This window comes from Rhizobium tibeticum, from assembly GCF_900110205.1.
GTDB lineage: Bacteria > Pseudomonadota > Alphaproteobacteria > Rhizobiales > Rhizobiaceae > Rhizobium > Rhizobium tibeticum.
Genome location: NZ_FOCV01000021.1, coordinates 1 through 111,519, shown reverse-complemented (window position 1 = coordinate 111,519; position 111,519 = coordinate 1). Strand labels below are relative to the sequence as shown.

Annotated in this window: 109 protein-coding genes, 3 tRNA genes, 1 other RNA gene and 7 pseudogenes (1 of these 120 only partly in view); 55 read left to right on the top strand and 65 right to left on the bottom strand. The window is 59.8% G+C overall.

Annotation, left to right across the window (positions count from 1 at the left end; genetic code table 11):
• From BSG20_RS22080 to BSG20_RS22065, 4 genes and pseudogenes are all read left to right on the top strand, one after another.
• Nucleotides 1-931, top strand: a pseudogene (locus tag BSG20_RS22080) (copper-translocating P-type ATPase) (its annotated part extends 769 nt beyond the left edge of the window); the annotation flags it as partial.
• Nucleotides 928-1,116 carry a DUF2933 domain-containing protein gene (locus BSG20_RS22075; protein ID WP_306372241.1) on the top strand — a complete coding sequence of 63 codons (189 nt, stop codon included), beginning with the start codon at nucleotides 928-930 and terminating at the stop codon, nucleotides 1,114-1,116. The pseudogene BSG20_RS22080 and the gene BSG20_RS22075, both read left to right, overlap by 4 nt.
• On the top strand, nucleotides 1,116-1,619 hold the full coding sequence (locus BSG20_RS22070) for an SRPBCC family protein (RefSeq protein ID WP_072378206.1): 504 nt from the start codon (nucleotides 1,116-1,118) through the stop codon (nucleotides 1,617-1,619). Before BSG20_RS22075 ends, BSG20_RS22070 begins: the two co-directional genes overlap by 1 nt.
• 325 nt (nucleotides 1,620-1,944) lie before the next feature.
• Complete coding sequence (locus BSG20_RS22065) at nucleotides 1,945-3,084, top strand: acyltransferase family protein (RefSeq protein WP_244541372.1); 1,140 nt, start codon at nucleotides 1,945-1,947, stop codon at nucleotides 3,082-3,084.
• Between the two features lie 56 nt (nucleotides 3,085-3,140).
• Here the strand turns inward: BSG20_RS22065 and BSG20_RS22060 are convergent, their stop codons facing one another.
• On the bottom strand, nucleotides 3,141-3,473 hold the full coding sequence (locus BSG20_RS22060; RefSeq protein WP_072378208.1) for a four-helix bundle copper-binding protein: 333 nt from the start codon (nucleotides 3,471-3,473) through the stop codon (nucleotides 3,141-3,143).
• Between the two features lie 9 nt (nucleotides 3,474-3,482).
• The gene (copM, locus tag BSG20_RS22055; protein ID WP_072378210.1) at nucleotides 3,483-3,923 is read right to left on the bottom strand and encodes a CopM family metallochaperone; all 441 of its coding nucleotides are present in this window, start codon (nucleotides 3,921-3,923) and stop codon (nucleotides 3,483-3,485) included.
• Between the two features lie 521 nt (nucleotides 3,924-4,444).
• On the opposite strand from copM, the gene BSG20_RS22045 reads away from it, so the two are divergent.
• Nucleotides 4,445-4,939 carry a cytochrome b gene (locus tag BSG20_RS22045; RefSeq protein WP_072378214.1) on the top strand — a complete coding sequence of 165 codons (495 nt, stop codon included), beginning with the start codon at nucleotides 4,445-4,447 and terminating at the stop codon, nucleotides 4,937-4,939.
• Between the two features lie 2 nt (nucleotides 4,940-4,941).
• On the opposite strand, the gene BSG20_RS22040 is transcribed toward BSG20_RS22045, so the two are convergent.
• Nucleotides 4,942-5,298, bottom strand: a complete 357-nt coding sequence (locus tag BSG20_RS22040; RefSeq protein WP_420884122.1) for a YqaA family protein — start codon at nucleotides 5,296-5,298, stop codon at nucleotides 4,942-4,944.
• A 317-nt stretch (nucleotides 5,299-5,615) separates the two neighbouring features.
• Between BSG20_RS22040 and BSG20_RS22035 the strand changes: the two genes are divergently transcribed.
• The 6 genes from BSG20_RS22035 to BSG20_RS22010 all read left to right on the top strand — a co-directional run bounded on the left by BSG20_RS22035 (nucleotide 5,616) and on the right by BSG20_RS22010 (nucleotide 9,976).
• Nucleotides 5,616-6,017 carry a hypothetical protein gene (locus tag BSG20_RS22035; protein ID WP_072378218.1) on the top strand — a complete coding sequence of 134 codons (402 nt, stop codon included), beginning with the start codon at nucleotides 5,616-5,618 and terminating at the stop codon, nucleotides 6,015-6,017.
• Nucleotides 6,018-6,109: 92 nt separating this feature from the next.
• Entirely contained in the window at nucleotides 6,110-6,337 is a 228-nt protein-coding gene (locus BSG20_RS22030) for a hypothetical protein (RefSeq protein WP_072378220.1), read from the top strand.
• Nucleotides 6,334-7,794, top strand: a complete 1,461-nt coding sequence (locus BSG20_RS22025) for a TolC family protein (RefSeq protein WP_072378222.1) — start codon at nucleotides 6,334-6,336, stop codon at nucleotides 7,792-7,794. Before BSG20_RS22030 ends, BSG20_RS22025 begins: the two co-directional genes overlap by 4 nt.
• Nucleotides 7,795-7,808: 14 nt before the next feature.
• Entirely contained in the window at nucleotides 7,809-9,158 is a 1,350-nt protein-coding gene (locus tag BSG20_RS22020) for a multicopper oxidase family protein (protein ID WP_072378384.1), read from the top strand.
• Nucleotides 9,159-9,186: 28 nt separating this feature from the next.
• Complete coding sequence (locus tag BSG20_RS22015; RefSeq protein WP_072378382.1) at nucleotides 9,187-9,666, top strand: cupredoxin domain-containing protein; 480 nt, start codon at nucleotides 9,187-9,189, stop codon at nucleotides 9,664-9,666.
• Nucleotides 9,667-9,688: 22 nt separating this feature from the next.
• A complete protein-coding gene (locus BSG20_RS22010) occupies nucleotides 9,689-9,976 on the top strand; it encodes a copper-binding protein (protein ID WP_072378224.1) in 288 nt (95 codons plus the stop codon).
• A 1,220-nt stretch (nucleotides 9,977-11,196) separates the two neighbouring features.
• Here BSG20_RS22010 and BSG20_RS22005 read toward each other — a convergent pair.
• From BSG20_RS22005 to BSG20_RS21970, 7 genes and pseudogenes are all read right to left on the bottom strand, one after another.
• Complete coding sequence (locus BSG20_RS22005; RefSeq protein WP_167371584.1) at nucleotides 11,197-11,535, bottom strand: hypothetical protein; 339 nt, start codon at nucleotides 11,533-11,535, stop codon at nucleotides 11,197-11,199.
• A 126-nt stretch (nucleotides 11,536-11,661) separates the two neighbouring features.
• A pseudogene (locus BSG20_RS21995) lies at nucleotides 11,662-11,781 on the bottom strand (DUF192 domain-containing protein); the annotation flags it as partial.
• A gap of 74 nt (nucleotides 11,782-11,855) precedes the next feature.
• Nucleotides 11,856-12,719, bottom strand: a complete 864-nt coding sequence (locus BSG20_RS21990; protein WP_072378386.1) for a 3-deoxy-manno-octulosonate cytidylyltransferase — start codon at nucleotides 12,717-12,719, stop codon at nucleotides 11,856-11,858.
• Nucleotides 12,720-12,773: 54 nt separating this feature from the next.
• Complete coding sequence (locus BSG20_RS21985; protein ID WP_083539959.1) at nucleotides 12,774-13,244, bottom strand: acyltransferase; 471 nt, start codon at nucleotides 13,242-13,244, stop codon at nucleotides 12,774-12,776.
• A 78-nt stretch (nucleotides 13,245-13,322) separates the two neighbouring features.
• Nucleotides 13,323-14,021 carry a glycosyltransferase gene (locus tag BSG20_RS21980; RefSeq protein ID WP_072378232.1) on the bottom strand — a complete coding sequence of 233 codons (699 nt, stop codon included), beginning with the start codon at nucleotides 14,019-14,021 and terminating at the stop codon, nucleotides 13,323-13,325.
• A 569-nt stretch (nucleotides 14,022-14,590) separates the two neighbouring features.
• Entirely contained in the window at nucleotides 14,591-15,073 is a 483-nt protein-coding gene (locus tag BSG20_RS21975; protein WP_072378234.1) for a DUF192 domain-containing protein, read from the bottom strand.
• Nucleotides 15,073-15,651, bottom strand: a complete 579-nt coding sequence (locus tag BSG20_RS21970; RefSeq protein ID WP_007535143.1) for a cold-shock protein — start codon at nucleotides 15,649-15,651, stop codon at nucleotides 15,073-15,075. The genes BSG20_RS21975 and BSG20_RS21970 overlap by 1 nt, the downstream gene beginning before the upstream one ends.
• Nucleotides 15,652-15,846: 195 nt before the next feature.
• Between BSG20_RS21970 and BSG20_RS21965 the strand changes: the two genes are divergently transcribed.
• From BSG20_RS21965 to BSG20_RS21950, 4 genes are all read left to right on the top strand, one after another.
• Nucleotides 15,847-16,287 carry a VOC family protein gene (locus BSG20_RS21965; RefSeq protein WP_072378236.1) on the top strand — a complete coding sequence of 147 codons (441 nt, stop codon included), beginning with the start codon at nucleotides 15,847-15,849 and terminating at the stop codon, nucleotides 16,285-16,287.
• Between the two features lie 156 nt (nucleotides 16,288-16,443).
• On the top strand, nucleotides 16,444-17,508 hold the full coding sequence (locus BSG20_RS21960) for a YcbK family protein (RefSeq protein ID WP_072378388.1): 1,065 nt from the start codon (nucleotides 16,444-16,446) through the stop codon (nucleotides 17,506-17,508).
• Between the two features lie 197 nt (nucleotides 17,509-17,705).
• Nucleotides 17,706-17,780: transfer RNA gene (locus BSG20_RS21955), tRNA-Glu, on the top strand.
• A 240-nt stretch (nucleotides 17,781-18,020) separates the two neighbouring features.
• Nucleotides 18,021-18,097 (top strand) — tRNA-Glu (locus tag BSG20_RS21950).
• Nucleotides 18,098-18,156: 59 nt separating this feature from the next.
• Here the strand turns inward: BSG20_RS21950 and BSG20_RS36585 are convergent.
• The 4 genes and pseudogenes from BSG20_RS36585 to BSG20_RS21930 form a co-directional block, all read right to left on the bottom strand.
• Nucleotides 18,157-18,333: a hypothetical protein gene (locus BSG20_RS36585; RefSeq protein WP_167371585.1), complete on the bottom strand. Its 177-nt coding sequence runs from the start codon at nucleotides 18,331-18,333 to the stop codon at nucleotides 18,157-18,159.
• A 477-nt stretch (nucleotides 18,334-18,810) separates the two neighbouring features.
• Nucleotides 18,811-19,108 (bottom strand): annotated as a pseudogene (locus tag BSG20_RS21940) (NAD(P)/FAD-dependent oxidoreductase); the annotation flags it as partial.
• A gap of 34 nt (nucleotides 19,109-19,142) precedes the next feature.
• The gene (locus BSG20_RS21935) at nucleotides 19,143-20,369 is read right to left on the bottom strand and encodes an adenylate/guanylate cyclase domain-containing protein (protein WP_072378240.1); all 1,227 of its coding nucleotides are present in this window, start codon (nucleotides 20,367-20,369) and stop codon (nucleotides 19,143-19,145) included.
• Nucleotides 20,370-20,488: 119 nt separating this feature from the next.
• Nucleotides 20,489-21,252 (bottom strand): annotated as a pseudogene (locus tag BSG20_RS21930) (TIM barrel protein).
• A gap of 217 nt (nucleotides 21,253-21,469) precedes the next feature.
• On the opposite strand from BSG20_RS21930, the gene BSG20_RS21925 reads away from it, so the two are divergent.
• Nucleotides 21,470-22,411: a lytic transglycosylase domain-containing protein gene (locus BSG20_RS21925; RefSeq protein ID WP_072378390.1), complete on the top strand. Its 942-nt coding sequence runs from the start codon at nucleotides 21,470-21,472 to the stop codon at nucleotides 22,409-22,411.
• 317 nt (nucleotides 22,412-22,728) lie between these two features.
• Here the strand turns inward: BSG20_RS21925 and BSG20_RS21915 are convergent, their stop codons facing one another.
• On the bottom strand, nucleotides 22,729-22,953 hold the full coding sequence (locus BSG20_RS21915) for a hypothetical protein (RefSeq protein ID WP_083539960.1): 225 nt from the start codon (nucleotides 22,951-22,953) through the stop codon (nucleotides 22,729-22,731).
• A 120-nt stretch (nucleotides 22,954-23,073) separates the two neighbouring features.
• Nucleotides 23,074-23,595 carry a DUF992 domain-containing protein gene (locus BSG20_RS21910; protein ID WP_072378392.1) on the bottom strand — a complete coding sequence of 174 codons (522 nt, stop codon included), beginning with the start codon at nucleotides 23,593-23,595 and terminating at the stop codon, nucleotides 23,074-23,076.
• Nucleotides 23,596-24,055: 460 nt separating this feature from the next.
• On the opposite strand from BSG20_RS21910, the gene BSG20_RS21905 reads away from it, so the two are divergent.
• On the top strand, nucleotides 24,056-25,021 hold the full coding sequence (locus BSG20_RS21905) for a Gfo/Idh/MocA family protein (protein ID WP_167371586.1): 966 nt from the start codon (nucleotides 24,056-24,058) through the stop codon (nucleotides 25,019-25,021).
• A gap of 642 nt (nucleotides 25,022-25,663) precedes the next feature.
• Here the strand turns inward: BSG20_RS21905 and BSG20_RS21895 are convergent.
• The 10 genes from BSG20_RS21895 to BSG20_RS21850 form a co-directional block, all read right to left on the bottom strand.
• A complete protein-coding gene (locus BSG20_RS21895) occupies nucleotides 25,664-25,897 on the bottom strand; it encodes a hypothetical protein (RefSeq protein ID WP_072378247.1) in 234 nt (77 codons plus the stop codon).
• 199 nt (nucleotides 25,898-26,096) lie between these two features.
• Nucleotides 26,097-26,366, bottom strand: a complete 270-nt coding sequence (locus tag BSG20_RS37620; RefSeq protein WP_244551816.1) for a BA14K family protein — start codon at nucleotides 26,364-26,366, stop codon at nucleotides 26,097-26,099.
• Between the two features lie 522 nt (nucleotides 26,367-26,888).
• Nucleotides 26,889-27,146, bottom strand: a complete 258-nt coding sequence (locus BSG20_RS35730) for a hypothetical protein (protein WP_143147512.1) — start codon at nucleotides 27,144-27,146, stop codon at nucleotides 26,889-26,891.
• Between the two features lie 252 nt (nucleotides 27,147-27,398).
• Nucleotides 27,399-27,474: transfer RNA gene (locus tag BSG20_RS21880), tRNA-Lys, on the bottom strand.
• Nucleotides 27,475-27,597: 123 nt separating this feature from the next.
• On the bottom strand, nucleotides 27,598-28,509 hold the full coding sequence (locus BSG20_RS21875) for a PhzF family phenazine biosynthesis protein (RefSeq protein WP_072378251.1): 912 nt from the start codon (nucleotides 28,507-28,509) through the stop codon (nucleotides 27,598-27,600).
• A gap of 66 nt (nucleotides 28,510-28,575) precedes the next feature.
• Nucleotides 28,576-29,322 carry an NUDIX hydrolase gene (locus tag BSG20_RS21870; RefSeq protein WP_093041329.1) on the bottom strand — a complete coding sequence of 249 codons (747 nt, stop codon included), beginning with the start codon at nucleotides 29,320-29,322 and terminating at the stop codon, nucleotides 28,576-28,578.
• Complete coding sequence (locus tag BSG20_RS21865; protein ID WP_072378252.1) at nucleotides 29,319-30,428, bottom strand: endonuclease/exonuclease/phosphatase family protein; 1,110 nt, start codon at nucleotides 30,426-30,428, stop codon at nucleotides 29,319-29,321. The genes BSG20_RS21870 and BSG20_RS21865 overlap by 4 nt, the downstream gene beginning before the upstream one ends.
• Nucleotides 30,429-30,496: 68 nt before the next feature.
• A complete protein-coding gene (locus BSG20_RS21860) occupies nucleotides 30,497-31,525 on the bottom strand; it encodes an ABC transporter ATP-binding protein (protein WP_072378254.1) in 1,029 nt (342 codons plus the stop codon).
• Entirely contained in the window at nucleotides 31,513-33,207 is a 1,695-nt protein-coding gene (locus BSG20_RS21855) for an ABC transporter permease (protein WP_072378256.1), read from the bottom strand. The genes BSG20_RS21860 and BSG20_RS21855 overlap by 13 nt, the downstream gene beginning before the upstream one ends.
• A 17-nt stretch (nucleotides 33,208-33,224) precedes the next feature.
• Nucleotides 33,225-34,202 carry an ABC transporter substrate-binding protein gene (locus tag BSG20_RS21850; RefSeq protein WP_072378258.1) on the bottom strand — a complete coding sequence of 326 codons (978 nt, stop codon included), beginning with the start codon at nucleotides 34,200-34,202 and terminating at the stop codon, nucleotides 33,225-33,227.
• Nucleotides 34,203-34,364: 162 nt separating this feature from the next.
• On the opposite strand from BSG20_RS21850, the gene BSG20_RS21845 reads away from it, so the two are divergent.
• The gene (locus tag BSG20_RS21845; protein ID WP_072378260.1) at nucleotides 34,365-35,423 is read left to right on the top strand and encodes an aldo/keto reductase; all 1,059 of its coding nucleotides are present in this window, start codon (nucleotides 34,365-34,367) and stop codon (nucleotides 35,421-35,423) included.
• Nucleotides 35,424-35,448: 25 nt separating this feature from the next.
• Here BSG20_RS21845 and BSG20_RS21840 read toward each other — a convergent pair whose 3' ends face one another.
• Together BSG20_RS21840 and BSG20_RS21835 are read right to left on the bottom strand one after the other, a co-directional pair.
• Nucleotides 35,449-36,669, bottom strand: a complete 1,221-nt coding sequence (locus tag BSG20_RS21840) for an aminotransferase-like domain-containing protein (RefSeq protein WP_072378262.1) — start codon at nucleotides 36,667-36,669, stop codon at nucleotides 35,449-35,451.
• Between the two features lie 196 nt (nucleotides 36,670-36,865).
• A complete protein-coding gene (locus BSG20_RS21835) occupies nucleotides 36,866-37,318 on the bottom strand; it encodes a YidB family protein (RefSeq protein ID WP_072378264.1) in 453 nt (150 codons plus the stop codon).
• A gap of 152 nt (nucleotides 37,319-37,470) precedes the next feature.
• On the opposite strand from BSG20_RS21835, the gene BSG20_RS21830 reads away from it, so the two are divergent.
• Together BSG20_RS21830 and BSG20_RS21825 are read left to right on the top strand one after the other, a co-directional pair.
• A complete protein-coding gene (locus BSG20_RS21830) occupies nucleotides 37,471-37,728 on the top strand; it encodes a GlsB/YeaQ/YmgE family stress response membrane protein (RefSeq protein ID WP_037120084.1) in 258 nt (85 codons plus the stop codon).
• Nucleotides 37,729-37,819: 91 nt separating this feature from the next.
• Nucleotides 37,820-38,407, top strand: a complete 588-nt coding sequence (locus tag BSG20_RS21825) for a class I SAM-dependent methyltransferase (RefSeq protein ID WP_072378266.1) — start codon at nucleotides 37,820-37,822, stop codon at nucleotides 38,405-38,407.
• A 48-nt stretch (nucleotides 38,408-38,455) separates the two neighbouring features.
• On the opposite strand, the gene ilvC is transcribed toward BSG20_RS21825, so the two are convergent.
• The 3 genes from ilvC to BSG20_RS21810 form a co-directional block, all read right to left on the bottom strand.
• On the bottom strand, nucleotides 38,456-39,475 hold the full coding sequence (gene ilvC / locus BSG20_RS21820; RefSeq protein WP_037120078.1) for a ketol-acid reductoisomerase: 1,020 nt from the start codon (nucleotides 39,473-39,475) through the stop codon (nucleotides 38,456-38,458).
• A gap of 45 nt (nucleotides 39,476-39,520) precedes the next feature.
• Nucleotides 39,521-40,186 (bottom strand): TetR/AcrR family transcriptional regulator, encoded by a 666-nt coding sequence (locus BSG20_RS21815; RefSeq protein ID WP_177309871.1) that lies wholly within the window; start codon nucleotides 40,184-40,186, stop codon nucleotides 39,521-39,523.
• Between the two features lie 138 nt (nucleotides 40,187-40,324).
• A complete protein-coding gene (locus BSG20_RS21810) occupies nucleotides 40,325-41,230 on the bottom strand; it encodes an AraC family transcriptional regulator (protein WP_072378271.1) in 906 nt (301 codons plus the stop codon).
• A 251-nt stretch (nucleotides 41,231-41,481) separates the two neighbouring features.
• Between BSG20_RS21810 and BSG20_RS21805 the strand changes: the two genes are divergently transcribed.
• Together BSG20_RS21805 and BSG20_RS21800 are read left to right on the top strand one after the other, a co-directional pair.
• Entirely contained in the window at nucleotides 41,482-41,853 is a 372-nt protein-coding gene (locus tag BSG20_RS21805; protein ID WP_072378396.1) for a VOC family protein, read from the top strand.
• A gap of 172 nt (nucleotides 41,854-42,025) precedes the next feature.
• A complete protein-coding gene (locus tag BSG20_RS21800) occupies nucleotides 42,026-43,072 on the top strand; it encodes an NAD(P)-dependent alcohol dehydrogenase (protein WP_072378273.1) in 1,047 nt (348 codons plus the stop codon).
• A 35-nt stretch (nucleotides 43,073-43,107) separates the two neighbouring features.
• Here the strand turns inward: BSG20_RS21800 and BSG20_RS21795 are convergent, their stop codons facing one another.
• Complete coding sequence (locus BSG20_RS21795; RefSeq protein ID WP_072378275.1) at nucleotides 43,108-44,379, bottom strand: NAD(P)/FAD-dependent oxidoreductase; 1,272 nt, start codon at nucleotides 44,377-44,379, stop codon at nucleotides 43,108-43,110.
• Nucleotides 44,380-44,510: 131 nt separating this feature from the next.
• Nucleotides 44,511-44,975, bottom strand: coding sequence for an Lrp/AsnC family transcriptional regulator (locus BSG20_RS21790; protein ID WP_072378277.1), 465 nt, complete (start codon nucleotides 44,973-44,975; stop codon nucleotides 44,511-44,513).
• A gap of 160 nt (nucleotides 44,976-45,135) precedes the next feature.
• On the opposite strand from BSG20_RS21790, the gene BSG20_RS21785 reads away from it, so the two are divergent.
• The 4 genes from BSG20_RS21785 to BSG20_RS21770 all read left to right on the top strand — a co-directional run bounded on the left by BSG20_RS21785 (nucleotide 45,136) and on the right by BSG20_RS21770 (nucleotide 48,815).
• Nucleotides 45,136-45,855, top strand: a complete 720-nt coding sequence (locus tag BSG20_RS21785; RefSeq protein WP_072378278.1) for an aspartate/glutamate racemase family protein — start codon at nucleotides 45,136-45,138, stop codon at nucleotides 45,853-45,855.
• Nucleotides 45,856-45,917: 62 nt separating this feature from the next.
• Complete coding sequence (locus BSG20_RS21780) at nucleotides 45,918-46,835, top strand: bifunctional helix-turn-helix transcriptional regulator/GNAT family N-acetyltransferase (protein WP_072378280.1); 918 nt, start codon at nucleotides 45,918-45,920, stop codon at nucleotides 46,833-46,835.
• A 61-nt stretch (nucleotides 46,836-46,896) separates the two neighbouring features.
• Entirely contained in the window at nucleotides 46,897-47,514 is a 618-nt protein-coding gene (locus tag BSG20_RS21775; protein ID WP_072378282.1) for a TetR/AcrR family transcriptional regulator, read from the top strand.
• A 71-nt stretch (nucleotides 47,515-47,585) separates the two neighbouring features.
• Entirely contained in the window at nucleotides 47,586-48,815 is a 1,230-nt protein-coding gene (locus tag BSG20_RS21770; RefSeq protein WP_072378284.1) for an MFS transporter, read from the top strand.
• On the opposite strand, the gene BSG20_RS21765 is transcribed toward BSG20_RS21770, so the two are convergent.
• Nucleotides 48,801-49,217, bottom strand: a complete 417-nt coding sequence (locus tag BSG20_RS21765; RefSeq protein ID WP_072378286.1) for a winged helix-turn-helix transcriptional regulator — start codon at nucleotides 49,215-49,217, stop codon at nucleotides 48,801-48,803. The two genes, BSG20_RS21770 and BSG20_RS21765, sit on opposite strands and share 15 nt — an antisense overlap.
• Before the next feature lie 116 nt (nucleotides 49,218-49,333).
• On the opposite strand from BSG20_RS21765, the gene BSG20_RS21760 reads away from it, so the two are divergent.
• The gene (locus BSG20_RS21760; RefSeq protein ID WP_072378288.1) at nucleotides 49,334-50,221 is read left to right on the top strand and encodes an SDR family oxidoreductase; all 888 of its coding nucleotides are present in this window, start codon (nucleotides 49,334-49,336) and stop codon (nucleotides 50,219-50,221) included.
• A gap of 61 nt (nucleotides 50,222-50,282) precedes the next feature.
• On the opposite strand, the gene BSG20_RS21755 is transcribed toward BSG20_RS21760, so the two are convergent.
• Nucleotides 50,283-51,035: a pyridoxine 5'-phosphate synthase gene (locus BSG20_RS21755; protein WP_072378404.1), complete on the bottom strand. Its 753-nt coding sequence runs from the start codon at nucleotides 51,033-51,035 to the stop codon at nucleotides 50,283-50,285.
• A gap of 414 nt (nucleotides 51,036-51,449) precedes the next feature.
• Between BSG20_RS21755 and BSG20_RS21750 the strand changes: the two genes are divergently transcribed.
• Nucleotides 51,450-52,136, top strand: a complete 687-nt coding sequence (locus BSG20_RS21750; RefSeq protein WP_072378290.1) for a MerR family transcriptional regulator — start codon at nucleotides 51,450-51,452, stop codon at nucleotides 52,134-52,136.
• 16 nt (nucleotides 52,137-52,152) lie between these two features.
• On the opposite strand, the gene BSG20_RS21745 is transcribed toward BSG20_RS21750, so the two are convergent.
• Nucleotides 52,153-53,280 (bottom strand): ATP-dependent DNA helicase, encoded by a 1,128-nt coding sequence (locus BSG20_RS21745; RefSeq protein WP_072378292.1) that lies wholly within the window; start codon nucleotides 53,278-53,280, stop codon nucleotides 52,153-52,155.
• A gap of 147 nt (nucleotides 53,281-53,427) precedes the next feature.
• On the opposite strand from BSG20_RS21745, the gene BSG20_RS21740 reads away from it, so the two are divergent.
• The 3 genes from BSG20_RS21740 to BSG20_RS21730 are packed head-to-tail and all read left to right on the top strand — an operon-like array spanning nucleotide 53,428 to nucleotide 55,113.
• Nucleotides 53,428-53,808, top strand: a complete 381-nt coding sequence (locus BSG20_RS21740; RefSeq protein WP_072378294.1) for a COG4315 family predicted lipoprotein — start codon at nucleotides 53,428-53,430, stop codon at nucleotides 53,806-53,808.
• A 10-nt stretch (nucleotides 53,809-53,818) separates the two neighbouring features.
• Nucleotides 53,819-54,334, top strand: a complete 516-nt coding sequence (locus tag BSG20_RS21735; protein WP_072378296.1) for an RNA polymerase sigma factor — start codon at nucleotides 53,819-53,821, stop codon at nucleotides 54,332-54,334.
• On the top strand, nucleotides 54,331-55,113 hold the full coding sequence (locus tag BSG20_RS21730) for an anti-sigma factor family protein (protein ID WP_072378298.1): 783 nt from the start codon (nucleotides 54,331-54,333) through the stop codon (nucleotides 55,111-55,113). Before BSG20_RS21735 ends, BSG20_RS21730 begins: the two co-directional genes overlap by 4 nt.
• Before the next feature lie 3 nt (nucleotides 55,114-55,116).
• Here the strand turns inward: BSG20_RS21730 and BSG20_RS21725 are convergent, their stop codons facing one another.
• From BSG20_RS21725 to nthA, 3 genes are read right to left on the bottom strand one after another with little or no spacing between them, the layout of a single operon-like run.
• Nucleotides 55,117-55,488: a nitrile hydratase accessory protein gene (locus tag BSG20_RS21725; protein ID WP_072378300.1), complete on the bottom strand. Its 372-nt coding sequence runs from the start codon at nucleotides 55,486-55,488 to the stop codon at nucleotides 55,117-55,119.
• Nucleotides 55,475-56,134 carry a nitrile hydratase subunit beta gene (gene nthB / locus BSG20_RS21720; RefSeq protein WP_072378302.1) on the bottom strand — a complete coding sequence of 220 codons (660 nt, stop codon included), beginning with the start codon at nucleotides 56,132-56,134 and terminating at the stop codon, nucleotides 55,475-55,477. Before nthB ends, BSG20_RS21725 begins: the two co-directional genes overlap by 14 nt.
• On the bottom strand, nucleotides 56,131-56,706 hold the full coding sequence (nthA, locus tag BSG20_RS21715; RefSeq protein ID WP_420884124.1) for a nitrile hydratase subunit alpha: 576 nt from the start codon (nucleotides 56,704-56,706) through the stop codon (nucleotides 56,131-56,133). Before nthA ends, nthB begins: the two co-directional genes overlap by 4 nt.
• 149 nt (nucleotides 56,707-56,855) lie before the next feature.
• Here nthA and BSG20_RS21710 point away from each other — a divergent pair.
• Nucleotides 56,856-58,135, top strand: a pseudogene (locus BSG20_RS21710) (NAD(P)H-binding protein).
• Nucleotides 58,135-58,611 (top strand): DUF2269 family protein, encoded by a 477-nt coding sequence (locus BSG20_RS21705; RefSeq protein ID WP_072378306.1) that lies wholly within the window; start codon nucleotides 58,135-58,137, stop codon nucleotides 58,609-58,611. The pseudogene BSG20_RS21710 and the gene BSG20_RS21705 overlap by 1 nt, the downstream one beginning before the upstream one ends.
• Here BSG20_RS21705 and BSG20_RS21700 read toward each other — a convergent pair.
• Nucleotides 58,603-59,196 carry a LysE family translocator gene (locus BSG20_RS21700; protein ID WP_072378308.1) on the bottom strand — a complete coding sequence of 198 codons (594 nt, stop codon included), beginning with the start codon at nucleotides 59,194-59,196 and terminating at the stop codon, nucleotides 58,603-58,605. The two genes, BSG20_RS21705 and BSG20_RS21700, sit on opposite strands and share 9 nt — an antisense overlap.
• Nucleotides 59,197-59,356: 160 nt before the next feature.
• On the opposite strand from BSG20_RS21700, the pseudogene BSG20_RS21695 reads away from it, so the two are divergent.
• A pseudogene (locus tag BSG20_RS21695) lies at nucleotides 59,357-60,203 on the top strand (aldo/keto reductase).
• A 34-nt stretch (nucleotides 60,204-60,237) separates the two neighbouring features.
• Here BSG20_RS21695 and ilvN read toward each other — a convergent pair.
• Together ilvN and BSG20_RS21685 are read right to left on the bottom strand one after the other, a co-directional pair.
• Nucleotides 60,238-60,810 carry an acetolactate synthase small subunit gene (ilvN, locus tag BSG20_RS21690; protein WP_037120182.1) on the bottom strand — a complete coding sequence of 191 codons (573 nt, stop codon included), beginning with the start codon at nucleotides 60,808-60,810 and terminating at the stop codon, nucleotides 60,238-60,240.
• A gap of 25 nt (nucleotides 60,811-60,835) precedes the next feature.
• Nucleotides 60,836-62,629 carry an acetolactate synthase 3 large subunit gene (locus tag BSG20_RS21685; RefSeq protein ID WP_072378310.1) on the bottom strand — a complete coding sequence of 598 codons (1,794 nt, stop codon included), beginning with the start codon at nucleotides 62,627-62,629 and terminating at the stop codon, nucleotides 60,836-60,838.
• Nucleotides 62,630-62,975: 346 nt separating this feature from the next.
• Between BSG20_RS21685 and BSG20_RS21680 the strand changes: the two genes are divergently transcribed.
• Nucleotides 62,976-65,063 carry an ATP-binding protein gene (locus tag BSG20_RS21680; protein ID WP_072378313.1) on the top strand — a complete coding sequence of 696 codons (2,088 nt, stop codon included), beginning with the start codon at nucleotides 62,976-62,978 and terminating at the stop codon, nucleotides 65,061-65,063.
• 15 nt (nucleotides 65,064-65,078) lie between these two features.
• On the opposite strand, the gene miaA is transcribed toward BSG20_RS21680, so the two are convergent.
• Entirely contained in the window at nucleotides 65,079-65,972 is an 894-nt protein-coding gene (gene miaA, locus BSG20_RS21675) for a tRNA (adenosine(37)-N6)-dimethylallyltransferase MiaA (protein WP_072378315.1), read from the bottom strand.
• Here miaA and serB point away from each other — a divergent pair.
• The gene (gene serB / locus BSG20_RS21670) at nucleotides 65,971-66,861 is read left to right on the top strand and encodes a phosphoserine phosphatase SerB (protein WP_072378317.1); all 891 of its coding nucleotides are present in this window, start codon (nucleotides 65,971-65,973) and stop codon (nucleotides 66,859-66,861) included. The genes miaA and serB overlap by 2 nt on opposite strands.
• Nucleotides 66,858-67,424: a GNAT family N-acetyltransferase gene (locus tag BSG20_RS21665; protein WP_072378319.1), complete on the top strand. Its 567-nt coding sequence runs from the start codon at nucleotides 66,858-66,860 to the stop codon at nucleotides 67,422-67,424. The genes serB and BSG20_RS21665 overlap by 4 nt, the downstream gene beginning before the upstream one ends.
• Before the next feature lie 125 nt (nucleotides 67,425-67,549).
• Here the strand turns inward: BSG20_RS21665 and BSG20_RS21660 are convergent, their stop codons facing one another.
• From BSG20_RS21660 to BSG20_RS21640, 5 genes are all read right to left on the bottom strand, one after another.
• Entirely contained in the window at nucleotides 67,550-69,139 is a 1,590-nt protein-coding gene (locus BSG20_RS21660; RefSeq protein ID WP_072378321.1) for a DegQ family serine endoprotease, read from the bottom strand.
• 189 nt (nucleotides 69,140-69,328) lie between these two features.
• Nucleotides 69,329-70,255, bottom strand: coding sequence for a protease modulator HflC (gene hflC, locus BSG20_RS21655; RefSeq protein WP_072378323.1), 927 nt, complete (start codon nucleotides 70,253-70,255; stop codon nucleotides 69,329-69,331).
• A gap of 3 nt (nucleotides 70,256-70,258) precedes the next feature.
• On the bottom strand, nucleotides 70,259-71,344 hold the full coding sequence (gene hflK / locus BSG20_RS21650; protein WP_024313572.1) for an FtsH protease activity modulator HflK: 1,086 nt from the start codon (nucleotides 71,342-71,344) through the stop codon (nucleotides 70,259-70,261).
• A 153-nt stretch (nucleotides 71,345-71,497) separates the two neighbouring features.
• Nucleotides 71,498-72,013 carry a dihydrofolate reductase gene (locus BSG20_RS21645; RefSeq protein WP_072378325.1) on the bottom strand — a complete coding sequence of 172 codons (516 nt, stop codon included), beginning with the start codon at nucleotides 72,011-72,013 and terminating at the stop codon, nucleotides 71,498-71,500.
• A gap of 12 nt (nucleotides 72,014-72,025) precedes the next feature.
• Entirely contained in the window at nucleotides 72,026-72,820 is a 795-nt protein-coding gene (locus BSG20_RS21640) for a thymidylate synthase (RefSeq protein WP_072378327.1), read from the bottom strand.
• Between the two features lie 259 nt (nucleotides 72,821-73,079).
• Between BSG20_RS21640 and cmoA the strand changes: the two genes are divergently transcribed.
• The 6 genes from cmoA to BSG20_RS21610 all read left to right on the top strand — a co-directional run bounded on the left by cmoA (nucleotide 73,080) and on the right by BSG20_RS21610 (nucleotide 76,231).
• Nucleotides 73,080-73,844: a carboxy-S-adenosyl-L-methionine synthase CmoA gene (gene cmoA, locus BSG20_RS21635; RefSeq protein WP_244541373.1), complete on the top strand. Its 765-nt coding sequence runs from the start codon at nucleotides 73,080-73,082 to the stop codon at nucleotides 73,842-73,844.
• Nucleotides 73,845-73,870: 26 nt separating this feature from the next.
• Nucleotides 73,871-74,605, top strand: coding sequence for a methyltransferase (locus tag BSG20_RS21630; RefSeq protein WP_072378332.1), 735 nt, complete (start codon nucleotides 73,871-73,873; stop codon nucleotides 74,603-74,605).
• Between the two features lie 57 nt (nucleotides 74,606-74,662).
• Nucleotides 74,663-75,032: a transfer-messenger RNA gene (gene ssrA, locus BSG20_RS21625) on the top strand.
• Between the two features lie 126 nt (nucleotides 75,033-75,158).
• Entirely contained in the window at nucleotides 75,159-75,668 is a 510-nt protein-coding gene (locus BSG20_RS21620) for an SspB family protein (protein WP_072378334.1), read from the top strand.
• A 52-nt stretch (nucleotides 75,669-75,720) separates the two neighbouring features.
• Nucleotides 75,721-75,915, top strand: coding sequence for a DUF4169 family protein (locus BSG20_RS21615; RefSeq protein WP_072378336.1), 195 nt, complete (start codon nucleotides 75,721-75,723; stop codon nucleotides 75,913-75,915).
• A gap of 97 nt (nucleotides 75,916-76,012) precedes the next feature.
• Nucleotides 76,013-76,231 carry a ribbon-helix-helix domain-containing protein gene (locus BSG20_RS21610; RefSeq protein ID WP_072378338.1) on the top strand — a complete coding sequence of 73 codons (219 nt, stop codon included), beginning with the start codon at nucleotides 76,013-76,015 and terminating at the stop codon, nucleotides 76,229-76,231.
• Here BSG20_RS21610 and BSG20_RS21605 read toward each other — a convergent pair.
• The 4 genes from BSG20_RS21605 to BSG20_RS21590 all read right to left on the bottom strand — a co-directional run bounded on the left by BSG20_RS21605 (nucleotide 76,228) and on the right by BSG20_RS21590 (nucleotide 83,321).
• Complete coding sequence (locus BSG20_RS21605) at nucleotides 76,228-76,629, bottom strand: hypothetical protein (protein ID WP_244541374.1); 402 nt, start codon at nucleotides 76,627-76,629, stop codon at nucleotides 76,228-76,230. The two genes, BSG20_RS21610 and BSG20_RS21605, sit on opposite strands and share 4 nt — an antisense overlap.
• A 210-nt stretch (nucleotides 76,630-76,839) precedes the next feature.
• Nucleotides 76,840-80,583 (bottom strand): AsmA family protein, encoded by a 3,744-nt coding sequence (locus BSG20_RS21600; protein WP_072378340.1) that lies wholly within the window; start codon nucleotides 80,581-80,583, stop codon nucleotides 76,840-76,842.
• A 183-nt stretch (nucleotides 80,584-80,766) separates the two neighbouring features.
• Entirely contained in the window at nucleotides 80,767-82,179 is a 1,413-nt protein-coding gene (locus BSG20_RS21595; protein WP_072378342.1) for an FAD-binding oxidoreductase, read from the bottom strand.
• A 107-nt stretch (nucleotides 82,180-82,286) separates the two neighbouring features.
• A complete protein-coding gene (locus BSG20_RS21590) occupies nucleotides 82,287-83,321 on the bottom strand; it encodes an aldo/keto reductase (protein WP_072378344.1) in 1,035 nt (344 codons plus the stop codon).
• 99 nt (nucleotides 83,322-83,420) lie between these two features.
• Between BSG20_RS21590 and BSG20_RS21585 the strand changes: the two genes are divergently transcribed.
• Together BSG20_RS21585 and BSG20_RS21580 are read left to right on the top strand one after the other, a co-directional pair.
• A complete protein-coding gene (locus BSG20_RS21585) occupies nucleotides 83,421-84,323 on the top strand; it encodes a LysR family transcriptional regulator (protein WP_072378346.1) in 903 nt (300 codons plus the stop codon).
• Between the two features lie 162 nt (nucleotides 84,324-84,485).
• A complete protein-coding gene (locus tag BSG20_RS21580; protein WP_072378408.1) occupies nucleotides 84,486-85,580 on the top strand; it encodes an AbrB family transcriptional regulator in 1,095 nt (364 codons plus the stop codon).
• On the opposite strand, the gene BSG20_RS21575 is transcribed toward BSG20_RS21580, so the two are convergent.
• Nucleotides 85,540-86,376, bottom strand: a complete 837-nt coding sequence (locus BSG20_RS21575; RefSeq protein WP_093041336.1) for an AraC family transcriptional regulator — start codon at nucleotides 86,374-86,376, stop codon at nucleotides 85,540-85,542. The genes BSG20_RS21580 and BSG20_RS21575 overlap by 41 nt on opposite strands.
• 85 nt (nucleotides 86,377-86,461) lie before the next feature.
• Between BSG20_RS21575 and BSG20_RS21570 the strand changes: the two genes are divergently transcribed.
• Nucleotides 86,462-86,869, top strand: a complete 408-nt coding sequence (locus tag BSG20_RS21570) for a DUF2000 family protein (RefSeq protein WP_072378351.1) — start codon at nucleotides 86,462-86,464, stop codon at nucleotides 86,867-86,869.
• 49 nt (nucleotides 86,870-86,918) lie between these two features.
• Here the strand turns inward: BSG20_RS21570 and BSG20_RS21565 are convergent, their stop codons facing one another.
• The 4 genes from BSG20_RS21565 to BSG20_RS21550 all read right to left on the bottom strand — a co-directional run bounded on the left by BSG20_RS21565 (nucleotide 86,919) and on the right by BSG20_RS21550 (nucleotide 93,336).
• Entirely contained in the window at nucleotides 86,919-87,584 is a 666-nt protein-coding gene (locus BSG20_RS21565) for a YiaD family glycine zipper/OmpA-like lipoprotein (protein ID WP_072378353.1), read from the bottom strand.
• Between the two features lie 196 nt (nucleotides 87,585-87,780).
• Complete coding sequence (locus BSG20_RS21560) at nucleotides 87,781-88,776, bottom strand: flagellin N-terminal helical domain-containing protein (protein ID WP_072378355.1); 996 nt, start codon at nucleotides 88,774-88,776, stop codon at nucleotides 87,781-87,783.
• A gap of 244 nt (nucleotides 88,777-89,020) precedes the next feature.
• Nucleotides 89,021-92,173 (bottom strand): efflux RND transporter permease subunit, encoded by a 3,153-nt coding sequence (locus BSG20_RS21555; RefSeq protein WP_072378357.1) that lies wholly within the window; start codon nucleotides 92,171-92,173, stop codon nucleotides 89,021-89,023.
• Nucleotides 92,170-93,336: an efflux RND transporter periplasmic adaptor subunit gene (locus BSG20_RS21550; protein ID WP_072378359.1), complete on the bottom strand. Its 1,167-nt coding sequence runs from the start codon at nucleotides 93,334-93,336 to the stop codon at nucleotides 92,170-92,172. Before BSG20_RS21550 ends, BSG20_RS21555 begins: the two co-directional genes overlap by 4 nt.
• Nucleotides 93,337-93,744: 408 nt before the next feature.
• On the opposite strand from BSG20_RS21550, the gene BSG20_RS21545 reads away from it, so the two are divergent.
• Nucleotides 93,745-96,225, top strand: a complete 2,481-nt coding sequence (locus BSG20_RS21545) for an ATP-dependent helicase (RefSeq protein ID WP_072378361.1) — start codon at nucleotides 93,745-93,747, stop codon at nucleotides 96,223-96,225.
• A gap of 333 nt (nucleotides 96,226-96,558) precedes the next feature.
• On the opposite strand, the gene BSG20_RS21540 is transcribed toward BSG20_RS21545, so the two are convergent.
• The 3 genes from BSG20_RS21540 to BSG20_RS21530 all read right to left on the bottom strand — a co-directional run bounded on the left by BSG20_RS21540 (nucleotide 96,559) and on the right by BSG20_RS21530 (nucleotide 98,061).
• On the bottom strand, nucleotides 96,559-96,906 hold the full coding sequence (locus BSG20_RS21540; RefSeq protein ID WP_072378363.1) for a hypothetical protein: 348 nt from the start codon (nucleotides 96,904-96,906) through the stop codon (nucleotides 96,559-96,561).
• Between the two features lie 89 nt (nucleotides 96,907-96,995).
• A complete protein-coding gene (locus BSG20_RS21535; RefSeq protein WP_072378409.1) occupies nucleotides 96,996-97,397 on the bottom strand; it encodes a DUF488 domain-containing protein in 402 nt (133 codons plus the stop codon).
• A gap of 70 nt (nucleotides 97,398-97,467) precedes the next feature.
• Entirely contained in the window at nucleotides 97,468-98,061 is a 594-nt protein-coding gene (locus tag BSG20_RS21530) for a methyltransferase family protein (RefSeq protein WP_244541375.1), read from the bottom strand.
• A 278-nt stretch (nucleotides 98,062-98,339) separates the two neighbouring features.
• On the opposite strand from BSG20_RS21530, the gene BSG20_RS21525 reads away from it, so the two are divergent.
• From BSG20_RS21525 to pncA, 3 genes are all read left to right on the top strand, one after another.
• Complete coding sequence (locus BSG20_RS21525; RefSeq protein ID WP_072378367.1) at nucleotides 98,340-99,812, top strand: sensor domain-containing diguanylate cyclase; 1,473 nt, start codon at nucleotides 98,340-98,342, stop codon at nucleotides 99,810-99,812.
• A 263-nt stretch (nucleotides 99,813-100,075) separates the two neighbouring features.
• Entirely contained in the window at nucleotides 100,076-101,356 is a 1,281-nt protein-coding gene (locus BSG20_RS21520) for a sugar MFS transporter (protein WP_072378411.1), read from the top strand.
• A 104-nt stretch (nucleotides 101,357-101,460) separates the two neighbouring features.
• Nucleotides 101,461-102,087 carry a bifunctional nicotinamidase/pyrazinamidase gene (gene pncA, locus BSG20_RS21515; RefSeq protein ID WP_072378370.1) on the top strand — a complete coding sequence of 209 codons (627 nt, stop codon included), beginning with the start codon at nucleotides 101,461-101,463 and terminating at the stop codon, nucleotides 102,085-102,087.
• Here the strand turns inward: pncA and BSG20_RS21510 are convergent, their stop codons facing one another.
• Nucleotides 102,088-102,336: a DUF2164 domain-containing protein gene (locus BSG20_RS21510; protein WP_072378372.1), complete on the bottom strand. Its 249-nt coding sequence runs from the start codon at nucleotides 102,334-102,336 to the stop codon at nucleotides 102,088-102,090.
• 133 nt (nucleotides 102,337-102,469) lie between these two features.
• Between BSG20_RS21510 and BSG20_RS21505 the strand changes: the two genes are divergently transcribed.
• Both BSG20_RS21505 and BSG20_RS21500 read left to right on the top strand, forming a co-directional pair.
• The gene (locus BSG20_RS21505) at nucleotides 102,470-103,186 is read left to right on the top strand and encodes an AzlC family ABC transporter permease (protein ID WP_072378374.1); all 717 of its coding nucleotides are present in this window, start codon (nucleotides 102,470-102,472) and stop codon (nucleotides 103,184-103,186) included.
• Between the two features lie 2 nt (nucleotides 103,187-103,188).
• Nucleotides 103,189-103,497: an AzlD domain-containing protein gene (locus BSG20_RS21500; RefSeq protein WP_072378376.1), complete on the top strand. Its 309-nt coding sequence runs from the start codon at nucleotides 103,189-103,191 to the stop codon at nucleotides 103,495-103,497.
• A 30-nt stretch (nucleotides 103,498-103,527) separates the two neighbouring features.
• Here the strand turns inward: BSG20_RS21500 and BSG20_RS21495 are convergent, their stop codons facing one another.
• A complete protein-coding gene (locus BSG20_RS21495) occupies nucleotides 103,528-105,363 on the bottom strand; it encodes an aminopeptidase P family protein (protein WP_072378378.1) in 1,836 nt (611 codons plus the stop codon).
• A 278-nt stretch (nucleotides 105,364-105,641) separates the two neighbouring features.
• On the opposite strand from BSG20_RS21495, the gene BSG20_RS36580 reads away from it, so the two are divergent.
• Nucleotides 105,642-105,815 (top strand): hypothetical protein, encoded by a 174-nt coding sequence (locus BSG20_RS36580; protein ID WP_167371587.1) that lies wholly within the window; start codon nucleotides 105,642-105,644, stop codon nucleotides 105,813-105,815.
• 157 nt (nucleotides 105,816-105,972) lie between these two features.
• Here BSG20_RS36580 and BSG20_RS21490 read toward each other — a convergent pair whose 3' ends face one another.
• Genes BSG20_RS21490 through BSG20_RS21480 form a run of 3 tightly spaced genes read right to left on the bottom strand, consistent with a single transcriptional unit; the run spans nucleotide 105,973 to nucleotide 108,600 of the window.
• Complete coding sequence (locus BSG20_RS21490) at nucleotides 105,973-106,851, bottom strand: 50S ribosomal protein L11 methyltransferase (RefSeq protein ID WP_072378379.1); 879 nt, start codon at nucleotides 106,849-106,851, stop codon at nucleotides 105,973-105,975.
• Nucleotides 106,852-106,865: 14 nt separating this feature from the next.
• Nucleotides 106,866-107,993: an FAD-dependent oxidoreductase gene (locus tag BSG20_RS21485; RefSeq protein WP_072378380.1), complete on the bottom strand. Its 1,128-nt coding sequence runs from the start codon at nucleotides 107,991-107,993 to the stop codon at nucleotides 106,866-106,868.
• Between the two features lie 4 nt (nucleotides 107,994-107,997).
• Entirely contained in the window at nucleotides 107,998-108,600 is a 603-nt protein-coding gene (locus BSG20_RS21480; RefSeq protein ID WP_072378412.1) for an SCO family protein, read from the bottom strand.
• A gap of 353 nt (nucleotides 108,601-108,953) precedes the next feature.
• Here BSG20_RS21480 and BSG20_RS21475 point away from each other — a divergent pair.
• Nucleotides 108,954-110,890: pseudogene (locus BSG20_RS21475) on the top strand (methyl-accepting chemotaxis protein).
• Between the two features lie 2 nt (nucleotides 110,891-110,892).
• A complete protein-coding gene (locus tag BSG20_RS21470) occupies nucleotides 110,893-111,360 on the top strand; it encodes a chemotaxis protein CheW (protein ID WP_018858340.1) in 468 nt (155 codons plus the stop codon).
• Nucleotides 111,361-111,519: the final 159 nt, after the last annotated feature.

Below are 111,519 nucleotides of genomic sequence, written 5' to 3'. Positions count from 1 at the left end.
CGGGACGCTCACCGAGGGGCGGCCGAAACTCACAGCGATCTTTCCTGATCAGGGCTTTTCGGAAGACGAGGTGCTGAGACTTGCCGCAAGTATCGAGCGCTCCAGTGAGCACCCGCTTGCGCTTGCCGTCGTCAGCGCCGCGAAGGAACGCGATCTTGCGCTGTCAGATGCGCGAGACTTCGACAGTCCTGTCGGCAAAGGCGTCGTCGGAACTGTCGACGGAAAGAAACTCGTCCTTGGCAGCCACCGGATCATGGAAGATTCCCATATCGATGTGACGGCACTGACTGTTCGCGCCGAGGCACTTCGTGACGAAGGGGCGACGGTCATCTTCCTGGCCGCCGACGGGAAACTGGCGGGACTCCTGGCCATCGCCGACCCCATAAAAGCGACAACGCCCCAAGCCGTCCGGCAGTTGGTCGGGGAAGGCGTCCAGGTCGTCATGCTGACCGGCGACAACAAGACGACGGCCGCCGCCGTCGCCCGCAAGCTTGGGATTTCCAAGGTCGAGGCCGAGGTTCTTCCCGAAGACAAGAGCAAGATCGTCTCGCGTCTGAGGAGCGAAGGCCGTATTGTTGCGATGGCAGGTGACGGCGTCAATGATGCACCAGCACTCGCGGCAGCCGACGTTGGCATCGCCATGGGCACCGGAACCGACGTTGCAATTGAAAGCGCGGGCGTCACCCTGCTCAAGGGCGATCTGCAGGGGATCGTCAGGGCACGGCAGCTCAGCCGCGTGACGATGCGCAACATCCGGCGGAACCTGTTCTTCGCCTTCATCTACAACGCTGCTGGCGTTCCGATTGCAGCGGGCGCTCTCTACCCAACCTTCGGAATACTGCTCTCCCCCATTATCGCAGCCGCCGCCATGGCACTGTCGTCCGTGAGCGTCGTCGGCAATTCCCTCAGACTTAGGAGGATCGGATTATGAACTCGCGCACCTGGATTTTGATGGCGGCATCGCTGGGCATCATCGTATTGTTCTTCATGCTGCGGGAGCATTGGGCGCACGCCCTTGGCGTCGCCCCGTACCTTCTGCTTCTGGCATGTCCGTTGATGCACCTGTTCCACGGTCACGGTGGTCATGGAGGGCACGATCACAAGGACGGCGCTTGATGACTTACGAGGAGTCCGCGACAAGCACCATCGACCTGTTGGCTCCGCCCCAGCAGTTCTTCGCGTTCCTCGATGATCCAACCGTCGTTGGGGCTCACATGCAGCGGCCCTCGTTGATGATGTTGGGGGCGACCATGGAATACGACGTCGATCAGGGAAATGGGCAAGTCGTCGGCTCGATTATAAGGATGCGCGGCAAGGTTCTCGGCATGGACCTGTTCGTGGAAGAGATCGTCACCGAGTGGCAACCGCCTTGGCGGAAATCGTGGCAAACCCTCGGCCGTCCGAAACTACTAGTAATCGACTCCTACCACATGGACTTCGCCATCAAACCGATTTCGGAAGGCTCCCGGGTGACCGTGAAAATCCAATACTCGTATTCCCGCAGCCCCATGGGCAGTTGGCTAGGTGGCGTTCCCGCAAAGGCATATGCAAGGTGGTGCGTATCGAAGATGACGTCAGAGGCGGGCAATCATTTCGCCCGGTCTTCGAAAAGCGGCTGAATGGAGGGCCGGTCGTCACCCGGCCCTCCCACTTTCCAGGCCAGATGGGATTGGCGTTCAAGCCAGATTTTTGAAGCCCGTGTCTGACGAGCCTCCGGCCTTGCATTGATTTCGAAATTTACAAAAAATTTAGCTTAATTTTATCGATCCACATCTGCTTGTTTCAGTCCAAAAAAAGAAAGCTTAGGTTGCACCAACATGCCGCGTTGGCGCGGTCCCCCTTAATCAGAGACACTCACGGATGGTCGCAATGAATGCTATTGCCAATTCAGATTCCGCGTATTTTCCTTCAGCGGGAAGTCTCTCGTCTCATGCAGCAGAAAAGGTGCAATCCAGGGCGGTTGGTCCTGATGTCCTGCGATCCTTGGCGATCCTTCTCGTCATGCTCGTGCATCTCCCTGTCGAGGCAACGCCGTCCCTGCTCGTCGGCGTCCGGAATTATGCATGGGTAGGCGTGGATGTATTCTTCGTCCTGAGCGGCTTCCTGATCGGGACACAGCTCTTCAAAGAGGTTTCGCGTAAAGGAGGCGTGGACCTGAAGTCTTTCTACCTCCGCCGCGCCTTCCGTATTTTTCCGGCGTTTTTCGTTGTTCTCGGCCTCTACGCAATCTTTCCGATCCTCCGGGACGCTCCGACGATGCAATCGGTCTGGAGCTTCGCGACCTTCACTGTGAACTTTAACTTCGATCCGCGCGTGGGCCGCGCCTTTACGCAGGCTTGGTCGCTTTGCGTCGAGGAGCATTTCTATCTGGTCTTGCCACTGCTCGTATTGCTCTTGCACCGCCGGATCAGCATGGGCTGGACGCTTCTCGTCGCTGCAGCCATGCTGATTGCAGGAATGATCCTTCGATACACGATCTGGGAAGGTCAGGTCGGCGTCCTTGTTGATGCCGACAAGCTGAGAGATGCCTTCGCCGTCTATCTCAGGGACGTCTATTATCCGACATACACTCGTCTGGATGGCCTGATGTTCGGTGTGATCCTCGCTGCTGCGAGGTTTTTCAAGCCGGAACTCTGCAAGCGTTACGCGCCCCCGCGTGTGGCATTGCCGGTGGGCATGGCTCTCGTTGCGGCCGCTATTGTGCTGTTTTCAGTTCGCGGGCCGCTTGCTGGAACAAACCTCTTTCTCGTGTTTCAGGCCCAGCTTGGTTCCATGGCCGGATTCCCGTTGATTTCAATAGGCATCGCTCTCATTCTTGGCGCAATGCTCGACTTGGAGCCGGTTTTGAGACGGTGGCCAATTCCAGGCGCTGCGGTCATCGCCACCCTGTCTTACAGCCTGTATCTGACCCACAAATCAGCCTTCCATGTCGACAGGCTCATCTTTGGGGAGCAGAGCCTCCAGGGCGGTATCGGCTTCTTGGTCTATTTGGTCACCAGCATTGTTGTGGCCGCCGCGCTTTGGTTTTGCGTAGAGAGAACCTTCCTCCGGGTGCGGGATCGGGTTCTTTCTGCGAGCAAATGACCTGAACGCGTAGCAAATCGCGCGGGAGGCAACCACGCGGCCTCCCGCCTTGTAGCCTAAGCGGCCATCTTCTCACAGCTTTCCGCGCAGCGGCGGCAGGCATCAACGCAGCTTTCCATGTCGCCTATGCGCTCACAGTCGGCAGCGCATTCCCTGCAGATTTCGGCGCACTCACGGCAGGTGTGCTTGTGATGCGGTGTGCCGAGCAACATGAAATGCGCCGATGAGCGGCACATTTCCGCGCATGCCATCATGAGACGGAAATGGTCGGGCTTCGTATGTTCGCCACCCATTTCCAAACAGTGCGTCATCGCCATCGAAAGGCACTCCTTGTAGCAAGCCAGGCAGGTTTCGATGCAACGCGTCATCTCTTCCGATTGGTGGTGCATGACCGGCTCCTACTTGGCTTCCTTCTCGACCCACTTGGTCATATAGGCGATCTCCTTCTTTTGCGCCGCGATGACCTTCTTCGCCATGTCTTTCGCCGCCTTGTCATCGCCGTACTTCAGCTCGGCTTCGGACATGGTGATCGCGCCCATGTGGTGGGCGATCATCCCGCAAACGAAAGCCACATCGGGGTCCTTCTGCATCATCCCCTGCACCACGTCGTCATGCATCGACTTCATGCCCTCCATCGTCGCCTTCTGATAGTCGCCCATGGGCATGTCACCCATCTTCATGTCTCCACCCGAAGACATGCCCATTTTCGACATGTCCATGCCTGCGGTTTTGCACTTTTCGGGATAGGTCATCTCCTGGGCTGATGCCGCAAGCGGAGCCAGCGACAGCAGAGCAGTTGCGCCGATCATGGCGAGCGAGGTTTTCACGAAAACGTTCATCGGATTTCTCCTCTTGAGATCGGGTGATGCTTGAAGCGCTCAGACGCCGGTAATCTTCGGCGGCGGGTCAATCGGCCTGATCAGGAGAAGCGGACTGGAGCTTGCGACCGACGGGCGAACGACGAGCGGCTCCGAAAGAGGCTGCGCGGCGGTTGGAAGTGTGGGCATGATCGGACAACAGTGCATGCTCACACAGCACAGTCCCGGCAGACGATCCAGTTCATGACTTTGGGAGTGAACCGCGGGCTCACGAAGCGAAATGCAGCCTTCATCGCCTGCATTGGCGAAGTGGCCCGGCATGTTCACCAAGGTCAACGCCACCAGCAGTATGACGGCTAGACGGCAGATTTTGCTCCAGCTGGCCATGCGTCGAGATTCCCTTTCGCCGGAGAACTCTCGCGGTAGAAAGATGTTCCGATGCCCTCTGTATTGCGTCAGCCGAGCCAGAAGGCAACGGCCTGGAAATGCCTTAACCGAAGTTCAATGGACGTGCGCTACGACTGGCGGTGTCGGGGATTGAGATGATGCCGCGCTACTCGCTTTCGCAGATTGTGCTCCATTGGGCTGTGGCCGTGTTGATTCCCATCCAGTATTGGACAGGCGGAAGCATCGAGCGGACGCATCACGCGGTTCACATGGGCCTGTCCCCAGACCCATGGGACGTGATCCAGCATCAAGTTCACAACTACACCGGGATTACTATCGGGGCGCTCATGGTTGCCCGGTTCAGTCTCCGGGTCATTCATCGCAGCGCTTCGGGGCATCCAGCGAAAAGCCCGGTGGATCGACTTGCGCGAGCGATGCACGTTGCATTTTACGCTGCGGTTATCGCTCAAGCGGCCATGGGCTTCGTTGCGAGCTACTTTTGGTTCGGGATCGCGCCAGTTCATGTCCTGGGCTCGCGCGTTATTCTGGCGCTATTGGCACTGCATATCGTAGCGGCTGCGTGGCACACATTCGTTTGGCGCGACGAAACTGTCGACCGGATGCTCTTTCCCAGACGCTCAGCTTCTTGAGTTTACGACATCAATTTCAGAGTGGCGAATGTCAGGACGACGTAGCGGCTAATCTTGGCAATGAATACCAAGATCGTGAATGTCAAAAGCGGCTCGCGCAATACGCCTGCTACGACGGTCAGGGCGTCTCCAAACAGCGGCATCCAGGACAAAAGCAACGACCACTTCCCATAGCGGCGATACCAAATCGATGCTCGCTCAAGAGCTTTCTCGCTGGCCGGGAACCATTTTCGCCCCTTAAACCGTTCGATCCCACGGCCCAGGAACCAGTTCGTAACGCTACCAAGCGTGTTGCCGATGCTGGCAATCGCCAGGAGAACGGGCAGCGAGAACTTGTTGCTCAGGATCATTCCCACCAAGACGGGTTCCGACTGCAAAGGAAGGATACTGGCTGCGCCGAGGCAGACCCAGAAAAGACCGAGAGGCTGAGAGCTGAAGCATCATGAAGCTCTTACCAAAGGTGCGCGAATGACAGGCAAGTCCGCAGCTGGCGGCCCATCGTTGGGGTGACAGCGTATAAATAGATAATGAATTTCGAGCCTTGACCTTGTCACCGTTGGAACCTTTAGAGCCCCTGACCACGGCTCGCGCCACATAAACGACGCGAATCTTTGTAACACAGCGCAAGCATTGCATCCGGACTACGATTCTCGTAGCTCCTTGGGGAATGGGCAGAATGTATCGATTCGCACTGAGCAAAATGCTCTTTTTTGTGCGGCTGGTGATCATCGTATCGCTGGCAGGGTACACTTTTTCCAACGCGAACGCCGCGATGCATGGCTCCGCTTTTCCTGAATTGCAAACCTCTGTTGAGATCGGGACCCACGACCATCATTCAATGTCGGCCCATGATCATCAGGCATCTGACACCGCCGCTGACCATCATGACGACCAGTCAAACGCAGATGACAGCGGTATAGCCAAGCAGGAATGCTGCAAGGATTTCTGTGGCGGCTTTGGTATCGTCTGTGAAGCTCCCGATGTTGGCGGACCCGTGTTGTCCTCGATCCGAGAGTTCGTCAACGATCAGAGCACGCTGGGCGAACTGCCGCCCCTCCACCGTCCGCCTAATATCTGAATAGTGATTTGCCCGCTCTGACGGGTCCGGAAGGCATGCCGTGGTGATTTCACCGCGTGTGCTGTCGACATCTACTATTCGGATTTTCTAAAATGAAACCTTCCATATTGGTGGTGGGGCTGCCCTTGATCGCGGGCGGCTGCGGATCCACGTTTCCTCCCGATGTCATTGCGTCGTCAGATGTTGAACAGACGTACTCCGTGCGTCCGATCCAATATCGCTCGCCTATCTCAGGCTTTGTTGCCCGTCAGCCGGTCGATCCCAAACCGTGGCGACAGCAAAACGAAAAGCTGTCTCCAAAGAATGGAGACGCCTCATGACTGGCAAGAAGCTCGCGGCTCTCCTGGCACTTCCTCTATTCCTTGGCGGTTGCGTCAGCAGCGCTGAATACGCAAAGAAGGACGCCGGGTTCACCGCCGTCTCCGCAAAAACATCGGCGGCCACGTCCAAACAAACGATTTGGGTTCAAAACCAGCAGCAGGCGCAGGCGACCTCCGCGCAGGTGAAGTCGCTCCTCGCCCGGAAAAAATCACTCGACGTGGAAACGGCCGTTCAGATCGCACTCCGGAACAACAAAGGGCTGCAAGCAGCCTACGCCGATCTGGGAGACAGCGCTGCTGACGCCTGGCAGTCAACCATGCTGCTCAATCCGACAGTATCGGTGGGCTTCTCGGGCATCGGAGCCCCTGAGCTTGAAGCCTTCAGAACGATTGAAGGCGCGATCACAACAAATATCCTCGCCTTGCTAACTAAGAAGCGCGACATTGAGATCGCTGATACGCGCTTCCGTCAAGCTCAATTGAACGCCGCTGTCCGCACCTTGCAGGTCGCGGCGGACACGCGCCGCGCCTGGATCAACTCAGTCGCCGCCTGGGAAAACGTCGGCCAGTTGCAACAAGCCCAAGCCGCAGCCGATGCCGCATCCGAACTGGCAGAGAAGCTCGGCGAGACCGGTGCAATGACCAAGGGCTCACAGGCTCGCGAGCATGTCTTTGTTGCCGAACTGGCAGGTGAAACGGCAAAGGCCCGATTGACTGCCCGGCTCGCGAAGGAAGAGCTGACAAGGCTCATGGGCCTTTGGGGTTCGGACGCTGAATTCCAGGTTCCCAATAGCCTCCCCCCGCTTCCCAAGGCCATAGCGAAGCGAGATACAATCGAAGCAGATGCACTGCGCGACCGCATCGATCTGCAGGTTGCGAGACTTGAGCTGGAAGCCACGGCTCGATCCTATGGTCTGACTGAAGCTACCCGCTACGTCACCGACCTGGAAATCCTGACTGGCTTCGAATCCGAGCGCGAAGTCGAGGACGGGAAGAAGAAGTGGGAAACGACCGCAGCAGGCGAGCTGGAGTTCGCGATCCCGATCTTCGACACCGGTAAGGCACGGATGCGAAAGGCAGAAGTTGCCTACATGCGTGCAGCAAACCAGCTGGCGGAAAAGGCCGTAAACGTTCGGTCCGAAGCACGTTCGGCCTACGAAGCCTATCGCTCCAACTACGACATTGCCCGGCACTACCGAAACAACGTCGTACCCCTGCGCAGCAAGGTCGAAGAGGAGTCTCTCCTCACCTACAACGGAATGATCACCAACACGTTCGAGTTGCTAACCGACACGCGCGACAAGATCAACTCCATCCTGCTTTCCGTCAACGCGAGGCGAGACTTCTGGCTCGCCGACGCGAACCTCGCGCCTGCCGTTTATGGCGGCGGTTCCTCTACGGCACCTGCCGAGACCGAGGTCGCCTCGTCATCCGAAAGCAGCGGCGGCGGTCATTGAGAAAGGACATGGACATGTTCAACAGACGACAACTTTTCGGCGCTGGTGCTGCTCTGATGGCGGCCGGAGCCTGGACCAAGACATCGGCAATGGGGCTCCCGGACGCCCCGGCCATGGAATCGGCAGACATGCAGCCCCCGCTCCATCCAACCTCCGGACCGGACTACCAACCGGTGGTGACCCTTAACGGGTGGACGCTTCCTCATCGGATGAACAATGGCGTCAAGGAGTTTCACCTTGTCGCCGAGCCGGTGGAACGCGAAATGGCAGACGGCATGACCGCCTACCTCTGGGGCTATAACGGGCAGTCGCCGGGTCCAACCATTGAAGCTGTTGAAGGCGACCGGGTTCGCATCTTTGTCACCAACAAACTTCCGGAACACACGACCATCCATTGGCACGGCATGATCCTGCCATCCGGCATGGACGGCGTTGGTGGCCTGACCCAGCCACACATCCCCGTCGGCAAGACATTTGTCTACGAGTTCGATCTCGTGAAGTCCGGCACCTTCATGTACCACCCGCATTCGGACGAAATGGTCCAGATGGCGATGGGCATGATGGGTTTCTTCGTCATCCATCCCAAGGACCCGAAGTTCATGCGTGTTGACCGCGACTTTGTGTTCTTGCTCAACGCCTATGACATCGATCCCGGCTCCTATGTACCGCGCGTCATGGAAATGACCGACTTCAACATGTGGTGCTGGAACAGTCGCATCTTCCCCGACATCAGTCCGCTGGTGGTCTCCAAGAATGACCGCGTCCGGGTTCGGGTCGGCAATCTCACCATGACCAACCACCCAATCCACATGCACGGCTATGACTTTGAGGTCACCTGCACGGACGGTGGATGGGTGCGGCCCGAAGCGCGATGGCCCGAAGTCAGCATCGACATTCCCGTGGGCGCGATGCGAGCCTACGAATTCGATGCCAAGTACCTCGGCGATTGGGCGATCCATTGCCACAAGTCGCACCACACAATGAATGCGATGGGTCATGACATCCCGACCTTTATTGGTGCCGACAAGTCAAAGGTGGCCGAAAAAATCCGCAAGCTTCAACCTGATTACATGCCGATGGGAACCAAAGGCATGGCCGATATGGGCGAAATGGAAATGCCCATCCCTGAGAACACCGTACCCATGATGACCGGTTGGGGTCCTCATGGCCCCATCGAAATGGGCGGCATGTTCTCCGTCGTGAAAGTCCGCGAAGGCATTTCGGCGGGCGATTACTCCGATCCGGGTTGGTACGAAAACCCGCCCGGGACACAGGCCTGGGAGTGGACTGGCGAACTGCCGGACGCGACCAACGCCAAAGACGCAAACACCACCATCACGCCGAAACCCATGAAACATGGCTGACAATCCTCAGCAACTCAAAGGACCTGATATGAAAATCTACGCTCTTGCGCTGGCTCTTGCCGCTATCGCCAGCCCTGCCCTCGCCTCCGGCAATCACGCGGGGGGACACGGTGAAAAGATGGCAGTTGGTGAACCCGGCGACAAGTCGAAGGTCACCCAGACGATCCGCGTCACGATGAGGGAAACCGAAGATGGCAAGATGCTGTACCAGCCTGCCGTGATCAAAGTTCGCAAGGACCAGACCGTGAAAATCTCCATCAAGAACGCGGGCGAAAGCGACCACGAGTTCGTGCTCGATCAGGAAGACAAAATCCTGGAGCACAAGAAGGTGATGGAAAAGTTCCCTGAGATGGAACATGCCGACCCGAACTCGATCCGCCTGGCGGCCCGTCAATCCGGCGAGATCATCTGGAAATTCACAACTGGCGGCGAATTCAAGTTCGCCTGCCTGATCCCCGGTCACTACGAAGCGGGCATGCACGGCGACGTCACCGTCGCCGGGAAGTAATTGAAACCAAGGAGACATAGACATGAAAACTGCGATGATCAAAATCGGCATTGCTGCCTTGCTCTCGCTCAGCGCAGCATTTGGCGCTTTCGCCCAGGAATTCACCAAGGGCGTCGTCAACAAGGTGGATGAAAAGGCGAAGAAGGTCACCATCAAGCATGAAGACCTCAAGGGCCTTGACATGCCCGCGATGACCATGGTTTTCCGTGTTGAGGACACTGCTCTACTTGAAAAGCTGAAGGAAGGCTCAAACATCGAGTTCGTTGCCGAGCGCGTCAACGGCAAGCTCACTGTCACCCACGTCAAATAGCCAGACCGCCGTCGCTGAGGCGACTATGTACGCGGCCGTCGCTGGCGGCCGCGTACTCATCCGCGTCAACTGTGACAACGAACGCGTCCGTTATCCCGCAGGCGCAAGCGAATACCCTCCGGTAACGATCGCCATGAAATCTGCAATTAGGCGGCAAACCGCTGCAAGATTTCCAAGGGTGGGATGGGGAAGTGCCCGTCGGCCACATCAGGCACGAAGACGGCGGCCCGAAGAGGGAGAAGTGGCAATGGAGCGGCCAATGGCCCGGAGGTGAAGGAGCGGCTGATGCCTCAGAAGGCCCCTCATTGATGCCTGATCAACCTATACCCTACGGGATTTCGTCAGTTCGCCTGGCAGCCGAAGGCGATAGTGCATCGACCTCGGATCTTAAAAGCTGCATGAGCCGTCGCCTCTGGCCTTGAAGCCATCTGCGCAGGCGAGGTTCAAAGGTTCGTTCAGCGAGCGGGCCCCCGGCCCACCTGGGGTACACGACGAACTGATTGCGGCGAGCAATAGGAAAGCGAAAGCTGCGATTGGCTTGTGCATGCGGATCATGGGATCTCTCCAAATTGAGCATCCTACAAAGCCTGACCGCCGAAACGTTACGATCCCAAATAAATCGGTGTTGGTTCCGGGTTCGGACCTACTGAAACAGCTAAGCGGCGGTAAGCATCCCATGTCCCCAACAGGTCGTGTTGTTCAAGCGACGCGCAGGAAGGTTAAGGGACAGCCCATGACATGATGAACCTGTATTCGCCTGTTGGAAAGAGGAGAGGCGAGAATCCATGTTTTTGAAGGTTGCGACGGGCTCTCTGGCGCCAATTCGAGCCGCAAAGGCAGCGTCTGCTTGTCATTGCCGAAGATATGCGAGACTATCCGCGCACCGGCCGCTGAGGCCTGTGCAGTCTCCGATGACAGGACAATGCCATGCCTCTGAAATACCTTTTCGCCGCAGCAATATTACTCTTAACGCTTTCAGGATGCGCAACCACCGGCGCAGAGAACAATACCTACGCAACCCCGGCAGGGATTGGCCCGGTCCGCGGCGGCAACAACAACTTCTACTAGTTCACTCTTTGGGCGTTGCCTCGAATTGTTGCCGTTGTTACTGAAGCGCCACGGCCGCGCCACTCTTTATCGTGGTCGAGAACTTAACCGCCCGAGGCTCCACTCTGCCGGTGATGATCCGGCCTTTCCCATGAGGGAGAGCTGGTCAGGCGCTAGCGGTACGCCGTCGACGATCGAGGCTGAGGCCGTCCGTCGCATAACTCTCGCGGTAGACCACCGGCATCGATGACCATAAGGGCCGCGATCTTCATCGCCTGCAGCGAGTGCCAGGTCGTGGCAAAGCCGAATCGGACCACAGCCATCGTGAAGGCGGCGAGCACTCGCGCCAGGCTGTAGAAGATATCGACGAGCAGATCGAATGACACTGGATACATTTGGCGGTACGGGCTTCGCTCGCTCTCGTCGCGACCACGCTTGCGCTGCGGGTCTGTGCAGCCGATATTCCAGCGATGCCCGTTGCCCCTGCCCCACTTTTCAGTTGGACTGGACAATATGGCGGTTTGCGCGGCGGCATGACCTTCCTAAATAGCGATTTCAGCATACCTGGCGTTAGCGCTTCCGATGATTTCAAAGGTGGTGTGGTCGGTGGGTTCATCGGCGCGGTCGTCGCACTCATCCACCTTGTCGCCATGCTTGATGCCGAGCTTGGCGGTGATCCCGGTATTGAGTTCGGTCACGTAATTCACCTCCGTCATCGAATCGACGATGTCCCGGGAGTACGGCACTGCGTTCTGCTTGGAGGAACCATTGTATGGCTGCGATTACTGGACGCGCACCAGGCTCAACTTTCGCCGGTCAGGTGCGACGGATCCTATTTGCCCTCCATCGACTCCCATCGCCGTTCCTTCCGCGTCTTTGGCTTTAGCCTCTTGTACGTTCTATCGACGAAACGAAGGAACCTCGTCACATGCATCAACTTGTCAACGAATGAGCTCAAATTCACAAGACGCTCCGCCAGTACTTCGTTTGCCGTCAAAGCGATCTCGGCTGGAGAGTATTCCGGAAAGTGCGTGGAAAGCTCGGCATAAGGATTGGTCCGCTCGCGACCATCAATGTCGATCTTCCCTTTGCGGTACAGGAGCCGCAAAAGCACCTGCTCGAACGTCCAGTCATGGACGTCGAGGACCTGATAACGCTCGCTTCGCTTTGATGAGAAGCCCGCCAGAGTGATCTTGACACCCAGTTGGAGGTTGGTAAGCCAAAGGCACAGTGCAAACCCGGTGGTCGGCAGACTTGCAGGTGGATAAAACGGAGCGAACACCTCCGTCAGATCCAGATGCCTGACTCTCACATCACCAAATGCAGAAGCTGGGCTGAATTTTTCGCGGTTGCCGATGGTCAGATTGACGATCCCGAGGAAGCTGCTTTTGTCGAAGTACTGCAGAACCTTGGACACTTTGCCACTTTTGACGAGGTTGGCACCCAACGTTCCGCTGCGCGATACCAGCAGGGCCTGGCGCGTGAACGGTTCGCTCAGAACCTTGTAAACCTTGTTGAAGAAGATGAAGAGCGTTGTCTCCGGAAAGCGGGACGTAAGCTCGTCGATGTCGACCTCATCGCTATTTGCGACCAGGACGATATCGCTGTAGCCGAGAAAGAACGACCTCCAGTCCTCCGAGTGGATTTCCTCAGTTGCGTCCATTGTATCGGGATCGCTAGTGTCAGATCTGCTCATCGTTGGAACCATGTTGATGTTATCTTGCTGATGGAGCGCGTCCACGATGCGCGATCATTGCTCTCCATTCTCGACCGCCTTTGCCGTCCGTGTTTTCACAAGAAGCGCTGGTGCCCCCACGTAGACGCCAAACGGTACCGTTGCCCCCTTCACCACGCTGTTCGCCCCGATGACGCAACCTTGGGCGATGTGGGAGCCTGCCAGCACCTTTGCTCCGGCACCGATCCAAACGTCGTCTCCGATAACGATGCCATCTTTCTTCACGGGTTGCAGCCGTATTGGTACCGCGGGATCATCGTAGCTGTGTTCGAATGCGACCACGACCACATGAGCGGCGATACGGACATTATCGCCGATTCGGATGCCTCCATGCCCCAGCAGGATGGAATAGTCGTTTATGGAGACATCATTTCCGATTGTGACGACTCCGCTCTGAGCATCGATGATCACGCCACAGCGGGTAAAAAGCCGGTCGCCGATCTCGATCTTGCCGCGCCGGTACCGGAACCGTGGCCAATAGCGCATGTTCGGTTCTTTTCCGATCCTCAAAGACCCGCCTGAGAGAAACGAACGGAGCTTGACCAGAAAGCCGAGGTTCAAGCGTCACACAGGCATGAACTGAGGATCGATCGCCAGGGCCTTGTCACGCCAGATCTGCGCATATTCGACATCCTGCCAATTGTGAAACCAGGGGCCGCCATTCGTGTAATGCACGCCCTTTGGAAAGCCGACTGAAGGCTTGGTATTCCAACCCTCGAGCCAGTTCCATTCTTCAGGTATCTGCCCGATCTCGCTGTCTGCGGCCCATTGCAGCCGGTGCAGATAGGCACCGGTTTCCCTGTTCACGAGTTCAGGGGTTAGCGCCCGGGTGGACGGATGCGCGCAGTTGAAGAGCATGAATGAGGACCAGTTCTTTCTCGGATAGGTGGTTTGCACCTTACCATCCATCTTCACCCCTTCTTTCGGGACGTAATCATGGGGGACGCAGCACACCGCTTTCGTTTCGTCTTTAAACTGAATGAGTTCAGCGATATCGCCAAAGAACAGGAAATCGCAATCGCAAAACAAAGCCCAGCCTTTGTAGTCAGCAAGCCAGGGAGTGAAAAATCGAGAGTATGTGAACTCCGTTGATGCCAGCGGATCCACCTCACGGGTGTAGACACCACGGTCGATCAGATCCTGCAGCTTGATTGGGTGTACATCGACGTCGATAGAGGCGTTTTCCAGCAAAGTTTCTCTCGCCACTTCGTAGGCGATATTTTCACGAGAATCCCATCCGATATAGACTGATAGCTCCGCCATGCACACTCCTCCTGTTCTTCGCTAACCAGAGGCCAATGGATGACACTCGGCGCTGTATGCGTTTTATCAGCACCGATCATTGCTACCTCGCGCACCGAAATGCGGATGCCTAGGAGCGCACTGGATGACCTCTACTGCTTGCTAACGTCAGATCGTCAGCCGCGTTCCTCGAACGCTCAAGGTTGACTTGAACAAATGTAAACAACGAATGTAAACAGTAAATCTCACCTTAGATGACGAAAAATGTGGACATTCCGCGACCAGTAAGCGCGCGAGGCTCAATGCTGACAAATGATTGGAAGATTGATTGCCAGTCCAAAGCCCGCGGATGAGGGCTTCTATGTCGAGGCGAGCGAGCCAAGGTTTCGTGCCTTTCCAATCCCGCCACCTGTCTGGGTATACTCAGCTTGGGAGGCATCGAGAACTGTTAGCAAAAACAAGGCGGCGTTTCACGAAGACTGCCCCTCGCCAGGCTCCTTGCGAGGATTTTGAAACCCTGTTTTTCGAGAAGCTCTGATCGGCGCAGTCGAACACCTTCTCCCAGCAACTCACACAGCTTGGCGCGGGCGCTACCTCTTCTTCGTGGTCGTCGCGCTCATCACCTTGTCGCCAGGCTGAATGCCGAGCTTGGCAGCCACGCCGGCATTGAGTTCGATCACGTATTTCACCTCCATCATCGAATCGATGATGTCCTGGGAGTACGGCACAGCGTTCTGCTTGATGTTGCGGATCGTGCCGGTCGAATCGACGAACAGCATGTCGAGCGGCAGGATGGTGTTTTCCATCCACATCTGCACCCGACGCGAAACGCCGAAGTCGAAGATCATGCCGGCATCTTCGGCCATTTCCTTGCGATACATGAGGCCGCGCTGGCGCTGCTCGTTCGTGTCGGCGATCTCGACGATGAAATTCAGCCGCTTGCCGGACGCCGTCTGGATGATCAGCGGTTCCTTGTCGAACGTCATCGGCTGTTGAGAAAGAGCCGGAAGGGCAACGATGAAAAAAAGCGCCGCAAGGGCGCTTCTGATCCAATGAACAGCGGACCCACGCATCAGTGTGCGCGGCTCACCGGGCTCGGCACGTCCGGATGGATCTCGGCAGCCATCAAGCCCTTGTCACCATCGCCGTAGCGCACGAGCACGACCTGGCCGGGGCGCAACTCGGTGAGACCGAACCGACGCAGCGTTTCCATGTGGACGAAAATATCTTCCGTGCCTTCGCCGCGCGTCAGGAAGCCGAAGCCCTTGGTGCGGTTAAACCACTTGACCAGTGCGCGCTCAAGCCCGCTCGTTGCCGTCACTTGCACATGCGTGCGAACCGGCGGCAGCATCGAAGGATGTACGGCCGTCGACTGATCCATGGAGAGAATCTTGAATGCCTGATAGCCGCGTTCACGGCGCTGGATCAGCGCGACGATCCGCGTGCCTTCGAGAATTGTCTGATAACCGTCGCGACGCAGGCAGGTCACATGCAGAAGAACGTCCTGCATGCCGTTGTCAGGGACGATGAAACCGAAGCCCTTGGCCACGTCGAACCACTTGACGACGCCGGTGATTTCAATGAGGTCGACCGCTTCCCCCGCGAGTTGATCGAGGTCAGTGAATTCCTTTGATGAAATCCTGTCAGCCATGTCGCCAGCCCCTCAATACGCGTCACACTGTTACGGTTAACTGATTCTTGAGATCAAGATTAACATGTTGGTAACGGATTAGCGCAAGTCCTACTTTTCGATTATTCCCAGTTGCCAATCATACCCCCCTGTCTTGCCCGAAACTGGTGTTCCACCACATAAGAATCCATCGCCCTGCATTTGAGAGGAAATAGAATGCGTTATCTCCACACCATGGTCCGCGTGAAAGATCTGGACGCCTCCCTGCATTTTTACACCACGCTCTTCGGCCTCGAGGAAATCAGGCGCACGGAGAACGAGAAGGGCCGTTTCACGCTCGTCTTCCTTGCAGCGCCCGGCGACAAGACCGAGGCCAGCGCCAAGGGCGCGCCCTGCCTGGAATTGACCTACAATTGGGACGCCGAGGACTATACCGGCGGGCGGAATTTCGGTCATCTCGCCTACGAGGTCGACGACATCTATGCCATCTGCCGGAAGATGATGGATAGCGGGATCACGATCAACCGTCCGCCGCGTGACGGCCACATGGCTTTTGTGCGTTCGCCGGACGGAATCTCGATCGAGATTCTGCAGAAGGGCGGCAGCCTCCCGACGGCCGAACCGTGGGCTTCGATGGGCAATACCGGCGCCTGGTAGGCCGAGGCTTTTGCGAGGCTTGCGGCTTTTGCGATTTCGGATCTGCGGGTCCGCATCGCGCTTGCCGCAGCCTTGCGGCGCAGGCACTCTCCGGCCGACTCAAGGCGAACGATGCAATTTTGGCGCAGCTTTCGCCGTCCCCTGGAGAATGCTCGCGTGCTCGCTGTTGAAAAGCGGATTCCTTTCGGACCTGCCCTGCTGATCGCCACATCGGCGCTGCTGCTCACCGGCTGCGTGTCGGACAAGAAGACTGCCGATGCCGCAGCCGTCGTCGCCCCTGTCGAACCAGCAGCAGTCGCGCAGCAGGCTGCCGCAGCCACGCCTGCCCAACCCGGCTATCGCGACCCCATGGTGGCGAATGTATCGGGCACTCAGCCGGCGCAGGCTCCGAACGCGCAGCCGATGGCAGTTGGATCAACCGCTTCGGCTCCCGCCAACATCGGCGGCCTTGCAATGCAATCAACCGGTATTAACGCCCAGGCGATGAGCATCTTCTCAGTGCACGCGACGCCGCAGAACAATCCGACGTCGACCCAACTGCAGCCGGCCGGTGGCGACGCCCACGCGCCGGTCGGTGTCAATCCCATGCGCTCGAGCGTCTACAGCAGCCAGGTCCCGGTCGATCAACCGCAGCAAACGCAGCAGGGTCAATCTTTGTTGCCGCAGCAGTCCTCACAAAATGTGGGCACCCAAATTGCGCCGGTGCAGACTGCCTCATCCTCGACGGGGGCCCTTGCAGGCCAGACGATGAATGCTCTCTACAGCGCGCCCAGGCAAAACCTGCTCGGCAGTCTTTCCGGATTGCTGCAAAGGGCTTCCTTGCCCGGCATGACGCGGATCGCGCCCAACGGCCTGCATCTTCAGAACGACAAGGTGGAAGTCGGCTGTTTCAAGCCGAACCTGCTGAACGTGATCAAGGCCGTCGAAACGCATTTCGGCAAGTCGGTCGTGGTCACGTCAGGCTATCGCGACCCGGACCATAACCGCATGGTCGGCGGCGCCGAGGAATCCATGCACAAGACGTGCGACGCGGCAGACATTCAGATCGACGGCGTGTCGAAATGGGATATTGCAAGCTATATCCGCTCACTGCCGGATCGCGGTGGTGTCGGCACCTATTGCCATACGGACTCCGTCCACCTTGATACCGGCAAAAGCCGGGACTGGAACTGGGGTTGCGGCGGCCGGACGGCTCCGGCGACCATCGCGCGCGCCCTGTGACGCTCTACTTCAGGCGTTCATAACGCGGCGTAAGCTTGCCCGATGAATTGCGAACATCGAGCAGTAGTGTTTTGATTCGGCTGCAATAAACGGCGTTTCGCGCTCGCAAAAAAATCCTGTCATTATTTTGAGAAAAATCGAATTTGCCGCTTGCGGGATTCAAAGTGCCTGACTATAAGGGCGCCACCACGAAGGAAGCGCTCTTCGTCTATCGGTTAGGACACCAGATTTTCATTCTGGGAAGAGGGGTTCGACTCCCCTAGGGCGTGCCACTTCATTCTCCTCCTTAAATATCTTCAGTATCTTACGGGCAGCAGAGCAGAACTCCATAAGCGTTCTGAACATGTCCCTGCCCTTGCACCCGCATTAAGAATTGGGCGCAAATGGACACGCGGCCCATGTGCACCCGAAAAAAGCGCCGTCCTTTCACCCTGGGGCGTTGCCACTTCTCTATTTCTCCAAGCTTGAGCATCTTGCCGAAAGGCTTGTCTGTTCCTATTTCCTTGCCTGATGCGCCCGTCGTCTAGCGGTTCAGGACAACGCCCTCTCACGGCGTAGATCACGGGTTCGAATCCCGTCGGGCGTACCATCTATATGAATCCGTTAATTTTTGCGCCTAGCTTCAAGATCGGTGCGGCATTGTTTTTCTCAGCGCGTACCAGTCGAAATACTGCATCGAGAAGCGGCCGGCTCCAGCAGATGACGCTGCGACGCAAATCCTCCATCCGGATCGGCAATACGGAACCACCGATCGTCAGGCAGCATGAACAGCCGCCACTGGCTCGCGAGGCGGATCTCGCATCCGTCCTTCGCCACGGCTTTCATATGACGGCCTCATTCCCCAGCATTGCCATCCTTGTAGACGCCGGCGAAAGCACGTCGTCAGGTCGCGCTGCAGCTTCCGACTAGACCCGCGCTTGTGAACGTCACCCTCTCTCTTACGTTCTACCCCGCGTCTGTGTGACGAGCGTCGAACGAGGTTCCGAGGGTCAACATCGCCCCTGTGATAGGCACCACTGTGCAGGGGCTCAGACCCTCGACTCTGAGCAAGCAGCAACAGGCATAACCGCATCGATCGAGTACGAATCTCAAAATATGGCATACGATTCCCCTAGGGCGTACCAGACCTCTATATTTCAGATTGCGCGCCTGATGGCACATGCGTGACACTCCATATTCGCATGCGTGATCAAACGCTCGTCACGTTTGCGGTCCAGGCGCAGTGGCCGTGGCAGGCACATTCGAGGTGGCGGCAACAACACTGGTATAACCAACGGCGGAAGAAGCGTGACCGCCGCGCAATCAGAAGCCGCTGATGAGCTCTACCTTCGAGCCGTCAGTAAAGCGCGAGAATCGGAATGCGCTCAGGTCGACGGCAGGCGCCCGGCCCGTAACGATATCAGCCATCAATCGTCCCGCTGCCGGCCCAATGCCGAAGCCATGCCCGGAGAATCCGGTTGCGATGTGAAAGCCGGGAATGGCGTCGACAGCCGAGGTGAAAGCCACGGCATCCGGCGTGACATCGATGTAGCCGCCCCAACGGTGCGCCGATTTCCGCCCTCGCGAACACGGGAAACGCCCTCGTCAGGCCGCCGAGCGCCATGGCCCTCTCTCTGTCGGGATACCTGCCACTCTCAGGATTGCTTGAAGGCAAAGACATCGACGGGCTCGCCCAATCCCCGAAGGGGGAATGAGCCGAGGCTTTCCATGCCTTCATTGCAAGACGCCATCTCGACGAACGCCCTGGAGAAGAGTACCGGACGCTTGATTTCCTTGGTCAGGCTTTCCAGGCGCGAGGCCACGTTGACCGCAGGCCCGATCACCGTGAAATCGAGCCGCCGTCGTGAGCCGATGTTCCCATACATGACGTCGCCAACATGTACGCCAATCCCGTAGCGCAGCACCTCGCGGCCATCGCGCCCGTTCTGCTCGTTCAGGGTGGCGACAGCGCCCTCTGCCTCCTTGATCGCCACCAACAGGTTCCTGCAGGCCATCGGATCGGCCAGCGGGAAGATCGCCAACATGCCGTCGCCCATGAACTTGAGGATCTCGCCGCCATGTTTCTCAATCGGCTCCGACATCGCGTCGAAATAGCCGTTCAGCAGGTCGATCACGTCGTCGCGCGGCCACTGATCCGAGATCGTCGTGAAATTGCGCAGGTCACAGATCAGGATCGCCGCACCGACGGTCGCACCGCTGCCGCGTGTCGTTGCCCCGGCAAGGATCTGTCCGCTGGCATGGGGACCAACGTAGGTTTCCAGCAGTGTCCGCGCGAGAATGTTCTTGATGCGAATCTCGGTGACAAGCGTCAAGGCAGGAAGAACGTCCTTGAGGAAGGCGATATGTTCCTCTGCGAAGCCACCGGACCGATCGCTGGAGAAGGTCGCAATGTGCCGCTTGCCAAGCGTGTGTTCCATTGGCCAGGCGATATACTCCGTGAGCCCGTCACGTATCAGTTCGTCATAGAACTGATGGTGGCCGTCGCCGTCGCGCATCGTCTCGAGGTTTTTGCGGACCTCGGTCGCGCCGCTGAAAATCTCGTTCACCGGGCTGTTGCGGAACTGCGGTGTGTTCTCGACACCATAGCCAAACGTATCAATCTTTGCCTCTCCCAACCCGGCTTTCCAGAGGATGCGAGCACCGAGCCATTGCGGATGGAGCGTTCTGAAATGCAACGATGCTCGCGCGACAGGCACGCCCTCGTCACGCAGTCGCTGGCACATTTGCACGAATATGTTGTCGATGAAGCGCTCGTCACGCGTTTCATTGACCAGCCAATCGATGATCTTTCGCCGACGCGAGGGCCACGCACCTTCGCTCTGGTCCATGAGATACAACGGTACGTCTGAAAGGGATTGCATGGTTAGCTCCACAAACACAGTCGCCTCCCGATTGAGGAAGACATTACTCATCCACTAGATGGTGCACGACGCGTCAGATTGAAATGGCTGAGACCATCCGAGTATGAATCACACTGCTCTTAACCGAGCATACGCCGGGTCTCTGCAATTGTCGCGGCGCTCGCCGCCAACGGCCGATATTCTAACCCGATCGCACCCTGGTATCCATGTTGGACGAGCCAATCGACGCGCCGTTTAAGGTCGATATCGCCGCTGCCCGGCTCGTTGCGGCCCGGATGATCGGCGATATGGACGTGGAAAACCCGGTCGATGTCCCCGCCAATCACCTCGGCCGTGGCCTCGCCCATCACGACGGAATGATAGACATCGTACACGATGCCGATCTCCGGACGCCCCGTCGCCTTTACGATCTCGATGCCTTCAACCGTGGAATGAAGGAAATAGCCAACATGGTCGATCAACGTGTTGAGTGGCTCGAGACCAAGGCGCACCCCGCTGCCCTCGAGAATCTCACCAGCGGCGGTCAGGGTTTCGATCAGCGCCGCCTTCTGCTCTTCGCGAGACTTGCCGGGAAGGTCATCGCCCGCCTGCGCAATCAATGTGTGAGCACCGAGGCGTCTGGCCGTTTCCATGGAACTCTTCAGGCCTTTCAGGAACGCGTCCTTATTGGCACGATCGGTGAGTGCAATCATCGGTTCGGCAACAAACTACTGAGTTCCATGCCGGTTTCCGTCAGCGCCCATTCGATGCTGCCGATATCCTTGTTCGTCCACTTCCAGAATTCGACGGCCTCCGCGCCATGCGTGTGTGCAAGCCGGATCCTGTCCGCAAAATTGTCGGCTTCGGCTGCGAACAGCCATTCGATGCAAGCGGAAAGTCTCATGGTGGCCTCGCTGAATCGGGAGCTCTTTGCCGACAATAGTCGAGCGGCGGCAACAGGCATATGGCAATAGCCTTCTATGCTCCGTTTCTGTCTTGACGTCATATTCAGCGTTGCTAACGTGCAGATGCGTATTAATCTCCCAACTCCGCCCGTCATCAATGACGGGCGTATCTTTTCCGGCTCGGCACAGAAGTCCACGAATTGCGACAGAGAGACGATGGCTGCAGTGGGCGTATCGTTTAGCAAAGCAGGCTTCGTTACTCTTGTTGCCGGCTTTCTGTCGGCACATCCCGAGATGGCTGTTTCCCAGCCGCCCGCCGCGACATCGCATCGCGTCTGCGTCTATTCGCTCGCGGTACCGAACTCCGGCGAGCGCCTTTGCATCACACGCGAGACCTACGGCCGCGATCTCTGCGTCGCGATCGATCACTTCGCGCGGGAAAACCACCTACCGCCGGAGTATTTCGCCCGCCTGATCTGGCGGGAAAGCCGTTTCCGGGCGGGCGCCATCAGTCCCAAGGGCGCGCAGGGTATTGCACAGTTCATGCCCGATACGGCCAGGCTGCGCGGGTTGAGGGATAGTTTCAATGTCCTCGAATCCCTCAAGGAATCAGCACGATATCTCGACGACCTGCGGGCACGCTTTGGCAATCTCGGCCTTGCCGCCGCAGCCTACAATGCCGGCGAGCAGGGACTGGCGGCCTATCTCGATACAGGTCTACTGCCCTTCGAGACGCGCAGCTACGTCCTCGCCATAACCGCGAGTACGATCGAGCAATGGAAGAACGATCCTCCGGGCGATGCCGCGCAGTTTCTGAGCCCGGACAAGCCCTTCATCGATAGCTGCATCGAACTTGCCAGCAAGCGCCGGCTGACCGAAACCGCCTCGGTTCAACACGGCCCGTGGGCACCCTGGGGCGCGCAGCTTGCAGCGCATAGCAACGATGCAGCGGCCCTTCGCCTGTTTTCGGCGGTCGCGCGTCAGCTTCCGACCTCACTTGCGAGCGAAGAGCCTGTCGTCGTACGCGTCCGCGATCGCAGCTTCGGCTTCAGGCCGCGCTATGCGGCCCGTATCGGCAGGCAGACCCGCGCGGAAGCCGACAAGGTCTGCGTGAGCGTCCGCGCCGCCGGAGCGGCCTGCACCGTTTTCAAAAACTGAGGCATGGGTTGCGAACCTGTCGATGGACGGCAACGACAGGCAGCTTTTCTCGTTCGACGATGAACCTCGGCGCGAGTTTTGCGTTTCTCTTGCGGGAGGAACGAGCCATGCACAGTACGCCCAACAGACAGATCAGAAATCCGGGACCGCGGGGTCGGAGTGTCGCCAATCAAGGCAAACGAAACGGCGCCGATACTGCAGAAGAGCGCAAGCTGCACAAACTCCAGGGACGCCATGCGCCTGAACACGAGATTCAGCCCAATTCCACCGCTGGGCCGCCGAAGCTTCGATAGCGGCGGCCAACCGAGCGCACGACATCAGTCCGTCGGGAAGTCCGGAGCGGTCTGCTGATAGGTCAACTTAAGTGTTCCATCAGGCTGGACCACGTATTTCTCAAATGTGCGATAGCCCCATTTTCCCAAGAACGTGTTCTTGACGACCGTTCCCGGAGGATATGGTGAGTGTGCGACGCGCCCATAAGTCAGGCTTCCCGGCATGGGCTCAAGCGGCGGCGCAGTCGTGTTGCAGCCGGAAAGCACCATTGCAGCGAGTATTGCGGCATGTCTCACGGTTCCCTCCACTGCCGAACCCCAAAAAGCTGGCCGCACGAGAATGCGGCCAGACTTATGCACGATCGCCAAACGATTGCCGGCGAGACATCCTTAGCCCTGCGGCGTCAACGTCATGGACGTCCCGCTCGCAGCAACGTTGAGGCCGAGCTGGCCGGTCACGCTCAGCGTCTGCAAGTGGACCGAGCCACTGGTGCCGCCAACGAGAATGTTGGCACCGACACCGGCGACGAGCGTCGCTTCAGCCGATGCGCCTTGATAGAGGCCGCCCAGCGAACCGTGATGGTATCCGGTGGTCGGGGCAAACACCGCCCACACAATCCGGCCGCGCGTGGTAAACCCGACATCGACGCCCAACTTACGGATCGCACCTGTGTACCGATCCTGCGCCTCGCTGCCCGAGGTCGGGCTAAACACGCAATCGACCGATTTTGCCGAACCGAGGACGTAACCGACACCGCCACCGATATCGCAAGTCAGGATCCCGATCTTGACACCGTCACGCGCGTCGGCCTCAGGCGCTTGGTAGGTGGTCACCAAATCGGCCGCGATAACACTCGAGGCCAGAGCTTGCACCAGGGATGCGGCAGCAACAACGGTCGCGATCTTCTTCATCATTTTCTCCTTGTATTGGCCGGAGATAGATAGCGTATCGCTGCGGTTTACCAATGCCGTTGGTGCATGGCTGCCCTTCGCATCTTGCAGCATGACGCTGTCTGAAAGCAATTCGTGCCGCTGCGACTGGCACGAGGCGCCTATCGGGCTACCGAAAGAGCGGGATCACGGCGAAGCCCAACAGCCGCATCGCCGCATCGCGATCGATCGCCCTGCGAGGACGGTACCGCTGACGATGAAAGGAGGCTCGAGACCCGCCGAAGACATCAGATGCTCTTTCGACAACGGCGGACGCTCGTAGGGAAGGTGCCGTTCCTCTCCGGTCAACGTGACGCGACCATCAAATCCCTGATCGCGCAGTGCGAGCGCTGCACATCGCCTGCAGTGAGCTTGAAATCTCTCCTGTCGCGGTCATAGACTTGCCGGGAGGCAGGGTGGCGATTTTCGAATGGGAGGGTCAATGAAAGAGATCAGGATCGGAATTATCGGAACCGGCGTTATGGGTGCCGATCACGCGGCTATTCTTGCCGAGGGCGTTGCGAATGCCAGGCTGATTGCCGTTCAGGATTTCGATCGCAGTCGAGCCGAAACGATTGCCGCATCCCTTGGTGTACGGGCCATTGCGGACGCGGACACACTGATCGGCGATCCCGACATCGATGCCGTGATGGTCTGCTCACCAGACGGCACCCATGCGTCGCTGGCGTTGAAGGCAATTGCCGCCCGAAAGCCCGTCCTCGTCGAAAAACCGCTGGCAGGAAGCCTGGAGGATGCCGAGGCAATCGTTCGAGCCGAAGTCGCAGCTGGCCGCCGTCTCGTGCAGGTTGGTTTCATGCGGCGTTTCGATGCAGGCTACAGAGAGATGAAACAGGCGCTCGACTCCGGCGAACTCGGGCGACCGCTGTTCTTGCACTGTGTTCACCGAAACGCCGTCGGGCCGGATTATCTCACATCCGAATTGGTGATTGCCAATTCCGCCGGCCACGAGTTCGACATCGCGCGGTACCTTCTTGACGACGAGATTACCTCGGCGATCGTCGCCAGCCCTCCGGCAACTCGAAACGCCCCGAACAGGCAGCCGCAGTTCATTCTGCTGCAGACCGGATCCGGGGTGGTGGTCGACATCGAGGTCTTTACCGACGCGCAGTACGGATATGACGTGCGGGCTGAACTTGTCTGCGAGGATGGAACGGTCGCTCTCGACCCAAGCCCGGCGACCACGCTGCGCGCCAAGGGCCACGACGGATTTCGAACACCTGCCGATTGGCGGCCACGGTTCCGGCTATCGTGCGCAGTTGGAAGCCTGGACGGCAGGCATTCTCACACGGAAGCCATCAGGCTCAAGCGCATGGGACGGCCATATGGCGATGCTGGTGACAAAGGCCTGCCTTCAGGCCTGGAAGACCGGCACCCGCGCTGCCGTTGAAATCCCCCACCAGCCGCCCCTGTATCGGTGAGACGGAAAGCTGGCGGAGAAATCAGTTGGCTGCCAGCCCTCAAGGGCGGAGTGGCGTGCTAGCCATCAGGGACGAGAAGAGGCCGCTTCACGCGAGGCTGGTTCTCTATCGGCAAACCGTTCTGTACCTAGTGATGTAATGATTATGGCTTCGATGCTGGTAAGGCACCCTCCAGCACACGTCGCGGTAGGCGTAGCGCGGGCGGTCATAGTCACGGTACCTTGGGCCGTATCGGTAATAGCGCGGTGGTGGCGGATCGTCATAGTACCTCGGGCCGCCGGAACCGAACTCGAAATAAACACCTTGCGCGTCGGCAGGAGCACTCATCAGTAGTGCTGCGAGGCCGGCCACTGCCAGAATCAACCGTTTCATGGTCAGTCTCCTTTCTCTGGAGATTCAACGCACCGGATCCGTGTATGGTTCACGCGTTTGGGGTCCTATAGGACCTAAGTCCTACCCGTGAGGCCCTTCCCGATGGAAAAACCGCAGAAAAAGGCCCCGCGGTATTGACGGGCTCAATATCGTGACATTTCAGCAACGTGCCTAAGGGGACACGACCTGGAAAAAAACGCCGATGGTTCGCTTCTGTTCCCGACCGTTGTTCGTATTGTCTACGCAGGTCGATGTGTGAGCCCGCGCGCCACGTCGATCAGCGCGCGCAACTGCTTCTCGTCACGGACTCCCTGGCGATAAAACTCGATGATGATTGAGGCTATCCGCTCGGACTCATCCGAGGAGGCTTCGATCCCCTGTTCGTTGCGGATGTGATCAAGCACGCGGTGGCAGACCGACAGATCCTTGGAATGCAACGGTTCGTCGCGACGACTGTAGCGCTTTTGAGACATGGTGGATCCTCCCTCCTTCGGAGGCAGAAAGGAGCCCCGCAGGACGCGGGGCAAATGACAGGGACATTTGGAAAGGCCAAGGCGCAGTGTGCGAGACGCCTTGGAACTGTGTCTAGAACGCGGCTACAGGCCGTTGGTTCCGATAGCGTAGTGTCTCCCTGCAGGGAAATGTCCCTCGCTCAAGCTCCATGGAATAGTCTCATCGGCTGGCAGTCTGAGCACTCGCGTCCCCGGGAAATGGCGAGATGCATTCGCGCCTCGGACCGCTATATGGCTGGTATGAATTATCGTCCACCCGATAAGACGCATAACGCGCAGAACACCACGCGGCGTGGCCCGCGCTCCCACTCACCGACCCCGTGACTTCCATCGATGGAGCGGCGAATGGAGACACGCAGGTGCGGATTTGGCCGCTGTAGGCGCGATAGGTGTCACTGGCCGGATCGTAGGACCGGTACCTAGACACCATTCGCCGTGCTCACGCCGTAGCGACGCCTCGGCGGCATCTGACGATATGCCATCGGACGCGGGTTTGGCCGCAAGGTTCGCCCTGGGCTTGGGCGCTGTCGGTTTAATGGGATAGGCTGCCGAGACAAGGGCCCGACGCGTTCGAATTTCAGGCTCCTGGGATCCACGGGCTCGGGAACCGAGGTCCAAAGGTCCGGTGCATCCAGTTTGCAAAGTGCTGCCCTTCAGGCATGGCGAGAATGTAGGTAGGGGCCGCGGCACCAATGAAACAGGCCCCAACCACCGTGACGGCACCAAACAGCATCGTCGCAATCGTTTTCAGAACAGCCTCCATGCGCTCATCGCTACCTCACGCCCGACTTACAAGGCCTCTCGCCGACCTCGTCGCGATGCATTGTGGCGAGGAGCCCTCGATATGCCCACACGAACGCGATCAGCCAGAAACCCGCTTCGACGAACTTTGTTCCTCATCCGCATCGTTCCGACGATAGCCCGGCAACGCAACGCTGCGGGGCCGAGCCATCTAGGCGGTGACGATGAGGACGATCGTGAATGCATTCGGATCGACAATGACGATCCGTCCATTCGGTCGCTGCGCCACTGCTCCGCCGACGATGGCGGCGGCGGCCGCGCCGCCAGCTGCGTCATTGACGGTGGACGACCGTGCGAATGCTACGCCGGACGCAAGGACCAATGCTGCGACCGCACCAATCGAAGTTTGATAAGCATATTTTGCTCTTTGGGTAAAGCGACCGCGACCCAACACTCGTGAACGCAACAATTGGAATCATCCCGGTTCCGCGCGTCGGACCTCAGTCCGAGAGGGAACCCGACTTTGGTTCGATCGCCGCCTATAGCGGCTCAGGCGAACCTCATATCCCAAAACTGGCCGTGGAAAGGCGGAGCCGGCATGCGATGCTTGCCGCTCTCTGCTGGCAGCAGGCAGATGTTGAAATCTTTGTCATCAAAGGGCACACGCATTTCATCCGCCTCGTTAGCGGATCAACGTATACTATTGTTTTCTTGTGAAGAATGGTGGGTGATGTAGGGCTCGAACCTACGACCCGCTGATTAAGAGTCAGCTGCTCTACCAACTGAGCTAATCACCCGTGACCGCCGTGTTGCGCGGTGTGAGGGGCGTATAAACAGGATCGTTCGGCTTGTCTAGCGCCTGCCTGAAAATTCTTTGGTTAAATGCGAAGATTTTTGCGCATGGCTGAAATGCAATGAAATCAAAGGTCCAGCGTTCCGCTTGCAATACGGACCGCCTGCCCGCCAATCCGGGCATTCGAGATCGCTCCGCCTTCGACATCCATATGCAGGTGGATGAAGGACGGTCTGCCCATTTCCACGCCCTGCTCGATCATCACCCCGTGGTGCCCGTCCGTCAGGCGGTCGAAATGGTGAATGGCACCGGATAGCGCGGCCACTGCCGCCCCGGTGGCCGGGTCTTCGACGATCCCCATGCCGCTCGCAAACATCCGCGCGTGGAACTTTGCGACATGGTTCACTCCGCCCCGACAATAGATGTAGGCCGAGGCAAGTGCGCCGTCGACGAAGGGAACGGTCGCTTCCCAAAGTTGTGGGTCGAAATCCATGCGCTGGGCGGCGCCGACGTCGTGAACGGGAACCATGAGGAAGGGCACCCCCGCACTCCAAAGCGACGGCACGTGATTTTCGAAGCCTATCTGCGTTGTCTTCAGCGACAAGGCATTGGCAATTCCAAGCTTATCGAGCGGCATGGCGATTTGCTGCGACTTCCGCGGCAGGTCGAACTCGGCAAAGCTCGCCTCACCCTCCCTCAGCCGAACGGCACAACGCACCGGCCCGACATTTTCCTCCAGCACCGAAACGAGATCGATGGTTGAGTTGCCGTGCGCCCGCTCGGCCAGAGCGATCGCCGTTCCAACCGTCGGGTGTCCTGCAAAGGGCAACTCGCGACCGGGGGTGAAGATGCGGATTTTCGCCGTGTAGGCGGGGTTGCCCGAGGGCTGAACGAAGACCGTTTCCGACAGGTTCGTTTCCTTGGCGATCGCCTGCATCGCGTCATCGCGCAAGTCGTCACCATCGAAGACGACGGCAAGCGGGTTTCCGGCGAGCTTGCGGTCGGTGAACACGTCGTAGACGCTGTAGCTGCGCGCCACATCGGCCTCCCCTGTCTCGGTCCTCGTTTCGCCAACCTGCCCGACCGGAAGACCGAGCGCAAGGCGTTAAGCGCCCTGCTTCTCTCTGAAGTACCAGTCGATGACGGGGAGCATCGCAATATTGTAAGGGTAAGCCTTGGGATCGGCCGACCGAATCGCGATTGCGCCGGCAATCTCCTTGTCATCGGCAACCAGCATGTGTGCGTGGATCCTCTCAATCATCTCTTCGGCGGTCAGGCCGAAGCGGAAGAGACGCAGCACCGTTACGGTGCGCCTGACGTGGCTCGCATAGTACCGATCGCCCGCCTGGGCATCGTTGAGGTCGAACCCCGTCTCCTCCATCACCTCGCGACGCATGTTGCCTTCGACGTCGCAGCGGTCGCCGGAAACGTCCTCTGGCTCCAGCGAGCCGGCGGCGAAATACACCTGGCCGGGATTGGCTGTATGGCTCCCCATGCGGATCGCTACTAACGCGCCGTCGGATGCCTCGAGAACGGGATAGGCAAACAGATGGATGCCACCGTGCCGGCTCGCCTGACGGCGCCACCACATAAATGTCGAAAACCGTATGACGTGGCCTTCGCCGGCGATGCCGCTGTCGGTCAGCGCCAGCCGCCTCTGAAACACCATCCGGCCGTCGAACAGCGCCGGATTCGCGGCCGTTTCCCGTTCCCAATTTTCCCGGATCGCCTCGCCCTGCGCGAGATAGAAGGGATGGTCTCCCGACAGGACGCGGAGGTCCAGGCCAGCAATCGGGAATACGGTCTGCTCCGGCGGCCAGCCGGCGAAATCTTCTGAAAAATGAACGTTCATATCAGATCCAATGTCATGACAACGGGGCAATGGTCGGAAGCTTTCGGTCGATCCCAGCCCGTGCGGGGATAGCGCTCGACCTCCTGACCAGGTGGGAAGACCGTCCGGTAGGGCTGTCCATGCCGAACGATCTCCGGTATGCGGCTGGCGTTCGTCCTAGCAAGTGCGGCGGAGAGCCAGATGTAATCGAGCTGACACAGCCATTGTTCCTCGGGTCCACGGGCGTGGTAGAGCGTCCAGCGATCGAGTGGATCGCGGCGGCGGACGACGTTCTCCACAAAGCCGTCATGGCTGAAGACATCGAGTGCGCTGACACTCTCGTCCCGATGCTCGAAACGGAATCCGGTGCGGCGGCGCCCGATGACATCGACGCGCTCCTGATAGTCGTTCATATCGCCGCAGATGACGAACCGCTTATCTTCGATGCGACCGCCGAATCGATCGTCGATGATGCGGCGCACCGCCAACGCTTCTGCCCGCCGCACCGGCATCGTGCCGAGCCTGCCGTCGACGCCTTCCGTGCGCGGTCCATCCATCGATTTGAAATGGACGACATAGAGCGACAGCGGGACACCACCAATCAGTAGATCGAACTCCAGGCAATCGCGCTTGAAGATCTTGTCGTCGATGCGGTTGGTAGGCGCCAGTTGATCGTTGAAGAGCCCGAGATCGCGATAGGTGAGCATGGCATGGCTCTTGATCTGCTGGAGCTCGATCTTCTGGCCGTCACGCGTCTCTTCCCGCATCACAACAGCGACGTCGATGCCGCGACTGTCATTACCCTCGACGAGATATTTCTGCCGGTAGCCGTTGCCGACCATCCGGAACAGATAGCCATACTCGAAGGCCTGCAGCGCCTCCATATTATCGACCTCCTGCAGGCACAGAATGTCTGCATCGGCGTCTGCGATCGCCAGGGCCGTCATCTGCCGCGTATCGTCGGTCGAGGAAATCACGCGCGCCTGTTCGAGCTGCTGGTAGACGCCTTCGCTACGCACCTCGAAAAGCTTGATCACGCGGTCCTGCCGCAGCTGGTTGCGGAAGCCCGTGAAGTCGAAGCGCGACATGAGATTTTCGACGTTGAAAGTAGCAAGGCGAAGCGACATCGAGGGTTTCCAATTGACGTTGCGCCATTAGTAGTGGCTAAGGCCCGCTTCGCAAAGACGTTTCGACATCAGAGCCGCCAGGCGGACCGGGCCATCACCCGCACGCTCTCGCCAACATCCAGCCGCTCCCGGCTGAATGTCCGAAGCACCTGCCCGTCGCCGAGCAACAGCTTCACGGCATAGCGCTCGCCCTCGTAGAGGATGGATTCGACGCGTGCTGCAATGCCCTCGCCCGTGATAAGGACATCCTCCTGGCGCACCAGCACGTCCACCTTCGGCCGATCACCGACTTCGTGCGACAGCAAAGGTTCGAGAGCGCACCAATCGAGCAGCCTGATGTCACCAACCGGAGACGGAAGCGAGAGAATTGCGCCGCGACCGATCAAACCACCAACCACCCGGCCCTCCGGCCGGGCGTAGATTTCCGCTGGCAGTGCAGCCTGCAGAAGGCGGCCTTCGGACATGACCGCAACGTCGGTTGCGAGTGCCATCGCTTCGCTCTGATCGTGCGTGACATAGATCATCGTCGCACCTGAGCGCTGGTGGAACTCGCGAAATGTTTCCTCCATCTCCTGCTTCAGGTGGTGGTCGAGATTGGCGAGCGGCTCGTCGAGCAGCACGACATCAGGTGACGACACGAGGCAGCGCGCCAGTGCCACCCGCTGTCGCTGGCCACCGGACAGATCGGCGGGACGGCGCTCGGCGTGATCGGCCAGTCTTACGGTCGCCAGCGCCTCGCGGACCTTCTGCTTGTAAGCCTCGCCGGAGATACCGCGCACTTTCAAGGGATAGCCGACATTGTCCGCGACACTCATGTGCGGCCAAAGTGCATAGGACTGAAACACCATCGCCATGTTGCGCCGTTCCGGCGGCAACGACCGGGAGGCGTCTGCAAGCAGCCGCTCCCCGAGATGGATGGAGCCATTTGTCGGCGCTTCGAAACCGGCGATCATGCGCAGCACCGTTGTCTTGCCGCAGCCCGAAGGCCCGAGCAGCGCCAGAAAGCCGCCGTGCCTCACCTTCAGGGAAAAGTCGGTAACGGCCGCACGGCCGGTGCCGAAATCCTTGGCGAGGTGGTTGAGGATCAATTCCGCCACGGCACGACCCCTCTCGGCAACCGTTTTGCCATCAGTTCCAGAAGCAGCATCATGCAGACGACCATGAGGACGACGAGCACGGAAAGCGCCGATGCCAGATCGGAGCTGCCGCTATCGTCGAGATTGTAGATTGCCACGCCAAGCGTCTGTGTCCCGGCAGACCATAGGAGCGCAGAGATGGTGAGCTCATTGCAGGCGATCAGGAAGACCAGAATGACCGATGCTCCCGCCGCGGGGGCGATCAACGGCACGATGATATCGACAAGCCGCCGGAAAAAGCCCGCCCCCGATAGTCTTGCCGCTTCCTCCAGTGCCGAATCCAGCTGATGGAATGCACTGACGACAGGCTTTAGGCTTACGGCAAAAAAGCTCGAAAAATACGCGATCAAGATGATCCAGATCGTCCCGTAAAGTGTCACCTGCAGGATGGGAAGCGGCGCGGCAAACACGAGAATGAAGGACACGGCCATGACGATGCCGGGCAGCGAATAAGGGATCTCGATGAGGCTCGAAACAATCCGGCCCAGCAGGTCTTGGCGTCGCGCCAACGCGTAAGCCGAAAGCACGGTCACCACAAGGAGACACGATGCTGTCCCAGACGCGAGAGACAGGGAGTTCACGAACGCCGTGCGCGTTACCGCTTGCCGGAAAAGGACTTCATAGAAGGCGCTCGCAGACATCGTCTTGAAGGTCAGCGGCACGCCATAGGCCGGCACGAGCGCACCGGCCAGGAGAGCGAAGAATGGTGCGGCCAGCATGAAGAAAAGGCAAAGCCATAACAGCAGCTGCAAAAGGAATTTCCAGCCTCCCAAATCGAAGGCCACGGTCGCGCCGGAAAGCCCAAGCACACGATAGTCGCGTCCACGCAAGGCGCGGTCCTGAATGGCAAGCCCGACCACTGAAATGATGGCGATGATCGCTGAAAGCAGCGCCACGTCGCCGAAAGTCCGGCTGGTGAAGGCGGAGAACTTGGTGAAGATCAGCGTCGGAAGCGTATAGATCGAGGCCGGTATACCGAGGATTGCCGGAATGCCGAAATTGCCGGTGCAGGAAACGAACGAGATCGCAGCTCCGGCAATGATCCCCGGCAGCGAAAGCGGCAGGATGACATCGCGGAAGACCCGAAGACTGCTGGCTCCGGCAAGTCGCGCCGCCTCGACGCCATCGCGGGGGAGCGCCATCATGCCAGCACGGAGAGCGAGAAAGACGAGCGGCGCATGCTGCACGCCGTAGAGCAGCGAAATCCCGCCGACCGAATAGAGCGGCTGCGGCGACCCGAGCGGAGGCGCAATGTGCAACGCCTTCAGGAGCGGGCTGGAGGGCCCGGACATCTGCACCCAGGCGAGCGCCGTCACCTGCGGCGGGATCATCATCGGCAAGACGAAAAGGAAGCTCAGCGCGCCCTTGCCGCAAATATCAGTCAGCGTCAGCAGGAATGCGAAGGCGCAGCCGACGGCGAGCGAGATCAGCGTGCCGAGCACCGCCGTCACGAGGGTGTAGTAGGTTGCCGACCAGAGCGCCGGATCGCCCAGCACCGCCCCGACGCCACCGTTCGCAAGCGCGGCAATGCCTGTTGTCACCAGCCGCGCCAGCGGCAGCACGCTGAGGATCAGGACGATGATAACGATAAAAGGAAACAGCCAGGCGGGCTGGCTGTTTCCAGGACGAACATATCCGTGCATCTGCTTTCCGGCCGCGATCAGTTCGAGCCGTAGATGCCGGAGAAGGTCTTGAGGTCCTGATCGGTGCTCGTCAGCGCCTCGGCCGCATTGATCGGCAGTACCTTGATGGTGTCGCGGGCCGGAAAGCCCTCCGGCAGCTTCATGCCATTGCGGGCCGGGATATAGCCGAGTTTGAGGAAGCCTTCCTGTCCCTTTTCCGAGAGCACGTAGTCGACGAATTTCTTGGCTGCATCGGCATTCTTCGAGCCTGCGAGAATGCCGACCGGCTCCGTCACTGCGGAAACGCCTTCCGTCGGGAAGACGAACTCGACCGGCGCGCCCTTGGCTTTTTCGCGGATCGGCATGTAATCGACAATCATGCCGAAGGCCTTCTCGCCTGAAGCAACCGACTTGAGGACCCCACCATTGCCGCCGGCAGCAGTCGCGCCATTGGCAGCGAGATCCTTGTAGAAGTCCCAGCCGAGGCTATCGACGCCGGCAAGCGTCTGCGCATGAATGAGGGCAGCGCCCGACGTCAGCGGGCTCGGCATGGTCACGAGGCCTTTGGCTTCCGCCTTCGTCAGATCCTTCCAGCTTGTCGGCTTGAACGCGGCAGAGGTGTTGTAGACAATACCGGTGGTGATCAGTTTCGTCGAATAATAGTAGCCGTCGGCGTCGTAGAGAGCCGCGTCATAGCTTGCAGCCTCCGGCGACTTATACGCGAGCAGCTTGCCGGCTTCCTTGAGGCGCTCGAGCGTTACCGTGTCGGCGATCAGCAGAACGTCGGCGACGGGATTGCCGGCCTCGATTTCCGCCTGCAGCTTCGCCATGATCTTCGGAGTGCCATCGCGCACCCAGTCCACTTTGACGTCGGGATTGGCGGCCACGAAGCCGTCTACGGTCGCCTGTGCATCTTCGTTCGGCTGGCTCGTGTAAAGCACAAGATTGGCGGCAGAGGCCGGCATTGCAAGCAAGCTCGCGGCAAGCAGCGTGGCGGCGGAAACGATCGTCTTCATGATGGATCCTCGATGGTGGGAGAACCGTTCCTTAGCCATCGCGGATAACATGATTGTGACAGTCGGCTTCGTCACGAGCACGCCGACGTCTGCCCTTGACCCACCTGCTCCGCCCCTATCTTCTACCGCACGTTCTCACTCGTTCATTTTGGAGGAAGGCATATGGAATACCGGCTTCTCGGCCGTTCTGGTCTCAAGATTTCGACCGTGACGATGGGCACGATGACGTTCGGTGGCCAGGGCTGGGCGAAAATGGTTGGCGATCTCGGGGTTGCCGAAGCGCGCAGGCTTGTCGATATGTGCATCGACGCCGGCGTCAACCTGATCGATACGGCCGACGTATACTCGCAGGGCGCCTGCGAAGAAATTCTCGGCGAGATCATCGGCGGGCCGCGCAAGAACGGCGTTCTGGTCGCCACCAAGGCACGCTTTCGCATGGGAGACGGCCCGAACGATACCGGCTCTTCGCGCTATCATCTCATCAGCGCCTGCGAAGCCAGCCTGCGGCGGCTGAAGACTGATGTCATTGATCTCTATCAGCTTCACGAATGGGATGGGCAGACGCCGCTGGAAGAAACCTTGGAGGCGCTCGACACGCTCGTGCGCCAGGGCAAGGTCCGCTATGTCGGCTGCTCGAATTTCTCAGGCTGGCACATCATGAAGGCGCTCGGCGTCAGTGAGAGAGAAAAGCGGGAGCGGTTCGTCAGCCAGCAGATCCACTACACGCTCGAAGCGCGCGATGCGGAATATGAACTGCTGCCGATCAGCCTCGACCAGGGGCTTGGCGTGCTGGTCTGGAGCCCGCTCGCCGGCGGCCTTCTTTCCGGCAAGCACCGCCGCAACCAGGCCGCGCCGGAAGGCTCGCGTCAGTTTGCCGGCTGGACCGAGCCGCCGATCCGTGACGAAAACCGTCTCTGGAATATCGTGGAAACGCTGGTAGCGATCGCCAACGAGCGCGGCGTGTCGGCAGCCCAGGTGGCGCTTGCCTGGCTGATCGGCCGCAAGGCGGTGACCTCGGTGATCATCGGTGGCCGGACCGAAGCCCAGTTCAAGGACAATCTGGCTGCCGCCCACCTGAAGCTGACCGAGGACGAGCGCAAGCGCCTCGACGCCGTCAGCCTGCCGCCGGTGCTTTATCCGTATTGGCACCAGCTCAACACGGCAAGCGACCGGCTGAGTGAGGCCGATCTGGAATTGTTCGGCCCGCACTTGAACCGTTAGTTGTTCCTGAAAAGTCGGCGGCCGATCAGCCGCCGATTTCGCCAGCGATCAGCGCGCCAAGGCGGCTGATCCCCTCCTCGATCATCTGCTCGTTCGCGCAGGAGAAGCTGACGCGGAACGTATTCTCGCCCGAACCGTCGGCGAAAAATGCCTTGCCGGGGACGAACGCGACCTTGGCCGTTTCCAGCGACTTGGCGAGCAGTTTCGCGCCGTCCATACCCTTCGGCAGCGTCACCCAGATGAACATGCCGCCTTCGGGCTTCGTCCAGCTCGTGCCGGCAGGCATATATTTCTCCAGCGCCGCCAGCATGACGTTGCGGCGATGGCTGTAGACCGACCTGATCTTGGCGACCTGCGCGTCAAAGCCGCGCTCCGCGACGTGCGCGATCGCCATCTGATTGATCGTCGAGGAATGCAAGTCAGCCGCCTGCTTCATCAGCACGAGCTTGCGGATGACCAGAGCATTGGCAACGATGAAGCCGACACGCAGGCCCGGCGCCAGCGTCTTGGAGAAGCTGCCGCAGTAAATGGTGCGTGTGTCGTTGATATTCCCCTTCTTGGCAATTTCCGTCGCCAGGATCGGCGCGATCGGCGTCCCATCGTAACGCAGCGACTGGTAGGCTGCGTCTTCGATGATCGCGATATCGAGCTCCTCTGCCAGCGCGAGAACCTTGTCTCGTCCGGCCTGATCGACAGTCTCGCCCGTCGGATTGGCAAAATCGGCGGAGAGATAAGCGAACTTCACCGTCCCACCTGCAGCTGTCGCCTGCGCCTTGAAGGAGTCTGGCGTGCGATTGCCGTTCGGCGTCAGCTGATCATAGGTCGGCTCGTAAGCATTGAAAGCCTGCAAGGCACCGAGATACGTCGGCCAGGTGACCAGCGCCGTGTCGTTCGGCGAGAGGAAGAGCTTGCCGAGATAATCCAGACCCTGCTGCGAGCCGGAAACGATGAAGACGTTATCGAGGTCGCAAGGGATGCCGATAGCAGCCATCTGCTTGATCAGCCATTCGCGAAGCGGCTTGTAGCCTTCGCTGACGGAATACTGCAGCGCGGAGTTCACGGCCGAACTGTTGAAGATGTCGGCGTAAGCGGCCTTGAATTCCTGATCGGGGAAAAGTGCCGGATCCGGAATGCCGCCGGCAAAGGAAATGATGTCAGGGCGGTCAAGAAGCTTCAGAAGCTCGCGAATCTCCGATGCGCGCATCCGTGAAGAACGCGTCGCGAATATGTTTTCCCAATTCGACATGGGCATTTCCTCGCAATTTTTTGTCTTTCGGCGACAGAACCACGCAACAAATGATAAGTCAACATTACTGACCTATTTGTTTTTCACGGTGACAAGTCTGCGCGCGTTTTAGTCCAAAAAATCTGCGACAGCGACTGGAAAACGTTAGAGAAAGGCCCCGTTCCCGGAAGAAACAGGGCCTTCTTGTCTAGCAAGATCACGAACGGAAAAGCGTTGCGATCTGCTCTTGTGTCGGTAGCTGGCCCCGCGGCGTCAGTTTGTCGACCACGCCAGGCAAGACGGTCGACAGTTGATTCAGCAGCTCTTGCTCACTGATTCCGGCCTGCCGTGCGAGATCACTGATCGTCTTGGAGCCGAGCGCATCATTGAGATTGCCCGGTGCGATCGGCTTGTTCTGCCCGGGCTGGACCCACGAGTCGACCGTATCGCCCTGCCCGGCTTCCGTCAGCTTGCCGAGAAGACCGCCGAGCCCACCGAGAAGCCCGCCATCGCCGGTCTGTGGATTGGCCTGCGGATTGGCCTGCTGAGCGGCTGGATCCGTCTGGCTGCCGCCGGCACCGAGAAGCTTTCCCACCAGCAACGCGCCAAGAGCAATCATGATCGGCTTCGATATATTTCCGCCTGGAACGGCGTCATCAAAGATACCCATGCCATCCTCCTTTTCGGTTTCTTCATTTCATTGAACAACAACTGTAGAATGAAAGCATAGGGTTCTCGCGAACCTTGAATTCCCCGACCAGCTATTTAGCTTAGACGGGAAGATGGCCTCAATATTCAACCAATCAAGGAGGGGAATGGCAGATGTCAGTAATCGGTTGGATTATCCTTGGACTGATCGCAGGATTCATCGGAAGCAAGATCGTCAACAAGTCAGGCGCGGGCATGCTGATGGATATCGTCCTCGGCGTCGTCGGAGCAATTGTCGGCGGCGTCATCTTCAGTTTCTTCGGTGCCTCCGGCGTGACGGGCTTGAACATCTACAGCCTCGTCGTCGCCGTCATCGGTGCCGTTGTCGTTCTCTGGCTCTACCACGCCGTCAGCGGACGACGCTCCATCTAGTTCGCTAATCTTCATCGAGCGAATGGGCGCTGCCTCAAAGGCGGCGGCCCTACGCGTGTAACTCCGGTCTTGGCTCATCGGGCAAACGATCATGGCGGACGAGAATACATCTTCATTCTACAACGACAACGCGGCCACCTACGCTTCGCGGCAGCGTATTTTGCCGATTCGACGGCTGGACGCCTTTTTGTCGCTGCTGCCTCCGGGCGCAGCCATCCTTGATTTGGGTTGCGGCGGCGGCCAAGACAGCGCCTACATGCTGTCGAAAGGCTTCGATGTGACGCCGACAGACGGGTCGCCGGCAGTTGCGAAACAGGCGGAGATCCTTCTCGGACATCCCGTCGAGGTCCTGCGCTTCGAGGATTTGGACGAGGAAGAAGCCTTCGACGGCGTATGGGCCGAGGCCAGCCTGTTGCATGTCCCGCGAGCAGCACTTCCTGAGGTGCTGGAACGGATCCGCACGGCGCTGCGGCCTGGTGGCACCTTCCACGCCACGTTCAAGGCAGGCGAAGCGGAAGGACACGACGGCTTCGGTCGCTACTACAATTATCCGTCGGCGGAATTGCTCTCGGAAATGCTGAGCAATGGCGGCTGGCACAACATCGTCATCAGCGAAGGCGACGGCAGCGGCTACGACGGCAAGCCAACCCGCTGGCTCGCCGTGCGGACACAAAAATAAAGGCCGGAGCTTTCGCCCCGGCCCGCTGAAGCAGCAGTTCGAAACCGCTTAGTTGACGCTCTTGTCGACCAGCTTGTTCTTGCCGATCCACGGCATCATGCCGCGAAGCTTGGCGCCGACTTCTTCGATCTGATGGCTATCGTTCATGCGACGAATACCCTTGAAGCGCGAGCCGCCAGCCCGGTATTCCTGCATCCAATCGGACGTGAACTTGCCGGTCTGGATGTCGTGCAGAACGCGCTTCATTTCAGCCTTGGTTTCAGCGGTGATGATACGCGGGCCGGTGACGTATTCGCCCCACTCAGCGGTGTTGGAGATCGAGTAGTTCATGTTGGCGATACCGCCTTCATAGATCAGGTCGACGATGAGCTTCACTTCGTGCAGGCACTCGAAATAGGCCATTTCAGGCGCGTAGCCGGCTTCGACCAGTGTTTCGAAGCCAGCGCGGATCAGTTCGACGAGACCGCCGCAGAGAACGACCTGCTCGCCGAAGAGGTCGGTTTCGCACTCTTCGCGGAAGTTGGTTTCGATGATGCCCGAACGTCCGCCGCCAACGCCGCAGGCGTAGGAGAGAGCGAGCTCAAGTGCATTGCCGGAAGCGTTCTGGTGAACGGCAACGAGGCAGGGAACGCCGCCGCCCTTCTGGTATTCGCCGCGAACCGTGTGACCCGGGCCCTTCGGCGCGATCATGACGACGTCGAGCGAAGCCTTCGGCTCGATCAGGCCGAAGTGAACGTTGAGGCCGTGTGCAAAGGCGATTGCAGCACCGTCACGGATGTTGCCGGCGATGTCGGCCTTGTAGATGTCGGCCTGCAACTCGTCCGGGGTCGCCATCATGATGAGGTCGCCCCACTTGGCGGCGTCGGCAACGGTCATGACCTTGAAGCCGTCGGCTTCTGCCTTCTTGATGGTGGCCGAACCGGCCTTGAGCGCGATCGCAACGTTGGCGGCACCGCTGTCCTTGAGGTTCAGCGCGTGCGCACGGCCCTGCGAACCGTAGCCGACGATGACGACGTTCTTGGACTTGATGAGGTTGATATCGGCATCACGATCGTAATAGACGCGCATTGTTCTTTCCTTCCCTTTGCTGGTCCTGTGACTTGTAAGAGGGGATCAGCCGACGAGCGGCATCTCCGCCAAAACCTTCTCCGTGCCGTAAAGGCGCAGGAAGGCGGAAACCGCCCTCTCCGCCTGACGCGCGGTATCCTTGAGACCCGGCTCGCCGAGCAGCATGCGAACATGCAGATCGGAAACGATCAGGCCATAAAGCGTGTGATATGCCTCGTCGGCATCATTAAAACGTAGCAGCCCGGCACGCTTGCCGGAATCGATAAGCCCCATGGCGCGGCGATCGATCTGGCGGCGGCCCCGCTCCAGAAGCAACTTGCCGAGCTTGGAGCCGTCGCGATGCGACTGGCCGATGGCGAGGCGGTTCAGCGCCAGCGAAACGTCGCCGGCGAGAACCTCCAGGAGATCCTTCGAGAAGATGACGAGGTGATCGTGCAGGCTCACCGACGTCAGTCGCTCGCCATTGCGTTCAAACGTGCGCACCTTGCTCGCCTGGTAGGCGATCATCGCCGACAGCAGCCCGTCGCGGTCGCCGAACCACTTGTAGAGGCTTTCCTTGGAGCAATTCGCCGCGCGCGCGACCCCGGATGTCGTCAGCGCCTTCTCGCCGCCGTCGACGAGCAACCGCAGCGCCTGCTCCAGAACGGCGTTTTGGCGCGGCGAAAACTCGCTGGGCTCCAAATTATCGACGGACACGGTCTCACTCCCGATTAGTACCGTACGGTACGGTTCGCGGGCTTTATGCTGCAAAGCTTAGGGCGCGTCAAGCGGCATCTTATGAAAATTCCTGCGTCGTTTCGACCCGTCGATTTGCGTCGTCAAGACCGGTCCGATGCGCAAATTGCTTGCTCAGGCGCCGTCAACGGGCTCGCGCGCGGCCTCGACGTCTCTCAGTGGGGACAGGCCATAGACGCGGCTGTACTCCCGGCTGAACTGCGACGGGCTCTGGTAGCCGACGCGATGCCCTGCCGTCCCGGCATCCAGCCTCTCTATCAGCATCAAGCGCCGCGCCTCATGCAGCCGCAGCTGTTTCTGGTACTGTACCGGCGTCATCGCAGTAATCGACTTGAAATGATGATGGAAGGACGACACGCTCATGCTGACCTGCTCGGCGAGGTCCTCGATGCGCAGTGGCCGGGCAAAGTTCTGCCGCAACCAGGCAATGGCGCGGGCGATGCGGTTGCCATGGCTGTCGGCGACCGCAATGTTGATGAGCCGGCCACCGTCCGGACCGGTGAGGACCCGATATAGGATCTCCTGCTCGATCAGCGGTGCCATCGCCGCAATGTCCTTTGGACTATCGAGCAAACGCAGGAGCCGCACCGCCGCATCCAGGAGTTCGGCTGTCGCTATGTTTACGACAATCCCACGCCCGCCTACGGGTACTGTGGGGCGCGGGAGATCAGTGCGGCTCAGAAGATCGAGAACCTTCTCGCTGTTGACGGCGAGTGTCAGGCAGAAATGCGGAACCTCTGGGCTCGCCTCCACGACGCGCCATGTCACCGGCAGGAAGAGCGATGTCAGAAGATAGTCGCCAGCGCCGTAGTTGATGACATCGGTGCCGAGGCGAAGGCTCTTGGCGCCTTGGACAACAAGGGCGATGCAAGGTCGGTAGCTGCCATGGCACGGCGCGCTCGGAGTGTGTCGGCGGCTGATCCCCAGGCTCTCGATGGCGGTGCGGAACTCACCCTCTCCGTCCGCGTGACGCGCGGCAATGGAAGCGATTTCCTGATAGGGATTGAACGGCAAGGTCATGTGGAACTCGTTCTGAGATAGCAGGTTCACGTTATCTAAGCTTCACGGCGGCATCCTACAAACCCGAAGTCGCACTTCGGTCTCAAGAAGCAAAGGATTAGTCGTCATGACGGGAATGGATCGCTAGGGCAGTTCGACGTCAAAATCGGCAGTTGCAGCATTCCCGATACTTCCTATTCTGCCAGGCTGGAGAACATCATGCGGACGTCGCGCTTTGGTCCGGTATCTTTGAGCGTCTCGAGAGGAAAATGATGCGTTTTATCAATCCTATTCCTTTCGTTCGCGACATAAATCGCTCGAAGGAATTTTATAACGAGCTGCTCGGTCTGAACATTATTGAGGACGCCGGAAATTTCGTCCTTTTCGAGTCTGGCTTTGCAATCCACGAAGGACAATCACTTGAACAAACGATCTGGGGCCAGACGCATGACGCTGCCGACCCCTATGGGCGAAGAAACTTGCTTCTGTATTTCGAACACGGCGATCTTGATGCCGCATTTGAAAATATCGCGCCGCATGTCGAGTTGATCCACGCCGTAGAAGAGCAAGCGTGGGGACAGCGGGTCTTCCGATTTTACGATCCGGACGGGCACGCAATAGAAATTGGCGAGCCACAGAGCTGAATTGCTTAGAAGATTCGCGAACCTCCTGAAATTCGTGACACGGTCCGTTGTATGGCTCTGCTCGTGAATTTTGCAGGATCGTGCAAGAAGCTTGCAGGATCGCTCTAACGCCTCTTCGTCGTCCCGAGGCATAGTCGGGCTGTCCAATTGCTCACATCAAAGGAAGTTTCAGATGGCTATTGCAAAAGGCTATGCCGCGACGGATGCGTCGAAACCGTTAACACCCTTCACCTTCGAGCGCCGCGAGCCCAATCCCGATGACGTCGTGATCGACATCAAGTTTGCCGGCATCTGCCATTCGGACATCCACACCGTCCGCAACGAATGGAAGAACGCCGTCTATCCGATCGTACCGGGTCATGAGATCGCCGGTATCGTCTCGGCGGTCGGCTCGGCCGTGACGAAGTTCAGGGTCGGCGATCGTGTCGGCGTCGGCTGCTTCGTCGACAGTTGCATCGGCTGCGCTACGCGCGACGTTGACCGTGAACAGTATATGCCGGGTCTCGTCGGCACTTACAACGACTTCGAAGCCGACCGCAAGACGCGCACCCAGGGCGGCTACTCCGACTCGATCGTCGTCAAGGAAGGCTACGTGATGTCGATCCCGGACAACCTTCCGCTCGATGCCTCGGCCCCGCTGCTTTGCGCCGGCATTACGCTCTATTCACCGCTGCGTCACTGGAATGCCGGCCCCGGCAAGAAGGTCGCGATCGTCGGCATGGGCGGGCTCGGCCACATGGGCGTCAAGCTCGGCGCTGCGATGGGTGCTGACATCACCGTTCTGTCCCAGACCCTTTCCAAGAAGGAAGATGGCCTCAAGCTCGGCGCCAAGGAATATTACGCCACCAACGACCCGGCAACCTTCGAGAAGCTCGCCGGCGCCTTCGATCTGGTGATCTGCACGGTCAGCGCTGAAGTTGACTGGAATGCCTACCTTGGTCTGGTCAAGGTCGACGGAGCCTTCGTCGTCGTCGGTGCACCGGAAAACCCGATCCCGGTTCATGCTTTCGCACTGATCCCAGGCCGCAAGAGCATTTCCGGCTCGATGATCGGCTCGATCAAGGAAACCCAGGAAATGCTGGATTTCTGCGGCAGGCACAACATCGTCTCCGAGATCGAGAAGATCAACATCCAGCAGGTCAACGAAGCCTACGAACGCGTTCTGAAGAGCGACGTTCGCTATCGCTTCGTCATCGACATCGCCTCTCTGGCCGCCTGACAAACGCAAAGGGCGGCCTTGAGCCGCCCTCCTTGTTATGTGCGATTGTCGTCGCGCATCGTTTCCTTCTGAGTGATGAGCCGCGCGCTGTGCTGACCGCTCAGGTAGATCCAGAGCCAGCTCCACGCCACCGCAAAGCGCGAACGCGTTCCGATCAGGAAGTAGATATGGGCGATGCCCCATATCCACCAGGCGATCCAGCCTTTCAGCTTGATGCGCCCGAAATCGATGATGGCGGCACTCTGGCCGATCGTCGCAAGACTGCCCTGATGTCTATAGCGAAACGGTGCGGGCGAAGGTTTTGCCGCTAGGCGCGCGCGGATCACCTTGGCGGCATAGGCACCCTGTTGCTTGGCGGCCGGCGCGATCCCCGGAACCGGAGCGCCGCTCTCCTGAATGACAGAGGCCGTGTCGCCGACGACAAAGACATCCGGAAACCCCGGCGCCGTCAGATCCTTCTCGACGATGACGCGCCCTGCCCGATCTGCCGGCACATCGAGCCACTTGGCAGCGGGCGAGGCCTGTATGCCCGCAGCCCAGACGATCGTGCGGCTTGGGATGACTCCATTGCTTGTCTCGACACCTGCTGGCGTGCACTCCAGGACGCGCTCGCCGGTATGCAGTTCGACACCGAGTTCTCCAAGCGCCTTGCCGGCATAGGCCGAAAGCTCTTCGGCAAAGGTCGGAAGCACGCGCGGCCCCGCCTCGACGAGCACGACCCGTGTCTTGCGCGTATCGATATTGCGGAATTCGCGCGGCAAGGTATTGCGCGCAAGCTCGACAATGATCCCGGCGAGCTCGACACCGGTCGGCCCTGCACCGACGATCGTGAAAGTCAGAAGCGCGTCACGCATGGCGGGATCGGTTTCGATCTCTGCCCGCTCGAATGCGAGCAAAATCCGCCGTCGGATTGTCGTTGCGTCCTCCAGCGTCTTCAGACCGGGTGCAACCGGCTCCCAATCATCTCGCCCGAAGTATGCGTGCGTTGCTCCCGTCGCGAGAACGAGGCTGTCATAACGCAGCGTCATGCCGCCGCGTAATGCAACCTCCCTTGCGGCCGTATCGATACCAACGACTTCGCCGAGCACCGTCGTAACGTCCGGTCGGTCGCTATAGAGGTGGCGAATGGGCCAGGCGATATCCGAGGTCGAGAGGATTGTTGTCGCCACCTGGTAAAGCAGCGGTTGGAACAGGTGATGATTGCGACGGTCGACAAGGGTGATGCGCACACCCGCTCCCTTCAAATCGTTTGCCAACTGCAATCCGCCGAAACCGCCACCGACAACGACAACATGGTGCTCGCTCATGCCCTGCCTTTCCGTGCCATTGCGCTACGGCAAATGTCGTCGATTGCCTGCGGCTTTCAACCTCTCTTTGGGTATAGCTCGTCTGCGTCCAGCGGTTGTCGCGGAGGTCGAATTCAGAGAATGGAAACAACTCAGTCTGCGTAAGCAACCGGAATCGATGTCCCGCTTTTCAGCAATTCCATCGAGATGGACGCGGACACGTCGAAGAGTTCGATCTTGCGAACGATCTGCTTGTAGATCACATCGTAGTGCTCGACGCGTGGGAGCACGATCTTCAGAATGTAGTCGTGGTTCCCGGTGAGTCGATGCGCTTCGACGATCTCGGGTATGCTGCTGATCGCCCGCCGAAACGCTTCGATCCACTCGTCGGTATGATGCGCGGTCTTGATCAGCGCAAACACCGTCGTCGGCACGCCCATCTTCTCGCGATCGAGCACGACGATTCGTCGCGCGATATGGCCGCTCTCCTCCAGCCGCTGGACGCGCCGAGAACAGGCAGACACCGATAGCGCGATACGTTCGGCAAGATCCGTCACCGAAATGCCTGCATCGGACTGCAAGAATTCCAGGATTCGTCGATCGCGGTCATCCAGCACCGGCCTTCCTATCTTTCATGGTTGTCGTTTGCACAATATTCGATATTCACGCAAAAATACAGCGTACACAGAGAATTTCAGGCAAACAAAGCAAACAATTTGCGCGAGGATCGATGCAGGATTTGAGCAACAGGAAATTCCAGACGGGAGCATAAAAATAATGCAGACAATCGGACTGATTGGTGGGATGAGCTTTGAAAGCTCGGCCGTCTATTATCGCTTGATCAACGAAATGGTGCGCGAGCGCCTCGGTGGGCTCGCCTCTGCCGACCTCCTGATGCACTCCGTCAATTTCGACGAGATCGTCGCCATGCAGAAGGCGGGCGACTGGGACGCCGCCGCAAACCGGCTCGGCGACGTCGCCCTGCACCTGCAGATTGCCGGCGCGCGCTGCATGCTCATCTGCACGAACACCATGCATCTCATCGCCGATCAGGTCACCTCGCGAATCTCCGTGCCGCTGATCCACATCATCGACGAGACCGCCAAGTCCCTGAAGGCCGCAGGACGGAAGCGCCCGCTGCTGCTTGCCACGCGGTACACGATGGAGCATGGCTTCTATGCCGATCGCATGAAGAGGCTCGGCGTCGACATCGCAGTTCCGGAGGCCGCCGACCGGACAGCTGTCCACGACATCATCTTCAATGAGCTCTGCGCCGGGAAGGTGCTCGAGAGCTCGCGTGACAAGCTCCTGCAGATCATCGAGCGCGAGCGGGCCAAGGGCGCCGACAGCATCATTCTCGGCTGCACGGAAATCTGCCTTATCCTCGACCCGAACGACCTGCCCCTGCCCGGCTTCGACACGACAGCGATCCATGCCCGGGTGGCGGTCGAGTTCGCGCTTGCCGACGAAGTGCACGAAGAGATCGTCGCCGCCTGAGTAAATTAGTTGACTCGGTCAAATAAAAGCAGGACAAAATCTCCTATCGGGAGGTTTTGTCCATGTCCGACTCTGGCTTGATCGACGTCGCCCGCGACTTCAATCGCTTCTACACCAACTTTCTCGGCGTCTTGAACCGGGCCTATCTCGATACGGAGTTCACGCTCAGCGACGCGCGTGTCCTCTTCGAGATCGGCTCTCGCAAAGGTGTAAGCGCGGTCACTCTTGCCCGCGACCTGCACCTCGACCCCGCCTATCTCAGTCGGATCCTCAAGCGCTTTCGAGCCGGCGGCCTGATCGAAACAAAAGCCGATCCCAGCGATCTGCGCAGTCAGATCATTACGGTCACGACCAAGGGACACGATCAGTTCGAGGAACTTGGCAGGCGCTCAAATGCTCAGATCGCTGAGCGCTTCGGTAACCTCGCCGCGGGCGAGCCGCAAAGCGTTGTAACGGCAATGACAGCCATCCGCTCGCTACTCGATCCGGACGCCGCACCCCCTCCATTGGTCATCCGCGCCCACAGGCCCGGAGATATCGGCTGGATCGTCCAGAGCCAGGGCAAGGCCTATACCGAGGAATACGGCTGGGACATGCGCTTCGAGGGCCTTGTTGCAGAGGTCGCCGGCAAGTTCCTGAGGAATTTCGATCCGTCGATGGAGTATTGCTGGATCGCCGAACGCGGCGGCACCAACATCGGTTCGATCCTTGTCACCAATGGTGGCGACGGCGTTGCGAAGCTTCGCCTGCTCTACGTGGACAAGGCGGCTCGCGGCCTCGGGCTCGGCAAGATGCTGGTGGACGAGTGCATTCGCTTTGCCAGGGCAAAGAAATATCGACAAATCTCGCTATGGACGAACGACATCCTGCACGCTGCGCGCGGCATCTACTTAAAGACCGGTTTTCGCCTTGTGTCTGAAGAGAGGCACCGCATGTTCGGGCCCGAGGAAAACGGTCAGACCTGGATTCTTGATCTCTGATTTGCTGCGTCGCAAAAGTTTCACTTGATTTGGAAACGATCGTTTCCTAATTAAGTCAATCATGACCATGACGACCTTCACTGAAACCACCCGCACACGCGGACGACCGCGCCAGTTCGATCGCGATGCAGCACTGGACAAGGCACTGCAGGTTTTTTCCGAGCGCGGCTATCATGCTGCGTCGATCAGCGAACTCACAGAGGCAATGGGCCTTGCCTCCGGCAGCGTCTACAAGGCGTTCAAGGACAAGCGCGGAATATTCCTCGCAGCCTTCGACCGGTATCGCACGGTGCGTCGCGGCCTGCTGGATGCCCGCATGGCGAAAGTCGAAACCGGCCGCGACAAGATTCGGCAGGTCCTTGCCCACTATGCCCTCTCCTCCCACGGCACCTCGGGGCGGCGGGGCTGCTTGGTCGTCGGCAGCGCAAACGAGCTTGCGCTTTTCGACGAAGAGGCTGCCGAACGTGTCGCAGCCGCCTTCACGGCCAACGAAAACCTGGTCGCCGACCTCCTCCGCCTCGGCCAAAGCGACGGCTCGATCTCTCGCGAGATCGAGGTCGCCGCCACTGCCCGGACACTTCTGTGCGTGACCAAAGGAATGCGCGTGGTCGGCAAGACGGGGCGCAATGAGGACGACATGACCGCTGTCGCCGAGACTGCAATGAAGCTTCTTGTGTGAATCGGGTTGCGATCGACCCGCCTCAGCACGCAACCTTTTTTAATCATCCGATAGCCCCACCGGAGCCCACTATGACCCTTTCGACCACCACGCGGGAAACCGTCGCGCCACAGACGATCTCGCCGTTGATGACGTTTCTTTTCGCTGCCGCCTGCGGGCTCGTCGCGGCCAATCTCTACTACGGCCAGCCGCTCGCAGGCCCGATCAGCGCCTCCCTCGGCTTCACACCGGCGGCAACCGGCCTGATCGTCACCCTGACGCAGATCGGCTACGGTCTCGGCCTTCTGCTGATCGTTCCCCTCGGCGACCTGCTGGAGAACCGCAGACTTGTGCTGACCCTCATCGCCGTCTCTGCCGTCGCTCTCGTCGGCGCAGCTCTATCGTCGACTCCACCGACGTTTCTCCTGGCCTCGTTGTGCATCGGCCTCGCCTCGGTCGCCGTCCAGGTGCTCGTTCCCTTTGCCGCCCACATGGCGCCGGACGCAAGCCGTGGCCGCGTCGTCGGCAACGTCATGAGCGGGCTGCTGTGTGGCATCATGCTGGCGCGCCCCTTCGCCAGCTTCCTTGCCGAGGCGACGTCCTGGCACATGGTCTACTTCGTCACCGCTGCCTTGATGATCGCGCTCGTCGTCATTCTGAGGGCTAACCTGCCAGTGCGTGTTCCTCACACCAAGCTGAGCTATGGCAAGCTGCTCGCCTCTATGGCGGACCTCGCCCTCCATTCGCGGGTTCTCCAGCGTCGCGCACTTTATCAGGCCGGCATGTTCGCTGCTTTCAGCCTGTTCTGGACCACCACGCCCCTGCTTCTGGCCGGCCCGGAATTCGGGCTAACGCAGAACGGTATTGCCTTGTTCGCGCTGGCGGGTGCTGCCGGTGCCATCGCTTCGCCGATCGCCGGACGCCTGGCCGACCGCGGCCTGACCAAGGCTGCCTCAACGCTGGCGATGCTGCTCGGAATGTCGGCCTTTCTCATCAGCCACTTCGCGACGGACGGTTCGCCGACGGCGCTGCTGTTACTGACGGCGGCGGCGATCCTGCTCGATTTCGGCGTCACGACCAATCTTGTCTGCGGACAGCGTGCGATCTACGCGATCAGCGCCGAGCATCGCAGCCGTCTGAACGGCCTCTACATGGCGACGTTCTTTGCCGGCGGAGCAATCGGATCGGCCGTGGGCGGCTGGGCTTATGCCACCGGTGGTTGGACGATGACTGCCTGGATCGGCTTCTCGTTCCCGGCCTTTGCGTTCCTTCTCTTCCTGACGGAAGGCCGCAATCTGCAGGCAGTCTCAGACGTTGGCTGAGTCGAAGCTGCGCCGGGCGGCGCGAACCGCATCATGGTTTTCTTCCGCCCAGTTCAGCAGCAGTGCGAGGGTGGCGTAGAGCGAGCGGCCAAGATCGGTCATGCGATACTCGACACTCGGCGGCTTGGTCGGAAACACCTCCCGCTCGATATAGCCGTCACGCTGCAGATCTCTTAACGTCTGCGTCAGCATGCGCTGCGAGATGTCAGGGATCATCCGCCGCAACTCGCCGAATCGGTATGGACGCTGCGACAACGCCTCGAGCATCAGCGTCGACCATTTGCCGCCGATCTGCTGCATCATGTCCCGGACCGGGCAATTGCTGAAGTCGAGCTTGCTAAGATCGACTTCACGACGAATGCCGGGTGCCTTGTTCTTCAGGTTGACGACGGCGCCGCTCATCCTTGGTTCCCTTTTGGTAAGGTAGAGCGAAAAAACTGCCCTCTTTACAGACCCCAGTCAATTCCTAATCTAGAGCTACTCTCTTTTTGAGACTGCAACGAACCTAGAGGAAAGACATGAGCGAGACCATTCTCATCACCGGCGCCGCCGGCCAACTCGGCCAGAAGGTCATCCATCATCTGCTCGAGACCGAAAAAGTTCCGGCGTCAAACATCATCGCCGCCACGCGCGATCCCGCCAAGCTCGCAGACCTTGTCGCCAAGGGCGTCATCGCCCGCAAGGCCGATTTCGACGACGCCGCCTCGCTCGAAGCTGCCTTCAAGGGCGTCGATCGGCTGCTGATCATCAGCACCGACGCGCTTGCCGTCCCCGGTCAGAGGCTCAAGCAGCATAAGGCAGCGGTGGATGCAGCGGCCAAAGTGGGCGTGACCCATATCGCCTACACGTCGATGCCCTCGCCGGACAAATCCCTGGTGACCTTCGCGCCGGACCACCTCGGCACCGAGAATGCCATCAAGGCAACGGGCATTCCCTACACGATCATTCGCAATGCCTGGTACATGGACAATTATCTCCACGGCATGCCGCATAATCTCCAGTCCGGACGCTGGTACACGGGTTGTGGCGAAGGCAGGGTTCCCAACATCTCCCGCGAAGACTGCGCGCGGGCGATCGCGGCAGCTCTTGCCTCAAGCACAAACGAAAGCGCAACCTATACACTGACCGGCGCTGAATCCCTGACAGCTGACCAGATCGCCGCAACGATCGCTGATGCCGTCGGAAAGCCGCTGAAGGCCATCAAAGTCACCGATGAGCAGCTTGGCCAGGGCATGCGCGGCGCAGGTCTGCCCGATTTCGTCGCAGACATGCTGGTCTCAGCCGACGCCAACATCCGCGCAGGCAACTTTGATCAGGTGACAGCCGATTATGAGAAGCTGACCGGCAAGAAGCCTGAAACGCTTAAGGACTTCGTCGTCGCGCACAAGGCCGCCCTCATCGCTTGAGCGGTTCAAGGAAGCCCGCTTCGCACCCCCCACCGGCGCGGGCTTTCGCCTATTTGCGGCCTTAGATCTTCTGGCCGCACGCCCGGCAGAACCGCCGGACCGTTTCGGCCATGCCGAATTCAAGCGCATCCGCTGTCAGCCCATGCCCGATGGATACCTCGGCGAGATTCGGAATGCGCTTTACGAGCGGCGGCAAGTTCGCCACCGTCAGATCGTGCCCCGCATTGACGCCCAGGCCGATCGCCAGCGCCGCATCCGCTGTCTTGCCGAGCGCCTCAAGGATCGGCCCTGCCCGTTCGGGCGAATCGAAGCACCCACCATAAGGACCCGTATAGAGTTCGATCCGGTCAGCGCCGACCGCCTTGGCGATCGCGACGGCCTCGGCGTCCCCGTCGCCATCGGCGAACAGCGATACGCGCGTGCCCGTCTTCTTCAGCCGCGCAATCACCTCTACCAGAAAGTCCCGGTGTTTGCGGAAATCCCAGCCATGATCAGAGGTTGCCTGCGAAGGATCGTCCGGAACCAGTGTTACCTGCTCGGGTGCTGCACCGGCGCAGAGTTCAAGAAACTCATCGGTCGGATAGCCTTCGATATTGAACTCGGCATCCGGAAATTCATCATCGATCAGGTTGCGGATGATGGGCAGGTCGGAGAAGCGAATGTGCCGCTGGTCGGGCCGCGGATGCACGGTCAATCCGCTCGCGCCAGATTTTAGCGCGATCCGCCCCAGCCCCTCGAGACTCGGCCACGGCAGGTCACGGCGGTTGCGCAGCATCGCGACGGCATTGAGATTGACGGAAAGCGTGGTCGGCATGGCAGGATTCCAATGAAGCGAAGGATGATCGTTTCTAAGCCAATGAACCGGCACGGACCAACGAGATTCGTACATGAATGCATGTGAATCTGTGATGACGCGAATGTTTCACCCATCAGTGCGACGCTGAAAGTACATCTGGTTCGGTCTTCGCGCTTTAAACGATCAAGCGTTTCTCCAACGCTGATTTCTCACGAGAATCGTCATCACAAGGGCAACTTTTCCCTGCAAATTAAAGGTCACTAATTTTGATACTAACAAAATACGTCAATCACGAGTAACGTAGGCTCTCGATATCGAAGAGAACACCGCCAGTTGCTTCGATGCCTAAACAGAAACGATAAGAGGGAACCCCACTCAGCCGCACCCTTTTGCAATTTGCAGACGCACAATGAGCACAATGGGAGGGACACCATGGCAGAAGGTTACAAGCAGGGGTTCACGTCAGACCTAGCGACACAAACGCGACCGCGGCACCGTTTCCTCCCTTCAGCGGCCCTCCCTGCCGATTTGCCCCGCGGACGAGTCCCGATCGCCGATATGGCCAATGCCTTCGGCGTTACGCATCGTACCCTGCACTTCTATGAGGAGAAGGGACTGATTTCTGCCAGCCGAATCGGTCTGATGCGCGTCTATGAGCCGGGCGACGTCATGCGCATGGCCCTCATCAACGCCTGCCGCGAGGCGGGTATGGCGGTAGCTGTGATCCAGGACCTGATGAACGACCTCATCGAGGCCGACTCGCAGGAAGCTGCCGAGACTTTGTTTCGCGACGCGCTGGTGACCCGCAAACGCGAACTCAGCGCGGAAATGTCCACATTGCATCGGCAGATGCAGCAGGTGAACGAGCTGCTCGACAACGAAGCAACCGACGATCAACCGCTCAACGACAATCAAGGCGCATCGCCACTCACGGATCAGGAGTTGCGGTGTCTGGCATTGATGGCTGCAGGGCTTTCCACGCAGCGCATTGCACGCACCCTCGACCTTCCAAATGACGATGCTCAAAATCTCGAATCCGGCATCATCGTGAAATTCCGAGCCAACAACCGCTTTCAGGCCATTGCCCAGGCCGTCATGCTGGGTGTCGTCCAGGTCTGACGGCAGCCGGCAAGCCTTAACGCACGATCGTCAGCGTCTCCGCTGCGCGCGTGATTGCCGTGTAGAGCCACCGCTCGCGCGTGTCGCGGAACGCCCAGCTTTCATCGAACAGCACGACGTTGTTCCACTGCGAGCCCTGCGCTTTGTGAACCGTCAGCGCATATCCATAATCGAATTCGTCATATCGCTTGCGCGTGTTCCAAGGGATTTCACCCTCGACGTCCTCGAAAGCCTGCTTCAGCAGTTTGACCTTCGCCGCGCCGCGATCCATGTCGTCGTCTTCAGGCCGGATCAACAGGTTGATGCCGGGCTTCGTCGTCTCCTTGGACGACGTCATCACCTGCCAGAGCGAGCCGTTGAGCAAGCCCTTTGCCGGATCGTTGCGCAGACAGACCAGCTTGTCGCCCGTTTGCGGGTATTCGGTATTAAAGCCCTTCAACGCGCGAAGGCGCTGATTGTACCGACGTCGCGTTCTGTTGGTACCGACGAGCACCTGATCGGCATCAAGCACCAGCGACTGGTTCACTTCGCCTTTTGAGATGACCTGCGCGGTGCCATAGTCGCCGTAACTAACTTCGTTGCCCTCACGCACCTGCATCGCGAGCTGGATGATCGGATTGTCGCGAGCCTGGCGGTGAATATCCGTCAACAGATAGTCCGGCTCCTGATTTGTGAAGAACCCGCCGCCGGAAACGGGAGGCAACTGCCCCGGGTCACCGAGCACCAGGATCGGGGTGCCGAAGCTCATCAGGTCCCGGCCGAGCGCCTCATCCACCATCGAACATTCGTCGACCACGATGAGGGCGGCCTTGGCCACCGGACTCTGCCGGTTGATGGAAAACATCGGAGCGATGGAGGTCTTGCCCGTCTCCTCGTCCTCGACGGCTTCCTCGCCGCGCGGACGATAGATCAGCGAGTGGATCGTCTTCGCATTGCTGGCACCCCGCGACCGCAGCACCTGCGCCGCCTTGCCTGTAAACGCGGCAAACAGCACTTCACCATCGACGTGCTCCGCGAAGTGGCGCGCAAGTGTGGTCTTGCCCGTGCCGGCATAGCCAAACAGGCGGAAAAGCGGCGACCGCCCTTCCTTCAGCCATCTAGAAACGGCCTTCAGGGCTTCATCTTGTTGCGGAGCAAATTGCATCGTGGATCGACTTGGCAGGATTCGCCGGGGATAGGCAACCCTGAAAATCCGAGCGCATTGAGGATCGCATGGGAATAAAACCGGCGCCTGTCGTGTCTCATGTCTGGCAACGCAATCAAGCGTGCCCAACGCGTGAGGAGTGAGCCCATGAAATCCGCAACAATGCTGATCGCAATTGCCATTGCATCCGCCGCCACAACGTCCGCATTTGCGGCCCCGCCCGTCAAGGCCGTAAAGTCCACCAAGGGCGAGGTTCTTGCCGGCGAAAACGGCATGACTCTCTACACGTTCAAGAAGGACAAGATGGGCGTTTCCAATTGCTACGACGAGTGCGCCAAGAACTGGCCGCCGCTGATGGCCGCTAGCGGTGCGAAGCCAGAGGGTGCATACTCGATTGTCGAACGAAAAGACGGCAGCAAGCAGTGGGCCAAGGACGGCATGCCGCTCTATTTCTGGGTGAAAGACAAGAAGATGGGCGATATCACCGGTGACGGCGTCGGCGGCAACTGGGATCTCGTCAAGCCGTGAGCGAACCGACTTGAAGACACCAGGTCACGATGCGTTCGAGGGCCAGATCCTGGCCCTCCTTCCCTCGCTGAGGCGTTATTCGCGGAGCCTCACGCGCTCCGATGCGGACGGCGAGGACTTGCTGCAGGACTGCGTCGAGAAGGTGCTCGCCCGCCGCGGGCAGTGGCGGGGGTTGAACCTGCGCGGCTGGGTGCTCACCATCATGACGAACCTCTATCGCAACAGTCGCCGCCAGACCGGTCGTGCGCCATTCGTGGAACTCGACAGCGCCGAGGACATCGTGTCGGTGGATCCAACCCCCGATCCGTTGGAACGTTCGCGGCTGGAGGACGCCGTGAACAGTCTTTCCGAGGAGAACCGCTCGGTGCTGATGCTGGTCGTCATCGAAGGCTATACCTATCAGGAGGTTGCAACCGCGCTCGATATCCCGATCGGCACCGTTATGTCGCGTCTGTCGCGCGCACGCCAACGGATAGGAGAGCGCATGAAGGCTGACAATGTCATTACGCTTCGGAGACCGAAATGAATGAGATCAACCAGACCGTGACCGAAGCGGATCTGCATGCCTATGCCGACGGGCAGCTTCCCGAACAAGCACGGGCGCGCATCGAGGCGTGGCTCAGCGACAATCCGGATGATGCCGCCAGAGTGGCGGAATGGACGGTACAAAATGGCGAGATCCGATCGCTTTTTGCAGGCTACGAAATGTCCAGGGATACGGACGTTGAGCTTGTCACGGGCCGTAGTGGGCGCGCAAGCTGGCCGAAACGATTGGCCATGACAGCCGCAATCGCCGGCATTTTTGGGCTTGGGGCTCTGAGCGGCCACTACGGCCCGGCGCTGTTTGAAAAGCCGGATCTGCAACTGACGGAACTCGAAACGCTTCCCAATGAAGCCCGCAACGCCTTCCTGGTTTACGCCGGTGAAGTCCGTCATCCCGTCGAGGTCTTTGCCAATGAGGAGGCTCACCTCGCTACCTGGCTCGGCAAGCGGCTAGCCGTTCAGGATCTCAAGGTTCCGAACCTGCAGGAACTCGGCTTCAAGCTGGTCGGCGGTCGCCTTTTGCCCGTCGACGGCAGGCCGGGTGCGATGTTCATGTACGAGGATCAGGCAGGCGAACGCCTGACGGTACTCGTCGGGCGCAACGCGGATAACAGATCGACCAGTTTCCGCTTTGCCTCATCCGGCAAGGTCGAAACCTTTTATTGGATCGATGGTGAACTCGGCTATGCCGTGACCGGCGAGGTCTCGCGCGATGTACTGAGAAAGGTCGCGGAGGAATGCTACAGGCAGTTTCCGTCCTGATCGTCAGTGCAGCGGATCATTGGCGAGCTCGATCGGCTTGCCATGCGGCGTCGCCTCCGCCGCCCGCTGCCAGCTTTTCTGCAGATCGAGGATCATGTCGGCATCAGCGACGCCGAGTTTGACGAGGATCGCAGAAAGCGCGGCCACCCAGCAATCGAAGTAGTCGCCGCCGTCCTCGGCGCGGCCGGGCTGGTGCAACTCCCGCGATAGGGTCTCAGCCCACTCGCCCCAGGTAAAGATGCCTCGCTCGTGCAGATGCACCGTCATGGCAAAGGCTTCCGCAGCCCATGGCTCAGGAAAAACCGGCTCACCATCGCACGATTTGGGCAGTTGCGGCGATTGCGCCAGCGGCGAGCGTGTCTCACACTGGCTCAAGATAGTTCTCCCAGGCATCGATCGACACGCTGAGCGTCGGATCGGCGCCTTCGCCCCAGATTTCGCCGCCACCGAACACGACCGTATAGACCCATTGTGGATTCTCGCCTTTCCCGTGCGCGTTGTCGTCAGGAAAGTCAAAGGAGCCCTGAACCGCTTCCACCACACCGGATTTTGAACGGGCATAGCGCGGCAGCCGCGTATGTGTCGTCGGGTTGAAATTTCTCGTTCGAACCCTGTCACCTTCTGAGAAGCGGGGCGGCGTCGCCACTGGTCGGTCGCAAGGGCCGCCCTTGGCGATCACGCCCGCGACCATGTCGGCCGTGAGGACGCGCTTCGGCGTCGCTCCGTCCGTCTGCTTGCGGCCGGCATCGATCTCGTCGGCCGTCACGAAGCCATGGCGCTGCAGCAGCACCTCAAGCGCCCGCATCCAGATCTCGTAGTAGTTCGCGCCAAGATAATTCGCGGGTGGGATGCTTTCGCGGGCATGCCGGCTTTCGTCGATATTCCAGGCGCCAAACGCACCACTGGAAAGCGTAAGTCCAAGTGCCCGTTTCTCCCACTCCGCATGGAAATACGGCTCGTTCTTCTCGGGCGCAACTGGGCCGAAGCCCATCTGACCGCCAAGGTCGTGAGGGCCGTTCATGGCGCAACTCCCGCCACAGCCGCGAGACCCGTCCCGATCATCGCGTCGCGGCTGACGAGATCGACAAGCTGCTCCTCGCTCCACCCTTCTGTGCCTTCCGGTCGCTCGGGAATGACCAGATAACGCAGCTCTGCAGTCGAATCCCAAACGCGGATCTTCGTATTCTCCGGCAACATCACACCGAATTCAGCCAGCACGCCCCGCGGATCGATCACCGCACGCGAGCGATAGGCGGGGGCCTTGTACCAGACCGGCGGCAGGCCAAGCACGGACCACGGATAACAGGAGCAAAGCGTGCAGACGACGAGATTGTGCGTATCGGCGGTGTTGAAGACCGCGCGCATATGCTCACCCTGACGGCCGGTATAGCCGAGGCTCGCGATGGCGGCCGTCGCATCACGCCGCAACCCCTCGGCAAATTCAGGATCACTCCAGGCCCTGGCAACGACGCGCGCCCCGTTGCGCGGGCCGACTTTCGTCTCGTAGGTCTCCACGATCGCATCGATTGCCGCCGGATCGATCAGCCCCTTCTCCGTCAGGACCGTCTCAAGCGCCCTCACCCGCGCCTGCATGTCGGTGTAGCGGTTATCGTGGTCGTGATGATGATCGTCGTCGTGCACGAGATGTTCTCCTCCGCCAATCTGCGGCCATCTTTAGGCTCTTGCTTGGGTCTCGCCAAGACATTCTATGCCGATGCAACTTTTCGGTTAAGTTCGATGCCATGAACATCCTGATTCTCGGCGCGACAGGCTTTATCGGTTCGGCGACAGCGGCCCGCCTGCTGGCCGATGGGCATCGTGTGACCGGCCTCGGACGCAACCCATCGCGCGCGCGCCTGAAATTGCCAGATATCAAGTGGATAGCGGCTGATCTGTCTAAAATGCTGCACGCAGAAGATTGGAGCGCCGTCATTGAAGGTCATGACGCCGTCGTCAATTGTGCCGGCGCTCTGCAGGACGGCCTTGCCGACGAGCTGGCGGCGACACAACACAAGGCAATGCTGGCGCTCTACGCCGCCGCACAGCAAGCGCGCCCTCTCATTGTGCAGATATCCGCACGGACGAACGGCGCCGCCGGCGACCTACCGTTCCTGACAACGAAACGTCAGGCTGACGAAGCGCTCGCGGCAAGTGGCCTGCTCATGTCATCCTGCGCCCGGCCCTCGTCCTCGGCCGCAACGCCCATGGTGGTTCGGCGCTGCTGCGCGCCCTCGCTGCCCTGCCCTTCGGCATCCCGCTCGTTCATGCAGCAAGTCCGGTCGCAGCAGTCGCGCTTGATGACGTGGCGGCGGCGGTAAGCAGCGCTGTGGCGGGACAGTTCCCATCAGGCGCTGACGCGGATCTTGCATCGACCGAGCAATTGACGCTCGCCAAACTCGTCACCCTCCACCGGCAATGGCTTGGTTTGCCGCACGCAAATGTGGTTTGCCTGCCTGCCATCGCTGCCAGGCCGGTCACCTGGCTCGCAGACGCTGCCGGTCGCCTTGGATGGCGCTCACCCTTGCGCTCCACAGCCATGGCGGTCATGGCGGAAGGCATCCAACCAAGCGCCGGCAGTGACCCTGGTATTGCTACAGCGTCGGCGCGGGACATCCTGGGCATGAACCCGGCCGGCGTGCAGGATCTTTGGTTTGCCAGGCTCTACCTCTTGAAGCCGCTGATGATTGGCACTCTGTCGATCTTCTGGCTGCTGTCGGGTTTTCTGCCGCTGCTTGATATTCAACGTGCTGCCACACATTTTCTACCCCTGCTGCAGGCAGGCCCTGCCGCGTCGCTGACCGTCCTCACCTGCCTGATCGATATGCTGCTCGGTGCGGCTGTCCTCGTGCGGCCACTCGCCCGCCGAGCCATGCACGGCATGATGTTGGTATCGCTGACCTATCTTGCCGGTGCCACCATCGTCGAACCTTCCCTGTGGCTCGATCCGCTTGGCCCTTTGGTCAAAGTCCTGCCGTCGCTCATGCTGACGCTGGCCACCCTCGCCATTCTGGATGAAAGATGATGCTCGAACAGTTGCTGCTGCTGGCACACGTGATCGGCGCGACCGTCCTGTTCGGCACGGGCGCTGGCATCGCTTTCTTCATGGTGCTTGCACACAGGACGCGGGATCCGAAGCTGATCGCTCATGTCGCAGGAACCGTCGTCATCGCCGATGCGCTGTTCACGGCGACCGCCTCAGTTCTCCAACCGGTGACAGGCTATCTATTGGCGAGACTGATGGGCTGGGAACTGACGGAGGGCTGGATCGCCCTTTCATTGCTTCTCTACGTCTTTACCGGCCTTTTCTGGCTACCGGTCGTGGGTATTCAAATCCGTATCCGAAATCTTGCCCGCGCGGCCAGCGCGGAGCAAACAGAGTTACCCGCGGCCTACTTCCGGCTTTATCGCTTCTGGTTTGCTTTTGGATTTCCGGCGTTCTTCGCAGTTATCGGCATCCTGTGGCTAATGCTCAACAAACCGACGATCGCACTATTTTAGCATTGGCCAGAGGCTGAGCACCAACAATACGGCCATAGTGATGTTGAACCATTTGAGCCGTACAGGATCCGACAGCCAATCGCGCAGGGCCGAGCCGAACCCTGCCCAAGTCGACACGGTCGGAACGTTGACCAGCGCGAAGGCGAAGCCGACGATCAGGACGCTCGCGAGATAGATGTCCGGGATCGTATAGGTCGCCATCGCGGTCACCGCCATGACCCATGCCTTGGGATTGATCCACTGGAAGGCTGCCGCCGACAGGAACGACATCGGCTCCACGCCGCTTTTGCCTTCGCCAAGAGTACGCGATGTCGCGATCTTCCAGGCGATCCAGGCAAGATAAGCGCCGCCGGCAAACTTCAGCGTCGTATAGAGCACCGGCACCGTATGCAGCAGTGCCCCAAGTCCGAATCCTACGCCGATCAGCAGAAAGAAAAAACCTGCCCCGATACCCAGCATATGTGGAACGGTGCGGCGGAAACCGAAGTTCACGCCGGATGCGAACAGCATCATATTGTTGGGACCTGGCGTGATCGATGTCGTGAAGGCAAACAGAACAAGAGCCAGAAATGTATCCAGCGGCATGAGACCTCCCGGAGGCCCGCGGTTGGTTGGCGGGCTCAATTTGGTTTAGGTCAGCATAACTGACCTAAATTCGTCATTCCATGTAATCATTGTCATGGTGACAGGATTGGTTGAAAGATTGCCGGGCCGTCCAACCTTGATCGAAAACGGAACGACCATCATGCAAGACGCCGCCATCCCGCTTATCCGCTTCCCGAACGGCATCGAAGTCCCGGCACTTGGCCAGGGAACCTGGAACATGGGCGAGAAACCTTCCGAGGCGAAGAGCGAGATGGAGAGCCTGCGGGCCGGCCTCGACCTCGGCATGACCCTGATTGATACAGCGGAAATGTACGCCGACGGTGGCGCGGAGAGGATCGTCGGCGAAGCGATCCGCGGTCGCCGTGAGGAGGTCTTTCTCGTCAGCAAAGTGTATCCCTGGAACGCTAGCCGATCGGGAACGATTGGTGCCTGCGAACACAGCCTCTCGCGTCTCCGCACAGATCGGATCGACCTTTATCTGCTGCACTGGCGTGGCGACCACCCGCTGTCGGAAACCGTCGAAGCATTCGAAGAACTGAAGGCATCAGGCAAGATCGGTGCCTGGGGCGTTTCCAACTTCGACGAGGACGACATGAGGGAATTGCTCGGAGTTCCGGGCGGCCGCAATGTCGCGGCCAATCAGGTGCTACAACCTGTCGCGCCGCGGCATCGAATACGACCTGTTGCCTTGGTGCCAGGAGCGCCAAATCCCGGTTATGGCCTACTCGCCGATCGAACAGGGGCGGATCCTGCATCATCCGGAACTAATCCGCGTCGCCAAGGCCTACCAGGCGACGCCGGCGCAGGTGGCGCTTGCCTTCCTGCTGGAGCGCGACGATGTAATGGTTATCCCGAAGACGTCGAGCGCTGCCCGCGCAGCCGAAAACCGCGATGCCGTTTCGCTCGATATCACCGACGAGGATTGGGCAGCCCTTGATGCCGCTTTCCCGCCTCCGGCAAGAAAAAAGCCGCTGGAAATGCTCTGATCGCCAACGGCCTTAGATATCACTGTACGGTGACTTACATCCCCTGCGACCCGCGGTTCATCGCTGCAATGCCGGTGCGGCAGACTTCGATGAGGCCGAGCGGCTTCATGATCGCGACGAACTGGTCGATCTTCGATGACTTGCCGGTCAGCTCCAGGATGAAGTGTTCGACGGTCGCATCGACCACCTTGGCATGAAAGGCATCGGCCAGACGGAGCGTCTCGGCACGGGTTTCGCCCTCGCCCACCACCTTGATCAGCGCCACTTCGCGCTCGATCGGTCGTTCCTGACCCAGTTCGCGGGCGCGCACCGTCAGGTCGACCACGCGGTGAACAGGCACGATGCGCTCGAGCTGGGCCTTGATCTGCTCGAGGACGTGTGGCGTGCCGCGCGTCACAATGGTAATTCGCGACAGATGCGCCTGATGCTCAGTCTCGGAAACCGTCAGGCTCTCGATATTGTAGCCGCGGCCGGAGAACAGGCCGATGACACGAGCAAGGACGCCCGGCTCGTTGTCGACGAGGACTGAAAGCGTGTGGCTTTCGGCTGCCGCCGTTTCCGGTGAAATGAAGTAGGCCGAGCCCGTCGGTTGTAGATGTGCATTCATGGTCTTGGGTTCCTCTTCCCGGAAATCAGACGAGCGCTCGGCCCTTGGCGTCGATGGCATTGGCAACGGCTTCGTCAGTCGCCTCGTCCGGCAGCAGCATCTCGTTATGCGCCTTGCCCGACGGAATCATCGGGAAGCAGTTGGCGAGATTGGCAACGCGGCAATCGAAAATCACCGGCTTCTTCACGTCAATCATTTCCTGGATCGTCGCATCGAGATCAGCAGGCTTCTCGCAACGCAGGCCGACGGCACCATAAGCTTCCGCCAGCTTGACGAAGTCGGGCATCGCCTCTGTATAGGAGTTGGACAGGCGGTTGCCATGCAGCAGCTGCTGCCACTGGCGGACCATGCCCATGTACTGGTTGTTCATGATGAAGATCTTGATCGGCGCATTGTGCTGAATAGCCGCCGACATTTCCTGGATGCACATCTGGATCGAGGCATCGCCGGCGATATCGATGACGAGGCTTTCCGGATGCGCGATCTGCACGCCGAGTGCCGCCGGCAGGCCGTAGCCCATCGTGCCGAGGCCGCCCGAGGTCATCCAGCGGTTGGGCTTCTCGAACCCATAGAATTGTGCCGCCCACATCTGGTGCTGACCGACTTCGGTTGTGATGTAGGTATCGCGATCCTTGGTCAGCGCATAGAGACGTTCCAGCGCGTATTGCGGCATGATGACGTCGTTGCTCTTGGTGTAGGCAAAGGAGTTACGCGCGCGCCAGCGGGTGATATCGGCCCACCAATCGGCGATCTGGCTCTTCTCCGGCTTCTTTGGCAGCGCCCGCCACAGGCGAACCATATCTTCCAGAACATTGCCGACATCGCCACGGATCGGGATATCGACGCGAACATTCTTGTTGATCGACGAAGGATCGATATCGATGTGAATCTTCTTCGAGTTCGGAGAGAAGGCATTGAGACGACCGGTAATGCGGTCGTCGAAGCGGGCGCCGATGCAGACCATGACGTCGCAGTCGTGCATCGCCATGTTCGCCTCGTAGGAGCCGTGCATGCCGAGCATCTTCAGCCAGTTCTTGCCGGAAGCCGGATAGGCGCCGAGGCCCATCAGCGTCGAGGTGATCGGGAAGTCCGTCAGCTCGACCAGTTCACGCAGCAGCTTGGTGGCCTCGGGGCCGGAATTGACAACGCCGCCGCCGCTATAGATGACCGGGCGCTTCGCATTCGCCATCAGTTCGACAGCCGCCTGGATCTGATTGAGATCGCCCTGGACCTTCGGCTGATAGCTTTTCTGGATCGCGTGCGCTGCCGGCGGCGTATAGGTGCCGGTCGCAAACTGCACGTCCTTCGGAATATCGACGACAACCGGGCCGGGACGGCCGGACTGGGCGATGCGGAACGCTTCATGGATGATAGCAGCCAGCTCGTTGACGTCCTTGACCAGCCAGTTGTGCTTGGTGCAAGGGCGCGTGATGCCGACCGTATCGCATTCCTGGAACGCATCCGAGCCGATCAGCGAGGTCGGAACCTGGCCCGTCAGGCAGACGAGCGGGATCGAATCCATCAGCGCGTCCTGCAGCGGGGTGACGGCATTCGTCGCACCAGGGCCCGACGTAACGAGCATGACCCCGACCTTGCCGGTGGAGCGAGCGTAGCCTTCGGCGGCATGGCCGGCCCCTTGTTCGTGGCGAACGAGGATATGCTTGATATCGTCCTGCTGGAAGATCTCGTCGTAGATCGGCAGCACAGCGCCGCCCGGATAGCCGAAGATGTGCTCGACGCCGTTGTCCCTCAGCGCCTGGAGGACGATCTCCGCTCCCGTCATCCGATTGCCTGCTGCCTGATTGTCCGTGCCCGTCATGTTTCTTTTCCGTTTTGACTGCTGGGATTTGAGTTTTGTGGTCCGGAAGCCCGAATTTCGGACATAAAAAAAGGCCCCTGAGGGAGCCTGTCATCTAGCGCATGGGTGGCTATCGCCGGATGGTTACACCATCCTGCCCATGCGCCTTCCCACCACGATAAGAGCTACTGCGATTTTCATGGGCCGAAGTGATAGACAGAAAATTTCGCATCGTCAACGCATGCCGCAATAAAAAATCGAGCAGCATCGTACCAGCCGAATGCGTGCGGGAACGGCCCGCCTGTCGCAAAAAGACTTTCTTAAACGTTCGCTCATATCCTTCTTTGCTACCGCAGGGAGTAGCCCTTTGCTGAACAAGGACTTGCACACGTCAGGCAAGGCAGGCGAGCATGACCGCCGCGATGACCAGAGCCCGGGCAACCGGCTTCTTGGTCGCGTTGTTGCGTGTAGCGGCTCTCGCGCCACAATCGCCGCCGTCGCCGAAGCCGGTGGCACAGAGCTGGCAGAACTGTGGTCGGTCGGCAGGCTTATTTCCATCAGCGTCGGTCGGAACCGTGTGGTTGCCCTCGTCTACGCCATGAACACCGGCAGCCACAGCTGGGGTGAAGGCGAAGACAACTATTTCCAGATCGAAACCGAACTGCTCGGCGAAGTCCGCGTCGACGAGGATGGCCGCGAGCAGTTCTCCACCGGCATCTCGCGCTATCCCTACCTTGGCGCCGTCGCGCACCGGATCCGCTCGGCCGACTTGATGCGCATCTATGATGCCGGCAGCGGAACAACGGCCGTCATCGGCAAGCTCACCCAGGACGAGAGCATTGATGCCGCCCTCCATATCCCTTCGATGCTGTCCAAGCACTTCGCCATCGTCGGTTCGACCGGCGTCGGCAAGTCGACCGCCGTATCTCTGCTTTTGCACAAGGCGATCGAGGCCGACCCGAAGCTGCGCGTCCTGATCCTCGACCCGCACAACGAATTTGCCGCCGCCTTCCCGAAGCACTCCGTGGTCATCGACACGGACACACTCGATCTGCCGTTCTGGCTGATGAAGCTGGAGGAGTTCGCGGAGGTCGTCTTTAGAGGCCGAACACCCATTCCCGAGGAGGTCGATATCCTGCGGGACCTGTTGCCGGAGGCAAAGCGTGCTTTCCGGGGCAGCGACAGCTCCCTCGTGCGACGCACGACCGAGAAGAGTTCTATCACCGCCGATACGCCCGTGCCCTACCGCATGGCCGATCTGCTCGCACTGATCGATGAGCGCATCGGCAGGCTTGAAGGCCGCAGCGAAAAGCCTCTTCTCCGATCGTTGAAGATGCGCGTCCTTGCCGCCATCAACGACCCGCGCTACCACTTCATGTTCTCCAGCAATACGATCAGCGACACGATCATGGAGACGGTGGCGGAGATATTCCGCATCCCCGGTGACAGCAGGCCGATCTGCACTTTCCAGCTGTCAGGCATTCCGTCCGAAGTCGTGAATTCCGTTGCGTCAGTCCTTTGCCGCATGGCTTTTGAAATCGCTCTATGGAGTGACGGCGCCATCCACATGCTCGTCGTCTGCGAAGAGGCGCACCGTTACATTCCCTCCGACCCGACTCTCGGCTTCGTCCCGACAAGGCAGGCAATCGCCCGCATCGCCAAGGAGGGCCGCAAATACGGCGTATCGCTCGGGATCATCACCCAGCGCCCCGGCGAACTCGACCAGACGATCCTATCGCAGTGCTCGACGCTCTTTGCCATGCGCCTCGCCAATGATCGCGACCAGGAGATCATTCGCTCGGCCATTCCGAACTCATCCATCTCCACGACCAGTTTCATTTCCTCGATCGGCAACGGCGAGGCGATCGCCTTTGGCGAAGCCATCAGCGTTCCGATGCGAATGCGCTTCTCGCGCGTCGACGAGCGCTACCTGCCCAAGGCCAACGGCGCCAACGTGAAGGTAAGCGAAGAGGATCCTGACAATGTCGACCTGCGCAAGATCGTGACGCGCATGCGCGCCGTGAGCGGTCCCGATATTTCGGCGTTCCAGCAGAGCTATTCATCCGCGATCCCGAGCGGTCCCTATGAGGACGAAGACGACTATGGTGACGACTTCGACGAGCCGGCAGTCTCCCCCTCCTACCCGTCGGCGCCAATGGCACCCTTGCCGGCAACGCCGCCACTTGCCCCATTCGAACCCTATCGCCGCGATATGCTGCCGGGTGCGGGCTCGCAACGCGAGCCTCTAGCCGCCGCACCCCGCGCAACTGTCGCGGCACCGCAAACGTCCATCGACAGCCGCCTCGAAGCCCTGAGACGCGAAATCCGTGGAGAAACATCGCCGGGACAAGGCGACAAGCCAACCGTTGCGGGAAGCATTCGCCGCGAACCCGGCATGTCCCTTCGTGACAGCATACTGAAAAAGCCTCTCAGCAGCCTAAATAACAAGGACTAGTGCCGCAGGCGGTTTCTACCGTAGGCGCTCCCAGCTTTCGTCCATCTGGTTGCGAAACCAAGTCATTTGCCGCTTGGCGTATTGTCGCGTCGCCGCTGCACCCCGCTCCAGCACTTCATCGCGCGTAAGCTCTCCCCTCAACATCGCCGCAATCTGCGAGACGCCGATAGCCTTCATCACGGGCATATCGGGCGACAGCGAAAGGGCAGATAGCGCCCTCACCTCGTCGGCGGCCCCCTGCTCCAGCATCTTCTCGAACCGGGCGTTTATCCGCTGGTGAAGGACAGCTCGCTCCGGCTCCACGACGATCCTGCGAGAAGTCGAAGGATCGACGATCACAGGGCCTGCCTGCGCCTGGAAATCGACGATCGATCGACCGGTCGCCTCAAGAATTTCCAGCGCCCTTACGATCCGCTGCCCATCCTGTGGGCGCAGACTGTCGGCGACCAATGGATCGCGCTCTTGCAGTCGTCGATAGAGTTCGTCTGGCCCTTCCGACTGCAAGAGGGAACGGAGCCTGTTGCGCAACTCGTCCGGTATCACAGGCATATCCGAAAGCCCGCCTGTCAGCGCCTTGAAGTAGAGACCCGTTCCGCCCACAAAGATCGGTTTGCGGCCACCGGCGCGCAGGCGCTGCAGAAGATCCGTGACATCCCGCAGCCAGGCGCCCGTCGAATAGGCTCGGTTCGCCGGGACGTGACCGTAGAGGTGATGCGGTACGCCTTGCATGTCCTCCTCTGAAGGTCGCGCCGTCAACACACGCAGCGTGTCATAGACCTGCATGCTATCGGCGTTGATGACGACGCCGTCGTGCTGTTTCGCCAGCTCAACGGCCAAGGCGGACTTGCCGCTGGCGGTCGGCCCGGTTATCAGGATCGCGTTTATCGCGCTCAGAAGGTTTTCCATCATGGCCCTCGTTGCCACGCTTGTTGCCAATCCGTCAAATCCTGTTCTCACGCCTCTGATTGCCGAGCAGGCATTCGACGCGGCGAATGCTTCCGGCCTCTACTGGCTTGCTGACGGAATCGCTTGCGATATCGCGCTGAGAGACGGGACGGATATTGAAGCCGCTCGAGCCAGCATTCTCGCTGTCATCAACAGCGCGGCCATAGACCTCGTCATCCAGAATGCCGAGACACGCCGTAAGCGGATTCTGATCGCCGACATGGACTCCACCATGATCGGCCAGGAATGCATCGACGAGCTCGCCGCCGAAGTCGGGCTAAAAGAAAAAGTTGCCGCCATTACCGCTCGTGCAATGAACGGCGAGATCGCCTTCGAGCCAGCCCTTCGCGAGCGCGTCGCACTTTTGAAAGGGCTGCCGGTTTCCGTCGTGGACGAGGTCATTGCCAAGCGCATCACGCTGACGTCAGGCGGTCCGGAACTGATCGCCACGATGAAATCGAAGGGACACTATACGGCGCTAGTCTCCGGCGGCTTCACCGTTTTCACCGGCCCCATCGCGAAGACGCTCGGCTTCGATGAAAACCGCGCGAACGTTCTTGTAGCAGAGAACGGCCTCCTCTCCGGCTTCGTCGCTGAACCCATCCTTGGCAAGCAAGCCAAGGTCGATGCACTGAACGACATTGCAGAAAAGCTCGGAATTTCGCCAGAAGAAGCGATCGCCGTCGGCGATGGGGCAAACGACCTCGGCATGCTGCATCTGGCAGGCTCAGGCGTCGCACTACACGCCAAGCCAACCGTTGCCGCGGAAGCGAAGATGCAGATCAACCACGCGGACTTGACGGCGCTGCTCTATATCCAGGGCTATCGGAAAACGGATTTCGTGTCACCATGACAGTGATCGCGACGACGGATCGCCTGCTTCTGCGCAATTGGACCGACGAGGATCGGCCGCTTTTCCACGAGATCAATTCCGATCCTGAAGTGATGGAATTCTTCGCCTTTCGTCGCGACCGCGCCGAAGCAGATTCGATGCTGGACAATATTCGCGATGCCATTGCGACTACAGGGCTTGGCTTCTACGCCATCGCCCTGAAGGAAACCGATGAGCCGATCGGCTTTTGCGGCCTCTGGAAACCCGAACTCGAACCGTTCCTTCCGGCCGGCACGATCGAGGTCGGCTGGCGCCTTGTGAAGCGGCATTGGGGCAAGGGATATGCGACGGAAGCGGGCGCGGCGGCACTTCGCCATGGCTTCACCCAGTTCAATTCTACCGAGATCGTCTCTTTCGCAGTGGCGGACAATCATCGTTCCACCGCCGTCATGCGCCGACTGGGCCTGCATCACGAACCGGATCGCGATTTCGACCATCCCCGCGTTCCCGACACGCATCCGCATCTGAAACGCCACGTTCTCTACGCGATTAGCCGTCACCAGTGGAAGCAAGCAGTCGGCTGACGCCGATTGTCGATGCGCGCTAGAGACCTTGGAAAACGTCGCCGCGTCTGCCGTCGTCGCTGACGCAGACATGGGAAGACGGGACCGTTCAGCAATTCCTGAAACGATGAACCACCCGCGTCTTGTTATTCCATCGGCACCGCCACAAAACGCAGGTCGCCATTCGCCGACGCGATCATCATCTGTGCATTGCGCCGCCCTTCCTGCTTCAGCGACTGCACCTTCGCGGCAACAGCCTCCGGCGAACGCATGAACTCCTGCGCCACCTCGACGATCACGTCGCCGGGCTTCAAGCCCTTTTCAGCCGCCAGCGAGCCAGGCGCGACCTCAGCGACGAGCACGCCGTCAACGCTTTCGGCAATGCCGAAGGTCTTGCGCGTCTCGGCGCTGAGCTCCGAAAGCGAGAGGCCGAGTACATTCTTAGGATTCGTTGCATCCGGCGTTGCCTGGTCCGCCTTGCCCTTGCCATCCGGCATTGGCTGGCTCTGCTGGTCATCCGGCTCGTCCATATCCTGATTTTCATCAGGATCCGGATTGATTACACCCTTGTTGGAATCGGCATCGTTCGAGGCGGCCTGATCACTATCTTCAAGGCGGCCGAGCTTCACCTTCACGGTCTGCTCCTTGCCTTCGCGAAGTACGACGACGTCCACTTCCTTGCCGACCGGGCTTTCTGCCACGACGCGCGGCAGGTCGCGCATCTCATTGACCGGCTTGCCGTCGAACTTCAGAATGACATCGCCCGCCTTGATCGAGCCGTCATCGACCGGACCGCCCTTGATGACGCCGGCCACCAGCGCGCCCTTGGCGCTCGAAAGGCCGAGGCTGTCGGCAACATCGTCGGTAACCGGCTGGATACGCACGCCGAGCCAGCCGCGGCGCGTCTCGCCAAACTCGCGCAACTGCTCAACGACACCAGCCGCCAGTTCCGACGGCACCGAGAAGCCGATACCGATCGATCCGCCGCTCGGCGAAATGATCGCTGTGTTGATGCCGATAACCTCACCCTTCATGTTGAAAAGCGGACCACCGGAATTGCCCTTGTTGATGGCCGCATCCGTCTGGATGAAATTGTCGTAGGGGCCGGCGTTGATGTTGCGTCCACGTCCCGAAATGATGCCGACGGTCACGGACCCACCGAAGCCGAAGGGGTTGCCGATCGCCATGACCCAGTCGCCGATGCGCATCCCACTGGAATCACCGAATTTGACGGCCGTCAGCGGTGCCTTCGGCTCGACCTTCAGGACAGAAAGATCGGTCTTCGTATCGGTCCCGATCAGCTTCGCCTTCAGCTTGGTGCCATCGGCGAAATTGACTTCGATGTCGTCAGCCCCCTCAATCACGTGATTGTTCGTGACGATGTAGCCTTGCGGATCGATGACGAATCCGGAACCCAGCGAATTGACGTTGTGGTTGCCGCCCTTATTGCCCTTCTGCTTGTTGAAGAAGTCGTTGAAGAATTCCTGGAAGGGCGAACCGTCAGGCGCGCGCGGTGCCGGACCAACGCCCTCGTCGTCCTTGACATTCTGTGACGTCGAAATGTTCACGACGGCGTTGAGAAGCCCTTCGGCGAGATCGGCAACAGATGCCGGCCCGTTCATCGGCGGCGTGCCCTGTGCGTGGACCGCGCCTGTGAACCCAATGTTAGCCAGAAGTGCGGCGCCGGCCAGGAGAGCGAGCGATCGTCTGAAGGTCGGGCGGGTCGTCGGGGCCATCAAGCATCCTCATTTCAAATAAAACGCACTCTGAGCACCAGCATAAGGCGGAATGATGGAGGGTGAAATCACCTTTTCGCGAAATCCCGCGCAATCTACCCGCCGCGCTCGCCACCATCATGTCGCAATGCAAAAAGGGCCGGCAAAGCCGCCGGCCCTTCGTGTTTTTTGCAGGTCGCGATGCGCCGATCAGTTCGCCGGTGCGGTCGGCATTGCCGGCGATGCGTTTCGTGGCGCACCGCTTGCGTCGTTGAAGAAACGGAAGAACTGCGAGTTTGGCGAGATCACCAGTGTCGTGTCCTGAGAAGTCAGAGCCGTGGAATAGGCGGCCATCGAGCGATAGAACTCGAAGAAGGCGGGATCCTTGCTGAAGGCATCGGCAAACAACCGGTTCCGATCGGCATCGCCTTGGCCGCGCAGGATTTCGGAATCACGCTGCGCATCGGCAGTGATCTCGACCACCTGCCTGTCTGCGATAGCCCGGCGGCGCTGGCCCTCTTCCGTACCTTGGGCGCGCAGGAGTTCAGCTTCGGCAAGACGCTCGGCGCGCATGCGGTCATAGGTCTTCGGTGCAACTTCGCGCGTCAGATCCGTGCGACGGATGCGCACGTCCTGAATGTTGAGGCCGAGGTCTTCGGCATCGCGATGCAGATCGTCGCGAACCTCAAGCATCATCGCCACACGCTCTTCCGACAGCGCAGCATCGAAGTCGCGCAGACCGTAGACACGGCGTAGCGAAGAATCGAGCTGGGTACGAAGGCGCGCTTCCGCTGCCTCGCGATCGCCCGAGACGGTTTCGCGGAACTTGCGCACGTCTCTGATGTCATAGACCACGAAGGCATCGACATCGAAGGTCGCGCCACCGCGAACCTGGACGCGAATGTTGTCGAGATCGAAGCGGAGTGCCTGTCTTTCGACGATCTGGACGCGGTCGGCATCCATGAAGGCAAACGGCAGCTTGAAGTAAATACCCGGTTCGGTCTTTACCGACTGGATCTGGCCGAAGCGGACAACGATTGCCTGCTCACGCGCGTTCACCACGAAGACCGAAGAGTAGAGCGCAACCAAAACGACGGCGAGGATGCCAAGAATGAGAGGAAGCCTGTTCGATGTCATGGCTCAACCTCCCTGCTGTGCCGGTTTGCCGATCTCGTTCAGCGGCAGATAAGGCACAACCCCCTGCTTCTCGTCGATCACGACCTTCTTGGAATTCTTCAGGACTTGCTCCATCGTTTCGAGGAAGAGGCGCGTCCGGGTGACATCAGGCGCCTTCGCGTATTGTTCGTTGATCGACGCGAAGCGCTGCGCCTCACCTTCAGCTTCCTTGACGACGCGGTTCTTGTAGGCTGCCGCGGCTTCACGGATCTGGGCGGCGTCACCGCGCGCCTGACCGAGCTTCTGGTTGGCGTACTGATTGGCCTCTTCGACCAGTCGCTGCTTGTCCTGGTCGGCACGCTGCACTTCTTCGAAGGCATCTGCAACTTCGCGCGGCGGCGCCACGTCCTGGATCGTCACGGCGCCGATGGAGATACCAGCCCTGTAACGGTCCATAGTTCCCTGGACGATATTGGCGACTTCGGTCTCGATCGGTTGACGATTGTCACGGAACGCGTCCTGGGCAGGACGGCGACCGACGACTTCGCGCATGGCGCTTTCGGCGACCTGCTGCAGGGTTTCGGCCGGATTCTCGACGTTGAAAAGATAGGCCTTGGGATCGCTGACCGTGAAGAAGACGGAGAATTGAACGTTCAGGATGTTCTGGTCGCCGGAAAGCATCAGGCCGCTCGGCGAAGAGGAGGACGTCGATGCGGCGCCGATGTTCTGCTGCTGCATCGTCACCTTGACGATTTCGACGGTTTCCATCGGCCATAAGTGGAAATGCAGGCCAGGTGTGGAAATCTCTTCCTTCGGATTGCCGAAACGCAATTCGACGCCGCGCTCATCCGGCTGGACGATGTAGATGCACTGGAAGAGCCAGAACACCACTAAAATCGCAGCGACAATGACGAGCACGCCGCCGTTGAACCCGCCGGGCACAATGTTGCGCAGCTGATCCTGTCCGCGCCGGATGATATCCTCGAGATCGGGCGGTCCGCCCTTGCCGCCCCCGCGTGGGCGATTGGGTCCTTGCCCCCATGGTCCCTGATTGTTACCGCCGCCGCCGCCCCAAGGGCCGCCGCCGCCATTCTGATTGCTCCAGGGCATCAAAACCTCGTTATTCGTTAAACTCTCGATCGCCCAACCCGCGGGGGCGGCGGATATTGGCGATGGTGACCGTTATAGGTATCGCCGCAGCGGCTTTCAACGCAGCATGAGGAACTTGGCGATATTTATTGGAAAATAGTTGGTTTTCAGCGTTTAACGCCTGTCGTAGACGACGAATCTCGTAGGATAGTTATCCTTGTCGCCTGCTGGCACATCGATCGTCTCCGTCACCTTCCAGAGCGTCGGGTCAATCGCGGGAAACGAGGTGTCGCCTTCAACGAAGGTTTCAACGTGCGTCACACACAGCCGATCGGCCAGATTGATGGCCTGCGCGTATATTTGGCCACCACCGACGATGCAGATTTCGCCCTCGCCACTCTGCGTGGCAATTTCCTCGGCACGAGTGACGGCTTCGTTCAGCGAACCGGCCATGCGCACATCCCGATGGTCGATCGCAGTCGCCTGGCGCGAGATGACAACATTCGCGCGTCCAGGCAACGGTTTGCCGATCGAGTCATAGGTCTTTCGACCCATAATGACGGGTTTGCCCAGCGTCAGCGCCTTGAATCGCTTGAGATCGGTGGATAGCCGCCAGGGCATGTCCCCGTCTCGCCCGATGATGCCGTTCTTGGAGACGGCAACCACGATGGTCTTGCGAATTCCCGACATGGATGTCCCTGGTCAGACCGCGATCGGCGCCTTGATGCTGGCATCGGCCTCATAGCCGATCAGCTCGAAATCATCGAACATGAAGCCGAAGATATCTTTCACTTCCGCGTTGATCCGCATGAACGGCAACGGCTTCGGCGTACGAGTGAGCTGCAGTTTCGCCTGCTCGAAGTGGTTGTGATAGAGGTGCGCATCGCCGAGCGTGTGGACGAAATCGCCGAGCTTCAGCCCCGTCACCTGCGCCACCATCAAAGTCAGCAGTGCATACGAGGCGATGTTGAAGGGCACGCCGAGGAAGATGTCGGCAGAGCGCTGATAGAGCTGGCAGGAAAGCTTTCCGTCGGCGACGTAGAACTGGAACAGGCAATGGCACGGCGGCAACGCCATCTCATCCACCTCAGCTGGATTCCACGCCGAAACGATATGCCGGCGCGAATTCGGATTCTTGACGATGCCAGCAACGAGATTGGCGATCTGGTCGATATGACCGCCATCGGGAGCTGGCCAGGAGCGCCACTGAGCGCCGTAGACCGGTCCGAGGTTGCCGTTCTCGTCGGCCCATTCGTCCCAGATCGATACGCCATTATCCTTGAGGTAGCCGATATTGGTGTCGCCGCGCAGGAACCAGAGAAGTTCGTAGATAATGGAACGCAGGTGCAGCTTTTTGGTCGTCAGAACCGGAAAGCCTTCCTGCAGGTCGAACCGCATCTGATAGCCGAATACGGAACGTGTGCCCGTGCCCGTGCGGTCCCCGCGATCTGTTCCGTGTTCCATCACATGCTTCAAGAGATCGAGATACTGCTTCATAGTCCGCCGCCGATTCCGTTCCTTACCTATTTAGGCGCTTTGACCATCGAAACCAATCGCCGCGCTGTCTTTATCCCGGCAAATCTCCGCCCCTGCCTGTCAGGATGCAACCGCGACGCGGAGCACTTTCAGGTTATCGTCAGCTTCACATGTCTCCCTGTGCTCGGCGCGGGGGCGCTCCACGGGGAATCAGCATTATCAGGATGCTGGCGGCAATGTCGCCGACCACCCTTGGGGCCAGCCGCACGTTTTGGGGGAAATGATGGCCGAGAGCCCAGTACGATTGCAGCTACGAGCAGAGCGGCGCGACGAAGTATTCGCCCAGCAGGATCAGCCCATCGGCGACTTCACATTCAATGCGAAGGTCGCCGATGTTTTCGACGACATGGTCAGCCGATCCGTGCCGTATTACGAAGAAATGCAGCGCATGGTCTGCGAGCTGGCGCAGGACTACGCCAAACCGAAGACCAATCTCTACGACATCGGCTGTTCGACGGCGACCACGTTGCTCACCCTCGACCGAGTGATCGATCCGACCGTCAATTTCATCGGCGTCGACAATGCTCCTGACATGCTGGAAAAAGCGGCACAGAAAATCCAGCATGCAGACACGCAGCGCCCGATGGATCTGAAAGTCGTCGATCTTCACCAGGGTCTCTATATGGAGAACGCCAGCGTCGTAACCATGCTGCTGACGCTGCAGTTCATTCGCCCGCTGTTTCGCGAGCGCGTGATGAGGATGATCTTCTCCGGCCTGAACGATCAGGGTTGCCTGCTGCTTGTCGAGAAGTTGACCAGCGAGGATACCGCCTTCAACCGCCTGTTCATCCAGCACTATTACGACTTCAAGCGACGAAACGGCTACTCCGAAATCGAGATATCGCAAAAGCGCGAAGCACTCGAAAACGTGCTTATCCCCTATCGTCTGGAAGAGAACATGCAGCTTCTGAAGGAAGTCGGCTTTCGCAGCGTAGAGGTCTTTTTCCGCTGGTACAATTTCTGCGGCATCGTCGCCGTCAAGTGAGGCTGGGCGCCAACATGAAAGCAACCATGATCCACATCGGGAACTTCTTCTTCAAGTACCGTAACCAGGTGTTTCCGCTCATAATTGTCGCCCTGTTTCTGATGTCGCCGCCACCGGCGGAAATTGGCGGAAGCGTTGCGGCCGAGCGTGTCAAAGACGTGATCGCGCTTCTGATCGTGTTTTGCGGCCTTGCCCTGCGGGCAACGGTGATCGGCTACGCCTATATCCAGCGGGGCGGTTTGAAGAAGCGCGTCTACGCCAGCGACCTCGTGACGGAAGGCATGTTCGGTGTTTGCCGCAATCCACTCTATGTCGGAAACACGCTGGTCTACGCAGGGGTCTTCCTGCTGCACGGAAATCCGACCGTCGTGATTGTCGGCATAGCTCTCTTCGTGTTCATCTACCAATGCATCGTCTATGCCGAAGAAGCGTTCCTCGAAGACAAGTTTGGAGATGCATACCGGGCCTACTGCGCGGACGTCCCTCGCTGGATGCTTCGTTTCAGCAACTTTGCGCAGGCAACCCACGGGATGGTCTTCAATGTGAAGCGAGTCATCGCGAAGGACTATTCCACTGTCTCTGCCGCGCTGCTGGCTGTTCTTCTGATCGAGATCTACCGGGTTGCAGGTGCAGCCCATGCGCTGCCTCTGCCTTACATCTCTCTTCTTGGCTTCGTTATTGCCGTCGTGGGAGCCGCGACCGGAATGGTCAGTCTGCTCAAGAAGCGTGGTGTCTTCAATGATCCGAAAGCCATCTCCTAGAGCGGCCAGCAACCTTTTCCCTTTCCTGCTCGGTTACGACACGGTTTTGTGACGATGGCTCTTCCCATACGAAACGGAAAACACTATATCAGCCATGCCGGTCTTCGGATCGGCTATGGCGATAAATGAGCGGTGTAATAAACCTATTGGACCCGGGGGCGGTACCCGGCGCCTCCACCAAAAACCGGCGGCCTTGCAATGAGATGGCCGGCTTTTGATGGGGGCGAAACAGGATCGACAAGGGTGTAAAGATCGTCTTTTTGCTCGGCATTGTACCGCCGTTATCGGGCTAAAATTGTAGTTGCAAACGACAACTATGCGGAAGCTCGTCTCGCTGCTTAATCGCGGTGTGACACTTCAAATAAAGCCCTAGTGGTTCGCACCTCTAGGCGGGGTCCGAAGGCACCTGGCAACAGAAGCCTTCACCTTCTCCCTTGCGCGCAAATCATGTATGGTTTGGTCAAGCATGAATCGGCTCAGGCCTTTTCCAGTGCGTCTTGGCATGCCATATAGCCTTGGGAACGAGTCCGAACCTAAAGAAAGACAGGAAAGCATGGGGCAGGATCACATCCGTTACGACATTCTGGCACAGGACGCACTGCGTGGCGTCATCCGCAAGGTTTTGTCTGAAGTTGCCGCGACGGGCCGCCTGCCGGGCGAGCATCATTTCTTCATTACCTTTCTTACGGGCGCGCCGGGTGTTCGCATTTCGCAGCACCTGAAGTCGAAATATCCGGAACAAATGACAATCGTCATTCAGCACCAGTTCTGGGAGTTGAAGATCACTGAGACTACCTTCGAGATCGGCCTTTCCTTCTCGGACGTTCCGGAGAAGCTGTTTATTCCGTTCAACGCTATCCGTGGCTTCTACGATCCCTCCGTCAACTTCGAGCTGGAATTCGACGTACCTCTCGCTGACGGCGACGAGCTTCCGGACGCCGAAATCACTGCTTATCCGGTCTCGGCCGAGAAGGCCGAGGAAACGCCCGCCAGCAAGGCGGATGGCGAGGAGAAGAAGCCTGGTTCGGTCGTCTCGCTCGACGCCTTCCGAAAGAAACAGTAAAACGAAGGGAAGCAATTTCTCCCCTTCTTTCAATTCCGATCGAGGCCAGCCCGTGACCGCCGAAGTCGTCAATCTGCGTCAGTTCAAAAAGAAGCAGACCCGCGCCGAGAAAGAGAAACAGGCGGAGCAAAACCGCATTTCTTTCGGCCGCACCAAGGCCGAAAAACAGCTCACGAAGGCACTCAATGAGAAGGCCGAACGCTCTCATCAGCAAGGCCGGATCGAGAAATCCGAAGACGACATATGAGCGTCTTAAGAAACGAAAAAGATTCTCGCATCAGTCAGTTGGCTGGTTTTCTGGAATCATTTCGTCAGCACGTTGGATCGAATTCTGAAGCCCGGCGATGATCCGCAAGCACTCCGCTACTCTGCACGGCCACCGCACCAGCTTTTCCCTGGAAGACGAATTCTGGACCGAGCTGAACGCGATTGCCAAGGCGCGCGCCGTCCCGCTCGCAGCCCTGATCTGCGATATTGACGATCAACGGCAGCCGGAGAGCAACCTCTCCTCAGCGCTGCGCCTTCATGTCCTTCACTGGCTGAAATCCAAGCGCGCGAGCTAGGTCATTTCCCTGGTTTCGGCGGGGCTGGGTACCCGAATGTACGGATTGTTCGGATCGTAGGGGAAGCTTGGCTCGCCCAGGCCTTTCGACACGACGTTCCTTGCAAGAATGCCGTCTTTGCCGAAGAGATAGTCTATGCCGGCGCAGAGGCGTGCAAGTTCCCTGAAGTCGAACTGTGTGAACTCGGTCTGTGCCAGAAAATTCGCATCGTCAAAGGCTTTGCCGCGCAAATCGAAATAGCCGTTCTGTTGCAGAAACGCGGTTCCGGCGCCCTCGTCTATTGCCGATCCCTTGCAGGCATGCCCCGCCATCAGCGACAGCGTAACGGTCCGCGGCAATCCGGCCACCGGCGTATTGAGCCGTCGCGTGAATTTTGCGAGAGTTGCTGGTAGGATCATTGGTCGTGCTCTTGTGCCAGAATGCCGGGATACTGTCCTCGACCCCAGCACCGACCGGCGAGGCAACCGTCAGGCGCAAGCAGCGGCGACAAGCGCCAACATAAGTCTGGTCGGACTCATCGAGTATTTCTGGCTCCAGTCGTCACAGTGCCCGCCAGCTAACCAGATTCGCTCGAAAATACCATCATTGAGAGCACTCTAAAAAATCCGCTACTGCGGCATCTGCACACCGGGCAACCCGGGTATCGTCTTGAAATTGAGAGAGTTTTCGGGGGGAACGGCAAGTTGCTCTTGAGCACGTCGCGCAGCATCCGTGGCAGCCTTTTCTTCCGCCGCCTTCGCGCGTGCTTCGGCATCGGCCTTGATTTTTGCTTCTGCTTCGGCCTTTGCTTTCGCTTCGGCCGCCTGCCTCTCGCGCTCGGCCTGTGCGGCCAAAGCTCTCAGACGCTGCTCTTCGGCCCGTCGCTCTGCCTCGAAGGCTGCGGCCTTTTGGCGCTCTGCGTCATTGAACGTGTAGAGAGCGACTTCGCGGCGCAACCGCTGCTTTTCCAGAACGTTTGACTGCAAACGCTCGACACGCCGGCGTTCACGCTCGAAGGCACGCAGCGACAAATAGCCGGTGATATCGGTGACATCCATGGTTCGTCCAGGCGACGCGAGCAGTCCCGAAAAGTCGAGGCGTACGGCGGGCTCCGCGCCCGCAAGCACCTCGCCGCCCAGATTCAGCGTAATGTTCAGCGACGCGTTGATGCGCTCCTGCGGCAGATCGATCTGGCCGTTGCCAACAACCGTCGCCTGGTCGGTCGTCACGCTGACGTTCTGAAAGCGCAGAACCCCATCCGTCACGTTGAATGGAATAGCGGCAGGCGGCAGTTTCGCCTCGCCGTTGTTGAGCAATGTCTCAACGATCGGATGAACCTTGCCGGCATTCAACTGATCCTGCATCGGATCGGTCGCAGCCAGCAACGGCGCCAGCATGCCGAGATTGAGACCGCGAACACTGGTATCCCCAAGCCGAAGCTCGCCGGAGCCGTTCAGCGAACCGACGATGTCCTTCATCGACTTGCCGGAGGCTTCCGTGGAGAGTGCCAGCCCGAACTTGCCATTCGCGACGGGCGCTCCGTCGCGTGACCACACGACACCAGCCAAATCCGCATCCGTCACCGCCAACTTGGTCTGGAAGAAGCCTGTCCCATCGGCATTGGTAAAGAGCAGGCTTCCGTTGAGGCTGCCGCCACCCCAGCTGCCCTTGATGCCGTTCAGCTGCAGTTCGTCGCCCTTGTAGGCCACATCAGAGGTGAAATCCGAAATAGCACCCGACCAACCGGGCCAGAATTGCTTGGCGGAAAGCTTGAGGGTGACGTCCATGTCCTTGAAAACTGGCAAGCCCAGCGCGCCGGCCGACAGATCGCCAGTCGCCGCGTCCGTCATTGGCCCGTAGATGGCTTCTCCGAGCCACGCGGCATCGGCCTTGGACAGCGCCAATTCACCCGTTGCCGTCGTCTTCTCCGCTTTGCGGTCAACGGTCAGCGCGCCATTGAACTCATTGTCGGCGGCATGGCCGGCGATGTCAGCAAGAGCAATCTTGTCGCCATCAATGGTCGCGTTTGTCGTCAGCTTGAACGGCAGGCCGGTGCCCATCTGCGGCACGGCGATACCGTTCATGACAAGATACGGATCAAGGTCCGCACTCTCCAGCGACACCGCAAGCTGTCCGTTCATGAAGGCTTGCGGGCGAACATCGACCTTCCCGGCGGCTGTAAAAGAGGTGCGATCGGTGGCAAAGGTCAGCTGTGCGTCGGCGGGATCGGTTCCCTCTGCCTGCACCTTGAGAGTCAGGCGCCCGTTGGCGTCGGCTTCGACCGGCAACGGATCGAGACCGGCCTGCCCGAACAGGATGGACGTGACGCTGTTCTCGAGCGTCGCCTCAAGGCTCGTCGTGCCCTTGCCTGTCAGCGCCAGAAGATCCGACATGCGGTAGTCAAGATTGACACGGCTGCCGTTGCTCACCCCGGCCAACGTCAGGGTCAGACCGTCGCCTTCGTCACCACCGAGCGTCAACGCTCCGCGCAGTGCGGTATTGGTGTACCACGCGGCGTTACGAACGAGCCGGTCCATGACCGGATGCGGCGGCAAATGCTGCTTCAGCATCGTGAAGAACGAGCCCGGATCGGCCGATTTGAAGGTGATTTCCCCAGAGCCCTTGTAGTCGAGCAGCGATCCTTCGGCGCGGCCGGTCGCGGTCACTTCGGCACCCGCCAGATTCTTGACGGAAAGCTTCTCGACCGCGAGAGCGCCATCGGCAATTGCAAAATTTGTCTCGACATCGGCCGCTTCAACGCCAAAGGCTGTAAACTTGTCGGCCTTGAGCTGTGCGTTGATTTTGTGATCGAGCACGTTGTCGCCGGCATCCTGACCCGTGAACAATCCTGTCAGCGCACGCAGCGCATCCAGATCGAGTGCATCGCCGGCAAGTGCCACATCCAGCGTCGGCGCCTGATTGGCCACCACCTGTCGGTCCAGCCTGCCCTTGAGCGTCGCCTGCCCAACGGCAATTTCCAGGTTGCTGAATGTCTGGCGCTCGTGCGTGAGGTTAACATCTGCGGAAAAACCCGCCTGCCGCAGTTGCCGGATCGCGGGATCGACGGAGCCTGCAAGCCAGGCCGCAAGGCCAGTGGGCTGATTGGATGCCACTGTGATCTGCCCAACGAAGGATGCCTGCCCCTGCAGATTGAGCTTGCCTTGGCCTTCCACCTGCGTACGACCCGGCAGCGTGCCGACCACATTGTCGATCGTCCAGCCCTTGCCAGCGGGTTCGACATCGAGCTGAATGTCGCGGATTGTCGTGTCTCCCGCCACGATCGCCGGCAATCGAACGCTCGCCTTACCCGGCACCTGCGGCACCGGCACTTGCGAAACAATCTGGATCAGCGCGTTCAAGCGCTGCCGGGCCGAAACGCCGGCATCACGGGTAGTCTTGCCGTTCGCACCTTGATTGCCGATGCGATTGACATCGATCTGCTGGCCGTTCGCAATCAGCAGAAATTGCGGCTTGCTTCCGGTATCGAGCGTCGCCTCCCCGGTGACGACGTAGGGATCGTCTGTCGCCCCGACCTCCAAACGATATTCCGGTATGCGAACGCTCTCGTTGGTAAGTTCGAACTTCCCCTTCAATCGCGGAGGCACATCGGCCTTGTCGCCCTTCTTGCCATCTCGGTTCTCGATCGAAGCCGACACCGTTCCCTGATAGTTCGGCTTGCGGTCGACCAGCTTCAATTCCCCGTCGAGATCGACCGTCACCGGCTGCTTATCGGGCTGCAGACGCGTGCGCATCCGCAGGATTCCGTTCTCATCCAGCTGATTACTGGCAATCGTGAAGCTGCCATGCGCCCCATCCAGAGCCGCATCGCCCTCGATCCGCCATGGACCGGCAAGCGACTTCGCCGACATTTCGGCATTCAGGCCCGTAATGTGCCGCGACCGTCCCGACTGATCGTCGATGAACTGAACATCGCCGCCGCTGACATGTACATTCTCGAGAATAACCGTCCTGGCTGGAATTTCAGGTCGGCTGCCGCGGGTCCAGTCGAGTGTGCCGTCTTTCAGGAGCCTCAGCTTCACCTTCGGGTTGACCACGCGCATGTCGAAGATCAGCGCCTCGCCCGAGAGGAATGGCGCGAGTTCCGCATCCATCGAGAACTGTTCGACCTGCACGATCGGCGATCCGTCAAGCTCCTGCCCGACGCGCACGTCATGCAGGGTCACGGAGGGAAACGGCAGCAGCCGCGCATCCACCGCACCGTGGACGATGACCTTTTTGCCGATGATCCGGCTCGCCTGATCCTCGAAATTCTTTCGAAAGTCCGTCCAGTCGATAAACAGCGGCGCCAGCAGCGCCACGAACAGCGCCACGACAATCACTCCGCCCAAAAAGACGAGGAACCGGCCTACCAACTCAACAATTCTCCATTTGGGAATCCATCGCGGACACTAGAGCATGATACCGAAAGCTGTGAAGCAGCTTTCCGGCAACATCGTGCTCTATTTACTTGATTTCGAGATGAATTCGCCTCACGCCCGGTCATTTCCCTCTCAGTCGGTCTCGCCTGAGAGACAAGCGCAACAGAGTGTTCGTTTTCAGGCACGGTGGAATATCTTGCCCGGATTGAAGATATCATCCGGATCGAGCGCCTTCTTGACCTGCCGCATGAGGTCGACCGTGCCCCCAAGCTCCTCTTCAAGGAATGCCATCTTGCCTTGGCCGATGCCATGCTCTCCGGTGCAGGTACCGTCCATCGCCAAAGCGCGGGCGTTGAGCCGGCCGACAAAGGCTTCAGCCACAGCAATGCCCTCCTCCGTCTTGTCGTCAAACAACAGGAGCACATGGAAGTTCCCGTCACCGGCATGCCCGACGATCATCGCCAGCAGACCATGTTCCTCGATATCGGCCTGCGTCTCGCCGATGCAATCGGCAAGACGGGAAATCGGGACGCAAACGTCCGTAGAGAGCGCGGCCATTTCAGGCGCCAGCGCGCGCGATGCCCAGTAGGCATCATGCCGTGCCTTCCAGAGCTTGCTGCGTTCGTCGGCGTTGACCGTCCATGAGAATTTGCCACCGCCGCATTCTGCGGCAATCTCGGCAAACTCTTCCGATTGCAATGCAACGGTTTCGTCCGTGCCATGAAACTCAAGGAAAAGTGTCGGCTTTTCCTCATAGCTCAGCTTTGAATAGGCATTGCAGGCGCGGATTTGCAGGGCATCGAGAAGTTCGATGCGGGCAACGGGAATCCCCATCTGGATGGTCATGATCACCGCATCGCAGGCAGCCCGCACGGTCGGAAACGCGCAGACGCCGCCGCCGATCTTCTGCGGGATACCCTGCAGCCGCAGCGTGACTGAGGTCAAAATGCCAAGCGTACCTTCCGCACCAACGAAGAGCCGGGTCATGTCATAGCCGGCGGACGACTTGCGTGCGCGTCGCGCGGTGCGGATTTCTTCCCCAGTCGCAGTGACCGCCGTCACGGCGAGCACATTGTCCTTCATGGTGCCGTAGCGCACGGCATTCGTTCCCGACGCCCGCGTCGAGGTCATGCCGCCGATAGAGGCATTTGCCCCGGGATCGATGGGGAAAAACAGTCCGGTATCGCGGAGATACGTATTGAGCTCCTCACGGGTCACACCGGGCTCGACGGTGCAGTCGAGATCTTCCGCATTGACTTCAAGAATCCGGTTCATCCGGCTGAAATCGATCGATATGCCACCATTGGGGGCATTGACCTGCCCCTCCAGCGACGAACCGGTGCCGAAGCCAATGACGGGCACCTTGTGTTCGGCGCAGATCTTCACCGCGGCCTTCACATCGTCACTGCCCTCGGCAAGAAGCACGCCGTCGGGCAGCTGCGCCGGGATGTAGGTGGTGGTGTGCGCGTGCTGTGCGCGAAAGGCTTGGCCGGTCTGAAAGCGCTCGCCAAAGCTCTGCTTCAGAACGCCAAGAGCGGCGGCGATGCCTGCCTCGTTCCGTGTTCCGGTTTTTGCATCTTTGAGCGCCATCTCTTTGATCTCCTTCACCTTCGCTGCCGGAGGCAGGTTGGTATGGGACAAGAGACGGCGCCTGTCTAGTGCAGGATTGGCAAGAACGGTTCTCTGTCGAGCACCGCTTAGACCAACGGCGGATTGAGCCGCGCAAACGCTTCCTGCCTGCGGTACGGAAAGTACGGATAGGGCGCGGTCACGGCACTCGCTTTATCGAGCTTTTCCACCTGCTCCTTCGACAAAGTCCAACCGACGGCACCGAGATTCTTCCGAAGCTGCTCCTCGTTGCGCGCACCGATGATAACGCTGGCGACGGTCGGACGGCCAATCAGCCAATTGAGCGCGATCTGCGGAACGGTCTTGCCGGTCTCTTCGGAAATCTCCAGGAGCGCATCGATGATATCGTAGAGCTTCTGGTCATCGACCGGAGGCCCGTAATCGGCCGTCTGGTGCAGACGGCTACCCTCCGGCAGCGGCTGGCCGCGTCGGATCTTGCCGGTGAGACGCCCCCAGGCAAGCGGACTCCATACCAGCGCGCCTACGCCCTGGTCGGCAGCGAGCGGCATCAGTTCCCATTCGTAGTCGCGACCTGCGAGGGAATAGTAGACCTGATGGGCAACATAGCGCGGATGGCCTTGACTCTGCGCAATGCAGAGCGACTTCATCAGTTGCCATCCCGAGAAATTAGAGACACCGATGTAGCGGATTTTGCCTGCCGCGATCAGGCCGTCCAGCGTTGCAAGCACCTCTTCGATGGGGGTCGAGGCGTCGAACGCATGAAGCTGCAGCAGATCGATATAGTCCGTTCCCAGCCGCTTCAGCGCCTCATCCGTGGAGCGGATCAGGCGTGCGCGCGACGTTCCCCAATCCGCAGGTCCATCGCCCATCGGCAAGGCAATCTTGGTCGAGATCAGCACCGCATCGCGCCGACCGGCGATCGCCTCGCCAAGGACCTCCTCGGAGGCACCGGCCGAATAGACATCCGCCGTGTCGAAGAGATTGACGCCCGCTTCGATCGAGATATCGATCAGTCGCCGCGCTTCCGCAGCATCGGTATTGCCCCATGCCCCGAAGAGCGGGCCCGCGCCACCGAAGGTTCCTGCGCCGAAACTCAAGACCGGCACCCTGAGGCCGGATGCGCCGAGATTTCTGTATTCCATGGTCGGTCACCTCCTGTTGTTGTCCTCAGAAGAGATAGACACTGAATTTACAGTGATATAGCTTACCGGTAGGAAAACCACCCATGAATTGAATTCATCATGAGCCGACAAGACATCAATCGCTCCGGCGAAATGGAGGTCTTCGTGCGCGCCGTCGAGCTCGGCGGCTTCACGGCCGCGGCTCGCGCCTGCCGCATGACACCATCCGCCGTCAGCAAGCTCGTCGCGCGGCTTGAGGCACGCCTCGGCGCCCGGCTCGTCAACCGTTCGACCCGCAAGCTGCACCTGACGACGGAAGGCTCCGCCTTCTACGAGCGCAGCGTTTCCATCCTTGCGGACATAGCGGAGGCCGAGCGCTACGCGTCCGCCGGCGAACAGGCTGCCGGTCCCATTCGCATCAACACCAGCGCGTCTTTCGGCCATCATATCCTTGCGCCGCTGGTTTCCGACTTTCTGGCGCTGCATCCCGCCATCACACTCGACATCTCGCACACCGACGCCATCGTCGATCTCGTGGACGATCGAGCCGATGTCGCAATCCGCGCCGGACCGCTGAAGAGCTCCAGCCTGATCGCCCGCAAGCTCGGCGTCACCCGCAAAGTCATCGTCGCATCGCCGGCCTATCTGAAGCGTTTCGGTGAGCCGAAATCTCTCGACAACCTGAAGCAGCACCGCCGCATTGGTTTTTCTTATGCGCGCAGCGTCCAGGGCTGGCCCCTGCGCCACGACGGCGAAACCGTCACGCTGCCGATCACGCCAGGCGTGCAGGTTGGTGACGGCGAAGCGATGCGATACATGGCCGTGTCAGGAGCGGGCCTCGTGCGGCTCGCCACCTTCACCGTACGCGCCGATATCGAGGCGGGCAGGCTGGTGCCGGTTCTTGAGGATATCAATCCAGGCGACATCGAGGAATTCTACGCCGTCTATATCGGCCAAGGCGGTCCGTTGCCGGCTCGCGTGCGGGCTCTGCTCGATTTCCTGGCGGAGCACGTCAGTCTCTAACACTGCGAAACCTATAGGATTTCGCAATTGACCCCTTCCATGGCTGGCGCCTATATCGGCGCAGTGTCCTCCGGCTTCTCCGGCCGGTCGTATTCCCCGCCAGTGCTGCACCCTGCTTCGCCTCGATTGCAGTTCCAGCATTGGCAAGACATGCATGGGATCATGCCGTTGTACGATGCCAGCCGCATTCTTCGATACGCCAGCCTGCCGCTGTGGGTAGTCTTGCTCAGCATCTCGGCCCTGCTTGTCGTCGGGCTCGAAATGCTCGGTCTACCGGCTTCGCTCCTTATCGGTCCGATGGTGGGGGCGATCATCCTTGCTTTGTCCATAGGCCAGGGATCGCTTCGCGTGCTGCGCTGGCCGCTGCTCTTCGGGCAGGCGCTCGTGGGCTTCCTGATGGCACGCACCATCACGGTCGATATTCTGAAGACGATGGCGGCCGATGCGCCGCTCTTTCTGGCAATGATCCTTTCCGTCATCGTCGCGGCGGCAGGCCTTGGCTGGCTGCTGACACGCTGGCAGGTTTTGCCGGGAACGACGGCCGTTTGGGGCTCGTCTCCCGGCGCCGCTTCCGCAATGGTCATCATGTCCGAGGCCTACGGTGCCGACGCCCGCCTCGTCGCCTTCATGCAGTATCTGCGTGTGGTCTTTGTTGCTGTGGCCGCCTCGGTCGTTTCCCGCCTCTGGGTTGCCGCCGATGGCGGCAACCCGCCGGCATTCATCCTCTTCCCTCCAGTCGACTGGCAGGCGCTTGCCGCTACCATCGCCCTCACCTGCCTGTCAGCTTATGTTGCCGTCCGCTTTCGTATCCAGGGCGGTACGATCACCCTGCCTTTGGTTCTCGGCTCGCTGCTGCAGGGCTTCGGTCTGCTGACGATCGAGCTGCCGCTATGGCTTCTGGCGATCAGCTATGCCCTGATCGGCTGGAATATCGGCCTGCGCTTTACCCGCGGCATCGTCATGCACGCCGCTCGTGCCCTGCCCCGCGTGGCTGCCTCCATCCTGTTGCTGATGTCGATCTGCGGCTGCATGGCCTTTGCCCTGCACACGTTCGCCGGCGTCGATCCGCTCACGGCCTATCTGGCGACCAGCCCAGGGGGCGCCGATTCCGTCGCCATCATTGCAGCGTCCAGCGATGTCGACGTGCCCTTCGTGATGGCGATGCAAACCGGCCGCTTCCTCGTAATCCTGTTTACCGGTCCGATGCTGGCTCGCTTTATCGCGCGCCGCTCCGGCCTTGCGGAAAAACCCGTCTGAGACCCGCCCATTGGCCAGGCGTCATACCATAGGCCTTCTTGAAATGGCGGGTCAGATGGCTCTGATCTGCAAAGCCGGTTGCCGCGGCAACATCGGAAAGTCCTTCGCCCGCTCCGATCATGACGCGTGCCTGCTGGAGCCGCCGCATAAGAAGATACCGATGCGGACTGGTTGCAAAGGCTGCCCTGAAATGCCGCGCGAGGGAAAAACGGTCGAGGCCGGTGACAACCTCCAATTCGCCGGACTGCACAGCTTCCGTCGCATGCGCTTCGAGATAGTCCCGCGCCAATCTTGTGCGCTCCCACGCCACGCTGCCGAGCGGGCGCTGTGGTGTCCTTGCATGCTTGGCAAGTCCGCCCGCAACGCGCGAAACGAAGTCATCGACGAAAAGCTCATCGAGTTCGCGATCCAGTTCGCCAAGAGCGGCGAGCAATGTCTCGGCCAGGATGGGATCCCCGATCACCGGTTCATCGACGAACGGCAGCCCGATCTTCTCGGCGTCCAGGCATTCGAACAGCAGCGCCGGTTCTAGATACAGCATACGATATTGCAGCCCGTCATCTGTGCCCGCCCCGCCATCATGTTCTTCATCGGGGTGGAGGACGATCACCTGCCCAGGCATGCTGAAGCGCCGCTTGCCTCGATAGGAAAAAGTCTGCACGCCCTTGATCGTGACCCCTAGAGCATAAGTATCGTGGCGATGCGGCTCGAATGCATTGCCTGAAAATTGCGCCTCGATCCGCTCGATGCCAGGAAAGGCCGGTGCGGTCAGGATCCCGTCTGTGCCGGGCTCCATGCACAAACGTTCAAGACCTTCGAAGGCGTGATTGCTTACATCCTGATCCAACGCGACTTTCAATCCCGCATGAAAAGAGACTGGAATGTTTGATACCAAAATTGCAATCGTTCTGCGAAACAATCTTGCATCCTGGCAAAAGCTGAATGTCACCGCCTTCCTGATGAGCGGCCTTGCCGGACAGAATCGCGAGATCATCGGCGAGGCCTACAAGGATCGTGCCGGAAATCTCTACCATCCGCTTTCCATCCAGCCGATCATCGTTTTGTCGGCCGAGGGCGAGACGCTATCGGCGATCCACCGCCGTTCTTTGGAGCGCGGCATAATCTCCTCGCTGTTCATCGAGGAGATGTTCGCAACCGGCCACGACGCCGCCAACAGAGCCGTCTTTGCCGAGTATGCGCCTGATGATGCCAAGGTTGTCGGCATTGCCATCAGGGCGGAGAAGAAGATCGTCGACAAGATCACCAAGGGCGCGACGATGCACCAATAACGAAAACGGCCAGGCGTTGGCCCGGCCGTTTTCGTGACTGCAATGTTGATCAGCTCTGGGTGACAGGCGCGATCTGGATTTCGACGCGGCGGTTCTGGGCGCGGCCGGCTTCCGAGGCGTTGGAGGCGACCGGTTGCGACGGTCCGAAGCCGACGGCCGAAACGCGGCGCGGATCGATGCCCTGGGTGCCGAGATAGTCGGCAACTGACATCGCGCGGCGCTGCGACAGATCCTGATTGTGCTGCAGGCTGCCGGTGGAGTCGGTGTGGCCGTTTACGTCGATCAGCGTGCGGTTGAACTTGCGCAAGACGATCGCCACGGAGTTCAGCGTCGGGTAGAACCCAGCCTTCACGGCATCCTGATCAACATCGAACGTGATGTTGGACGGCATGTTGAGGATGATGTTGTCGCCGCGGCGGGTGACCGATATGCCGGTTCCCTGGAGCTGAGCGCGCAGTTCGGATTCCTGCTGGTCCATGTAATTGCCGACCGCACCGCCCGCGAGCGCGCCCACGCCGGCACCAATCAGCGCGGCGTTGCGACGTCCAACCGGCGAGCCGCCGACAGCCAGGCCAGCAAGCGCGCCAACGCCGGCACCCAGCAGCGCCCCGCCTGACGTGTTCGACATCTTCTGCTCGCCCGTATAGGGGTCAGTCGTGGTGCAAGCGCTAAGGTAAGTTGCGGCAACGGACAAAAGTATGAATTTCTTGATCATGGACAGCGGTATCTCCAATTCGGTGTTGATGCGACCAGTATTAAGGATTGCGGCAACAAGATGAAGCAGGGCTCTTCAGATACTGGAAATTGGGCAAAATGCACGGCTACTGCGGATCGCAAGCCACAGTGACAGGCCTGCGCGGCCATGTCGCCCGTCGGAATAGGGGCGACGAACCCTTTTTCAAGACAACCGGTTAGAAGTTCTGGAAGAGCTGGCGAACCTTGTCGTAGCTGGCGTTGGCGATGTTCAGCGACTGCAGCCCAAGCTGCTCCTGTGTTTGCAGGGCCCGCAGCCGGCTTGACTGCTCTTCCATGTCTGCATCGATCAGGCGGCTGATGCCGCGGGCGTAGGAATCGTCCAACGATTGTGCGAAATCGCTCTGGATGCCAATGCGCTTTTCGAGTGCGCCGAAGGCTGAGCCAACCGTCGTCATCTGGTTCAGCATCATGTCGACGACGGTGATCATCTCTTTCACCTGTGCCTGGGTCGTGCTGCTGGAAACCCCAATTTCGACCTGCCCTGCCGTATTGCCGGCGCCCTTCAGCATCACATAGTTTTGCGAAGCGCCGGCCTCTGTCGCAAAATACTGAGAGGTGAGAGCGCCATACTCGCCGGAGCCGGTCGCCCGATCATCAATGAGGTAACGTGCATCCTTCGAGGTGGTCGCACCAACCGGTGCGAGATCGACCTCATAGCTGAGCATGTCGACCTTTACCGTGCCATCGGAATAACGGATGAAGGAAGACGGTACCTGCCTCGGCTTGGACGGATCCGCCGATCCCTCGATAGCAACCCAGTTGTCACCGTTGAACTCCGCCGACTGGGCAACCGACCGCAGTTGATCTTTCAGGTGAGCGATATCCGTGTTGATCTTGTCCTTGTCGACGCCGGACTCGGTTGCTGCAACGAGCTTTGCCTTGATCTCGCTGACGAGATCGATCGCATTGTCGACGGCATTGTAAGCTGTGCCCATGGTCGCAGCGGCGAGGCCAAGGGCGTCGCGAATAGCCGACTGGGCTTTCTGATCGGTTTTCAGCGTCGAACCTATCGCCCAGTAGGCGCCGTTGTCGGACGCTGTTTCCACTCTGAGGCCGGTGGATACCTGCCTCTGCGTCTTGGTCATATCGCGACCGATGTCACGCAAAACATACAGCGCGGCATCCACCGAAGTGCGCCGATAAATCGTCAAGGTACTGTACTCCGAACACAACAATACGCGACTGATACAAACAAACCGGTACCGCGAACCTTCATGTCCGGGAACGCCTTACACCGGCGCCGAGGCGGCCCTCCGAAACGTTGGAGGATCTATCGGTTTGTCGGAATGATTGCCGCTCATGCTTAAAAAACATCTAAGGTTTAGAGGAAATTCATCCAATCCTACAACTTTTCATAAACTATAAGCCGCAGCGTTTGGCCGGAGGGCAGCGGCGCTATTCTGCCGCCTGCAATCGGCCTGCCTTTGGCGCCCGGGGCCGCGATGCGTGAGCCATTTCTTCGTGGAGGCGCTCCTCTTCGTGAGCATGCGGCTTCGCAAAGCGGGCGATAAGCAGGTAGGCGACCGGCGTAATGTAGAGCGTCACCAGCGTCGCAAAACCGAGCCCCCCGACAATGACCCAGCCGAGCGCGACGCGCGCTTCAGCGCCAGCGCCATGCGCAAAGACCAGCGGAACGCCACCGAGGATGGTCGCGATCATCGTCATCATCACGGGTCGCAGACGCAGCGCACACGCCTTCTCGATCGCTGTGCGCACCTCCTCGCCGCGATCACGCAGCTGGTTTGCGAATTCGACGATCAGAATACCATTCTTCGCCATCACGCCCACAAGCAGCACAAGGCCGATCTGGCTGTAGATGTTGAGGCTCGACCCGGTGATGATCAGTGCGAAGACGGCGCATGCGAGCCCGAGCGGCACCGTCGACATGATGATCACCGATGACAGCACGCTTTCGAACTGCGCGGCCAAAACCAGGAAGATGATGACGATGGCAAAGCCGAAGGTCAGCGCCATGCCGCTCGAGTTCTCTTCCAGTGTCGCGGCCTCAGCGAGAGGGACGAGACGCGCGCCGGGCGGCAGAACCGATTTGGAGATCTCGGTCACTTCCTTGACGGCATCTCCGAGCGAGAGACCGTTCTTCAGGCCGGCAGTGATCGCCACCGAGGCGAGCTGCTGTTCGCGGTTCAGCTGCGGCGCGACCGAGCTTTCCGTCAGCGACGCGATCACCGACATCGGCACGATCTTGCCATCACCGGTCTTCAGGAAGACGTTCTCTAGATCCGTCGGATCGTCAATGGGCCGGGTGTTGGAGGTGAGCAGCACCGGATAGGCTTCACCCTTGACGAAAACATCGACGACCGAGCGCCCTTCCAGCAGCGACTGCATGGCCGTTGAGAGGCCGGTAATGTCGATGCCGAGATCGGAGGCCCGCTCGCGGTCGATCGTGACCGACACCTGAGCCTGGGTCGGCTCATTGCTCAATCGCGGCGCATCGTAATGCCCTTTTGCGTCGAGTGCCTGGACCAATTGAGCGGCTGCGGTCGTCAGTGCCTCATGATCGTTGCCAACCAGAGCCATCTGCAATCCGTTGCCGGCGCCGCGAATGCGCAGGCTGTTCGACTGGATCGCATTGCCGCGCAGGGCTGGAACCCTTGCGGCCGCCCGGTTGATATCGGCGACAATCTCCGCCTGCGTGCGGTGGCGCTCACCCCACGGAGCCAGCGTCAGCACCATGAAGCCGCTGTTGACCTGCCCGCCTTGCCCGGAGATGGAAAAGACGTTGCTGATATCACCGCTGTCGACGAGCGGCTGAAGATACTCTTCAACCCGCTGCATCTTGTCGCGGGTATATTCGAGACTGGAACCCTGCGGTGTTGTCAAACGCATCATTACCAGGGCGCGGTCTTCGTTCGGCGTCAGCTCGCTTCGAACCGTCGAGAAGGCCAGCACAGCCGCTCCCGCGAAAATCGCGGAAACGACGATGACGACGAGCGGCGCATTCAGGCAGGCATGCAACGACCACCGGTAGGTATCAGCGAACCAGGTGCCGAAACGGCCGAGAAATCCGTGGTCCTCGAGCATCTCCTTCGTCAATATCCGCGAGGCGAGCATCGGGCACAAGGTCAACGCGACGATGGACGAGAGGCCGACCGAGAAGGCCAGCACGAAGCCGAATTCGCGGAACAGGCCGCCCACCTGCCCCGGCAGGAAGGACAGCGGAATGAAGACTGCGGCAAGCGTCGCAGTCGTCGCGATCACCGCAAAGAACACCTCACGTGTGCCAAGCACGGCGGCCGCCCGCGGCCCCGTGCCTTCCGATCGGCGGCGCACAATGTTCTCGAGAACGACGATCGCGTCGTCCACGACGAGACCTGTGGCCAACACGATCGCAAGAAGCGTCAGGATGTTGATCGAGAAGCCGACGAGATAGACGGCCGCAAGGGTTCCGATCAGCGCCACCGGCATGCTGACGGCAGGGATGATCGTCGCGCGCCAATCCCGCAGGAAAAGATAGATCACGCCGGTAACGATGACGGCGGCCAGGATCAACGCCAGCACGACCTCATGAATCGCCCCCTGGATGAAGACGGCATCATCGCTGGTGATGGCGATCCGCGTGCCCTCGGGAAGCGTCTTCGAAAGCTCGGCAACGGCGTCCTTGATGCCGTTCGAAATATTCAGCGTATTCGACTGCGCCTGGCGGATGACGCCGAGACCGATGCCGGGAACGCCGTTGGAGCGCAGTGCCGTCTGCCCGTCGCGCGGTCCGAGCGTAACGTTCGCCACATCGCCGAGGCGCACGCGGTTCTGCAAAATGACGTTGGCGAAATCCTCCGGCGTCTGCAGACTCGCCATCGCACGCACGACGATCGTCTGCGTCGGGCTCTTCAACGATCCCGCCGGCATATCGAGGGCAGCGCTCGACAGCGCCTTCGTCAGATCGCCAACAGTCAGCCCGCGACTGGCAAGTTCGCTCTGGTTGACGTCGACACGAAACACTTTCTCTTGGTCGCCATAGGTCTCGACATCGGCAACACCGTCGACCGAGGCAAGGCGGTCGATGACCTGGTTTTCCACGAGAAGGGTCAGGTCATCCATGTTGAGCTTGGACGAGGTCACGGCAAGTCGCATGATCGGCTGAGAATCGGAATCCGCCTTGACGATCTGCGGCGCATCTGCCTCCTCGGGAAGACGATCTGCGATACGGCCGATGGCGTCGCGCACATCGTTTGCCGCGACGGCAAGATCGATCGAGTCCGAGAATTCGAGCGTCACCCGGCTCTGGCCGAACTGCGAACTGGAGGAAATCGACTTGAGGCCGCTGACGCGAGCCGCCGCGCCCTCGATCACCTTCGTCAGTTCCTGGTCGATCGTCTGCGGCGACGCACCCTCGAAAGTGGTGCGAACGGTCACGACGGGCCGATCGACATCAGGCAGTTCGCGCACTTCGATTCCGGCATAGGCCGCAAGGCCGGCGACGATCATCAAGGCATTGAAGACCAGCGCAAGGATGGGGCGCCGGACGAACAGCGCGGTAAAGGTCTGTTTGCCGGAAGCCGGCTTGTCCTGCATCTCGATCACGTTCATTGCGTGGCAGGCTCCGAATTCGACGCGACTTCGCCGGCAACCCGCACCCCGCCGCCCTCACGGACGCGCTGCAGGCCCTCGGTGACGATGGCATCACCATCCTTCAGATCGGCTTTGACGAGAATGTAGTCGGGATTGCGCTGCACGATACTGACCCGCACCTTGCCGGACTTGCCGTCGACGACCTTCCAAACGAAAGCCCCTTGGGAGTCCCATTGGACCGAAAGCGGATCGACCGCCGGATATCGGTCGCCCCCAAACTTCATCCCGACATTGAAGGACATGCCGGCGCGCAGCTCGTCCGAGGCGTTGTCGATGCGGGCCCGTACGCGCATTGTGCGGCTGGCGGCGTCGATGCGGTTGTCGATTGCTTCGACCGCGCCCGAGAACACCCGACCGGGCCGGGCTACCGACGTTGCCTCAACCGGCTGGCCGACCGTGATGGTGTTGGCGAAGCGCTCGGGCACCCAATAGTCGACAAGAATTTCCGTTCGGTCGTCGAGCGTCGCGACAGGCGTGGTTGTCGCGACGTTGTCGCCGATGTTGATAGGGATAATGCCGACGATGCCATCGATCGGCGCAACGATGCTGCGGCGTTCAAGATTGAGCTCGGCGGCCTGAAGCTGCAGCCGCGCGCCCTGCTCCGCGATTTCGGCATCGAAGACATCCATGCGCGATACGCTGGATTTGATGTTGTGGTAGAGACTGGATTTCTCAATGGCGCTCTTCAGCGCCACATCCGCCTGACCGCGAGCGATGACTTGCTCTTCGCTGTCGAGTTTCGCAAGGACCTGCCCCTTGGTGATCCTGTCGCCCGATTTGATGAGGATTTCGCGGATCGTGCCGCTCGCCTGCGGCATCACCACGACAGAGCGGATCGCATCCCCCGTGCCGATGGCGCTCAACCGATCATTGACGATCCCACGAACAACGGCTTGCGTGGCGACCAGAACAGGAGCGTTGGCTCCGCCACCGCGACGCCTCGACTGCCCTTCTCCGCTGGCCGGCAGCTGCGGTACAGCCTCGTCGGGCGCTAGCTTGGAAACCTTTGAAAAGCCGGCCTTGCGCAGCGTCTCGCCAGCTCCCGGCACAAAGTATACCCATCCAGCAAAGCCGGCAGCAATCACGACAAGGCAAACTATAAACTGCTTCCAAAATGGCATTCACGTCTCCAGAGGGAACCGAGGCTGGTCCAGGGTCTATCGAAAGAGGCGTTCGCAGGACAAATTGCCGCGCGTCTGCGACAATATTGTCTCTTTGCTGATCACCGGCAAGCGAATTGGCCCCTCATTACTGAATTGTAATATCAAGACTGAGTTATCGACGGAGTATCCGCCAATCGCTCCGCGCAGGTTTCGCAGTGTCTCTTTGTTCGGGTCAAATGACGGTTGTTTTCTGACGTTTATGAGGGATGCGGTCCCGCCGGGGACGAATCTCGTCCCACATGCCGGCAATTCGCTGCCGTTGCTGCCGTCTCACGCCAGATCCAAGCTGAGGACAGCCATCCGACCGGGAATGAAAGCAGAACATCTTTTCTGGTCTTTCCATCCCGAATCACTACATTACGCGCCATGAGCAATAGTTTCGACGATATCCCCTTCTTCGATGAAGAGCCGGGCGAGCCGCCACGCAAGCAGCCGACCCCTGCCGCTTCCGCCGCCGGAGGGCTCGCCGCCCGGGCCCTGGCCGCTCGAGATGGCGGCAGGCGCCCCGATTACCTTTCCGGCTTGAACCCCGAGCAGACCGAAGCCGTCGAAACGCTGGAAGGCCCCGTCCTCGTGCTCGCGGGCGCAGGCACTGGCAAGACACGTGTCCTCACGACGCGCATTGCCCATATCCTCAACACCGGCCGCGCATTCCCCTCGCAGATCCTCGCCGTCACCTTCACCAACAAGGCTGCCCGCGAGATGAAGGAGCGCATTGCCCTGCTCGTCGGCGGCGCTGTTGAGGGTATGCCCTGGCTCGGCACCTTCCACTCGATCGGCGTGAGGCTTCTGCGCCGCCATGCCGAAATGGTCGGCCTGCGCTCCGACTTCACGATTCTCGATACTGACGACGTCGTCCGTCTGATCAAGCAGCTCATCCAGGCGGAAGGTCTCGATGACAAGCGATGGCCTGCCAAGCAGTTCGCCGGCATGATCGACACCTGGAAGAACAAGGGCCTCGGCCCCGGCGACATCGCGGAAGGCGACGCACGCGCCTTCGCCAACGGCAAGGGCCGCGAACTCTACTTCGCCTACCAGCAACGGCTTTCGACGCTGAACGCCTGCGATTTCGGCGATCTCTTGATGCACCCGATCGCGATTTTCCGGAAGAACCCGGATCTTCTCAAGGAGTATCACGGCCGCTTTCGCTACATCCTCGTCGACGAATATCAGGACACCAACACCGCCCAGTACATGTGGCTGCGCCTGCTTGCCCAGCGCCCCAAGGGTGAGCCGCAGAACGTTTGCTGCGTCGGCGACGACGACCAGTCGATCTATGGGTGGCGCGGCGCCGAGGTGGACAACATCCTGCGCTTCGAGAAGGATTTCCCGGGCGCCAAGGTCATCAAGCTGGAGCGCAACTACCGTTCGACGGCACATATCCTCGGTGCGGCCGGCCACCTGATCGCTCACAACGAAGGCCGCCTCGGCAAGACGCTCTTCACCGATCGGAGCGATCCCGAAGACATCAAGGTCCAGGTGCACGCCTCCTGGGATTCCGAAGTGGAAGCCAGGGAAATCGGCGAGGAAATCGAGCAGCTTCAGCGCGGCGGTCCCGATGGCAAGCGGCATCTGCTGAACGACATGGCGATCCTCGTGCGCGCCTCCTTCCAGATGCGCGAATTCGAAGACCGCTTCGTGACGTTGGGCCTCAACTACCGCGTGATTGGCGGCCCGCGCTTCTACGAGCGCCTCGAAATCCGCGATGCCATGGCCTATTTCCGCCTCGTCGCACAGCCTGCCGACGACCTCGCCTTCGAGCGCATCATCAACACCCCGAAGCGTGGTCTCGGCGACACCACTGTGAGGGCCCTTCACGATTACGCTCGCGCCCGCGATATCCCGATGCTGGCGGCAGCCGCCGACATGATCGAGACCGACGAGTTGAAGCCGAAGGCTCGCAAGGCTCTCTTCGACGTCGTCCAATCGTTCCGCCGCTGGCAGGAAATGCTGGAAAATACGCCCCATACCGAGCTTGCCGAGCAGATCCTCGAAGAGTCGGGCTATACCGACATGTGGAAGAACGACAAGTCGGCCGACGCGCCGACCCGTCTCGAAAACCTGAAGGAACTGATCCGCTCGATGGAAAGCTTCGAGTCGATGCGCGGCTTTCTCGAGCACGTCTCGCTGGTCATGGACGCCGAGCAGAATGAAAATCTCGACGCCGTGTCGATCATGACGCTGCATTCCGCCAAGGGCCTGGAGTTCGACACCATTTTCCTGCCCGGCTGGGAGGAAGGTCTCTTCCCGCACCAGCGTTCGCTCGACGAAAGCGGTCGCGCCGGCCTCGAAGAAGAACGCCGCCTCGCCTATGTCGGCATCACCCGCGCCAAGCACCGCTGCCACATCTGGTTCGTCTCCAACCGACGCATCCACGGTCTCTGGCAATCCACCATCCCGTCGCGTTTTCTCGATGAACTGCCGGAAACGCATGTCGAAGTGGCGGAAGCCGAGCAGAGCTACGGCGGCTATGGTCGCGGCGGCTACGGCCAATCGCGCTTCGATAAGGCCGATCCCTTCGCCAACTCTTATTCGACGCCGGGCTGGAAGCGCGCGCAGCAGAACAAGACGGACGCCACCCGCGACAACTGGGGCACCCGTTCCGGCCACGCCGTGGAGCGCATCGGCTACGGCGAAAGCGGCCCGCGCGGCCGCACCATCGATGGCGAACTGGTGGCAAAATCCACAGCGACCGAGCCCTCGAAATTCAAGACCGGAGACCGCGTGTTCCACTTGAAATTCGGCAACGGCAACATCATCGAGATCGAGGGCAACAAGCTGACCATCGATTTTGACCGGGCTGGCCAGAAGAGAGTGCTCGATGGGTTTGTGGAGCGGGTTTCGTAGGGCGGAAATCAGCCTGTTCGCCAAGCTCGGATAACTCACACAACACAGGGATGGCGCGAACTATCGCACCGCTTTCCTCACCCATTCGTGACTTCGCTTATCGTCCTCCCCCTCCCGCACGCTGGACCCCCACGCGCACTGATTGGTGGTGAGAAGGAGGACGCAGATGAAACACTGTTCGCTATCGCTGATCGCAGCCTCGCTTATGGTCGTCGTCTTGATCGGTCCGACCATTGCATTTGCTTGCGATAAGATCATCCTCGGGACCTGATACCAAACGCTTGCCGCGACGACCGAGCAAATGCGAACTCGCGGAGCGGGCGTGGCGCCCGCTCACCCCAGGATCGGCATCGATCCCAGTCCCAGTATGTCATTGATCAATGCCAGCCCGATCCCGGCCGCGACGACCGCGATGCCGATCAGAAACAGCCGTCTGGCCCGATCATATTTGGTAGCAATCAGCGAATCCCGAGCCAAGAGGTCGGCGAAAACCTTGACTTGTAGGGCTATCCCCACAGTGAGCAGCAGCATCGGAAAGATGTCTATCCGGCTCCAATCGTTCGGATTGGAGACCCAGCGACTTATGAAGCTCAAGGAAAAGCCGAGAATGATGCCGGCTGCTGTTAGCGAGCCGTTGCGGAATGTCGCGTCGATCTTCTCCTCTGGACCGGGCTCGGTCATGGCTTGGGCTCCGGGTGATCATCTCGCAAAGAAAGGCAGAAATTCCCGGAGTGAGCAAGGCCGCAGCTCGCCGCAATGCGACGCGGGCGCTAGGCGCAGGATTCCGCCGCAAACGTTGCATTCCGCTCTTCAAGCAGGCGCCGCAATACGCTGCGATGGCATCTGCTTTCATTCTCGCAGTAACAGCCGATTGAAAAATGGCTGGCATGCGAAAGCGTGGCGAGCAGGTCGAGCACGTGGCTCGCCTCCGGCACTTTCATTTCCTTCCTGAAGCTGCGCACAAACGCTGCCCATTCGGCGTCCGTGGTCGCCGCCTTCGCTTCGCTCACCAGGGCCTGGCTCGGCGAAAGGATCGGCAGCCAGACGTCATAATAGTTGCGGCTGGAAAATTCCTCCTTCGGCACACCCCGCGGCGGTCGGCGGACGGTGCCGATGCGCACCCCCTCGCCAGCAGCCCGCGCCGAACCCAATTGAACGACACTGATAGCCACTGCGCCCTCCATCAACTTGGTGCGATAACGATCGCAATCGCCTCACCAGCTTGCGCAGGATGTCCTTCGGTTACCAGGGGCGAGGGAAAAGACGCCATCTGACTTTCTCGCGGTAGTCGGCATAGCCGGGCAATTGCTTCACAAGGTGGTTCTCCTCGTCGAGCAGCCGCGCGACGAGACCGCCAAGGACCGGGAGTACCACAAGCATGCCCCAATAGGAGCCCAGCGCCAAGGGCACGCCGAGGAACATCGGCAACACTGAGGCATACATGGGATGGCGCACCATACCGTAGAGCCCTGTCGAGATCACCCGCTGCTCTTGCGTTACGTGCACCGTTGCCGCGGCGAAGGAATTCTGCCGGAAGACGAAGAAGCACCCGACGAAGCCGAGGGCGATCAATACATTGCCGAGAAGCACGACAGCGACAGGAATGGTGCCGGACCAACCGAACCTGCAATCGAGCGCCGAGACAACGAAAAGCGCTATGATTGCGATACTGTTTAAGAGTTGTATCCGCTTTTGCGATGGCTCCCGTTCCGCACCCGGTCCGACGCTCAAACGCTGCCGGACCAACGCCGGGTCGCGCTTGACAAAATACGCCGTGAGAGCCGCGCACCAGCCGCAGAAATTCGCGAGAAACAGCCAGCCTTGCCAGTAAGACATGGATCCCACAGCAAGGAAGATCATCACAAGCATGACGACCCAATACTCTGAACGCTACTCACCATTGTTGCTCTTTCGCGCCCTTGAAGCCGCGATCTCTTCTGCGAAGGAAGATTGGTCGGATCGTGCGGGCGTCAATGGCACCTCGCATGAGAGCGGTCAGCGTCGCGGCGGGCCACCAACAACGCCGCGTCAAGCGAAGGTTAACGAATCACTCCTAAAGATCGATCAAATAGTGCTGTGCCTCCACAGGTAACGCCAAAATCGAAAGTCCTGTCATGAGCGATTCCGATATCTTCGATCTGTCACCAATCGCGATGTGGATCGAGGATTTCAGCGGGGTCAAGGCACAATTCGACCGCTGGCGCGCCGAAGGCGTCGTCGACATTCGGGCCTACTTGGGAGACGACACAACACGCGTCGCGTCCTGCTCGCGGCTGATCCGCGTTCTGCGCGTCAACCGCAAGACATTGGAACTCTTCGAGGCCAACGACCTCGACCACCTCGTCGCGAATCTCGGTTCCGTGTTTCGCGATGAGATGCTCGAAAGCCACGTCAACGAATTGGCCGAACTCTGGGAGGGCAAGACAGAGTTCACCAGCAGCGCCGTCAACTACACGCTGTCCGGACGCCGGCTCGATATCCAGTTGCGCGGCTCGGTGCTGCCGGGCCACGAGCAGTCGTTGGCGCAGGTGATGCTGACGACGGACGATGTCACGGCGCGCGAGGAAGCGCGTCGCAAGGAGCGCGAAAACCGCCGCTACGCCGAAGGCATTTTCGAGCATTCGCCGGTCTCCCTCTGGGTTGAGGATTTCAGCCGGATCAAGCTGCTGCTGGAGAATGTCTCCGATCGCGGCATCGACGATTTCAGGGTCTTCACCGATGTCCATCCTGAGTTCGTGCGCCAGTGCATGAGCGAAATCCGGGTCATCGACGTTAATCAGGCGACCCTCGATCTGTTCTGCGCGCCCGACCGTCACACACTTCTGCAACGCATCGGCGAAGTCTTTCGGGACGATATGGAAAAACACTTCCGCGAACAGCTGATCGAACTGTGGAACGGCAGGCTTTTCCACCAGCGCGAGGTCATCAACTACGCGCTTGACGGCTCGGAGCGCTACGTCCTCCTGCAATTCTCCGTCCTTCCCGGTCACGAAGCCGACTGGGCACTCGTGCAAGTGGCGCTCACCGACATCACCGCACGCAAGAAGGCGGAGGCCTATCTCGAATATCTCGGCAAGCACGACGTGCTGACCAAGCTGCACAATCGCGCCTTCTATGCCGACGAATTAAATCGGCTCGAGCGCAAGTCGCTGCGTCCGGTCTCTGCTGTCATCATCGATCTCAACGGCTTGAAGGAGGCAAATGACCAGCTCGGACATGATGCCGGCGATGCACTGTTGCGCCGCCTTGGCGAGGTTTTGAACGGCGCTGCCGCACAACCCAATCATGCGGCCCGCATCGGCGGCGATGAATTTGCAGTGCTGATGCCTGGTGCCGACAAGCTGGCTGCCGTGACGATGGTCGAGACCATCGGCGAACTCCTCAAGATCAACAACCAGTTCTACTCCAATGCTCCGCTCAGCATTTCGCTCGGTGTCGCGACAAGCGAGCCCGGCGAAACAATGGAGTCGATGGTGCGGCGTGCCGATATTGCCATGTACACGCACAAACGCGCCTACCACGCCAGCCGCAAGCCAGACGAACAGGGCATCGCGGCCACGAACGAAAAGTCCGCCTCGGCCGCCTGAACACTGCCAAAACGCCCGCCCCGGCCTTCAGTGACGCCAGCGTGAAAGCCCCTAGATGCGTGTTCGCAATGGCGAAGCGCATATCGCGACGCACAATAAAAATCGATTGCATGCTACCAATTCTGTTTCAAACGGATATATGAAGCCTCGTGGCTTGCTGCATGCTTCCTCCCAAAGCGCCCTGCCGAGCCACCGCCGACCCGTCGTTTCGACGGCTTCAACGGAAAATTTCCGGCGCAAACAAGAACAAGAGGTACAAGACAGTGGCTGGTATCATCACCAACAATGCCGCGACGACACGCCCGGCATCGACTTCCCCAGTAGCGAATTATCAGTTTGCCCTTGTGGCCCTGACATCGCTGTTCTTCATGTGGGGCTTCATTACCTGCCTGAACGACATTCTCATTCCGCACCTGAAGAACGTCTTCCAGCTGAACTACACGCAATCGATGCTGATCCAACTTTGCTTCTTCGGCGCGTACTTTATCGTCTCCCTCCCCGCCGGCGCGCTCGTCAAGCGGATCAGCTACAAGTGGGGCATTGTAGCGGGCCTCGTCATCTCGGCCATCGGCTGCGCGCTCTTCATTCCGGCGGCGAGTTACCGTGTCTACGCACTCTTCCTCGGCGCCTTATTCGTGCTGGCAACCGGGATCACCTTGCTGCAGGTGGCAGCGAACCCCTATGTCACGGTGCTCGGCCCGCCAGACACGGCTGCAAGCCGCCTGACGCTGACACAGGCCTTCAATTCGCTCGGCACCACGCTTGCCCCGATGTTCGGCGCGTTCCTGATCCTGTCCGCTGCGACGGCCGCCGTTGCCGGCGCGACACCCGAACAATTGGATGCTCTGAGACTAGCAGAAGCCGGCGCCGTGAGGCTTCCCTACATGATGCTGGCGGTCGCCTTCCTGTTGCTGGCAGCGCTCTTTGCAGCCCTGAAGCTACCGCACGTCGAAGGCGCCGAAGACATCGAGCCGATTACCGGCGGCGGCTCGGCCTGGCAGTATCGCCATCTGGTGCTCGGCGCGGTCGGCATCTTCCTCTATGTCGGCGCAGAAGTCAGCATCGGCAGCTTCCTCGTCAACTTCATGAGCCAGCCGGACATTGCCGGCTTTTCGGAAGCCGAGGCCGCTCATCACGTGTCCTATTTCTGGGGCGGTGCGATGATCGGCCGCTTCGTTGGCGCTGTCGTGATGCGCTACGTCAATGACGGCAAGGCATTGGCCTTCAATGCAGTCGCAGTGATCCTGTTGCTGCTGCTCACCGTCTTCTCCGGCGGTCATGTGGCCATGTGGTCCGTGCTGTCAATCGGCCTCTTCAATTCGATCATGTTCCCGACGATCTTCAGCCTGGCGCTGTACGGTCTCGGAAAATATACCAGTCAAGGCTCCGGAATCCTTTGCCTGGCCATCGTCGGCGGCGCGCTGCTGCCGCTGGTTCAGGGCGCCCTTGCCGACAACGTCGGCATACATCTCGCCTTCCTCATGCCGGTTCTGTGCTATGCTTACATCGCCTTTTATGGGCTGAAGGGGCACCGGCCAACCTGACCTTTTCAAGGCTCGCTTCGCCGCCCTGCGGCGAAGCGTCTTGGCGCTTGCGCCATCCCTTAGCCCTTGGCATGGTGCAGTGCAAAATCCAGGGAGTCGCACCGATGAAAGCCTTGCTTCTAGTCGATATTCAGAATGGCTTTTGCCCGGGCGGCAACCTCGCTGTACCGGACGGCGACGACGTGGTTCCCATCGCAAACCGGCTGATCGAGAGCGGCAAATACGACCTGATCATCGCCTCCCAGGACTGGCATCCGCCCGACCACGGCAGTTTCGCCTCCTCTCATCCCGGTATGAAGCCATTCGAAGTCGGCACACTGTCCGGCAAGCCGCAGATGATGTGGCCGGATCATTGCGTCCAGGGTACGCCGGACGCGGAACTGCATCCAGACCTCAAGATCGGGAAGATCGATCTCATCCTGCAGAAGGGTGAGAATCGCAACGTCGACAGCTACTCCGCCTTTCGCGACAATGATCAGGACGCGCTGACGGGGCTCGCCGATTTTCTCGAAGGCCAGGATGTCGGGGAACTCGATGTTTGCGGTCTCGCAACCGACTATTGCGTGAAGTTCTCGGCATTGGACGCCATCGAGATGATGCCGGGTGTGCGGGTTCGCTTTGTCGAAGATGCCAGCCGCGGTATCACCCCCGAAGGCGTCACGGCTGCGATCGAGGAGATGCGCGAGCATGGCATCGACATCGTCACCAGCCGGCAGGTTCTGGAAGGCTGATCACTCCGTCGCATTGCGCTGCAACTGATAGACGTCCTCGGAAAAGTCATCCATGCGTCTGGCGAGGGCGGCCTGCGCGTCTTCAAGCCCCTTCTTGTAATAGGCGGCGCCAACTTCCTTCGCAAAGAATTCGAGAACGAACTCCGCTTTGAGGAGGCCGATCGGCTGGTCCAGCTCGCTGTCGAAATAATGCTGGATCCGTGCAATGAGCTCGGCCTTCTCTTCCTTCGAAAATTCGATCTGATTCATGTTCTCTCTCCCGAACGGCCATCGGCCACGCGTGCATGGTTCAGCGAAATCGATCGTTCAATCAAGGAAATTTGCTTGCGGCAGATACCGCCCATCCTTAGACGGGGGCAAAATTCCAGAAGGATTGTCGCCGATGAGTCGCGCTGATTTTTTCGACGGTTTGCGCGGTGGTTCAGCCGTTGCGCTGGCCTCGGCCCCGTTCGGGGCTTTGTTCGGAGCACTGGCGGTCGATAACGGCATGTCGCTTGCAGAAGTGACCTTCATGAGTGCCACGGTCTATGCCGGCGCGAGCCAGATGGTCGGCATCGAGCTCTTTGGTCACAACGTCCAGGCGTGGCTGATCGTCGCCTCCATCCTGGCTGTCAACTTTCGCCATGTCCTCTATTCGGCGGCAATCGCGCCTTACATCAAACACTTCTCTCCGATCCAGAAATTCTTCACCTTTTTCCTGCTGGTCGATCCCCAGTTTGCGGAAACGGCAAAACGCGGCGAATCAGGCAAGCCGGTCACCTTTGTCTGGTATCTCGGCTTTGGCATCATCATCTACATACTCTGGGTCTTGGTCAGCCTGCTCGGCGGCCTGCTCGGCAGCTTCATCGGCGACCCGAAATCGATCGGACTGGACATCCTGCTGCCGGCCTATTTCCTCGGTATCGTCCTTGACTTCCGTCATCGCGACAATTTCCTGCCGGTTGCCGCCGTCAGCGCGGTCGCCTCTGTTATCGCCTATCACTATGTCGGCTCGCCTTGGCACGTCAGCCTGGGTGCCGCGGCGGGCATCATCCTTGCCGCCCTGTTCCCGCCCCCGCCTCGTGAACAGGAACTCGAATCCGATCTTCACGAGGTGTGACGATGGCCTTCGATCTTCATATGGCACTCGTGATCGCTGCTGCGGCGGTTGCAACCTACGCGACCCGCATTGGCGGCTATATCCTCATCACCACGATGAAGCGCATTCCGCCGCGCATGGAGGCCGCGCTTGCCGCAGTCCCTGCCGCGGTCTTGACGACGCTTGTCGCCCCGGCCTTCTTCACCGGCGGCTGGGATTCGAAACTGGCCCTGCTCGTCGCGCTCCTCGTCGGCTTGCGGATCTCGCACACCTGGATGCTGATTGCCGCCTGGCTCGTCGTCATGGGCTGGCGTCACACGATCGGCATGTGACGCCACCGGCGGCGAGCAAGGCCGCCGCGCTTAATATTCCAGCGGCAGCGTCGCATTTTCCAGCCACGCCTTGACGTCGTGGTCGTGGATCAGCGGCATCAGCGCGTCGCGGGTGCGCTCATGATAGCCGTTGAACCAACGCAGCTCGTCGTGCGTGAGACGTTCGGGAATGACCAGACTGCGGTCGATTGGGCAGAAGGTCAGGGTCTCGAAGCCCAGCATCGGCATGTCGCCGCCGTCGATCGCCTCGGCCTCGCGCACATAGATCAGGTTCTCGATCCGGATACCGAAGGCGCCGGGGCGGTAGTAGCCCGGTTCGTTCGAAAGGATCATCCCGGGCAGCAGCTCCTGCGTTGAAAGCCTCGAGATACGCTGCGGACCTTCATGCACCGAAAGATAGGAGCCGACGCCATGGCCGGTGCCATGGGCGAAGTCGACGCCGGCCCGCCAGAGCGCTATGCGGGCGAGCGGATCGAGATCGCAACCACGCGTACCCTTGGGAAAACGTGCGGTGCTGATCTGGATCATCCCCTTCAGCACCAGCGTGAAGAAGCGTTTGTGCTCCTCGGTGACCGCGCCGATACCAACGGTACGGGTAATGTCGGTCGTACCGTTGATGTACTGGGCGCCGGAATCGATCAGGAAGAGCTCGCCGGCTTCCAGGTTGCGGTTCGTTTCTGTCGTCACACGATAGTGCATGATTGCGGCATGTTCGCCGGCACCGGAGATCGTATCGAAGGAAATGTCCTTCAACGGGTTCTGCATGCTTTCGCCGACGCGGCCGCGCACTGCTTCCAGCTTTTGCGCCATTTCGATCTCGTTCACGGTCCCGGGCTTCGTCTGCGAGAGCCAGCAGAGAAACTCGACCATCGCCGCTCCATCCTGGAGGTGCGCGGCCGCGGAGCCGTTGATCTCGACGTTGTTCTTGACCGCCCGCGGCAACTTGGCAGGATCGTTGCCCTCTGCGACCTCACCGCCTGCCTTGCGAATGATTTCCGCCAGGGCATACGAGGTCAGGTCCGGATCGACCAGAACTTTACCGCCATCCTTCGCGACAGCCGCGAGCTTCTTCTCGAGTTCCGAGGGCGGAAGCTGTACGCACATCTGCGCGAGGTAGGCTTCGGCCTCGATGCCGGTCTTGCGCTTGTCGAGGAAGAGATCGGCGTTGCCGTCGGCATAGATGATTGCTCGCGCCAGCGGGTGCGGCGTGTGCGGCACATCGGTACCGCGAATATTGAAGATCCAGGCGACTGAAGACGGATCCGCAATCAGCGCCGCCTTGAGATTCTTCGTTGCAAGATCGGCGGTGATGGTTGCTATCTTCTCCGTCGCGAGCACGCCCGCCTGGACGATGTTCTGGATCATCACCTGCCCCAGCGGCTCCGGCGGCCGGTCGCTCCAGAGCTTGTCCAAAGGATTGTGGGGCAGGACAACGAGCGAACCGCCAATCTCGGCAAGCGCCTTTTCAAGCCGCCTCACCTCTGCTCCCGAATGGAGCCAGGGATCGATGCCGACACGCAAGCCCCTGGAGCCGTTGTTGGCAAGCCAGGCATGAGGCGGCTCGTTCACAAGATCTCCACCAGTGAAGACGGAGTTGTCCACTTGCTCGGCAAGTTGTGTCACGTAGCGCCCGTCCACGAAGACGATCGCCTCGCAACGCGTTACCAGCGCGACGCCCGCCGATCCTGTGAAGCCGGTCAACCACGACAGGCGCTCCGCGCAAGCCGGCACATATTCGCCGTTGAACTCGTCGGCGCGCGGCACAAGAAACGCGTCGATATCAAGCGCGTCAAAACTTGCGCGCAAGGCCGAGACGCGATCGCGGCCGAATTGTGGCGTCGAGGTGACTTCGAAAGACTGGAACATGCTCAATAACCCGGTTTCTTGGACGAATCCGCTGCGAAAGACGCGTCTATGTTATCGGAATCTCAGACGAATACGAGAATTCGCGACGTGACGTGTGAGCGAAAGCGGCGCAACAATCCGGCGGAAATGAGGCGCCCATTCACAAATTGGCACGCTTTATGCATTCCACGCATGGCTCCCATGAACGAAACCCTCTCCCTCGACTTTTCTAAATCGCTATATAGGCGCCATCAGACCGGTTCGAGACGAACCTGAAACGAAACAAAAGGAATTTTGATATGACTGCCCCTCTGTCGCGCTTCGCTTATAGCAGCCCGGTGCAGGCTGGCGAACGCCAGACTGTGCGTCACGTCATCGGCTCACGCCGCCCGCTGAATGAGGACACCCTCAATCTGCTGGGCGTCGGCCAGAAGGTTACGCGCCGCCAGGTTGCAACCAGCTACGCGTTCTGAGCAACTCGCCGCTCCGTTCTCCTCCTCCCTCATCGGGCCGGCGATCAGAACCAGTAGAGCCCGCTCGAGCGCTCCTCCTCCTTCGAGCTCGCGGGCATTGACCGGGAAACTGGTCCAAAGGCGGTGCCATTGGCACCGCCTTTTCTTTTGTCTCGCCTCAAGGACGATCGAGATGGATCGTCACCCAGCCATTGCGCCAGATCGTGCGGACGTGCCGCAAGTGCGCACCGTTATAGGCGGCCAGCACCTTCCAGCGCTGCGCGGCCAGAATACCGGAGAGAATGACCGAGCCTCCTGGCGCCAAATGGTTCACGAGCTGCGGTGCCATCTTGATGAGGGGTCGCGCCAAGATGTTGGCGATGATCAGATCGAAGGGGCCATGCGCGACAAAGGCGGTGGAGTGAAACCCGGGCGCCGTCTCGGTGGCGATGCCCGACGCGATGCCGTTGCGCCGAACGTTCTCGGCAGCGACCCGTGTCGCGATCGGATCAATATCCGTTGCTAGAATAGGAATATTCCGCAGCTTCCTGACGGCAATCGCCAGAACGCCGCTGCCAGTCCCGAGGTCGAGCGCATTTCTCACCCGGCGGGAGCGCAAGACAGTGTCGATCGTCTCCAGGCAGCCAGCCGTCGTGCCGTGATGACCGGTACCGAAAGCCTGGCCGGCATCGATCTCGATCGCAATGTCGCCGGAGCGCACCTTGTCGCGGTCGTGCGATCCGTGGACGAGAAAGCGCCCCGCCCGAACCGGCTTTAGCCCTTCAAGCGACTTCGCCACCCAATCGACATCGGGAATCACTTCGCGCTCGACTTTGGCCTCGGGAAAGCTCACCTTCAGCGCTTCCTCGACGCGCGCGCGAACCTGCAGTTCGTCTTCGCGCATCATGTAGACCGAGGCTTCCCAAATATCCTTCTTCTCATCGATCTCGGTGGTCGCGATTGCGAAGTCTTCTTCGCCGAAGACATCGGACAGCAGGTCCAGAATCTCTCCTGCCTGCACTTCGGTCGTCGTCACATAAAGGCGTATTTCACTCACAAGCGGTCTTTCTTCTATAGTGCGCCATCGATCCAGGGCGGCGACTGCGTATCATATCCGGAAACGCCGTGAAGCAATTTTTGTCGGAACGCGGGTATTCGCAAAAGTAAGGGGACGGCAAGATTGCGGAACGCGATCGCCACCGGATGCTTCATGGTAATAAGCGATGTCAGTTGATGGGTCTGCTTCAACACCGTCTTCACCGCCGGCATCCTGAGACCCGCATATTCACGCTCCCGCCCTTCCGAGATGAGCCAGGCCAGCCAGCACGCGTCCTCGATGCCAAGGTTCATCCCCCGCGCACCGGCCGGCGAATGAATATGCGCTGCGTCGCCGGCAAGAAACACATTGCCCCTTGCCATCATGGCGACGTGGCGGAAATGAATGCGGAAATCGGACGCCCAGACGCGCTCGGCGACCGGCGCGGGATGTTGGATTCGGCTCTCGAAATCGGGAAGCGTTGAGATGTAGCGCAGCACATCGCGCGTGACAGGCAGACGCCCGATCATGCCTGGATCGAACAGGCTGATCTCGGCAAAACCGGGATCGATCGGCACAGCATAACGAAAGTCCGCCAGATAGAAGCTGCTCTCGAGCGCCTGCCCGGGAAAGCCGATGCCGACAGCCCTGCGCACGGCCGAATGGGCGCCGTCGGCAGCGACCACGATATCGAAATCCGCCGTTTCGACTGATCCATCTGCCTTCCGTAGCGTTACCCGCGGCTTCGAAAGATCCCCGGAGACCGTCTCCACCGCGGTTTGCCACTCGGGAGCAACCTCATAGTCGGAAAGCTTGCCCAGCAGCAGCCGCTCGGTATGCCCCTGTGCCAGCGCGTGGATTGCGCTGTAGGGGCCGGGAACCCTCGTCGTGTCGATGTCGGCAAGCAGTCTGCCCTTGGAGACGATGCGGAAGTGCGCAATCCGCTGCGCCTCCTGCAGGATCGTGTCCGCCACGCGCGAAGGCGAAAGAAGCGTCAGCGTTCTGGCATTGATGCCGAGCGCACGGCTTTCCGTCAGCGGCACGGGCCCGGCGTCGCTGTCGACGATACGCGGAAGGAACCCGCGTCGGGCAAGTTCGAGGGCAGCAGCCAGGCCGGTCGCGCCGGCCCCGGCGATCAAGATGCTGCGATGCCCTGACGCCATGCCGTCATCCCTTGCTGACGAGGTTCTCCAGTTTCTTTACAGCCGTATCGGGATTTTCGCCATAGGCGATGGTACCGGAGAACCGCCCTGTCGAATCGAGCAGGAAGACCGAGGCCGTGTGGTCCATAGTGTAGTCACCGTTCGGATTGCCCTCGTCCACGGGAACCTTCTTGGCGTAGACGCGGTAGCCCTTGATGACGTCGGCAACCTTGTCGGGAGCGCCGGTGATACCGACAATGCGCTTGGAGACATTGGAGACGTACTGGTTCATGACGTCAGGCGTATCGCGCTCCGGATCGACAGTGACGAAATAGGCCTGAAGCTTCTTGCCCTCCGGATCGACCTTCTCCAGCCAACCGTTCATTTCGAACAGCGTTGTCGGACATACTTCCGGGCAATGGGTAAAGCCAAAGAAGAGCGCCGTCGGCTTGCCGCGGAAGGCCTGCTCCGTGATTGGCTGACCGTTCTGGGCGACAAGCGTGAATGGCACGCCGAACGGTCCTTCGGATACGGCCTCTTTTGTCTTCGTCACATTGAGCGTCAGCCAGCCGAGAATTCCGGCCATCACCAGCACCGCAACCCAGACCGCAATGCGGACAGTCTTCATCGATCGACCCTCTGAGATCGGGACCATTCCCGTTTCCGGGTGATATCGCCTCGTCCTTCACGGTGCAATTCAACAAGATGTTTTTCAGGCGGCGACCGATTGCCCCACCAGCACACGGAAAAGGCGCAATCAAAATAGGAAAATCCAGCATTTACAAATACATATTCGACGCAACAAAGGTAACCTACAATCTTTGAGGGTTAGCAAATACTTAAAAATGCATATCTATATTTAGCAATGGATAGAACGGTCGCCGTTCTCGTGACATGACGTCTGCCTGGCATTTCGACCCCGGCTATCCGCGTGAGCGCAAGATAGATGCCGCGTCTCATCGCGGAGGGGATGATCGTCACATGACTGATATGAAAGTGCGCAAGAGCCTCTCCGTTGGCCAGAGGCTCGGAACGCTGGCCGGTGCGGCATTCATCGGCTTCGGCGCGATGCTTGGAGTCGGCTGGTACCAGAATTCGAGCGCCGACGCCGCTCTGAGGCACGCCAACGAGATCCAGGCTAGCGTCGATCACATCAACGAGCTGCGCACCGCAAATCTCACCCTAATTCTCGCCGCCATGGACACTATCGTCGATCGCGGCGATCGCGCCGTGATACCCGAACGCCTTAAACTAATGAACGAAGCAATCGGCGAGCTACAGAGCAGTTCCAAGGAAATGCACCGCCTCGCAGAAGAGCTAAACGCGGGAAACCTGCTCTCCACGTATGATGCAGACGTGGCGACGCTCGGACAGAATATCGTCGAAGACCTGAAGGCTGCCGTCGAATCTGCGGCGCCTGACAGTGAATTCGACAGACTAGATGACGCCATCGACGGTGGCGGCGAAAAGGTGGGCGCGACACTGGATACGTTCGCGCGCCAAGGCGGCGAATTCGCCAAGAGGAAAATCGACGAAGCCAATGCGATCTCGCAGCGAGCGATCCACATCCAGCTTGCACTTGGCATCGTCGCTATCGTGACGATGGCGATCCTGCAGTACATCCACGGCGGCTCGATTCGCCGCGGCATCGAGGGCGTACGCAAGAGCATGCAGGCGATCATGCGTGGCGATCTCAATAGCCACGTCCCCGCCGCCGAACGTGGCGATGAGATCGGCGACATGGCGCGCGCGGCGGAGAGCTTTCGCCTTGCCGCAATCGAGAAGCAGGAACTCCAGGCGCGAAGCGAAAGCGAGCGTCAGCAGAGCGATGCCGAGCGTCGCAGCCGCGAAACGGCAAAACTGGCAGATGCCGAAGCGCTCAATAATGCAGTAAATGCGCTTGGCCAGGGCCTCACACGGCTGGCTGGCGGTGACATGACGGTCACCATCGATCAGCCGTTCAAGCCGGAACTGGAGCGCCTGCGCAGCGACTTCAATGAGACGACGGCAACGCTCCGCCAGACGATGGCCGGGATCTCCCAGAACGGCGCGTCCATCCAGGCAAACAGCCGGCAGATGCGCTCAGCTGCGGACGACCTCGCAAAGCGCACGGAGCAGCAAGCGGCATCGCTCGAGGAGACCTCTGCCGCACTCGATCAGATTACGGCAACGGTTCGCAGCGCCACCAGCCGCGCCGAAGAAGTCGGCCACATGGTCGCCCATACCCGCCAGAACACCGCGAAATCAGACATCGTCGTCACCGATGCCATGGCGGCCATGGAGCGAATCACGGCCGCCTCTCGCGAGATCGGAACGATCATCAACGTCATCGACGAGATCGCCTTCCAGACCAATCTCCTCGCCCTCAACGCCGGCGTCGAGGCGGCGCGTGCGGGCGAGGCCGGCAAGGGCTTTGCGGTCGTCGCGCAGGAAGTACGCGAACTCGCCGGCCGCGCAGCGGGTGCCGCACCGGGGCTGAGGTGAAGGCTGGCGGTGAACTCGTGACGGCAGCCGGCGAAGCCTTGCGCGAGATCGGCGACGATGTTTTGCACATCGACGAACACGTTAAGTCAATCGTAACCTCTGCACGCGAACAATCCACAGGATTGAACGAAATCAACACGGCCATCAGTCAGATGGACCAGGTCACGCAGAAAAACGCGGCCATGGTGGAAGAGACGAACGCTGCAAGCCACGCGCTCGCCACCGATGCCGACAGCCTGATCCACCTGATCCAGACGTTCAAGATCGGCGAAGGCATGAATGCCCGTTCCACGCCGCGGGAAGCCACCGCAGTCTCGCATCCGAAACCATCTCCCGCACGAAGCCTGATCGGCAAGGTCGCGGGCGCATTCAGCGGCGGCGCAACCGCCAGAGCCATGGCCGCACCGGCCGGAGACAACTGGGAAGAATTCTGATCATGAACAACACCGTCATCAACCAGACCGGCTCGCATCTCGAGATCGTCTCGTTCCACCTCGGCGAGCAGGAATTCTGCATCGACATTATGGCGATCCGCGAAATCCGCGGCTGGGCGCCAGTGACCCCGATGCCGCACACGCCGCCATACGTGCTTGGTCTCATCAACCTGCGCGGTGCGGTGATCCCGGTCATCGACATGGCCTGCCGACTCGGCATGAAGATGACGGAACCGTCCGAGCGCTCCGCCATCATCGTCACCGACATTGCCGGCAAGCTGGTCGGCCTGTTGGTCGAACAGGTATCTGATATGATGACCATCAAGAGCGAAGACCTGCAGCCGGCGCCTGAGATCATCCCGGAAGCACAGCGCGCCTTCTGCCGCGGCATCGTGGCGCTCGAAAAGACCATGGTCTGCTTCCTGAACCTCGACACCGTCATCGCCGACGAGCTGGCACAGGCCGCGTGATCAGACCAGCCGGGTTTCGCTGTTAGCCCTGGCCACTGACAACACTCCCGAACCGCTTGCGAAAGAACGTGAGCGCGACGAACAGCCCACCGCTTTCGGCGTTGACGGTTTCGCAATAGCACCCTTTGTCAGAACTTCTGCTTTGCCCGCTTCGGCATG

Coding starts and splice junctions, on each gene's coding strand:
- BSG20_RS21550 (WP_072378359.1), bottom strand. CDS start 93,336: ATGCCATTTTGGAAGCAGTTTATAGTTTGCCTTGTCGTGATTGCTGCC.
- BSG20_RS21915 (WP_083539960.1), bottom strand. CDS start 22,953: ATGGTGCTTTCCGGCTGCAACACGACTGCGCCGCCGCTTGAGCCCATG.
- serB (WP_072378317.1), top strand. CDS start 65,971: ATGGCCCTCGTTGCCACGCTTGTTGCCAATCCGTCAAATCCTGTTCTC.
- nthB (WP_072378302.1), bottom strand. CDS start 56,134: ATGAACGGCCCTCACGACCTTGGCGGTCAGATGGGCTTCGGCCCAGTT.
- BSG20_RS22010 (WP_072378224.1), top strand. CDS start 9,689: ATGAAAACTGCGATGATCAAAATCGGCATTGCTGCCTTGCTCTCGCTC.
- BSG20_RS21870 (WP_093041329.1), bottom strand. CDS start 29,322: ATGAACGTTCATTTTTCAGAAGATTTCGCCGGCTGGCCGCCGGAGCAG.
- hflK (WP_024313572.1), bottom strand. CDS start 71,344: ATGCCCTGGAGCAATCAGAATGGCGGCGGCGGCCCTTGGGGCGGCGGC.
- BSG20_RS21975 (WP_072378234.1), bottom strand. CDS start 15,073: ATGCGTGGGTCCGCTGTTCATTGGATCAGAAGCGCCCTTGCGGCGCTT.
- BSG20_RS21865 (WP_072378252.1), bottom strand. CDS start 30,428: ATGTCGCTTCGCCTTGCTACTTTCAACGTCGAAAATCTCATGTCGCGC.
- copM (WP_072378210.1), bottom strand. CDS start 3,923: ATGAACGTTTTCGTGAAAACCTCGCTCGCCATGATCGGCGCAACTGCT.
- BSG20_RS21825 (WP_072378266.1), top strand. CDS start 37,820: ATGGCGGACGAGAATACATCTTCATTCTACAACGACAACGCGGCCACC.
- ilvN (WP_037120182.1), bottom strand. CDS start 60,810: ATGAATGCACATCTACAACCGACGGGCTCGGCCTACTTCATTTCACCG.
- BSG20_RS21990 (WP_072378386.1), bottom strand. CDS start 12,719: ATGAGCAGATCTGACACTAGCGATCCCGATACAATGGACGCAACTGAG.
- nthA (WP_420884124.1), bottom strand. CDS start 56,706: ATGCAGGCGCGGGTGAGGGCGCTTGAGACGGTCCTGACGGAGAAGGGG.
- BSG20_RS21985 (WP_083539959.1), bottom strand. CDS start 13,244: ATGCGCTATTGGCCACGGTTCCGGTACCGGCGCGGCAAGATCGAGATC.
- BSG20_RS21730 (WP_072378298.1), top strand. CDS start 54,331: ATGAATGAGATCAACCAGACCGTGACCGAAGCGGATCTGCATGCCTAT.
- BSG20_RS22035 (WP_072378218.1), top strand. CDS start 5,616: ATGTATCGATTCGCACTGAGCAAAATGCTCTTTTTTGTGCGGCTGGTG.
- BSG20_RS21775 (WP_072378282.1), top strand. CDS start 46,897: ATGACCATGACGACCTTCACTGAAACCACCCGCACACGCGGACGACCG.
- BSG20_RS21835 (WP_072378264.1), bottom strand. CDS start 37,318: ATGGGTATCTTTGATGACGCCGTTCCAGGCGGAAATATATCGAAGCCG.
- BSG20_RS21750 (WP_072378290.1), top strand. CDS start 51,450: ATGGCAGAAGGTTACAAGCAGGGGTTCACGTCAGACCTAGCGACACAA.
- BSG20_RS21665 (WP_072378319.1), top strand. CDS start 66,858: ATGACAGTGATCGCGACGACGGATCGCCTGCTTCTGCGCAATTGGACC.
- BSG20_RS21925 (WP_072378390.1), top strand. CDS start 21,470: ATGGCTGCAGTGGGCGTATCGTTTAGCAAAGCAGGCTTCGTTACTCTT.
- BSG20_RS21555 (WP_072378357.1), bottom strand. CDS start 92,173: ATGAACGTGATCGAGATGCAGGACAAGCCGGCTTCCGGCAAACAGACC.
- BSG20_RS21685 (WP_072378310.1), bottom strand. CDS start 62,629: ATGACGGGCACGGACAATCAGGCAGCAGGCAATCGGATGACGGGAGCG.
- BSG20_RS22045 (WP_072378214.1), top strand. CDS start 4,445: ATGATGCCGCGCTACTCGCTTTCGCAGATTGTGCTCCATTGGGCTGTG.
- BSG20_RS21525 (WP_072378367.1), top strand. CDS start 98,340: ATGAGCGATTCCGATATCTTCGATCTGTCACCAATCGCGATGTGGATC.
- BSG20_RS21580 (WP_072378408.1), top strand. CDS start 84,486: ATGCCGTTGTACGATGCCAGCCGCATTCTTCGATACGCCAGCCTGCCG.
- BSG20_RS22070 (WP_072378206.1), top strand. CDS start 1,116: ATGACTTACGAGGAGTCCGCGACAAGCACCATCGACCTGTTGGCTCCG.
- BSG20_RS37620 (WP_244551816.1), bottom strand. CDS start 26,366: ATGGTGTCTAGGTACCGGTCCTACGATCCGGCCAGTGACACCTATCGC.
- BSG20_RS22020 (WP_072378384.1), top strand. CDS start 7,809: ATGTTCAACAGACGACAACTTTTCGGCGCTGGTGCTGCTCTGATGGCG.
- BSG20_RS36585 (WP_167371585.1), bottom strand. CDS start 18,333: ATGAAAGCCGTGGCGAAGGACGGATGCGAGATCCGCCTCGCGAGCCAG.
- BSG20_RS21510 (WP_072378372.1), bottom strand. CDS start 102,336: ATGAATCAGATCGAATTTTCGAAGGAAGAGAAGGCCGAGCTCATTGCA.
- BSG20_RS21575 (WP_093041336.1), bottom strand. CDS start 86,376: ATGGAGCCCGGCACAGACGGGATCCTGACCGCACCGGCCTTTCCTGGC.
- BSG20_RS21810 (WP_072378271.1), bottom strand. CDS start 41,230: ATGACCTTGCCGTTCAATCCCTATCAGGAAATCGCTTCCATTGCCGCG.
- BSG20_RS21620 (WP_072378334.1), top strand. CDS start 75,159: ATGGGGCAGGATCACATCCGTTACGACATTCTGGCACAGGACGCACTG.
- BSG20_RS21530 (WP_244541375.1), bottom strand. CDS start 98,061: ATGTCTTACTGGCAAGGCTGGCTGTTTCTCGCGAATTTCTGCGGCTGG.
- hflC (WP_072378323.1), bottom strand. CDS start 70,255: ATGACATCGAACAGGCTTCCTCTCATTCTTGGCATCCTCGCCGTCGTT.
- BSG20_RS21565 (WP_072378353.1), bottom strand. CDS start 87,584: ATGATCAAGAAATTCATACTTTTGTCCGTTGCCGCAACTTACCTTAGC.
- BSG20_RS21895 (WP_072378247.1), bottom strand. CDS start 25,897: ATGTCTCAAAAGCGCTACAGTCGTCGCGACGAACCGTTGCATTCCAAG.
- BSG20_RS21585 (WP_072378346.1), top strand. CDS start 83,421: ATGAGCCGACAAGACATCAATCGCTCCGGCGAAATGGAGGTCTTCGTG.
- BSG20_RS21470 (WP_018858340.1), top strand. CDS start 110,893: ATGAACAACACCGTCATCAACCAGACCGGCTCGCATCTCGAGATCGTC.
- BSG20_RS22075 (WP_306372241.1), top strand. CDS start 928: ATGAACTCGCGCACCTGGATTTTGATGGCGGCATCGCTGGGCATCATC.
- pncA (WP_072378370.1), top strand. CDS start 101,461: ATGAAAGCCTTGCTTCTAGTCGATATTCAGAATGGCTTTTGCCCGGGC.
- BSG20_RS21850 (WP_072378258.1), bottom strand. CDS start 34,202: ATGAAGACGATCGTTTCCGCCGCCACGCTGCTTGCCGCGAGCTTGCTT.
- BSG20_RS21485 (WP_072378380.1), bottom strand. CDS start 107,993: ATGGCGTCAGGGCATCGCAGCATCTTGATCGCCGGGGCCGGCGCGACC.
- BSG20_RS21780 (WP_072378280.1), top strand. CDS start 45,918: ATGTCCGACTCTGGCTTGATCGACGTCGCCCGCGACTTCAATCGCTTC.
- BSG20_RS22030 (WP_072378220.1), top strand. CDS start 6,110: ATGAAACCTTCCATATTGGTGGTGGGGCTGCCCTTGATCGCGGGCGGC.
- BSG20_RS21770 (WP_072378284.1), top strand. CDS start 47,586: ATGACCCTTTCGACCACCACGCGGGAAACCGTCGCGCCACAGACGATC.
- ilvC (WP_037120078.1), bottom strand. CDS start 39,475: ATGCGCGTCTATTACGATCGTGATGCCGATATCAACCTCATCAAGTCC.
- BSG20_RS21845 (WP_072378260.1), top strand. CDS start 34,365: ATGGAATACCGGCTTCTCGGCCGTTCTGGTCTCAAGATTTCGACCGTG.
- BSG20_RS21785 (WP_072378278.1), top strand. CDS start 45,136: ATGCAGACAATCGGACTGATTGGTGGGATGAGCTTTGAAAGCTCGGCC.
- BSG20_RS21965 (WP_072378236.1), top strand. CDS start 15,847: ATGCGTTATCTCCACACCATGGTCCGCGTGAAAGATCTGGACGCCTCC.
- BSG20_RS22025 (WP_072378222.1), top strand. CDS start 6,334: ATGACTGGCAAGAAGCTCGCGGCTCTCCTGGCACTTCCTCTATTCCTT.
- BSG20_RS21700 (WP_072378308.1), bottom strand. CDS start 59,196: ATGCCGCTGGATACATTTCTGGCTCTTGTTCTGTTTGCCTTCACGACA.
- BSG20_RS21705 (WP_072378306.1), top strand. CDS start 58,135: ATGCTCGAACAGTTGCTGCTGCTGGCACACGTGATCGGCGCGACCGTC.
- BSG20_RS36580 (WP_167371587.1), top strand. CDS start 105,642: ATGACTGCCCCTCTGTCGCGCTTCGCTTATAGCAGCCCGGTGCAGGCT.
- BSG20_RS21840 (WP_072378262.1), bottom strand. CDS start 36,669: ATGTCGAATTGGGAAAACATATTCGCGACGCGTTCTTCACGGATGCGC.
- BSG20_RS21545 (WP_072378361.1), top strand. CDS start 93,745: ATGAGCAATAGTTTCGACGATATCCCCTTCTTCGATGAAGAGCCGGGC.
- BSG20_RS21605 (WP_244541374.1), bottom strand. CDS start 76,629: ATGATCCTACCAGCAACTCTCGCAAAATTCACGCGACGGCTCAATACG.
- BSG20_RS21855 (WP_072378256.1), bottom strand. CDS start 33,207: ATGCACGGATATGTTCGTCCTGGAAACAGCCAGCCCGCCTGGCTGTTT.
- miaA (WP_072378315.1), bottom strand. CDS start 65,972: ATGATGGAAAACCTTCTGAGCGCGATAAACGCGATCCTGATAACCGGG.
- BSG20_RS21970 (WP_007535143.1), bottom strand. CDS start 15,651: ATGGCTGACAGGATTTCATCAAAGGAATTCACTGACCTCGATCAACTC.
- BSG20_RS21800 (WP_072378273.1), top strand. CDS start 42,026: ATGGCTATTGCAAAAGGCTATGCCGCGACGGATGCGTCGAAACCGTTA.
- BSG20_RS21765 (WP_072378286.1), bottom strand. CDS start 49,217: ATGAGCGGCGCCGTCGTCAACCTGAAGAACAAGGCACCCGGCATTCGT.
- BSG20_RS22015 (WP_072378382.1), top strand. CDS start 9,187: ATGAAAATCTACGCTCTTGCGCTGGCTCTTGCCGCTATCGCCAGCCCT.
- BSG20_RS21760 (WP_072378288.1), top strand. CDS start 49,334: ATGAGCGAGACCATTCTCATCACCGGCGCCGCCGGCCAACTCGGCCAG.
- BSG20_RS21905 (WP_167371586.1), top strand. CDS start 24,056: ATGAAAGAGATCAGGATCGGAATTATCGGAACCGGCGTTATGGGTGCC.
- BSG20_RS21595 (WP_072378342.1), bottom strand. CDS start 82,179: ATGGCGCTCAAAGATGCAAAAACCGGAACACGGAACGAGGCAGGCATC.
- BSG20_RS21935 (WP_072378240.1), bottom strand. CDS start 20,369: ATGCAATCCCTTTCAGACGTACCGTTGTATCTCATGGACCAGAGCGAA.
- BSG20_RS21540 (WP_072378363.1), bottom strand. CDS start 96,906: ATGACCGAGCCCGGTCCAGAGGAGAAGATCGACGCGACATTCCGCAAC.
- BSG20_RS21590 (WP_072378344.1), bottom strand. CDS start 83,321: ATGGAATACAGAAATCTCGGCGCATCCGGCCTCAGGGTGCCGGTCTTG.
- BSG20_RS21980 (WP_072378232.1), bottom strand. CDS start 14,021: ATGGCGGAGCTATCAGTCTATATCGGATGGGATTCTCGTGAAAATATC.
- BSG20_RS21830 (WP_037120084.1), top strand. CDS start 37,471: ATGTCAGTAATCGGTTGGATTATCCTTGGACTGATCGCAGGATTCATC.
- BSG20_RS21660 (WP_072378321.1), bottom strand. CDS start 69,139: ATGGCCCCGACGACCCGCCCGACCTTCAGACGATCGCTCGCTCTCCTG.
- BSG20_RS21745 (WP_072378292.1), bottom strand. CDS start 53,280: ATGCAATTTGCTCCGCAACAAGATGAAGCCCTGAAGGCCGTTTCTAGA.
- BSG20_RS21630 (WP_072378332.1), top strand. CDS start 73,871: ATGATCCACATCGGGAACTTCTTCTTCAAGTACCGTAACCAGGTGTTT.
- BSG20_RS21795 (WP_072378275.1), bottom strand. CDS start 44,379: ATGAGCGAGCACCATGTTGTCGTTGTCGGTGGCGGTTTCGGCGGATTG.
- BSG20_RS22060 (WP_072378208.1), bottom strand. CDS start 3,473: ATGCACCACCAATCGGAAGAGATGACGCGTTGCATCGAAACCTGCCTG.
- BSG20_RS21570 (WP_072378351.1), top strand. CDS start 86,462: ATGTTTGATACCAAAATTGCAATCGTTCTGCGAAACAATCTTGCATCC.
- BSG20_RS21505 (WP_072378374.1), top strand. CDS start 102,470: ATGAGTCGCGCTGATTTTTTCGACGGTTTGCGCGGTGGTTCAGCCGTT.
- BSG20_RS21740 (WP_072378294.1), top strand. CDS start 53,428: ATGAAATCCGCAACAATGCTGATCGCAATTGCCATTGCATCCGCCGCC.
- BSG20_RS21640 (WP_072378327.1), bottom strand. CDS start 72,820: ATGAAGCAGTATCTCGATCTCTTGAAGCATGTGATGGAACACGGAACA.
- BSG20_RS21755 (WP_072378404.1), bottom strand. CDS start 51,035: ATGCCGACCACGCTTTCCGTCAATCTCAATGCCGTCGCGATGCTGCGC.
- cmoA (WP_244541373.1), top strand. CDS start 73,080: ATGATGGCCGAGAGCCCAGTACGATTGCAGCTACGAGCAGAGCGGCGC.
- BSG20_RS21910 (WP_072378392.1), bottom strand. CDS start 23,595: ATGAAGAAGATCGCGACCGTTGTTGCTGCCGCATCCCTGGTGCAAGCT.
- BSG20_RS21805 (WP_072378396.1), top strand. CDS start 41,482: ATGCGTTTTATCAATCCTATTCCTTTCGTTCGCGACATAAATCGCTCG.
- BSG20_RS21480 (WP_072378412.1), bottom strand. CDS start 108,600: ATGAAGACTGTCCGCATTGCGGTCTGGGTTGCGGTGCTGGTGATGGCC.
- BSG20_RS21645 (WP_072378325.1), bottom strand. CDS start 72,013: ATGTCGGGAATTCGCAAGACCATCGTGGTTGCCGTCTCCAAGAACGGC.
- BSG20_RS21500 (WP_072378376.1), top strand. CDS start 103,189: ATGGCCTTCGATCTTCATATGGCACTCGTGATCGCTGCTGCGGCGGTT.
- BSG20_RS21610 (WP_072378338.1), top strand. CDS start 76,013: ATGATCCGCAAGCACTCCGCTACTCTGCACGGCCACCGCACCAGCTTT.
- BSG20_RS21495 (WP_072378378.1), bottom strand. CDS start 105,363: ATGTTCCAGTCTTTCGAAGTCACCTCGACGCCACAATTCGGCCGCGAT.